The organism is Bacillus sp. ILBB4, assembly GCF_035064545.1.
In the GTDB taxonomy this organism is placed as follows: domain Bacteria; phylum Bacillota; class Bacilli; order Bacillales; family Bacillaceae_H; genus Priestia.
Genome location: NZ_JAIQVD010000003.1, coordinates 679,338 through 794,680, shown reverse-complemented (window position 1 = coordinate 794,680; position 115,343 = coordinate 679,338). Strand labels below are relative to the sequence as shown.

The 115,343-nt window shown below is 37.1% G+C and carries 110 protein-coding genes, 5 pseudogenes and 1 other annotated feature (2 of these 116 cut by a window edge); of the genes and pseudogenes, 21 read left to right on the top strand and 94 right to left on the bottom strand.

Going from position 1 to position 115,343, the window contains the following annotated elements; all coding sequences use genetic code 11:
• The 9 genes from pglZ to LAV82_RS16205 form a co-directional block, all read right to left on the bottom strand.
• Positions 1 to 1,999: the 5' portion of a BREX-1 system phosphatase PglZ type A gene (gene pglZ / locus LAV82_RS16245; RefSeq protein ID WP_499716479.1), read on the bottom strand. 551 nt of this gene lie to the left of the window's left edge; the window shows 1,999 of its 2,550 coding nt (coding positions 1–1,999); it begins with the start codon at positions 1,997 to 1,999; its stop codon lies beyond the left edge, outside the window.
• A gap of 103 nt (positions 2,000 to 2,102) precedes the next feature.
• Entirely contained in the window at positions 2,103 to 5,534 is a 3,432-nt protein-coding gene (gene pglX, locus LAV82_RS16240) for a BREX-1 system adenine-specific DNA-methyltransferase PglX (protein WP_499716478.1), read from the bottom strand.
• Between the two features lie 14 nt (positions 5,535 to 5,548).
• On the bottom strand, positions 5,549 to 9,115 hold the full coding sequence (gene brxC / locus LAV82_RS16235; RefSeq protein WP_499716477.1) for a BREX system P-loop protein BrxC: 3,567 nt from the start codon (positions 9,113 to 9,115) through the stop codon (positions 5,549 to 5,551).
• A gap of 22 nt (positions 9,116 to 9,137) precedes the next feature.
• Entirely contained in the window at positions 9,138 to 9,677 is a 540-nt protein-coding gene (locus tag LAV82_RS16230; RefSeq protein WP_028413020.1) for a DUF1788 domain-containing protein, read from the bottom strand.
• Positions 9,678 to 9,689: 12 nt separating this feature from the next.
• On the bottom strand, positions 9,690 to 10,289 hold the full coding sequence (locus LAV82_RS16225; protein WP_028413019.1) for a DUF1819 family protein: 600 nt from the start codon (positions 10,287 to 10,289) through the stop codon (positions 9,690 to 9,692).
• A 22-nt stretch (positions 10,290 to 10,311) separates the two neighbouring features.
• Positions 10,312 to 12,774, bottom strand: a complete 2,463-nt coding sequence (locus LAV82_RS16220; RefSeq protein ID WP_499716476.1) for a HelD family protein — start codon at positions 12,772 to 12,774, stop codon at positions 10,312 to 10,314.
• A 199-nt stretch (positions 12,775 to 12,973) separates the two neighbouring features.
• On the bottom strand, positions 12,974 to 14,299 hold the full coding sequence (locus tag LAV82_RS16215) for a DNA cytosine methyltransferase (RefSeq protein WP_499716475.1): 1,326 nt from the start codon (positions 14,297 to 14,299) through the stop codon (positions 12,974 to 12,976).
• Positions 14,300 to 14,468: 169 nt separating this feature from the next.
• Positions 14,469 to 15,923 (bottom strand): 3'-5' exonuclease, encoded by a 1,455-nt coding sequence (locus LAV82_RS16210; protein ID WP_028413016.1) that lies wholly within the window; start codon positions 15,921 to 15,923, stop codon positions 14,469 to 14,471.
• Between the two features lie 15 nt (positions 15,924 to 15,938).
• On the bottom strand, positions 15,939 to 17,777 hold the full coding sequence (locus tag LAV82_RS16205; RefSeq protein ID WP_499716474.1) for an ATP-dependent helicase: 1,839 nt from the start codon (positions 17,775 to 17,777) through the stop codon (positions 15,939 to 15,941).
• A gap of 135 nt (positions 17,778 to 17,912) precedes the next feature.
• On the opposite strand from LAV82_RS16205, the gene drmA reads away from it, so the two are divergent.
• Genes drmA through LAV82_RS16190 form a run of 3 tightly spaced genes read left to right on the top strand, consistent with a single transcriptional unit; the run spans position 17,913 to position 23,785 of the window.
• Positions 17,913 to 21,221 carry a DISARM system helicase DrmA gene (gene drmA, locus LAV82_RS16200; RefSeq protein WP_499716473.1) on the top strand — a complete coding sequence of 1,103 codons (3,309 nt, stop codon included), beginning with the start codon at positions 17,913 to 17,915 and terminating at the stop codon, positions 21,219 to 21,221.
• A 1-nt stretch (position 21,222) separates the two neighbouring features.
• Positions 21,223 to 23,013 carry a DrmB family protein gene (drmB, locus tag LAV82_RS16195; RefSeq protein ID WP_499716472.1) on the top strand — a complete coding sequence of 597 codons (1,791 nt, stop codon included), beginning with the start codon at positions 21,223 to 21,225 and terminating at the stop codon, positions 23,011 to 23,013.
• On the top strand, positions 23,003 to 23,785 hold the full coding sequence (locus tag LAV82_RS16190) for a phospholipase D-like domain-containing protein (RefSeq protein WP_051418559.1): 783 nt from the start codon (positions 23,003 to 23,005) through the stop codon (positions 23,783 to 23,785). The genes drmB and LAV82_RS16190 overlap by 11 nt, the downstream gene beginning before the upstream one ends.
• A 116-nt stretch (positions 23,786 to 23,901) precedes the next feature.
• On the opposite strand, the gene LAV82_RS16185 is transcribed toward LAV82_RS16190, so the two are convergent.
• The 17 genes and pseudogenes from LAV82_RS16185 to LAV82_RS16105 form a co-directional block, all read right to left on the bottom strand.
• Positions 23,902 to 26,151, bottom strand: a complete 2,250-nt coding sequence (locus LAV82_RS16185; RefSeq protein ID WP_499716471.1) for a HelD family protein — start codon at positions 26,149 to 26,151, stop codon at positions 23,902 to 23,904.
• Positions 26,152 to 26,349: 198 nt separating this feature from the next.
• The gene (locus LAV82_RS16180) at positions 26,350 to 27,429 is read right to left on the bottom strand and encodes an endonuclease NucS domain-containing protein (RefSeq protein WP_499716470.1); all 1,080 of its coding nucleotides are present in this window, start codon (positions 27,427 to 27,429) and stop codon (positions 26,350 to 26,352) included.
• Positions 27,430 to 27,635: 206 nt separating this feature from the next.
• Positions 27,636 to 27,977, bottom strand: a complete 342-nt coding sequence (locus LAV82_RS16175; protein ID WP_499716469.1) for a hypothetical protein — start codon at positions 27,975 to 27,977, stop codon at positions 27,636 to 27,638.
• A 28-nt stretch (positions 27,978 to 28,005) separates the two neighbouring features.
• The gene (locus LAV82_RS16170) at positions 28,006 to 28,287 is read right to left on the bottom strand and encodes a SecY-interacting protein Syd (protein WP_499716468.1); all 282 of its coding nucleotides are present in this window, start codon (positions 28,285 to 28,287) and stop codon (positions 28,006 to 28,008) included.
• Positions 28,288 to 28,320: 33 nt separating this feature from the next.
• Complete coding sequence (locus LAV82_RS16165) at positions 28,321 to 28,863, bottom strand: SecY-interacting protein Syd (RefSeq protein WP_499716467.1); 543 nt, start codon at positions 28,861 to 28,863, stop codon at positions 28,321 to 28,323.
• A 127-nt stretch (positions 28,864 to 28,990) separates the two neighbouring features.
• Positions 28,991 to 29,254: a DUF6985 domain-containing protein gene (locus LAV82_RS16160; protein ID WP_499716466.1), complete on the bottom strand. Its 264-nt coding sequence runs from the start codon at positions 29,252 to 29,254 to the stop codon at positions 28,991 to 28,993.
• A 68-nt stretch (positions 29,255 to 29,322) separates the two neighbouring features.
• The gene (locus LAV82_RS16155) at positions 29,323 to 29,757 is read right to left on the bottom strand and encodes an SMI1/KNR4 family protein (RefSeq protein WP_499716465.1); all 435 of its coding nucleotides are present in this window, start codon (positions 29,755 to 29,757) and stop codon (positions 29,323 to 29,325) included.
• A 114-nt stretch (positions 29,758 to 29,871) separates the two neighbouring features.
• Complete coding sequence (locus LAV82_RS16150; protein ID WP_499716464.1) at positions 29,872 to 30,396, bottom strand: SecY-interacting protein Syd; 525 nt, start codon at positions 30,394 to 30,396, stop codon at positions 29,872 to 29,874.
• Between the two features lie 88 nt (positions 30,397 to 30,484).
• Positions 30,485 to 30,907: an SMI1/KNR4 family protein gene (locus tag LAV82_RS16145; RefSeq protein ID WP_499716463.1), complete on the bottom strand. Its 423-nt coding sequence runs from the start codon at positions 30,905 to 30,907 to the stop codon at positions 30,485 to 30,487.
• Positions 30,908 to 30,950: 43 nt separating this feature from the next.
• A complete protein-coding gene (locus LAV82_RS16140; RefSeq protein ID WP_499716462.1) occupies positions 30,951 to 31,484 on the bottom strand; it encodes an SMI1/KNR4 family protein in 534 nt (177 codons plus the stop codon).
• Positions 31,477 to 31,692 (bottom strand): annotated as a pseudogene (locus tag LAV82_RS16135) (SUKH-4 family immunity protein); the annotation flags it as partial. The gene LAV82_RS16140 and the pseudogene LAV82_RS16135, both read right to left, overlap by 8 nt.
• A 189-nt stretch (positions 31,693 to 31,881) precedes the next feature.
• On the bottom strand, positions 31,882 to 32,847 hold the full coding sequence (locus LAV82_RS16130; RefSeq protein ID WP_499716461.1) for a hypothetical protein: 966 nt from the start codon (positions 32,845 to 32,847) through the stop codon (positions 31,882 to 31,884).
• Between the two features lie 394 nt (positions 32,848 to 33,241).
• The gene (locus tag LAV82_RS16125; RefSeq protein WP_499716460.1) at positions 33,242 to 34,096 is read right to left on the bottom strand and encodes a hypothetical protein; all 855 of its coding nucleotides are present in this window, start codon (positions 34,094 to 34,096) and stop codon (positions 33,242 to 33,244) included.
• Positions 34,097 to 34,752: 656 nt separating this feature from the next.
• A complete protein-coding gene (locus tag LAV82_RS16120; protein WP_499716459.1) occupies positions 34,753 to 36,465 on the bottom strand; it encodes a TcaA NTF2-like domain-containing protein in 1,713 nt (570 codons plus the stop codon).
• Positions 36,466 to 36,544: 79 nt separating this feature from the next.
• On the bottom strand, positions 36,545 to 37,453 hold the full coding sequence (locus LAV82_RS16115) for a phosphotransferase (protein ID WP_499716458.1): 909 nt from the start codon (positions 37,451 to 37,453) through the stop codon (positions 36,545 to 36,547).
• 202 nt (positions 37,454 to 37,655) lie between these two features.
• Positions 37,656 to 38,162: a hypothetical protein gene (locus LAV82_RS16110; RefSeq protein WP_499716539.1), complete on the bottom strand. Its 507-nt coding sequence runs from the start codon at positions 38,160 to 38,162 to the stop codon at positions 37,656 to 37,658.
• Between the two features lie 51 nt (positions 38,163 to 38,213).
• Complete coding sequence (locus tag LAV82_RS16105; RefSeq protein ID WP_499716457.1) at positions 38,214 to 39,143, bottom strand: ADP-ribosylglycohydrolase family protein; 930 nt, start codon at positions 39,141 to 39,143, stop codon at positions 38,214 to 38,216.
• A 149-nt stretch (positions 39,144 to 39,292) separates the two neighbouring features.
• Here LAV82_RS16105 and LAV82_RS16100 point away from each other — a divergent pair, with 149 nt between their 5' ends.
• Positions 39,293 to 39,781: a DinB family protein gene (locus tag LAV82_RS16100; RefSeq protein WP_047931438.1), complete on the top strand. Its 489-nt coding sequence runs from the start codon at positions 39,293 to 39,295 to the stop codon at positions 39,779 to 39,781.
• A 31-nt stretch (positions 39,782 to 39,812) separates the two neighbouring features.
• Positions 39,813 to 40,391 carry a DUF6434 domain-containing protein gene (locus LAV82_RS16095; protein ID WP_499716456.1) on the top strand — a complete coding sequence of 193 codons (579 nt, stop codon included), beginning with the start codon at positions 39,813 to 39,815 and terminating at the stop codon, positions 40,389 to 40,391.
• Positions 40,392 to 40,505: 114 nt separating this feature from the next.
• Here the strand turns inward: LAV82_RS16095 and LAV82_RS16090 are convergent, their stop codons facing one another.
• From LAV82_RS16090 to LAV82_RS16030, 13 genes and pseudogenes are all read right to left on the bottom strand, one after another.
• Positions 40,506 to 42,008: a malate:quinone oxidoreductase gene (locus LAV82_RS16090; protein ID WP_336438526.1), complete on the bottom strand. Its 1,503-nt coding sequence runs from the start codon at positions 42,006 to 42,008 to the stop codon at positions 40,506 to 40,508.
• Positions 42,009 to 42,753: 745 nt separating this feature from the next.
• Positions 42,754 to 43,005 (bottom strand): annotated as a pseudogene (locus LAV82_RS16085) (DUF4352 domain-containing protein); the annotation flags it as partial.
• Positions 43,006 to 43,088: 83 nt separating this feature from the next.
• Positions 43,089 to 43,424: a hypothetical protein gene (locus tag LAV82_RS16080; protein ID WP_271994782.1), complete on the bottom strand. Its 336-nt coding sequence runs from the start codon at positions 43,422 to 43,424 to the stop codon at positions 43,089 to 43,091.
• Positions 43,425 to 43,447: 23 nt separating this feature from the next.
• Complete coding sequence (locus LAV82_RS16075) at positions 43,448 to 43,942, bottom strand: hypothetical protein (RefSeq protein ID WP_499716455.1); 495 nt, start codon at positions 43,940 to 43,942, stop codon at positions 43,448 to 43,450.
• Between the two features lie 1,011 nt (positions 43,943 to 44,953).
• A pseudogene (locus LAV82_RS16070) lies at positions 44,954 to 45,193 on the bottom strand (bacteriocin immunity protein).
• 11 nt (positions 45,194 to 45,204) lie between these two features.
• Positions 45,205 to 45,465 (bottom strand): annotated as a pseudogene (locus LAV82_RS16065) (pyocin-S2/colicin E7-DNase domain-containing protein); the annotation flags it as partial.
• A 99-nt stretch (positions 45,466 to 45,564) separates the two neighbouring features.
• Positions 45,565 to 45,789, bottom strand: coding sequence for a hypothetical protein (locus LAV82_RS16060; RefSeq protein ID WP_427076352.1), 225 nt, complete (start codon positions 45,787 to 45,789; stop codon positions 45,565 to 45,567).
• A 749-nt stretch (positions 45,790 to 46,538) separates the two neighbouring features.
• Entirely contained in the window at positions 46,539 to 46,934 is a 396-nt protein-coding gene (locus LAV82_RS16055) for an immunity 22 family protein (RefSeq protein WP_033579301.1), read from the bottom strand.
• Positions 46,935 to 46,953: 19 nt separating this feature from the next.
• A complete protein-coding gene (locus LAV82_RS16050) occupies positions 46,954 to 47,352 on the bottom strand; it encodes a hypothetical protein (protein WP_477741379.1) in 399 nt (132 codons plus the stop codon).
• 864 nt (positions 47,353 to 48,216) lie between these two features.
• Positions 48,217 to 48,657: an SMI1/KNR4 family protein gene (locus LAV82_RS16045; RefSeq protein WP_013057446.1), complete on the bottom strand. Its 441-nt coding sequence runs from the start codon at positions 48,655 to 48,657 to the stop codon at positions 48,217 to 48,219.
• A 15-nt stretch (positions 48,658 to 48,672) separates the two neighbouring features.
• Positions 48,673 to 50,982: a T7SS effector LXG polymorphic toxin gene (locus LAV82_RS16040; RefSeq protein ID WP_499716454.1), complete on the bottom strand. Its 2,310-nt coding sequence runs from the start codon at positions 50,980 to 50,982 to the stop codon at positions 48,673 to 48,675.
• A gap of 200 nt (positions 50,983 to 51,182) precedes the next feature.
• A complete protein-coding gene (locus tag LAV82_RS16035) occupies positions 51,183 to 51,455 on the bottom strand; it encodes a DUF5344 family protein (RefSeq protein WP_016764504.1) in 273 nt (90 codons plus the stop codon).
• 6 nt (positions 51,456 to 51,461) lie between these two features.
• Positions 51,462 to 51,815, bottom strand: coding sequence for a YwqH-like family protein (locus LAV82_RS16030; protein ID WP_043983084.1), 354 nt, complete (start codon positions 51,813 to 51,815; stop codon positions 51,462 to 51,464).
• Between the two features lie 336 nt (positions 51,816 to 52,151).
• On the opposite strand from LAV82_RS16030, the gene LAV82_RS16025 reads away from it, so the two are divergent.
• Positions 52,152 to 54,284, top strand: a complete 2,133-nt coding sequence (locus LAV82_RS16025) for a GDYXXLXY domain-containing protein (RefSeq protein WP_499716453.1) — start codon at positions 52,152 to 52,154, stop codon at positions 54,282 to 54,284.
• 216 nt (positions 54,285 to 54,500) lie between these two features.
• Here LAV82_RS16025 and abc-f read toward each other — a convergent pair whose 3' ends face one another.
• From abc-f to LAV82_RS15995, 6 genes are all read right to left on the bottom strand, one after another.
• On the bottom strand, positions 54,501 to 56,129 hold the full coding sequence (gene abc-f / locus LAV82_RS16020) for a ribosomal protection-like ABC-F family protein (protein ID WP_211079038.1): 1,629 nt from the start codon (positions 56,127 to 56,129) through the stop codon (positions 54,501 to 54,503).
• A gap of 370 nt (positions 56,130 to 56,499) precedes the next feature.
• A complete protein-coding gene (locus LAV82_RS16015) occupies positions 56,500 to 57,822 on the bottom strand; it encodes an alpha-glucosidase/alpha-galactosidase (RefSeq protein ID WP_499716452.1) in 1,323 nt (440 codons plus the stop codon).
• Between the two features lie 26 nt (positions 57,823 to 57,848).
• The gene (locus LAV82_RS16010) at positions 57,849 to 58,679 is read right to left on the bottom strand and encodes a carbohydrate ABC transporter permease (protein WP_014459693.1); all 831 of its coding nucleotides are present in this window, start codon (positions 58,677 to 58,679) and stop codon (positions 57,849 to 57,851) included.
• Positions 58,679 to 59,611: a carbohydrate ABC transporter permease gene (locus LAV82_RS16005; RefSeq protein WP_211079040.1), complete on the bottom strand. Its 933-nt coding sequence runs from the start codon at positions 59,609 to 59,611 to the stop codon at positions 58,679 to 58,681. Before LAV82_RS16005 ends, LAV82_RS16010 begins: the two co-directional genes overlap by 1 nt.
• Positions 59,612 to 59,700: 89 nt before the next feature.
• Positions 59,701 to 60,960 carry an ABC transporter substrate-binding protein gene (locus tag LAV82_RS16000; RefSeq protein ID WP_499716451.1) on the bottom strand — a complete coding sequence of 420 codons (1,260 nt, stop codon included), beginning with the start codon at positions 60,958 to 60,960 and terminating at the stop codon, positions 59,701 to 59,703.
• A gap of 311 nt (positions 60,961 to 61,271) precedes the next feature.
• On the bottom strand, positions 61,272 to 62,306 hold the full coding sequence (locus LAV82_RS15995) for a LacI family DNA-binding transcriptional regulator (protein WP_013057454.1): 1,035 nt from the start codon (positions 62,304 to 62,306) through the stop codon (positions 61,272 to 61,274).
• A gap of 332 nt (positions 62,307 to 62,638) precedes the next feature.
• On the opposite strand from LAV82_RS15995, the gene LAV82_RS15990 reads away from it, so the two are divergent.
• Complete coding sequence (locus LAV82_RS15990) at positions 62,639 to 63,391, top strand: uracil-DNA glycosylase family protein (RefSeq protein ID WP_499716450.1); 753 nt, start codon at positions 62,639 to 62,641, stop codon at positions 63,389 to 63,391.
• 3 nt (positions 63,392 to 63,394) lie between these two features.
• Here LAV82_RS15990 and LAV82_RS15985 read toward each other — a convergent pair whose 3' ends face one another.
• The 6 genes from LAV82_RS15985 to LAV82_RS15960 form a co-directional block, all read right to left on the bottom strand.
• Entirely contained in the window at positions 63,395 to 63,616 is a 222-nt protein-coding gene (locus tag LAV82_RS15985; RefSeq protein WP_499716448.1) for a DUF3951 domain-containing protein, read from the bottom strand.
• Between the two features lie 118 nt (positions 63,617 to 63,734).
• Positions 63,735 to 64,169, bottom strand: a complete 435-nt coding sequence (locus tag LAV82_RS15980) for a GNAT family N-acetyltransferase (RefSeq protein ID WP_499716447.1) — start codon at positions 64,167 to 64,169, stop codon at positions 63,735 to 63,737.
• 197 nt (positions 64,170 to 64,366) lie between these two features.
• A complete protein-coding gene (locus LAV82_RS15975) occupies positions 64,367 to 65,503 on the bottom strand; it encodes a glycerate kinase (protein WP_499716446.1) in 1,137 nt (378 codons plus the stop codon).
• A gap of 22 nt (positions 65,504 to 65,525) precedes the next feature.
• Positions 65,526 to 66,431 (bottom strand): GntP family permease, encoded by a 906-nt coding sequence (locus tag LAV82_RS15970; RefSeq protein WP_499716444.1) that lies wholly within the window; start codon positions 66,429 to 66,431, stop codon positions 65,526 to 65,528.
• A gap of 127 nt (positions 66,432 to 66,558) precedes the next feature.
• Complete coding sequence (locus tag LAV82_RS15965) at positions 66,559 to 67,656, bottom strand: sugar diacid recognition domain-containing protein (protein ID WP_499716443.1); 1,098 nt, start codon at positions 67,654 to 67,656, stop codon at positions 66,559 to 66,561.
• A complete protein-coding gene (locus LAV82_RS15960; RefSeq protein WP_211079047.1) occupies positions 67,653 to 69,041 on the bottom strand; it encodes a sigma-54 interaction domain-containing protein in 1,389 nt (462 codons plus the stop codon). The genes LAV82_RS15965 and LAV82_RS15960 overlap by 4 nt, the downstream gene beginning before the upstream one ends.
• Before the next feature lie 321 nt (positions 69,042 to 69,362).
• On the opposite strand from LAV82_RS15960, the gene ahlS reads away from it, so the two are divergent.
• Both ahlS and LAV82_RS15950 read left to right on the top strand, forming a co-directional pair.
• The gene (gene ahlS, locus LAV82_RS15955) at positions 69,363 to 70,211 is read left to right on the top strand and encodes an AhlS family quorum-quenching N-acyl homoserine lactonase (protein ID WP_211079048.1); all 849 of its coding nucleotides are present in this window, start codon (positions 69,363 to 69,365) and stop codon (positions 70,209 to 70,211) included.
• Between the two features lie 51 nt (positions 70,212 to 70,262).
• Positions 70,263 to 71,447: an iron-containing alcohol dehydrogenase gene (locus LAV82_RS15950; RefSeq protein ID WP_499716442.1), complete on the top strand. Its 1,185-nt coding sequence runs from the start codon at positions 70,263 to 70,265 to the stop codon at positions 71,445 to 71,447.
• 32 nt (positions 71,448 to 71,479) lie between these two features.
• Here the strand turns inward: LAV82_RS15950 and LAV82_RS15945 are convergent, their stop codons facing one another.
• The 7 genes and pseudogenes from LAV82_RS15945 to LAV82_RS15915 form a co-directional block, all read right to left on the bottom strand.
• Positions 71,480 to 71,827: a DUF805 domain-containing protein gene (locus LAV82_RS15945; protein ID WP_211079050.1), complete on the bottom strand. Its 348-nt coding sequence runs from the start codon at positions 71,825 to 71,827 to the stop codon at positions 71,480 to 71,482.
• Between the two features lie 160 nt (positions 71,828 to 71,987).
• Positions 71,988 to 72,994: pseudogene (locus tag LAV82_RS15940) on the bottom strand (DUF3231 family protein).
• Positions 72,995 to 73,250: 256 nt separating this feature from the next.
• Positions 73,251 to 73,529 carry a hypothetical protein gene (locus LAV82_RS15935; RefSeq protein ID WP_013057464.1) on the bottom strand — a complete coding sequence of 93 codons (279 nt, stop codon included), beginning with the start codon at positions 73,527 to 73,529 and terminating at the stop codon, positions 73,251 to 73,253.
• Between the two features lie 114 nt (positions 73,530 to 73,643).
• Positions 73,644 to 74,555: an NAD(P)/FAD-dependent oxidoreductase gene (locus LAV82_RS15930; RefSeq protein WP_211079051.1), complete on the bottom strand. Its 912-nt coding sequence runs from the start codon at positions 74,553 to 74,555 to the stop codon at positions 73,644 to 73,646.
• A 182-nt stretch (positions 74,556 to 74,737) separates the two neighbouring features.
• Positions 74,738 to 74,914, bottom strand: coding sequence for a hypothetical protein (locus LAV82_RS15925; protein ID WP_499716441.1), 177 nt, complete (start codon positions 74,912 to 74,914; stop codon positions 74,738 to 74,740).
• A 195-nt stretch (positions 74,915 to 75,109) separates the two neighbouring features.
• Positions 75,110 to 75,547 carry an SRA domain-containing endonuclease gene (locus LAV82_RS15920; RefSeq protein ID WP_499716440.1) on the bottom strand — a complete coding sequence of 146 codons (438 nt, stop codon included), beginning with the start codon at positions 75,545 to 75,547 and terminating at the stop codon, positions 75,110 to 75,112.
• Between the two features lie 151 nt (positions 75,548 to 75,698).
• Positions 75,699 to 76,511, bottom strand: coding sequence for an amino acid ABC transporter substrate-binding protein (locus tag LAV82_RS15915; protein ID WP_211079052.1), 813 nt, complete (start codon positions 76,509 to 76,511; stop codon positions 75,699 to 75,701).
• Between the two features lie 320 nt (positions 76,512 to 76,831).
• Here LAV82_RS15915 and LAV82_RS15910 point away from each other — a divergent pair, with 320 nt between their 5' ends.
• Entirely contained in the window at positions 76,832 to 77,896 is a 1,065-nt protein-coding gene (locus tag LAV82_RS15910) for an LLM class flavin-dependent oxidoreductase (RefSeq protein ID WP_499716439.1), read from the top strand.
• Positions 77,897 to 77,940: 44 nt separating this feature from the next.
• Here the strand turns inward: LAV82_RS15910 and LAV82_RS15905 are convergent, their stop codons facing one another.
• The 16 genes from LAV82_RS15905 to LAV82_RS15830 form a co-directional block, all read right to left on the bottom strand.
• Entirely contained in the window at positions 77,941 to 78,078 is a 138-nt protein-coding gene (locus LAV82_RS15905; RefSeq protein WP_013057469.1) for a hypothetical protein, read from the bottom strand.
• 150 nt (positions 78,079 to 78,228) lie between these two features.
• Positions 78,229 to 78,576, bottom strand: coding sequence for a DUF805 domain-containing protein (locus LAV82_RS15900; protein ID WP_211079053.1), 348 nt, complete (start codon positions 78,574 to 78,576; stop codon positions 78,229 to 78,231).
• A 272-nt stretch (positions 78,577 to 78,848) separates the two neighbouring features.
• Positions 78,849 to 79,265 carry a DUF4275 family protein gene (locus LAV82_RS15895; protein WP_213018284.1) on the bottom strand — a complete coding sequence of 139 codons (417 nt, stop codon included), beginning with the start codon at positions 79,263 to 79,265 and terminating at the stop codon, positions 78,849 to 78,851.
• Positions 79,266 to 79,349: 84 nt separating this feature from the next.
• A complete protein-coding gene (locus LAV82_RS15890) occupies positions 79,350 to 80,579 on the bottom strand; it encodes an MFS transporter (RefSeq protein WP_499716437.1) in 1,230 nt (409 codons plus the stop codon).
• Between the two features lie 67 nt (positions 80,580 to 80,646).
• Positions 80,647 to 80,891, bottom strand: a binding site (T-box leader).
• A gap of 42 nt (positions 80,892 to 80,933) precedes the next feature.
• Entirely contained in the window at positions 80,934 to 81,548 is a 615-nt protein-coding gene (locus tag LAV82_RS15885) for an AmiS/UreI family transporter (RefSeq protein WP_098196627.1), read from the bottom strand.
• A 148-nt stretch (positions 81,549 to 81,696) separates the two neighbouring features.
• A complete protein-coding gene (locus LAV82_RS15880; RefSeq protein ID WP_013057474.1) occupies positions 81,697 to 82,878 on the bottom strand; it encodes a NupC/NupG family nucleoside CNT transporter in 1,182 nt (393 codons plus the stop codon).
• Positions 82,879 to 82,897: 19 nt separating this feature from the next.
• A complete protein-coding gene (locus LAV82_RS15875; protein WP_211079055.1) occupies positions 82,898 to 83,296 on the bottom strand; it encodes a cytidine deaminase in 399 nt (132 codons plus the stop codon).
• Positions 83,297 to 83,355: 59 nt separating this feature from the next.
• Positions 83,356 to 84,030 carry a deoxyribose-phosphate aldolase gene (deoC, locus tag LAV82_RS15870; protein ID WP_499716436.1) on the bottom strand — a complete coding sequence of 225 codons (675 nt, stop codon included), beginning with the start codon at positions 84,028 to 84,030 and terminating at the stop codon, positions 83,356 to 83,358.
• A 21-nt stretch (positions 84,031 to 84,051) separates the two neighbouring features.
• Positions 84,052 to 85,353 carry a pyrimidine-nucleoside phosphorylase gene (locus LAV82_RS15865; RefSeq protein WP_013057477.1) on the bottom strand — a complete coding sequence of 434 codons (1,302 nt, stop codon included), beginning with the start codon at positions 85,351 to 85,353 and terminating at the stop codon, positions 84,052 to 84,054.
• A gap of 182 nt (positions 85,354 to 85,535) precedes the next feature.
• Entirely contained in the window at positions 85,536 to 85,676 is a 141-nt protein-coding gene (locus LAV82_RS15860; RefSeq protein ID WP_499716435.1) for a hypothetical protein, read from the bottom strand.
• Between the two features lie 178 nt (positions 85,677 to 85,854).
• A complete protein-coding gene (gene deoR / locus LAV82_RS15855) occupies positions 85,855 to 86,799 on the bottom strand; it encodes a DNA-binding transcriptional repressor DeoR (RefSeq protein WP_026106623.1) in 945 nt (314 codons plus the stop codon).
• 138 nt (positions 86,800 to 86,937) lie between these two features.
• A complete protein-coding gene (locus LAV82_RS15850; RefSeq protein ID WP_499716433.1) occupies positions 86,938 to 87,912 on the bottom strand; it encodes an HNH endonuclease in 975 nt (324 codons plus the stop codon).
• A gap of 38 nt (positions 87,913 to 87,950) precedes the next feature.
• Positions 87,951 to 88,277 (bottom strand): nucleoside triphosphate pyrophosphohydrolase, encoded by a 327-nt coding sequence (locus tag LAV82_RS15845; RefSeq protein ID WP_013057482.1) that lies wholly within the window; start codon positions 88,275 to 88,277, stop codon positions 87,951 to 87,953.
• A 34-nt stretch (positions 88,278 to 88,311) separates the two neighbouring features.
• Complete coding sequence (locus LAV82_RS15840) at positions 88,312 to 89,052, bottom strand: glycoside hydrolase family 25 protein (protein WP_499716538.1); 741 nt, start codon at positions 89,050 to 89,052, stop codon at positions 88,312 to 88,314.
• Positions 89,053 to 89,182: 130 nt separating this feature from the next.
• Complete coding sequence (locus tag LAV82_RS15835; protein ID WP_216141378.1) at positions 89,183 to 89,494, bottom strand: hypothetical protein; 312 nt, start codon at positions 89,492 to 89,494, stop codon at positions 89,183 to 89,185.
• Between the two features lie 305 nt (positions 89,495 to 89,799).
• The gene (locus LAV82_RS15830) at positions 89,800 to 89,988 is read right to left on the bottom strand and encodes a hypothetical protein (protein WP_016764545.1); all 189 of its coding nucleotides are present in this window, start codon (positions 89,986 to 89,988) and stop codon (positions 89,800 to 89,802) included.
• A gap of 642 nt (positions 89,989 to 90,630) precedes the next feature.
• Here LAV82_RS15830 and plsY point away from each other — a divergent pair.
• Together plsY and htpX are read left to right on the top strand one after the other, a co-directional pair.
• Positions 90,631 to 91,218, top strand: coding sequence for a glycerol-3-phosphate 1-O-acyltransferase PlsY (gene plsY, locus LAV82_RS15825; protein ID WP_211079059.1), 588 nt, complete (start codon positions 90,631 to 90,633; stop codon positions 91,216 to 91,218).
• Between the two features lie 320 nt (positions 91,219 to 91,538).
• Positions 91,539 to 92,411 (top strand): protease HtpX, encoded by an 873-nt coding sequence (gene htpX, locus LAV82_RS15820; protein ID WP_057273378.1) that lies wholly within the window; start codon positions 91,539 to 91,541, stop codon positions 92,409 to 92,411.
• 42 nt (positions 92,412 to 92,453) lie between these two features.
• On the opposite strand, the gene LAV82_RS15815 is transcribed toward htpX, so the two are convergent.
• Positions 92,454 to 93,440 (bottom strand): MBL fold metallo-hydrolase, encoded by a 987-nt coding sequence (locus LAV82_RS15815; RefSeq protein WP_499716430.1) that lies wholly within the window; start codon positions 93,438 to 93,440, stop codon positions 92,454 to 92,456.
• Between the two features lie 312 nt (positions 93,441 to 93,752).
• Here LAV82_RS15815 and LAV82_RS15810 point away from each other — a divergent pair, with 312 nt between their 5' ends.
• Positions 93,753 to 94,076 (top strand): YnfA family protein, encoded by a 324-nt coding sequence (locus LAV82_RS15810; RefSeq protein ID WP_013057491.1) that lies wholly within the window; start codon positions 93,753 to 93,755, stop codon positions 94,074 to 94,076.
• A 69-nt stretch (positions 94,077 to 94,145) separates the two neighbouring features.
• Here LAV82_RS15810 and LAV82_RS15805 read toward each other — a convergent pair whose 3' ends face one another.
• From LAV82_RS15805 to LAV82_RS15795, 3 genes are all read right to left on the bottom strand, one after another.
• Complete coding sequence (locus LAV82_RS15805) at positions 94,146 to 95,429, bottom strand: ABC transporter substrate-binding protein (RefSeq protein ID WP_499716429.1); 1,284 nt, start codon at positions 95,427 to 95,429, stop codon at positions 94,146 to 94,148.
• A 70-nt stretch (positions 95,430 to 95,499) separates the two neighbouring features.
• Positions 95,500 to 96,327, bottom strand: coding sequence for a carbohydrate ABC transporter permease (locus tag LAV82_RS15800; protein ID WP_013057493.1), 828 nt, complete (start codon positions 96,325 to 96,327; stop codon positions 95,500 to 95,502).
• The gene (locus LAV82_RS15795) at positions 96,327 to 97,289 is read right to left on the bottom strand and encodes a carbohydrate ABC transporter permease (RefSeq protein WP_013057494.1); all 963 of its coding nucleotides are present in this window, start codon (positions 97,287 to 97,289) and stop codon (positions 96,327 to 96,329) included. The genes LAV82_RS15800 and LAV82_RS15795 overlap by 1 nt, the downstream gene beginning before the upstream one ends.
• Before the next feature lie 230 nt (positions 97,290 to 97,519).
• Between LAV82_RS15795 and LAV82_RS15790 the strand changes: the two genes are divergently transcribed.
• Positions 97,520 to 98,359: an SDR family oxidoreductase gene (locus tag LAV82_RS15790; RefSeq protein WP_274155699.1), complete on the top strand. Its 840-nt coding sequence runs from the start codon at positions 97,520 to 97,522 to the stop codon at positions 98,357 to 98,359.
• Positions 98,360 to 98,428: 69 nt separating this feature from the next.
• Here LAV82_RS15790 and LAV82_RS15785 read toward each other — a convergent pair whose 3' ends face one another.
• The 7 genes from LAV82_RS15785 to LAV82_RS15755 form a co-directional block, all read right to left on the bottom strand.
• Positions 98,429 to 99,760 carry a TIGR00366 family protein gene (locus LAV82_RS15785; RefSeq protein WP_013057496.1) on the bottom strand — a complete coding sequence of 444 codons (1,332 nt, stop codon included), beginning with the start codon at positions 99,758 to 99,760 and terminating at the stop codon, positions 98,429 to 98,431.
• 125 nt (positions 99,761 to 99,885) lie between these two features.
• Positions 99,886 to 100,371: a GNAT family N-acetyltransferase gene (locus LAV82_RS15780; protein ID WP_013057497.1), complete on the bottom strand. Its 486-nt coding sequence runs from the start codon at positions 100,369 to 100,371 to the stop codon at positions 99,886 to 99,888.
• A 26-nt stretch (positions 100,372 to 100,397) separates the two neighbouring features.
• Positions 100,398 to 100,709 (bottom strand): ribosome rescue factor BrfA, encoded by a 312-nt coding sequence (gene brfA, locus LAV82_RS15775; RefSeq protein ID WP_240524289.1) that lies wholly within the window; start codon positions 100,707 to 100,709, stop codon positions 100,398 to 100,400.
• 100 nt (positions 100,710 to 100,809) lie between these two features.
• Positions 100,810 to 100,995, bottom strand: coding sequence for a DUF4083 family protein (locus LAV82_RS15770; protein WP_013057499.1), 186 nt, complete (start codon positions 100,993 to 100,995; stop codon positions 100,810 to 100,812).
• A 92-nt stretch (positions 100,996 to 101,087) separates the two neighbouring features.
• Positions 101,088 to 102,191 (bottom strand): CapA family protein, encoded by a 1,104-nt coding sequence (locus LAV82_RS15765; RefSeq protein ID WP_499716428.1) that lies wholly within the window; start codon positions 102,189 to 102,191, stop codon positions 101,088 to 101,090.
• 313 nt (positions 102,192 to 102,504) lie between these two features.
• Complete coding sequence (locus LAV82_RS15760; RefSeq protein WP_211079064.1) at positions 102,505 to 103,749, bottom strand: YeeE/YedE family protein; 1,245 nt, start codon at positions 103,747 to 103,749, stop codon at positions 102,505 to 102,507.
• A gap of 172 nt (positions 103,750 to 103,921) precedes the next feature.
• The gene (locus LAV82_RS15755) at positions 103,922 to 104,959 is read right to left on the bottom strand and encodes an EAL domain-containing protein (RefSeq protein WP_211079065.1); all 1,038 of its coding nucleotides are present in this window, start codon (positions 104,957 to 104,959) and stop codon (positions 103,922 to 103,924) included.
• Between the two features lie 197 nt (positions 104,960 to 105,156).
• On the opposite strand from LAV82_RS15755, the gene LAV82_RS15750 reads away from it, so the two are divergent.
• Entirely contained in the window at positions 105,157 to 105,489 is a 333-nt protein-coding gene (locus LAV82_RS15750; RefSeq protein ID WP_013057503.1) for a hypothetical protein, read from the top strand.
• Positions 105,490 to 105,526: 37 nt separating this feature from the next.
• On the opposite strand, the gene LAV82_RS15745 is transcribed toward LAV82_RS15750, so the two are convergent.
• Positions 105,527 to 106,699, bottom strand: coding sequence for an iron-containing alcohol dehydrogenase (locus tag LAV82_RS15745; protein ID WP_098278023.1), 1,173 nt, complete (start codon positions 106,697 to 106,699; stop codon positions 105,527 to 105,529).
• 84 nt (positions 106,700 to 106,783) lie between these two features.
• Positions 106,784 to 107,674: a LysR family transcriptional regulator gene (locus LAV82_RS15740; protein WP_053487387.1), complete on the bottom strand. Its 891-nt coding sequence runs from the start codon at positions 107,672 to 107,674 to the stop codon at positions 106,784 to 106,786.
• A gap of 220 nt (positions 107,675 to 107,894) precedes the next feature.
• On the opposite strand from LAV82_RS15740, the gene LAV82_RS15735 reads away from it, so the two are divergent.
• Positions 107,895 to 108,041 (top strand): hypothetical protein, encoded by a 147-nt coding sequence (locus LAV82_RS15735; protein ID WP_499716426.1) that lies wholly within the window; start codon positions 107,895 to 107,897, stop codon positions 108,039 to 108,041.
• Between the two features lie 167 nt (positions 108,042 to 108,208).
• Positions 108,209 to 109,120: a DMT family transporter gene (locus tag LAV82_RS15730; RefSeq protein WP_499716425.1), complete on the top strand. Its 912-nt coding sequence runs from the start codon at positions 108,209 to 108,211 to the stop codon at positions 109,118 to 109,120.
• 109 nt (positions 109,121 to 109,229) lie between these two features.
• Here the strand turns inward: LAV82_RS15730 and LAV82_RS15725 are convergent, their stop codons facing one another.
• From LAV82_RS15725 to LAV82_RS15715, 3 genes are read right to left on the bottom strand one after another with little or no spacing between them, the layout of a single operon-like run.
• Positions 109,230 to 109,532 (bottom strand): GNAT family N-acetyltransferase, encoded by a 303-nt coding sequence (locus tag LAV82_RS15725; protein WP_307872039.1) that lies wholly within the window; start codon positions 109,530 to 109,532, stop codon positions 109,230 to 109,232.
• Complete coding sequence (locus LAV82_RS15720) at positions 109,502 to 109,681, bottom strand: hypothetical protein (protein ID WP_244856682.1); 180 nt, start codon at positions 109,679 to 109,681, stop codon at positions 109,502 to 109,504. Before LAV82_RS15720 ends, LAV82_RS15725 begins: the two co-directional genes overlap by 31 nt.
• Positions 109,678 to 110,910 (bottom strand): MFS transporter, encoded by a 1,233-nt coding sequence (locus tag LAV82_RS15715; protein WP_499716424.1) that lies wholly within the window; start codon positions 110,908 to 110,910, stop codon positions 109,678 to 109,680. Before LAV82_RS15715 ends, LAV82_RS15720 begins: the two co-directional genes overlap by 4 nt.
• A gap of 129 nt (positions 110,911 to 111,039) precedes the next feature.
• Between LAV82_RS15715 and LAV82_RS15710 the strand changes: the two genes are divergently transcribed.
• Positions 111,040 to 111,441 carry a hypothetical protein gene (locus LAV82_RS15710; protein ID WP_211079067.1) on the top strand — a complete coding sequence of 134 codons (402 nt, stop codon included), beginning with the start codon at positions 111,040 to 111,042 and terminating at the stop codon, positions 111,439 to 111,441.
• A 39-nt stretch (positions 111,442 to 111,480) separates the two neighbouring features.
• Positions 111,481 to 112,152 (top strand): toxoflavin lyase-like VOC family protein, encoded by a 672-nt coding sequence (locus tag LAV82_RS15705; protein WP_098278026.1) that lies wholly within the window; start codon positions 111,481 to 111,483, stop codon positions 112,150 to 112,152.
• 78 nt (positions 112,153 to 112,230) lie between these two features.
• Here the strand turns inward: LAV82_RS15705 and LAV82_RS15700 are convergent, their stop codons facing one another.
• Entirely contained in the window at positions 112,231 to 112,743 is a 513-nt protein-coding gene (locus LAV82_RS15700) for a P-loop NTPase family protein (protein WP_029322402.1), read from the bottom strand.
• A 263-nt stretch (positions 112,744 to 113,006) separates the two neighbouring features.
• Between LAV82_RS15700 and LAV82_RS15695 the strand changes: the two genes are divergently transcribed.
• Positions 113,007 to 113,237 carry a hypothetical protein gene (locus LAV82_RS15695; RefSeq protein WP_029322404.1) on the top strand — a complete coding sequence of 77 codons (231 nt, stop codon included), beginning with the start codon at positions 113,007 to 113,009 and terminating at the stop codon, positions 113,235 to 113,237.
• Positions 113,238 to 113,281: 44 nt separating this feature from the next.
• Here the strand turns inward: LAV82_RS15695 and LAV82_RS15690 are convergent, their stop codons facing one another.
• The 3 genes from LAV82_RS15690 to LAV82_RS15680 form a co-directional block, all read right to left on the bottom strand.
• On the bottom strand, positions 113,282 to 113,641 hold the full coding sequence (locus LAV82_RS15690; protein ID WP_499716422.1) for a hypothetical protein: 360 nt from the start codon (positions 113,639 to 113,641) through the stop codon (positions 113,282 to 113,284).
• Between the two features lie 123 nt (positions 113,642 to 113,764).
• Positions 113,765 to 114,517: a zinc-dependent alcohol dehydrogenase gene (locus LAV82_RS15685; RefSeq protein WP_499716420.1), complete on the bottom strand. Its 753-nt coding sequence runs from the start codon at positions 114,515 to 114,517 to the stop codon at positions 113,765 to 113,767.
• Positions 114,518 to 114,594: 77 nt separating this feature from the next.
• On the bottom strand, positions 114,595 to 115,137 hold the full coding sequence (locus LAV82_RS15680; RefSeq protein ID WP_499716419.1) for a GntR family transcriptional regulator: 543 nt from the start codon (positions 115,135 to 115,137) through the stop codon (positions 114,595 to 114,597).
• An 85-nt stretch (positions 115,138 to 115,222) separates the two neighbouring features.
• On the opposite strand from LAV82_RS15680, the gene LAV82_RS15675 reads away from it, so the two are divergent.
• Positions 115,223 to 115,343, top strand: partial view of a hypothetical protein gene (locus LAV82_RS15675; RefSeq protein ID WP_013083643.1) — the 5' portion only. 338 nt of this gene lie beyond the right edge of the window; the window shows 121 of its 459 coding nt (coding positions 1–121); it begins with the start codon at positions 115,223 to 115,225; its stop codon lies off the right edge, out of view.

Sequence of the window (115,343 nt, the reverse complement as noted above, 5' to 3'; positions counted from 1 at the left end):
CAATCGCAAAACGCCGGTTAGAATCAAAGATTGTTCCTTTTATACCATCTGTTTTTTGATATTTTTCCACTTCAGACGCCTGATACAAAAATCCATGATCGGTCGTCATAAAAATACGGGCAGCTTCATACGTACCTGTTAATTTTCGAACTGCCGCTTGAATTCTTTCAATTGTACTTTCGACCGCTTCAAACGTGTAGCGTTCTGTCTTACTTGAATCCCCAACTGCATCAATATTATCATGATATAAGTACACAACACGTTTACCACGAATATACTCTTGACCACTCTCTTTATTTAAACTAATAAACTGTTCCATATTTAAGGCGATTGAGTCTGGCTCATTCATTTGTAAAATTTTATTCCGATTTTGGATACCTTTTGTCGATACGCCATCTACGAACACTTGTCCGTCTGATGATATATCTGTGATTTTCCCAGGTAGTAATGCGGCCATTCCTAGTTGTGTATATGTAGGAATTATAGCTTGCATAGAACTAATTTGCACTTCAGCGTTCAGACGTTGACCAAACTTATCAGCTAATTCTTTTCCTGCCTCATAGCGTAACGCGTCTGAAATAATGACAAACACACGCTCTCTGGTTCCTTCTATAATTGGACGAATATAGGTGCTATAAAAATGACGCTGTCCTACAACACCCGGCACTTTCCATTTCGTCACTAATTCTGCATCTAACACATCATCCGTATATTTACCCATAACCGGCAAATATTTTGCTTCGTACCAAAACGTTACCCGCTGCATCAATTCTTGATATCTATCTAAATTTGTACCATTTACAAATACTACATAAATTTGACGATACAATTGATCAATTACATAATATTGATTCGTATACGTCTCATACCATTGCTGTGAGTTAGAAAGAGGGGAGTTTTTTTCAAACAATGCTTTTTGCTCGTAAAACTCTAACACTTTCTCTACTAACTCATACTCTTCATGGAAACGAGTTTTATACCAATAGCTTTTACTCCGTTCTGCCAAAATACCTTTCCACTCAGCAGGTAGAACCGTTTCACTGATAAACAGATCATACAATGCATCTAAAATTTTACGTTCAATAACCGAGAAGGTATCACAACGAATAAAAGCTTGATACGTATGTTGGTCAACTGAATAACTTACTCCCCAATGACGTTCGAGTTCATCTAAAACATTTTCTAAAAAGATTCGTTCATCCGACTTTAACCAGTCATCAATAAACACTTTACAAATGTTTGGAACCTTAGAAGGGTATGTACCTGGAAGCATTTTTTCGTCTACATGAAAAGCATAGTGCTGAAACACAATATGCTCCATAATAGAAAATAAACGATTATCTTCGCTAGGCCTAATACCAAAATAGTCTTCTACAAGATCGAAGAATAACTCTGAATCCATGTACTTTTCAATTTGTACGAAGGCCTCATTTGATTGTTTCGTACCACCCAATAAAATCACACTTTTTAATAAATCCTGAGGATGAATACTTTTAGCATTCACAAGTACTGCTAACATTGTTTGTTCGATATGATCAGGATTAGGCGTATTTGGCAATAATTTCTTAAACTTTGCTATACGCTTCTGACTCTTGAAAAACGTCCAATGTTTTTCAATAAGCGGACGAACAGATAAATGGTCAAGACGTAGCTCTTTCATTTTAATAGCTACTTCATCTGCTTGAAACTCGCCAAATTTCCCACCATAGAGTAGCACATCAATTAAAAAATTATCTTCATCTTTTGGTTTTGTAAAAGGAGCATACACCAAATAAGAGTTTTCTGTGTCTTCTAGCTCTAATAACACCTTTGTACGAAATACATTACTCTTATTTAACTCCCAAACACGAATGCCTTCATTATGTAAAGCTTGCTTTATTGCTTCTAAGTCCCTCTCGTTGCTTTGTGTATCATACCAAAACACAATTGCACGACTAGAAGCTTTATTTTCAACTAATTGTTCTTGGAACAACTGTAATAATTCTTCAATAATATTCATTTGACACCAGCCCTCAAAATTCTTACTCCTAATACTATAGAATATGAAAGATAAAAGTCAATGTAAAGAAAAAAGAGAGAAAAATATTCTCTCTTTTTTAAATCTATTTAATTTTAGCCAGTACATTTTGTAATTTTGCATAGTTTACAACTACGCCATCATCTAAATCTAATGCAATGCGTTGATTGGCTAGTTCTGCTAAACTCTTGTCAAATTCAACGAGTTCATCTTGTTGGGCTTTGATTGTATTTAACTGCTTTTCATAACGTTTCTTGGTTGTAGCTTTTAAATCTGGATTTACTAAATCTTGTTCTAAACGTTTTTGCTCTTGTATTAGCTTTTCTTGCAAGTTTTGCACATAAGAAAAACGCATCGTCGCTAGTGTTTCCGGCGTATAGCGATGTAAATAGAACAGTGCACGGAACCCTTTTTTCTTACCGGACTCTGCCATCCAATAAATTGGACGCTTTTGATAAACCTTGCAGTGATCTTGATAAAACTCATCAAAGAAGTAACGACGTAAACGCTCATTTGGTGTCTCGTTATTTTTCATCGTTAAAGATTCTGCTAACCATTGAAGATTTTCAAATAACGTGTCTTCCCCAAACATTAAAGTTAGTAGCTCTTGTAAACGCGAAATAATATCATGTTCAAAATAAGCAGTATCCGTTAATGGAATAATACCATCTTGATCTGGTCGGAATGATTGGTACTTACTTTCATCCCAATCTCCACCTGCATAAGCTAGCCCTTCAGCGTCTAGGGAGTAGCGTCCCATTATTAACCCTACGCAATAGGATAAGAATGACCTTGTTTCACGAATACGGTCCGCACGCCTAATAGAAATTTCTTCTTCTTTTACTTTAAAGTTTAATTCATTTCGTAAATTATATAGATCAATAAAAGTTTTGTTGATTTCTTCTTCATTTTCTTTTAATTTCAAAAAACTTTTCTTCGCCATATCATTCCAAATAAAATATATATCTTTTAATAACTTCTTTTCATTTTTATATATTAAAAAAGGATGCTGTTTAAAATCCCAAGAAATCTCAAATGAGTCCCAGTCTATTTTAGCTAAATTAATATTTTCTTTGCTAAGTTTAACTACTTTTTGCTCAATTTGATTATCTATTTTATTCATTTTAGCAGCTTTTCTAATATCTCCTATCTGATAGGATACTGTAGGGTTAATAAAAGTTAAAATGTAATTAAATACTGAAGAATTAACTTCTCCTAGTAAAAACTCTGGGCTTTTTTCGTTAATAATTACTGGATTTGTATCATCAAAAAAAACATCTCCTTGATTTAAACGAAAAGATATTTTACCCACAGTGACACGTGACCAGCAAATGTATTGACGTCCAAAATATTTTGAAGCTCCTAATCCACTATTTTTTGAATTTCTCAACTCTTCTCCGTTATTAAACCACTTTAATACGTGCACCATATTACCATACCATCTTCTAAAGGGACCTCCTTTAGCGAATTTTTTCCAGTTATTAAGTTTTACATTCTTATACCCTACTTCGTACCAGAGTCTTAAAAAATAATCGTTATTTCCAGTAAATATTCCTTTAGTAATAACATCTACACTTTCACCAATACTTGGTAAGTTAGCTATCGTAGTTAGGAACGCCTTTGGTATCCAATAAGCTAGTGAATAGCTAGGTATCTTTTTAAAATTCATACTACTTGTTCTGTATCGATAATGAGTTTGACCTGTAATAGCTTCTTTTAATTTAATAGGTTGTAAACTAGCTCCTTTAAATTCTTCTAATTTAACATAGTCACCTATCGTGACTTTTGTCTGTTTTTGTATTACAAAGGTGCAAATTGGAACATGAGCGATATCATAACAAGCATGGTATTCAGGCTGGACTAACGAAGATATAGTATGATTATTAATGATATATTTTCTCAAGTTCTCATGAGAAGAAATAAACATCCACGTAAATGGGGTCATCATTCCTATGAACGCATCCTCTTTTCCCATCTGTAGGCACTTATAAATAAAAGCAGCATAAAGATCTGATTTATAATCTTTATAGTTTTGATCCATGAATTTTTTTAATACAGGATTGTATTTATTATGATAAGGTGGATTTGTGATAACTATTTCATATTTCAAAGATAATAAATACCTTTGTTGTAATAGAGGTAACAATTTATCCTGTAATTCAATAATATAAGTTTCTTCTAACAAATCAACTTCGTTAACATTAAGAGATTCAATTGTCTTGATTATTTTAAGGTAGTCCACGTTTTTGTTTTCAACTTGAATTAATGAACCAAACTGTTTTGCATCCCAACAATCTTTATATAACTCTAAAGGTAATTCAATATTTTTAAATTTTTTCTTCAAAAATTGTAATGCTTCTTCTGAAACTATCTCACCATTAAAAAACTCATAAATATTTAATTTTAAATTGATGGATTTTTTCAAAAACCGACGATGTTTTTCTTGTCCTTTCATCATTAATGCAAAGCTAGCCATTTGAATTGCACGTTTATCAATATCTAACCCATAAATATTCTTTTCTAAAATTAATCTCGGAATTTCTCTTTCCGAATATCCTGCTTCTAGATACATGTCATACAATAAGTCAAAAGCATAGACAAGAATATGCCCCGATCCACATGCTGGGTCAATTATTTTAATATCTTCTACAGAATTAACATTGGGAATTGGCAGCTTTTCAGATGATTTGAGATAATATTCCCATCCGCTTACTAACTCATTTTCTGGATTCCATTCATCATATAACTTACCTAAGGAATTTTGCACCATATATTGTACAATCCATTTTGGTGTAAATAATTGTGTTACGATTGGTAAGTTTTCTTTTGATACCGCTTGATTTTTCAATCCTCCAACTTGTTCTTTTCTTTCAGACATATAATATTGATATAACCAGCCAATAACTTCTACTTCTTCAAAATTGTCTTCTTCTAAATCTTGAACAAGTCGATTAATTAACGAATCTGCATGAAGCAAAGATTCTGGTAAAAGTAACTCAGTATAATCTGCAACTTTTTCAAAAAGAAACGGCATAATTTCATGCAATTCATTACATTGCGCTACTAAAAGTTTTCGAAATCCTGCTTCACGATTTCCTTCTGCTATATTTCTCGCCACTTCTTCTTTATTGACTGGTAAATCTGCATATTCGTATTCCGTTAAAATATCCGGATCAATTTTCCCTTTTGTTTCGCTAGACAATACACGGATTTTAGATGGTAGGTAGTTATGTAGCTCCATAAACCGAATGGCAATTAAACGGTTAAACCATGTGTATGCAACTTCTTCGATAACGTTATCATAGCCCTTTGTTTCAATTTCTTTTAATAACTTTTGTAAACTGTTTCGATAGATTAAGTCTAATTTCCCTCCATTAATTTCAAGATAATCAGTACCTGTTGTAAGCACAGGAGAGCCTTCGGAAGTAATTCCAAAGGCTTGTGCTCGTAAGGCAATTTGATTTCGTAGTTCGTTACGGGCGTAGACCGCAAATTCTTTTAATGCTTTATTCTTCATTGCCTTGACTCCTTTTATTTCTTAATAATAATTTTATGTCCACTTCGAATATTAGCTAGTAGTTGCTGCTTCATTTTTTGAAGAAATACATCAATATCATTTTCACTATGCAGCTCTAAGTTACTGTTCGATAAGGCTTTATTGATTAGTTCATTTGCCTGAACTTCAATTGGTGGAACTACTACAATTTCATCCTCGTCACCTTTATTCGAAGCTAAATATTCTTTATATAGCTCTTGTACTCTATTTTCTACTCGACGTAAATCATTATTAGCAATCTGTGTGTACGTATAGACACGTGAGATGCTTTCTACTTCTGTCAATTGCTCAATACGTCTAGAGAGTTCTTCCATTTCTTTTTGCAAGAACAATTTAACTTCCTCAACGTCATAACGGTTTTGAAGAGACTCCATTTGTTTGCGAATGTTTTCCATTTGCTCTAAGTGTATCCCTAACTCTTCTTTTACAAAGTTTGTCAACTCCGATTTCAATTTTTCATTTAATACGGGTAAATGAGGGATCTCACGATATGGATTATCCATTGTTAATATTGTATTAATTTGATTTTTAATAGTTTGTACTTCGCTTCTATTTTTAGCTACATCTAAATCATCAGCACGGTCTTTAAGCAATTGAACACTTTCATCAAAATGTCGAATGGCATTTCCTTTATAAAATGAAACATGCGTGCTTAGCTGTTCTGACCAATCTTCTAAGTCTTCATCAAGCTCAATGAATTCATCTACAAATTCCTCACGATTAGAAATGGCAAGCAAATCATCAATTCCATTTTTAATTTTACTGAGTTCAATTGTACCTGGATACGGATAATGTGTGTTTTCACGTGATTTCAATTGCTGAATTTCTTTCATAGGCTGTACGAAGTACCTGTCAATTTGCGAGCGGATATTTTTAGAAATATCGTCGTACGTTTCACTAATCTCATAGCTATTAAATATCTCTCGCATAATCTCAGTTACTTCTTTACGAATCCGCTGTGGTACGATCACTTCTGCTTCTACAATTATTTTTTCACGTTCAGATGCTTTTGTAATGCGTGATACGAATTGTGCATCACCTATTCCAAAATCGTTATTCATATAGGTAACTTTGATTTTACCACCGTGAACCAAAGCTGCAACAAGACCAGCAACATCATTTTCACTCCAACCATATGGAACATCTCTAAATTTATCAACTACTGTCTTCATTGTGACAATTTGACGATTGCGACTTTCTTCTAAGTAGCGGAAAAGGGTATCATACGCTAAATTGTTGGTAAATGTACCATCTAAATTACCTTCAAGACCTTGAGTTGCCCATTTATAAATTGTGTCATTCGCATTTTTCACTGGAACTGGCTCATCCATATAACTAAGGTAATTATATGTGTTACGAACTAACGACTCGAACGCTCCTTGAAGTTGATTATCAAGATTACCTTTAAATGTATGCTCTTGACCTTGAATAAAATATTTAGCATGGAAAGCTGCTTCGGCTAACGCTTCTTCAGCTTTTTTCTCAAACTCACTAATTTGTTGGCGTTTTTCGTTTAAGATTTGACGCTGTTTATCAGTTAATCCTGAAGACATTTTTTTGTTTGCGTACGCTTGTATTTTTTGTGCATATTGCATTGGTTCAAAGAATCTAGCAGAGTACTCTTCAGGAATAAACATAATAAGTAAGCCAGAATTGGCTTCTAAACGCGCCTGCTCTTCTGTCATATCCGTTGTAACAACTTGCAGTGTTAATGCATTTGTCTTCCCACCACGGTTGTACGTATCAAAGCTTTTGTTAAACTCAAAATCATGTGTTTTTTGATAGCGATAAGACTTCATCGAGATGATGTCTTCATAAAACATCTTTCCTAATGCATCTGTTACATTTGCCTCATTCACATGTTCATTTTGAATTTCTCGGTTAATTTCTTGTTCGTCATCACTTAAGAATACAAAAGTTTTATCCGCATTTTCAGCAATTAGCATTTGCTGGCGAAGACGATTTAATGAGCGGCGTATATCCTTTTCTAGTTCATTCTTAATGCAATCAACACTATCAACAAGTAAGGTCGTAATATTATCAACTGTTGCTTTGATTTCATCGATTCCTTTAATCATAAACAGTACTTTTAATACTTCAACATCAAAATCTGTAATACCCTCACGTCTATGAGCTTCTGAAATAGTAGCTGCAACAGCTGTACTTAAGAATCGGCGAACTGTTTCATAAAACTGTGAAAAGCGCGCTAACTGATTTGTATCTTCTTCTTTTAATTGAACAGCTACTTCTTGGAAGGCATTTAAAAGAGAGCGCTCGCCTTGGGCTAATGACGCGCCTGCTTCTCCTTGACGGCGTACCTTATTAAATACACGTTGTAATAAAGGTACTTGATACGGTACAAATGGATAGATTTCAGCATATTCATTTCCATTACTAAACCCGTTTTGTAATACGCTCTTATCTTTTTCAAATGTAAGTGTATTGTTTAAACTTTGACCTACTTGATCAAAATCAATTTTTAAACGATCCGCTGTCGCATTCGTTTTCTCAAGCAAACGACGTTTGATAACTTCGTCCGTGTTTGCACTTGTTAAATGAATTTTTGTAGCAAATCTCCCTTGGATTTTAGAAAAGGTGTCAAAACCTTTGACTTTTGTCACTGCATCAATTTGTTCTTGAGAAGTGACAATAACCCATACTTTCCCTTGACAGTGATTTCCTAAATCTTCAACAATCGTCTGCAAATTCAGCATTAAATTGATGTCATCACCAATATATTGACCCACTTCATCCACTAAAAAAGTTAAACGATAATTGTCACCTTTTTCTTGGACATACTTCGCAACCAATTTTGCTAATTCTTCTGAGCTAATTTCAAATGTTTTGTTAGCCCCTTTTAAAATAGTATCTGCAGTTGCTTCATCATACCCAAGTGGTGCTAAGGCTTCAGCAAAAGCTTTTCTTTTAAATGTAATACGAGGTCTTTCCTCAGTCCATGATTTCCCTGTGATCTCTTCAAAATTTCGAACGAACTGCTCATAAACACCTTCTTCAGCAAGTTGGCGCTCTAGGTTGGCAATCCAAAGGGTAGGAGAATATCCTAAATGTTCGTTAAACACTTTTAAGAACACTTCAATAATGGTAGCTTTTTCTTTTTTGCCACCGGCTGACTTAGAATCAATATTAAATAAAATCGCATCACTTTCATATTCAGCAGAACGCTTCATGTTTGCTAGTAATTTTTCGTTACCTGTTTTAGTTTCAAAGAAATCAACTGCTTTTTTTCCAAATACAGGTTCATTATTTAAAAGATAAGATAAAATTTTTAAAAAGTGGGATTTACCTGATCCAAAGAAACCTGAAATCCACACTCCCATTTTGGTTGTAGGATTTTCTAAGCTATAGCTGTAGTTTTCATAAAAGTAAGCCATATTGTTATTGATTTCTTTTGTCATTACGTACTCTTCAAGCTCATCTAAAACAATTCTCTCTTCTTTTTGTCCAGCTTGAACAACACCGTTAATTTCACGATCAATATCTTTTCTAAACAATTCTTTGATTGTAAATGTATCTTGCAGCACTACGTAATTTCCCCCTCAATCTTCAAATCGAAAAAGCACGATAATAACCGTTCGAATCAAAACGGTTGAACAAACTTAAGCCTTGACCTGTATATGTACCAGGATAAAAAACAATGACTGGCGTGTTTGTTACTTTGGCATGCAATTGATTTAATAGTTCATGCGTACGAATTAACTGAAATACACTTCCAATACCGGTAATAAGCAAAATTTGTGTATCTTCAGCTTCCTCTCCAATTCTTTCAACTAATGTTTCTTCTTCAAGTGTAGGACGCATAGCGTCAAATAGCTCTTCCGTCCCCTCATCTTCCTCAAATTGTTTTAATCCGTCCAACGAAATATCTTCAAAAAGACCAATCATCATTTCAAACAAATTTAATACTTTCACCTCTACGGGAAGCTTATCCGAATGATACTTTATTGACTTACGTATCATAATTTCATACTCTGGTTCATAATCAAACACAAAGTATGGTACTTCATTGCCAAGTCCTCTCATTTTCAAAAAATCTTCTTTTTGAATTTCTTCAAAAAAGCGATCTAATTTTTTTTGAATATCCACTCTATTCCTCCATTAATCATTCAACGTATAAGCGAGCAAATCTTGATATTGCTGATTTAGTTCTATATACTCACTCAGCTCTCTACTTAGTGGAAGTGGTTTAATCAAATAACCATCTTCGTTACGCTCAAGTAGTTCCGCTTCAATTAACAACTTAATCATGACTTGTTTTAACTTGTATTTCGTTTGTTCAGACCATTCTCTTACTTGTTCATACTGTTGTTCTTTTTCTTCAAAGAATGTACGAATGGCTCCATCAGTAATGGTTGCTTTAAAGTTATTAAAGTTATAATGAATAACTTCTAAGAAGAAATCACTAGGTAGCTTAAAACACTTTAAAAAGCTATACAATAAAAGCGCATTTTGATCAGAACGGCCACCGCTCAAAATCACTTGTTTTAAATAACCATCTAAAAATGGTGTACGTTTATATACACGAGGAAACAAATCCTTGATAGCTGCTTCGCTGCGGCATTGAAAAATATTCTCTTCAAACACCTTTTCTTTTATCTCTTGTTTAGACAAACCTTGTAACTGAAGATCTATAATTAATTTCATTTCATTTCGATATAAATGCTCCGCAGTAAAACCTGCTGAATATACTCTTTTCATTCTATCACATTCCTTAAACGATCTATTCCTTCATATTTTTCTTTAATTCAGCCCAGCGCTTCCATACTTTTAACCACGCATAAAAATCATAATATCGTTCACGGTCATCTTCAAATGCTTCTATTACCAAATCCTCTTCTTCGTCATCAAACAGGCGAAGTGTCTCTTCACTTGCCACAGCTTTCATTTTCTCTACTTGTGGCTCTACATGCGGGTTTGTAATGTCTGTAGTTAGCCAATCTTCAAAAGACTTTCGAGGCTTAGGTGGTTCATTTGGATCTCGATCCTCTAATAGAGGCGAAATGTTACCTCTATAGAACATATGCAAGCTGTGATGAGCACGCGTTACTGACATATAGAGCAACTTAGCGTGGTGAGTTTCATCTTTGAATGTACTATCGCTAACATCATCTAAAATAACAGCGTCAAACTCCAAACCTTTTACTAAAAATGAAGGAATAATCACAATTGGTTTTGTAAGTTCTTGATGTCCTTCTTTAATTACTTCCATATGGTGAAGGCCGCGTCGTTCCAACTGATCCAATGTATCAATAGCAGATTGTTTCGTTTCAGTTAAAATGGCGATTTTTTTATAGCCTTTTTCTTCAAAGTCCCTAATAGATAATACCATTTCATCATATAGTTCTCCAATACTCATTGCCTTCTTTATCTCGGGCGTGTCACCAACACGATTAACCGGGATAACTAAGGGGAAATCATAATTACTATTTAATAGAACGCGATTGGCCATATCCATAATTTGTTTAGTAGAACGGTAGCTGGTTTGTAAATGAAGTCTTTTATATTCTTTTTCCTTAAAAACATACGACTCGATCTCTTCCCAGCGATCCAACCCATAAAATGCAAATATTCCTTGGCCGATATCACCTAATACTGTCATTGATTTCGCATAATCTTTCATAATCGCAAGTTGGAATGGACTATAGTCTTGGGCTTCATCAATAAAAATATGTTCATATTCTAACTTTTTGCCATTTATTTTTGCATCCAAATAAATAAGTGGTGCTATATCTTCATAGCGAAACTGCTCTTTTTTTATAGTTCTTCCACTTTTAAGCATCAAACTGAGTAATTCTTCATCTAAACCGGGGTGAAAACGGTCAAATACTTTTTTTTGAAAAACGGACTTATACATTAGAATTGCAGGAATATGTTCCATCTTTTTTACATAAACTTGAATTTCAGATTGAACTTTTTCTGAGAGTAAACGCAAACGTAAAGTTTTTGCGTTTTCTAACGCTTCGTACATAGCTTTACGCTCTTCTCCCTCTGGAAGAGTAACTACCCATTTACGATAAGCTTCTTCAAAATCAGTATCAATTTTATCACGTAGATTTCCAACTTGATTTTTACTCCAATTTACAATGAAGCTTTTAACTTCTTTCATTCGTACGTTCAAAGGAAGATGTTCTTTTCCCTCATAAAAACTAATTACGTCTTTTTTAGGCAAAATAAAATCTGTTCCTATGATAATGTCACTGTGGGGAAGCATAGTTTGCCCAATTGACTCTACGAAATCATCCAACAACTTTTTGAAGCGCAAAGAGCCCTTATACTTCGAAACTTTGACTAAGTCTTCTTTATGTGTGGAGTTCTGTACTTTCACATAATAGTCATGCAAATCTGGAATATCATTCACATCTGTAAAGTAAGAAGATGCCCAATCATAGAACGTACGCTGCTCAATCCCCTCTACTTCAATTTCAGGTACAACCTGTTTAATATATGATAAGAAAATTTTATTAGGTGCCAAAATTAAAATATCCTGAGGTTTTAACTGCTCATGATATTGATAAAGTAAATATGAGATACGGTGCAAAGCAATAGTTGATTTACCACTTCCTGCCGCTCCTTGTACAATAATTGTATCCTTTAATGGCAAGCGAATAATCTCATCTTGTTCCGATTGTATGCTAGCGATAATATCTCGCAGCTGATGATCTTCACTTGTATTAGTTAAAATTCCCTCTAAATAGTCATCCATATATTTTACTTTTTGGCCATCTTCGTTTTCGATAATTCCACTTTGTCCAATATCTGTGACATTTACTACTTTTGCATTTTCAACAATTATTCCACGTTTCCCATGAATGACAATTTCACGCGGCACGTTTCCCTCTAAATTAAATGTAGACTGTAAACCTTGATATGCATTGTAAAGCTTACCAAGATTCGTCCTCCAATCTACAACAACTAGCTCCCCTTCGTTATCAATACCTTTTTTTCCTATATATATTGTATCTTGATCAAACTCATCTTCGAAATCTAAACGTCCAAAATATGGATTGTTTTTCGCTTCGTAAAGCTTGCGTAACTGTTTATCTTTTATATCTATTAACTGAGCTTCAACATCACTAGACGCTACAGAATGCTGAACGCCTTGCTTTTTCTCAATTAGTTGTTCAATTATGCTTAATGTTTTATTTAAATATCCCTGTTCTTTCTTTATCAACGGGTTACTCATATAACCTCACCTTTAACTAATTATTCACTGATCTCTTACAAGAGAAAATAGCTATATATCTGTAATTTTGTTATAAAAATATAGCCTTTTTACCCATTATCTAACTATTATTTTATCATAAAAAGATTTTTATTACTTTTATTATATAAAAATAGCTATACCATGATAATGGTATAGCTAAAGAGATGCTTACATCTTTTTATTTCAATATTTCACTAACAGCTCTTGCCATAACGTGTGAACCAAGCGGAGGAACAGCATTCCCAACTTGAGTGAACTGATACGTACGGGGCCCCTCGAATTTATAATTATCAGGGAAACTTTGGATTCTTGCTGCTTCTCTTACTGTTAACGATCTGGCTTGCTTAATGTCAGGGTGAATGTTGTAATGTCCGTCTTTAGCAATGTGTGCTACGATAGTATGTGGAATGTTTTCTGACCAATGAACTTTAAATCTGTCGAGAAATGCCTTTTCATTTTTATGCGTTTTTAATCGAGAAGGTAAATCAAAGTATTTGATCTGCTCTCCTTCTCTAGCTTTTTCGATTGCTAAACGGTAAATCTCTCTATCTCTATTTTGAAGTGGTCTTGCTTTATGGTTCATGATGCCTTCACTATCTTTTCGCATCAATAGCTGATAATCCGTTAAATGTCTACTGTGGTTATTCATATACTCCAAGACAGCATAGTCATCTCCGTTTCCGGGCTCAAGAAAAGGTAAATCAGAAATAATACTATTTGTATCTAATTTATGATTCCAATAAATCTTATATTTATCAAAGTCAGGATATTGATAATTTAATTCTTTTTTAAATCCGAATAAAATAACTCTCTTTCTCTTTTGGCCTACTCCTAAATCTGAGAAATTTAATACATTATTTTTATGTTCACCTTCTTTTCCAGATAATATCGTATAGCCAATACGGTCAAATTCTTCTTGAATAGCTTCAAAAACCTTTCCTTTTTTGGCATTTAATATTCCCGGTACATTCTCAAAAAGAAACGCTTTAGGTTTAAACTCTTTTACTAGATTTAAATAATAATAAAAAAGAAAATTTCTGTTATCTTTTTCTGCAGCTTCCTTCATGCGACTTCTTCCTATTAATGAGTAAGCTTGACAAGGAGGGCCACCTATTAACAGATCTACATGATTTACATTATTATATTTTGCTGATTTTTCAATTAGCCGAATAACTTGGTTAGAAGATGACGCTTCTGGATCGTTAGAAGGATTGCCAAACTTTTTATTTAAAATTTCAAATTCTATTTTCTCTTTCAGCTCTGGATATTTTAAATAAACCATTTCTCTAGAACGTTCAATCTCTTTATACGAATGAGTATTTCTTACGTATTGAAAGTATGTTTCTAAATCCCCATGTTTCTTTAGAAAATGGAAAAATGCTCTTGTTTTTAATGTTTCACATGCCCATTTATCCTTTTCTACTTGGGCAATCGTTTTAAATCTTTCACTTTGAAACCCTTCACTTAGACCACCGGCACCTGAAAACAAATCGATTACTATCAAATTTCATTACCTCTACTATTACTTTTATTCTAAAACTTTACTATACCTAATACTAACATTTGTTCCCCTGTCAGAAAACTATTTTCTAACCTAATTATTAGACGTTATTTTTTCACCACAAATATGTTAACACCTGATAAACAAAAACAGCTGGAAAATACTTCTCCAGCTATTTCTTTATTAAATTGTATAAAGTGGAATCTAAATCTTCAATAAACACTGAATAAGGTTTTACTGCTGTAATAAGCAATGTTTTTTTGGCCCGCGTCATAGCAACGTAAAACTTTTTCCTTTCTCTCGAAAGAAACTCAGCTTCGTCCTCTCCAAGTCCTGGAGTTTTATATGGCAGTTTCCCCTTTTTTAACCCTGTAACTATTACGTGATCAAACTCAAGACCTTTTGACGAGTGAAAAGTGGTAAGTTTTACACCTGGAGAAATCATATCACTCTCTCCGTCTTGCAAATTATAAACAGGTATTCCCTCTAATTCGATAATATCTTTAAGTTTTTTCAAAGTTGCATTCGTATTTGCTATGACTCCAATTGTATCTTCTGGGAAAGTATTTCTTACCTTCTTAATATGGCCAATGATTTGTTTTACCTCATCTTCTCCATTCTCACATAAGCAAAGGTCAGGAATCTTCCCTTCAATATCTGGTTCTTTTGCTTTTATATACTCCTCGTCTTTGGTGAAGAAAGTATCTTTCCCCTGAAAATAGTTAGCTAAGCGTACGATTTGCTTGGTAGAACGAAACGTTTCATTTAAAAACCTACTACGATTTCCGACCACATCAATACCCGCTTTTTTCCATGTAAATGTACGTCGATAAATTTGTTGTCCTTTATCAGCACCTATTGTCAAACTTTTTTTTGCAATAACCTTTATTGCTTTAAGTTGTATGCTATGCAAATCTTGTGCCTCATCAACTAATATATGATCAGGTCGTTTCTTTAGAGGAAGATCTTCCACTTTTTCTATTAAGATACGTGCTAGGTCCTCCCCATCTACTCCTTGATAATGAGAATGCTTTTGTAACAGTTCATTATATTTCTCTAAAACGTGGTAGATTGTTTCACGATGCTTTTTGTTCACTCGAATTTCTGTTCCTCTTCCTACACGTACAACTTTTAAGTATTCTTCTCTACTCTTAATATCACTACCTTTAATCCATTCAATTTCATCACTCAAAAAATCAATTAAAGCTTTTGACTCATTCTTCTGGTCCTTTATTTTCGGAAATGAGACTTTTTCTATTCTCTTATTCACGATATTTTTTGCAAATTGAATAGCTCTTTTTCTTGTATCTCCCAAAATCAGCTTTGTATGTGGATACGTTGTTTCTTTTAAAAGGAGTTTCGCCCAATTGTGGAACGTACATGCTTCAATAGGTTGATCTCCCGTTTTTAGAGCCAATTGTCTAACATAGTTACTTAATGACCGATTAAAAGTCAAGATAGTAAGTGACTCATTCGGAAATTCCTTTAATAAATATTGGGATCTAGCTAAGATGATTGTTGATTTACCGCTACCTGGAATGCCACGAACTAATAATGAACCCTCCGGCTTAAAATTTACACATTGTTTTTGTTTATCTGTTAAGATAATTTTTTCTTTTATCATCATTTTACATCCCCTTAATTACCAATCTTCCATCATATCTACAAGATGTTGTATCCTATTCTTTTCTTCCTCTTTAAGAGCCTCTGATGTTTCATTAATAAGTGACCGGTCAGCATCATCAAAATCTTCAGCGTTTTCTCGTTTATAACTGTACCGAGTGTGGTAATCCACCACATCTACATCAGAGCTTTTCATACAATCTCCAAGAAAATTTTCATGTTGAATCCCAGGTTCTCCAATAACGTACAATTGCTCCATCGCTCTAGTTATACCAACATAAAGCAACCTCTTTTCTTCTTCAATATTTGGGACGCTTCCATGAGGAAGCTGCCTATCACCAATATATAAAATAAAAACAATAGGATATTCTTGCCCTTTTGCTTGATGAATGGTCTTTAGAGTTACGCTTTCTTCTGTATTATTTTCTGGTAAGGAATCAAGATCAATTAAATAATCAATTAAATCATCTGTATCTGCAGCTCCTTGCACAATAGCATCCTTTATAATACATAGAACTTCCTCATTACATGTGTGGCACAAATGAACATCCGTCATTAAATCTTTTAACTCCATGGCTGGGTATTCATCACAAATCTCTAAAATTTTTTCTTTAATAGCTACTTCACTACCTCCAGAAAAATCCGCATTTCCCCAAGGTATTTCATAATTATCTAATTCTTTTATCACTTCATTAGCTTGAGGAGAATGATGAGAATTTTTACGATAAAGAATACACATATCGTTATAAGAGATACCCTGTTTGTGCTTTAATTCTTGAATTTTACTTGCTATATAAGCAGCAGCAAGGCTAATAGAATGAGTATTTACTATAATAGGTTTATTATTAAATGTATCTATTGTATTCTCAATACAATTCTTTTTAATAAAATGATTAGATAATTCAACAATACTCTTCCCTGACCTATAATTTTTTTGCAAATGAATTTTTTCTGTTTGTTTAGGATCTACTTTTTTAAAATAGGAGTAAAAATTCTCTAAATTACTTGGGTTGGATCCATTAAAAGCATAAATAGATTGATTTTCATCTCCAACTACAGTGATACCCTTATCCCAGCTAGCTAGTGAAAATAGAAATTTCTCTTGAGATGCTGAGGTATCTTGGTACTCATCAACAAGAATATGCTTTAATCCATTTGCTATTAAGTTATAAGTATCCGATTTTTTTAAAAGTAGTTTATTAGCTTCTGTAATTAATCCTTGAAAATCAACTATATTTTTTGTTTCCTCTAACTTCTCCACCCGTTGCCAAAACTCTATCATATCTGCTCCTGTAATAATTACACGGTCATTTGAATCTACGTTCACTTTATAAACTGCATGAGGGTCGACCTCTGACCAATGTGTATAAATAACCTTATCTAGGTGATGTCCCTGTCGAATAAGTGCTAACCCTTTGGATAGAGCAATACCCACAAGGTCTCGATTAGTGTAGCTCTTACATAAACCAGTTAAGATTCTGGGCTGAACCTTTATAAAATCCTCAGTATTAATTGTATGAAAACCGGACTTGAACCTAGATTCGTTAGTGTGTACTCCATACCTAAGAATGCGATGAGCTAAACTATGAAAAGTTAAAACTTCTATCACACTTCCGTAGCCAAGTTGGTCCGTATAAGATTTTACTTTTGTTGTCAATTGCTCCTTTGCAGTACGAGAGAATGATATTGCGATAATGTCACTTGACGTCAATTCATAGTTGTATTGTAAATTTAAGATACGTGCAGCAAGAGTTGAAGTTTTACCTGTCCCTGGACCTGCAGATATCTGAAGATACTTCGTAGAAGTACTCGCTGCTTGTCTCTGTTCTTCATTTAAATTATCTAAGATGGTTTTCACAATATTCACCCTTCTCTATAAAAAATTGGAAACAGCTTATATTTTACCATATTTTAAAAAAATTGCTTGATTTTCTATTTAAAATTTTACTGTTATTAGATATCATTGAAATAAATTAACAAAAGGAGAAATATGATGAATACTAAATCTGTCGAAGCAAGAGACGAATTAATTAAACGCTTACACACAGAGCTAGTTGGTCCTAGTTATATAGAGGAAGTAATAAAAACAAAACCTTTACAAAAATATTTATGCGGCATTTTATGGCCCCAAAACTCTTCTTTAGCAAAAGAAGAAGATGAACTAACTGTATTAGAAGGAAAAGAAACGAATAAAGAAGAAGTTGAATCACTCGCTCCATTAGCAAAAGCTATGAATCCCTCTGCGGTGGGCCTTTCATTTTTAATTGATAAACTTTCTGCAAAAGTCGTTCTGGATGTTCATTTTGGTATGTACCAAGAGTTAGGTGATAAAGAACACTGGGAACGAAAGGTATACAAATTGGAGAAGCATGAAATTGATTTTTCTATAGGGGTCGGAAAGAAACAAAAAGCAGCCATTCCAAATACCACTAACATTTATCTAGAGTGGCTTGTGCGTCCATTTGGAGACACGTTCGCCATAAGTATGTTTTTAGTGAATCGAAATATACAAGAGCCTGATGAACATGATATTGACTTTAAGTGCATATTTCAGCCTGAAATAATTGTAGAAAGTTTAGAATCTCAATCATTTGTAGTTAGACATGCCTTTTCCGACTCAAATGACGAATATAGGGATGCGGATACAAGATCAAATGATTTGCTTTACAGGAATGAAACCGTTTTTGCAGTAGGACACAGTATCTCTGTTACATGGGAAAACTTATCTTCAGATTCGAGAAGAGCCGGAAAGCTTATCACTAATATTATTCCTACTTATGAAATCCCGATGGTCATCCCACCTGACTGGGATAAAGGTGGAACTTTAGACATGAAAAAGCTTGCAAAATTAAAAGATGGTGAAGAGATAAAAGCAGCTCTTTCCCCTCTATGTGATGAATATGAAACATGGATTTTAGAAAGAGAAAATGAAATCCTTCATGTTGATGAAGTATATAAAGAAATTGCTTCGGAACACATGAGAAAGTGCAGAGAATCGCTGAGCAGAATTAGAAATGGTATTAATCTAATTATCAGTGACAAAACGATCCTTAAGGCTTTTCGTTTTGCGAACGAGGCTATGGCACGCCAAAGGTCTCAAAGTATATTTGCCCTAAACAAAATTCCACCTGAAGAGGTAAAAGCAGTTTGGAGACCGTTCCAAATAGCATTTATTCTTCAAAACCTTGAGGGAACAGTTGACCCTGAGTCTTCAGATAGACAATTGGCTGATTTACTATGGTTCCCTACAGGCGGTGGAAAAACAGAGGCTTATTTAGGTCTTGCAGCTTTTACTATGGGCTATCGCCGAATTAGAGAAAAACATGGTCTAAGGACAGATGTAGGAGTATCTGTTATTATGCGGTACACTTTACGACTATTAACCATTCAACAGTTTCAACGTGCTTCTGCATTAATTTGCGCCTGTGAATCTATACGAAAATTAGCGCCCAATCTATTAGGAAACACTCCGTTCAGAATCGGTTTATGGGTAGGTAAAAAAAGTGTTCCCAATGATTTTGATGATGCATCGGAGGCGTTAGAAGCGTTACGTGCCAGAGCGCTCGGAAGAAATGATATTCATATTGACCAATCAAAAGGTTCACCAATTCAACTTGTTTCCTGCCCTTGGTGTGGGGAATCACTATTTGACGAAGATAATCCACGTGTATTTTTGAAAACTTATAGAGCCGATAAAAAGAAGAGACGTTTGTATATCCGTTGTACTAATAAGAATTGTGAGTTTCATTCTACCAATACACTAGAAGGAATTCCAGTGGTTGTAACTGACGAAGAAATCTATCGTCTACTGCCTGATATGTTAATTGGAACAGTAGATAAATTTGCACAGATGCCTTGGAAACCTGAAATCCAAAACTTGTTTGGTAAAGTTAAAGGCGAAGTAAAAGATTGGGGTTTCGTTTCAAATGGAGATACTTCTAAAGAATCCGACAATATAAAAAATGTAGCAGGCACTCTATCAATTATGAGCTCTACCGAAGTGCAACCTCCTGACCTTATCATTCAAGATGAACTTCATCTTATTTCAGGCCCTCTTGGAACAATGGTTGGCTTATATGAAACAGCTATCGATTATCTGTGCTCCACTGAAATAAATGGTGTTAAAATAGGCCCTAAAATAGTAGCTTCAACCGCTACCATTCGAAATGCTCATCAACAAATTCAAGGTCTATTCAATCGTAAAGCACAAATATTCCCTAGCCCTGGACTTTCTCACAAAGATTCATTTTTTGCTAAACAACGTACTCTAGAAGACACTCCTGGAAGAACGTACGTAGGAATATTCGCTCCTGGTCGAAGTATGAAAACTGCCCTTTTACGTACTTATGCTAATTTACTTGCCAGCACACCAATTATGGAAGGTACCTATTCTAACGAGTCGTTGGATCCATATCAGACCTTAGTTGGGTACTTCAATAGTTTAAGAGAGCTCGGTGGAGCAGTTCGGTTAATCGAGGATGATGTTCCGAGCAGAATGAAAACCTTGGAAAAACAAAATGATGATGGACAATTATTTCTCTACAAAAAAAGAGATTACAGCAGAGATGTTCCCGAACTAACAAGCCGTATTGATTCGTCAGAGATACCTAAAATTTTAAAAAGGCTAGAGCAGCCATTTGATAAAAGTAGTTCTTCCACTCCAGTAGATGTACTACTCGCAAGTAATATGATCTCTGTTGGAGTGGATGTATCGCGTCTTGGATTAATGGTTGTAAATGGGCAACCTAAAACAACTGCTGAGTATATTCAATCAACTAGCCGTGTTGGACGTAGTCATCCTGGTTTAGTATTGACACTCTATAACTGGATCCGCCCGCGTGACATCTCTCATTATGAAGAGTTCTATGCATACCATGCAGCACTTTACCGCTATGTTGAACCTATCAGTGTTACACCGTTCTCTTCTCGCGCCAGAGATAGAGGCCTAGCCGGTGCTACCGTATCTATGGCACGACTCGGATATGCATCGTTAACTAAGAATAATTCACCTGCTAACTTTTTGGACGATTTGACCATAAGTGAAGAACTTCAACAGTTTTTACTTGACCGAGTAAGGTCTATTAATTCACCTGAAAATGAATTGTTACATGACTTACAAAAGCTTTATTTAACATGGGAAGAGGCTATTGAAAAAAGCAAACTCTTGTATAACTTTAAAAGAAGAAAAGAAGATAGTAACCTTCTGTACCCTCTTGGACAAAAGAAAACGGGGTATTTTAAAACTCCAAATTCTATGAGAGATGTAGAGGCAACAGCAGGTATTTACTTAAGGAGGGATTAATATGATGAATAAAACAGTTGGTGTGGTTCGTCCCAGTCAGCTAATTACCACTTTTGGTCCAGGCGCTATTGTAGATTTACCTGACTTTTCTATAATTATGGGTGGAATTAATAAATGGGATCATAACACAATCCTTCGCTACTCTAGTGAAATTGAAGAGCCAAGATTAAAACAAAAGTTAAAAATTAATAAGATCATGTCAATTCCTTTAAATGAAGATAACAGTATTGGAACGATACCAGCATATCGCTTCCCTGAATACCATGTATGTCCAACTTGTAGAAAATTAGGTACAACTCGGCATTTCATTGAAGAAGACGGTTCTTTGTATTGTCAAAAACCTTGTAAAAAAGTTAAAACACATCCAGTTCGTTTTTTAACAGCTTGTGAAAATGGTCATATTGACGATTTTCCATGGGGCTTTTATGTACATTCTAAACACCAAAAAAAATATGATTATAAAAAATGCAAACTTTCTCTTAAAGATACCGGAGAAACTGGTTCTCTAGCTGATTTAATTGTTCGATGTGAAACTTGTGAGGTTGAACGAAACTTAGCTGAAGCCTATAAGAATGAGAAGCTACTTCCAAGATGCCAAGGACGACGCCCTTGGCTTGGATCAAAAAACAAATCTGAAAATCAATGCGATAAAGAACGAAAAATTTTATTAAGAGGCGCATCTAACCTTTATTTTCCCGTGATTGAAAGCTCTATCGCTATCCCGTTCCAATCTAACCCATTAGAAGAACTTGTTAGCAATAAAATTGATTTTTCTAATGAAGAATTAATAAACAATAAAGATGTGTTTTTGTTCTTCGCTGGTATAGATAAAGAATTAAAACAATACGATCCTGAAGAACTATGGGCAATTGCCCAACGCTTGCATTCTTCCAAAAATAGTAGTGAAGATCTATTATTACCAGAATGGGATGCAATTACATCAGGACAACAATTTTTTGATGAACCAGATTTTGAAGTTAAAAACCAAGCTATACCTCCACGATATGCAAAGCTTGTTTCTAAATTAATTAGAGTAAAAAGGTTGAAAGAAGTAATGGTCTTAAAGGGATTTACTAGAATTCATCCTCTTCCTGATGCGACCTTAAGACTTTCGGGTGAGCAATTAAACGAGGAAGATTCTATAGAGACAACTATGGCACCGATTAGTGATTCTAAAAATGATTGGTTACCAGGTGTTGAGTCATTTGGAGAAGGTATTTTTATTTCTTTAAATGAAGAGGCATTAAGCGAATGGGAGAATCAACAGTCTAAATATGCTAATGCCATGAAACAATCTCATATAAACCAATTTAGAGAGCGGAATGTCCCTGAAGAGTTTATTCCACCTTTTCCCGGAATACGTTATGTACTTCTACACACCCTTTCACATGTACTAATTCGTGAACTGTGTTTACATTCCGGCTACTCTTCTTCCGCTTTAAAAGAGCGAATTTATTCAGATAAAGACAGAGGCATGTCAGGGATTTTAATCTATACTGCTACCGTTGACTCTGAAGGAAGTTTAGGAGGATTGGTTGAGTTAGGAAAAACTAGCCAATTTGAATCTATTTTAGCTAGAGCTCTTTCAGCAGCTTTTTATTGTTCAGGTGATCCTTTGTGCGCAGAACATGACCCGGAACACTTACATGATATTAACGGAGCCGCGTGTCATAGTTGTTTACTCATTTCTGAAACTTCTTGCGAAAATTCTAACCGCTATCTAGATCGTTCTATTCTTGTGCCAACTGTCGCTAGTCACCAAAGAGAGTTTTTTAAAGAATATGGGGATTGAAGATAAAATCGTACGATTTGTGGATACTTGTTATTTAAGAAACAATATTTTCTTAAATAGTTTTCTTCAAATGTTGGAAGCAAATAAAAATTCTGTTATAAAAAATTATCAAGCAGCCTTATATTCACTGGAAATGCCGTTTGATCTTGATTTTCTCGGTTACGAGCTTTTACAAGATGCTCATATTAAGAAACTAAATGCTAATGAACTATCTTTGTTAATGAAAGTAGCTATTAAAATGCATGAGCAACGAAAAAAAGATGAACCTAGTTTGTCTCCTGTTTGGACAGGTCCTATTTTTGAAGAGAGCCCTATTATTCATAAAACATCTGAAACTGTTCGCCATTTGTTTCAGACAGCAAAACATGAAATTTTAATCGTGGGGTACACGTTCTCCTTTGACCACGCCCAAGTGCAACCTTTATTTAGTGATCTTAATTTAGCAGCAAAACGTGGGTGTCGGATTGATATTATCTTTCATCAAAACGACTCCAACCTTTCTCGTATTAAAAATAGTTGGCCCAAGGATATTTTCCTTCCTAACTTATATTATTGGAACGGAGACCCACAGGATAAATGGGCAAGTCTACATTCAAAATTGATACTAATTGATCAAGCAAAGCTCTTATTAACATCTGCTAACTTTACCCTTCATGGCTTTCAAAAGAATATTGAAACAGGTGTAATGGTGGAGAACCATCCAATTACAGGTCTGTACTGGAGACAATTTCGCTCTTTACTTAACAATCAAGAAATGAGAAAGTATTTATAAAATACACTCTACATGAAACGGACCTAATTATTAAATTCTTAGGTCCGTTTTACCGTCTTTATAGGATTAAAGCCATTAAAATTATTCTTTACTTCAATTACTATCACCATCGCAAATTATAAAATACTTTCTTCTGTTGGCCCTTTGATATCTTTTTCTTCATAGATTCCTCTTAATAGTAAACTGGGCTGATTGTGATAGAAAACTAGTACCTCGTGATGTGCTCTTGTAATAGATACAAACAATAGCTTAGCATCTAACGGTTCAGCACTGTAATTACTCTCATTAGCATTAGGTATTATGACAGCGTCAAACTCTAGGCCTTTGACTAAATAAGAAGGTATAACTACTAACTGTGCGGTTACAGGTTCATTGGAATTCTCTATGAGTTGAATATTAGAGTATATTTGAGCCAAACGTTTATACAGTGGTGCAGACCGCTTCAAATCTTTATGAATTATAGCAATTTTTTTATATCCTTTTTGTATTAAGTGGTTAACTGAAGCTTTTATTTCGTCCAATAGCTCCTTTTCACTTTGAATTCTCGTTACCTTTACTTCCTCACCATGACGATTCACAGGCATAATTGGAGGGTACGATAAACATGCATTTTCCATAATTCGGTTAGCAGCCTCCATAATTTCATACGTGGAGCGATAACTAATGTCCAATTCCAACTTATTCACTTCTTCTTCAGCAAACACACTACCAATAAGCTCTTTCCAATCTTTCATTCCTATAAAAGAATAGATACTTTGAGCCATATCCCCTAACAATGTCATAGACCTACATAATAGTCTCAATACATAAACTTGAAGTGGACTGAAATCTTGTGCCTCATCGACAACTAAATAATCATACTTCAAGGGAAAACCATTTAACTGATATTCAATATAGAGAAGTGCCGCGCTATCTTCATAGGTTATACTTTCTTCCTTGCATAGTAATAAAGCTTGCTCTTCAGTCAATGAATCATCTAGGGCCAGTAACACTTCTTTAGTCAAAAAGTTAGAATATAAAGAGAAGGTATTAATTAAAGGAAGTTTTTCTTTGTAACTTTTCCACGCTTTATTAAATTTATCTTTTAAATCTTTTCGTTTAAATTTCATAGCTTGTTCTAAATTCTCAGACAGACCTCTTCTTAACGGACTACCTTCAGGAAGAATTTTTATCCAATTGAATTTAAATTCTTCATACTCTTCTTCCATCTGTTTAATACTCGTATCTAATTGTTCTTTTATCCATGTCTCTAAACTTTCTACTAGTTTTCTTCTTCTCAATCCAATAGGTAAATGACCGTATCCCCTATACTTTTTACCTACTTCAACAGGCAATAACTTAATTTTATCGTTAAGAACTAATGCATCGAATTTCAAGTTCTCTTCATTTAGTACTTGCTTTAAATACGTATCAATCATCTCTTTATATGTTATAGAACCTTTGTATCTTCCAACAAAATCTGCATTTTTTAAACCAGATTTTTTTTCTACGATATGTCCTAATAATGAGTGTAGATCTGGAAGCGCATTCATTTCAGGAAGAATCATCTGTGCTACTGAATTAAATGTAGATCTACTAACTTTTTCGAGTTGTAATTCTGGAACAATATTATGAATATAAGATAGAAACATCTCATTTGGACCGATTATTAAAATGTTTTCTGCTCTTAATTGATTTTCGAAACGATATAATAAATATGAAATACGATGTAACGCAATAGTGGATTTGCCACTCCCTGCTGCGCCCTGAATAATAATTGGCTTAGACATATCTAAACGAATGAGGTTATTTTGGTCTCTTTGAATAGAAGCAATAATATCCTTTAACTGATGTTCACTAGAAGATGCGGTTAATAGATTAGAAAGATAATCATCCACATAAGTGTCGTCTTCTGCTTTGGTAGAGACACTCCCTTTTTGACGGAGCATTTCACTCACTGTGTCCTTAAAACTTTTAATTTTTCTCTCTTTGATTATTAAATCTCTTTTTAATAATACAGTGACCTCATTATCTCCTAAAGGACTTTTTACTTTCTCTTTGCCAGTGCCGCCGTGAAAACCATAATACAAATCTCCAATTGGCGACCGCCAATCATATACAATGTCTTGCGTATGGTCCTTAACAACCGGAAACTTACCAATATAACAAATTTCCTTACCAAATTCATCCTCATAATCTAATCTACCTATGTAAGGTGTTTCTAAGACCTGCAGATAACGGTTAATTCTTTTTTGGTTGATCTTATCTCTTTGTATATCAATATTCTTATTAGAAGAAACGTGGCTCATTTCTTTGATAATACCCTCGATAGTACTTATTTTCCTTTCAAGTGTTTGTTGTTCGTGTTGTAAAATCTTCTCCCTCATTATGCCTCCCACCTTTTAACATGAGTGTTTAAGATTAATAATTTAAAGCATTTTTCTATACATATTATACCATTATATATTTATTTTTAAAATTCTGTATATTAATCTTTATTCTAAAAGGCAGGAAATAATATTTAGTTAAATTTTACATATAATACTTTCTTAAAAATAATGCATATTTATATCTCTTTTAACTTCTTAATTCTCTTCTACCCCAAAATAACCGAGCACTTTCTCAATTGTATATTGACTTCTCAACTTATAAGCACTGTTCTGGTTAGCTTTTAAACCTTTGATCCAAAATGCTTTTTCTTTTGGTACGTGTTTTATCCATTCAACTAACACCACATGTTCACACAGTTCATTATCGTTTAAATCATGTAACATTTCTTTTGCTTGTAGTGGTAGATCAATTAATTTTTCCTGTCTATCTTCCGTATTTATCAATAAGTCCTTAATAGGCTTTGCCTCTTCAATTACCCTGCCAATTCCTACATAACCCCGTTTTGGAATCATACAAAAAATTCTTGCTCCCACAAATAACTGATTTAATGTTCTACTGTACCACTTTCCATTTCCAGCCGAAATAAAGCCGTACTTAGTGGCATCCTCCCAATTCCTAAATTCCCCATCCTCGAAATTAACAACAAAATCTTGTGTATTCCATTTTTCCTTCTTACCATCTCTCTGTATATTACTTGTTTTTTCTTCAACAATATTCGGATCTAGAAGCCAGCTTCTTGTGATAAACTCTTGGTTATCTTCTTTAAAATATCGGAAGAAAACCGCATTTATAGGTAGGTCATAGTTATTAGAAAGATAGTTTATAATGCGTTCAGTTTCAGTATCTAGTTGAGCAGAAACTATAATTATTTTGTGTGACTCATTTAATTTATCTGGCAAATCTGTGTCAAACTTATTGACAAAACCTTCCTCTAAAGGAATACCATTTTTATCTTCAAAAACATCTAAAATTTGATCATATGACAAAGTTTGGACCCAAGATGCATAATCTAATGCTTGGGCTACTACCTCTCGAGGAGTACGATTTCTTTTTAGTTCTATGATAGATAAATTTCCTTCTTGGTCTACTGCTAACATATCGATAAATTTTCCATAATCCGTTTTGATTTGGCGACCAATTAATAGCAGATCATCCGATAAAATAGACAAATCCTTTACCAATATATCTTCAAGCTTTTTTTCAGATTCTATTGGTGAGTAAACTACCTTTTTAACTTCGTCATTAACTTTCCATATGCTAACCTCTATTGGCATATTATCCTCCCGTTTGATTAATCTTCTTTTCTTTTTTTATACCTTAACAGTAATTTTGTACACTCTTGAACTAACAACCTTTTGACTTTAGCTTTCATTGAAGTCTTCTCTCATGTAATCAATGAATACTTTTTACACTTATAAAATCACTCCAACGCCCTCTTACTCTAACCTTTCAACATTGAATCCTTTTACCAGTTAGAAACTTATATATCACCTTTCCCCCACTCCTTATCTATCCGCTCTCTATTTCTAATTATCTTCTCTCCAGTAGTTTCTCTCGATCTAACAATTCCCATCTCTACGCTTTGTTTAAAGAAATTAAATAACTGTGCAGTATTAAATGCCAAAGGGTTTCCTTGGTGAAGCATTATTTTCATTACATTTCCACTACTGGCTACTGAGTGAGCAATAAAGAGTAGTTTTTGCAAACGAATATTATTGTGTATCTTATTTAAATCCTTTGCATACAACGGAGAAAGTAATTCGGCTTCAGGAATAGTCAATTTAAAATATAGCTTTGTAAATATCTCAATAGTAGCAGGCATAGTCCCCATGGTTAATAAGTATCTTAAATCATAACCTTCTAGGTACATCCAGTTCTAAAAACCAGTAGGAATTAAAATAAGCCTTAATATCGGGATGCAGCTGAACGTTAAGTTCCTTTTCTACATCTTCAAAATTACTGTCCACCTCTTTTTTCAAAGGTTTCCAAGCTATATAGCCTTCTTCATCTTTTTCACCTTCAAAAATAAACTGTTCTGTTTCTTCCGTCCACTCAGTCATAGGCAAAGTACCGTTAAAAGCTTGCCATTCTTTTAGTAATTTGGTAAAGTATATTTCCATTGCTTGTTTCACATTTACTATTCCTTTCCTCATCTTCTCGATAAATTATGATTTCTTCAGCTTTATTTTTCTTATTAATTCCTCAAGTGAATGCTCCAATAATGTTAATTCGTTTGTTTCATAATCTTCTGTATAAACTTTTCCGGTCTTATTATCTATGTTAATGGCCATTTCGTCCGGAGAAATAAAACCTATCTGTATGTATCTAAATTCCTTTCCTTGACTTTCATCATAATGCGTAAGATGTTTAAAATAACTTCGTACATCCTTACTTGGTTCAACAGGCTCAAGGCATATATATTTCGAATGATAAAGACCTTCTAAGCTTAAAAATAAATAACTGTTAAAATACTCTTTAATTGAATGATGCAAAGGCATTTTAATTTCAGCTTCGATCATACTAAAGTTTTCAACAGCCTTTTTTTCTACTGGTTTCCAAAAAACATACTCTTCTTCATCAGGCTCACTTACATATAGCAGTGGATGTATCTCTTCATCCCACGGTGCCTTTGGAAATGTGTTATAGTTGTCATTCCAATAACCTAGCAGTTTCTCAAAATAATCCGTCATGGCCGCTTTTACACTCATTTTAAGCCTCCTATTCACACTTGCAAATCGGTCCAATTCAACAGCCCCCTGTGCTTATCTATCTATTAATTTTTTTAAATCTAAGACGGAATGAATGTTTGGAACAACCTGATTTGCTTCTGATTTATTAGCTATTCTCTCTATACTCTTCATAGTTCTCCATATAGTAATCGTATATATGCTTTTCTGCCTTATTCATTATGTTTTCCATATCTTGAATAAAGTTAAGAAATGCTTCTTTTTGTACATGTGAAAAATCAGTGTTTTCGTATGCATCAACACTTAAAAGAATTTCTTTTTCTACACCAAACATTTTAATCGTAGTTTTCCCTCGCCAAAAGTTGTTTTTATATTCAAGCTTTCCAAATGATTCATCATTAATCCTTGTCATTCTAATCGCTCTCCTAGCTTAGCTTTTAAATTACATAGCCTGTTTATTTGTAGCAGCTACCGTTTTTTCTACTCTTTAATTAAATCCATGTAATACTTATTATCGTTTATAAATTTCTTGAAAAAATCTTCTAATGAGTCTGCAATCGGCTTGTCCAAATAAAAGACTGGATTATTAGGTGATTTTAAGTCTAACGATATGTATACTCCTTCATTCACTTCAAAGAAAATAAGTTTATCTTCTTCGTCAAGTTCCTCTAAATCTGAATCGCACTCAAACATTCCTTTTCGTAATTTAACATCTGCTACCGTTTTTGGTCCCATAATTCTATTGATTGCCGTATTACTTGACTCCTGAATGAATCCATATCCAACGTCTACATATAACTTCCGTAAATCGTTAGGAAAACGAAAACCCATTTTGTCTTCGGCTTGTAAAATCTCCTGTTCAGATACAGGATAAATGTTATTTTTTCCATTATTAACAAACGCAAAATCTGCCATTACTGTTGCCTCCTATCTCCTATGAGATGCCGTTCATATGTTTTTTTATAATCAATTAGATTTACTCCAATGGTGAAGAAGGTGTACGATTAGCGAAAGTGTAACCTATCTATTTCACTTAAAATCAAGCTGAGAAATGAGCTCTTTTAAACTAGACGACAAATATTTATAGCTTTTATCTTTACCGTTTTCTACAAAAATCTCTCCAGACTGATTATTCATGACTACTAGCATGCCATTGCTTTCAAAACCTACCGGAATGTACGTGCTGTTTTCTTTTTCAAAAATATACTCCTTTACACGTTGACAAAATGCTTCAGGTTCTACACCGGGAATGACAGGATATAAATGAACGTTATACTGAGACACCCATCCAATCATTTCAAGAAACCAAAACGAGTTAAAATAAGCTTTTACATCCTCATGAAGTACCACGTTTATTTCTTGTTCAAACTGTTGAAAGTTTGTACTTTCATACTTTTCTAGAGGCTTCCATGATATATACCCTTCTTCATCTTGAGAACCTACATAAATACGTCCATCTGCTTCTTCATTCCAAGTAATCAAAGGCAACGTTCCATTGAACTCTTCCCATTTTTCCGATAGTTTCTTAAAGTATTGTTTCATTACAAGTTTCAAAAGCTTTCCCCTACCTTATATACAACTGTATTTCCAACTCGATACTCTCCGTCCTGTTCACTCGGAATATAACCACTAAAATCCATACCTAACAATTAAAATAGGATTTCAGAAAATCAGAAAAGGTAGGCCACGTTGCCTCTAGTTCTCGTTTTAACAGCAGCTCGTCTCCTCCTTCAAAATTAACTCGGTACACGTTATCGGTTAAAGTATCAAGCACTAGTACCGCATTAGCTGATATTTCACTTAAAATCAGATATTGTTTAGGAAAACCGTATTCTTTTCGACAAATAAGCGTATATGCTTCAATGTTATTTTCTTCATCTACTAAGTCAAGTAACTCAAAAGGTACGTATTCTTCCCAGAATGGTCCAGCATAGCGGTTATAGAATTCTGCAAAAGTATGAGATACCTTTACTTCTAGCCGCGCTAAAGCATTCTTTACTAAAGTTTTGTCTTCACGTATATATTTTTTTTCTTCAAGAGCTTGGTTCAATTTATTTGGCAACATCTTGATGTAACATTCCTCCTAAGTCTTGTTTTCTACTAATTAACTAATCAACGTTTACCGAAATAAATGTAGCCACATCACTCGGAAAATCATCTAAAAATACATCACAGGCTAACTTTTTTGTAATGATTTGATATAAAAAATCGGTCATGGACAGTGAATAAATATAATTTTCAGACGATCCAGATTCATACACCACCACTTTCCATTCGTCAAGGCTCCCTTCAGTTAGACAATATAATTCGTCACCATTCTCCGTGTATCCCCAAGGAAGAATCCCTCCAGTTTCTGGATAAACATCACGTTTATAATATTGAGGGAATTTTAATTTTGATTGACTATAAGCCCTACTCACTTCTTTTTGTCTAAGGAACAAATTAACATGTTCATCATTGACAAAAGGCGTTAATATCCATAAAAAATTGTCAATGCCACCAGTTCCATAAGTTTCAATAAATTTTATATAATCTGATGGAAGTTTTGTTTCTAGAAGGCTGAAAATAGTTGTCCATCGGGCTTTATCACCCGTACTATGTGGATTTTCTGGGGGCTGAAGTACGTTTATTAACTTATCCATAAAAACCTCCAACTTCAGTCGCCCAAAAACATTCGTTTCCCATACATTTAGGATCAATGTTGTTTAATCGTTCTTTTAGCCAGTTCATGACGGATTCTAGTATATCATTATCAATAAAAGCATCTTCACCATTTAGTTGAACTGCCTGATCAATCATTCTTGAATATACTAATAAGCATTCGGCAAATTGATTGATAGAAGAATTTATAACCAAGAATTATCTTCTTATATGTATCTAATAACTTGCTAGTAGCGTGCTTAACCATAACAATTCCAGAATTTAATTGTTGTAGTTCTCTCCTAAAAAAGCTAAATCTAGCTCTTTATAAGGATTACAAAACAAACTTTCTTTCATGCGTAGAAGGAGCAATTGATTCGATAATAAGAATCCTAATTTCTAGATATATGAAACCCCTCCTTCATTTAAAAAAATCCTTTCAAAAAATACATTATGTCCCCGAACATCATCAACAAAATCCCAGTAATCAAAAGTACCGTCTTCATTTAGAAAATAGGCAATTCTAAAACGAGGATATACACTCATTAGGCTTTCCTTGTCATAATATAACATATCTCTAAAACGAGGATTGATAACAAGTCTCCCTACAGCATAGGAACTAGAACCTCCTTCTTCACTCTTGATATTATAGTAAGTAATCGCAAGAAAATGAATAGAATCACACTGCTTTAATCTTTGGATAGCTACGTCAAGCTTTTCTCGTATTTCTGCCTCACTCTCTGGATCAATAGCTTCAGGCAAATCTAAAAATACTAACCCCACTGGTGAGCTCACATCGATTTTCCTCATCGTACTTCTTATTTGCCTGTTAGCTTTTCGTAAATTGCCATCTATAGCACCCTTAGCAACCCCAAATAGATTTTTACACTCAGTAAAGAGGCGTGGCTCTGTAAAATACTCACACAGGCTATCTGTTGTTGCTGAGCCGTCGCTTTCCATGTTACAAAAGAATATTTCTTTACTATCTTGTCTTAGTTGTGCACCCGCATAGAATTCATAACATAGACTGTCAAACTCATCTTCCGTATTTGCGTGAAATAATCCTTTCACTTTTTCTTCCCATGCCTCTTTTTCTCTATCAAAATATGCTAGAACCCCCTTAAGCTCGCTAACTGAATTGAACACAATGAATGCTTTGAGAAACATCCTACTCGTGTAAGGTGTAGCTTTCTGTTTCCCCTGTAAAACACCCATGGCTTCATTCCAAATTCCCCCATAAAATTTATCCCTAGTGAATTCATAATTATTATCATATATAGATTTCGCTAAACTTAATATATCTTCTAGTCGCTGAATTAAATCTAGACGCGACTGTTCCTTTTCCATCCCTTGCTCCTGTTTCATATTCCTCTCTCCCTTCAATAATCCTCTATTTATGCATTTGTACAACTTAATATAGAGAAATAGGCATAGTGAACTAGTTCACCTTCCATAAGTGATAATTTTTTCCTTTATGATTAATTATACCTGCAGTGGCCTATCCATCCCATCAAAGTTCATTCCATGATTAATTGTTTATACAAAGAGGTTTTTTAGAAAGTATTATTACAAAAAATCCAGAACTCTATTTAGCTTCTTTAACATTCCAACACCAGTTTAGCTAATAGGAAAAAAGCAACCCCTGAAGGGTTACTTTTTATTGTAATAAGTGCTAGTCTATCTGAAGTATTAATCCGAGCCACCGTTACCAAACTTATAATTTATTCAAAACTTAATCATGTGAATTAATACACCTGCATTAAATTTTTAAACTACACCCATTCTTATATTTCGGATATGTTTGAGTTAAATCAACTTTGGTTATCCCATTATAATAAACAACATCTTTAACTTCTGGGTCAATATGTATTGTAACATCTACGCCTTTCCACTCTTCCCTCTTTTCTGTAGTGAAGATATTAGGTCTTAAAGTGTTGTAAATATCTATATAAGCGAAAAGATTACCATCTTTTTCACCTTTGATTCGGATAATATGGTTCCTATTTTTATATAGCAGAGGCCCATCTTTATCTGTTACATTTTTTTGAACCTCTCCAAATAAACGACCATTAATATGAGCTCCTTCCGGCAAATTAAGTTTTGGTCTTGTACCATGCCACATTATTCTCCTTAGTTCTTTCGCTGTATCTGATGTGACAAAATTTGGGACACACATAGATAATAATCCTAAAAATAGCTTAGCATGCTCATACCTACAAACATCCTCTTTCAAGGCCGCTTCAACTGCTGGAAAATCACTATCTTGATGTTTTTTAAATAGCTTAATTTCAGACTTTGCTGAAAGTGTTCCAATAAAACTAAATTTAGATTTTTCAACGCAAAGTTGAACATTTTCATTAAATTTGGTATTTATTTTTATTGGTTCCAAAGGGCCCTTTTTCGTTTTAGTTCCAGTCACAACTGCAAGTATCCTAATAGCCAAGTTATTTAAATAAGGACTATCAACTTTCCCTGAAGCTTGCGTATTGCATACATTACAAACATCAGGATTTAGAATGGGTGAACCAATTCCTTCTGGAATAACATGTTCAAGTTCACTAGTTGGCTGATTGACTAATTCCCCACAGTATGGACAAATTACATTATTGGACATATTTAGTTTCTCCCTTTAATAATACAAAGTTTAATATTTTCACAATATCATATAGATGTAAATATTACACTTATTTTCATTCTTTTAGCACATCTTCTACTATTATCCTCAACCTAATTACTTTTATTTAACTATTATCTTATATTTTCATCTCGAATCAAAGCATACAACAACTTGTATCTAATTCCGAAATTTATTAATTAAAAAAATTCGATCCTATCCCTTTTAAAGGGTTATTTACTTACTTTTACATCTCCTATTTGTTGCTCCTTATAAGTAACAAACATTAGTCCACACGAGTTATACGCTAACCTCCTCTTCCCCATATTACTCATTCAATATGTCAATAACTATTAAGGTAAATACAGATTAGCTGTGACCATTATTAACTAGAATTTTGGTGACAAATTGGGGACACAAATAAATAAACTGTCCCCAATCATCTCCTACTCAATCCAATGAATGAAAAAAACAAGCTCGCTATATCAGTATTTTCAGACTCAACCTGTTACAATCCGAAACCATGTTTATCTCTGGCAGCGTAGCGGTCATCCTACGCTTAAACAATTCAACTAAACCTCTTCTCTTCCCCCAACCACAACAACCGCTAGCTCCAAAAAGGAACTAGCGGTTATTCATAATCTCTCAGAAACCGTTCACCCTTCCACCGGCTTCTGCTCATCTGTTAACGTATCAATTTTAGTAATTTGAAGTTTATCTTTGCTAGCAGCTTTCACATGATAAATTCTTTCTTTTTTAAACTGCGTGCTCGCGTTATACGAATCGGTAAACGTATATACTTCGTTTGTATAAATGCTGTAGGTTCCGTCACCATGTGACTCTGTTTTTGTCACTAAAAATTGATCGTTAGCAAACGATACGTTTTTTCCAGCGAGGGATGTAATATAGCTTTTTAGCTGCTTATACACTGGCTGACCCGAGTCAATATAAGGCGCCATCCCACTAAAGTCGCCGCTGTTTAAACTTGAAAAGTAAGCAGCTTTATAAGAAATAAAAAAGTTTTCAAGATCCTTTTGGCTTACAGAAGCTGGTTTAGTCTGTTCATTTTTTAACGACTTCGTGCTGGCTGTAGCTTTTATGTTTGAGCTTGTTTCTACCGTTTGATTATCACGATTCATATATACAATCGTCAGTAATAAGACAAAGGCGATAGCGCCTCCTATTAAAATAGGAAAAGTGCGTCGTGATGATTGCTGCTTTTTGAGCACAGGAAAATCTGCGTATGATGGCAGCGTAACAGGGTTTATATCTATCTTCAACCGAGCTAATGACCCTGTTATTTCCGTGCTTTTTACACTGGCAAGCGGCTGAAGTGCTAAAAATTCTTCATATGCAACAATAAACTCGTTTACTGCTATTCCTTTATACATACCGTAAATTCGATTCCACAGTTCTCGACACCGAGTATCCTTGATATCTTCACTCAGTTCGTTAAAAAATGGTCGTGATTTTTTAATAAAAGCCGCTAACCACCTTTGATGAACGTCAACTTTTTGGACTGCATTTAGGTCGTTAAGTGATTGCTTTAACTTGGCGTGTTCATTGGCATCCTGTTGACTAATGACTTCCATCCTACGTTCTGTTTCTTTCAGCACGGTAGAAAGACTTCCGCTCATTTTTTCTTGCAGGGCATCAAACTGGCTGCGGATATCAGGCCAGTGAAGTTGGAGTAATTGTTTTTGTAAATTCGTGGCTTTTCGAATGCTTTCATTTAGCTCATGCTGCTTTGTGCGAAAGGCGGTTGCTTTTTGTTTGGTCACCAATTTGTTTTTGCTTAGCTGATGCCACTCGTGCTTCAAGCTCTTGTCTTCTCCGAGTACTGTGGCTATCGCTTGTTTTACATGTTCATGCTTTTTTTGAAAGTCAACGAACGCCGACAAATACGTATTCCAGCTTTCCTTGATTCCTTTTAATGATGACGTGTTAGCGTGTTTTTCTGTTAGTTGAAAAAAGTCGTTTCTAAACGCTACCATATCAGCTTCACAAATGAGTTCTTTTCCGAAAAGCTCTGTAACACTTCTATGTATGCTTGTTAACTGTTGGAGCTGTTTCATATTGCTTTGACGCTTGTTTATGTACTCCGGATAATCGTTTGAAAGAAACGTCACCATTGTATATTCAATGTTGCTCATATTATACTCTGTACGTTCTTTTTCTAGTTCGTCATACACTTTCTGCAGCTGACGTTCTACTATGGAGAGAAATTTTTCTTTATCCATCCCGTCTACTTCTTCTTTTAGCATGTTTAAAGATTCCGTTTCTCCAATAAGAAATGTTTTTTCTTTATATAGCTGTATCCACCTTTCTAGTAAATGTGCTGCTGATTCATTCCAATGGCTTGTATTCATCGTTTGCTTCACCTGTTGTTTTTATTTTTATCCTTTCTTAACTATACAGGAATTGAACAGAAATTCTATTACAGTTTTATTACTCTTGAAAAATGAGGTTTAAGCTTTCTAGAGCCGCTTCTAACGTTTGTTTGTCTCCTTGATCGTAGCTGTGTGCCACTAAGACTACAGTTGTAAACACTGCTTTCCATTTTGCCAGCCTGTGCGTTTCTTCATCTACTTCTCCGTATTCTTTAAAAAAACGTGCTCTTCCTTTAGGAGGTAAAAAGCTGTAGGCAATCGCTAGGTCAACTGCCGAATGACCAATATGAACGTCTCCCCAGTCAATAATGCCTGAAACCATATTGTTTTGATCAACAATCATGTTTTTAATATGAAGATCTCCGTGAACTAGTACATGTTTTTCTTGATAGTGAATTTCTTGTATGTCATTTACATAGTCTTCAAGAATCTCTTGTTTCCAATAAAGACTACGCTCTTTCATTTGCTTGACATACTTTTCTAACGCCGGCTTTCGCTTCATCATATCAAGTCGATTCAACTCATCAAACGGCACGCCGAGCTTTTGGACTTTTAAATGAGGATAGTGATGCAGCGTACGAAGAAATCTTGCTAATACAGAAGCAGATTGTATACGTTCTTCTTCTGTTAATCTTGCAGGCGGAGTTCCTTGCACGTAGTGATAGCCCGTAAACGGCCAAGGATATGCTGCATTCGGCTTACCGAAAAAAATGGGTTCGGCAATGGATAGCGGCAGCTGAGAAGCAAGACTTGGTAAAAGCTGATTTTCTGTTTTTAATAGTCCTACTGCGAGTTCTCTTCTGGGAAACCGAAACACAAAGCGGTCGTTTACTTGATAAACCGTATTGTCAAAGCCGTAGCCAAGCAGTGAAATTGTAGCGGGCGCAAGTTCTGGAAACTGCGTCTCGATTAGCGTTTTGGCAAGCGGTGCTGATACAATTTGTTCTGCATCCCATGCATTGGGCACTGTGATCACCTTTCTTTAACGTGAAGTTTGTATGTAAAGTATACTATAAATAATTTTGACCATAAAAATCCTTTGACGCAAAGCCAGAGGGTTTCAGTGAATATATGTCACGCCATCTTTTTACATATTACATAAATAAGATAGAGGCCTTAGAACGGTACAACCAGCCTCTGAGTTAGTAGCCTCCATGTACGTTTACTACTTAATACGTACACCAAAACACCTCATTGACTGTTTCTTCAACGTGCTCCACCTTAATAAAGTTCAATACAAGATCCGTTTGGTCATTTCCTATATACTCATTTTTGTCAACATTATAAAATTGAATAAGCTCGAGCTTGTACATACCATTTTTAATATCAATTCTATACTTAGAACAGTTTTCATCAGGTACTAACTGATCTTCAAACTGGGCGGCCATCGTAAGGCAGTCATAATCTACGAGATAAAGCTGATGATTGGTTACATTTATATAACCTGTTGCTTCCCTAAAATATGTATCTATATCCGACTCTGTTCCAATCTTCACTTCTACATTCCAAGAGTGTTCAATTCCTTCTTCTGTCATTTGACAGACTAGGATATTTCTCTTTTTCATTTCACTGCCGAAATGGTTCAGAAGCTGGTCTAGCGCCCAATCCTCATCGACAAATGATTGGTACTCTTTTGCGTTTGCCACTCCGATAAAATTGGTATCGCCAAAATCCATAGAAAATTTCACTTTATCTCCTCCGAACTTTTGAGTAATTTTTATGATCCATTAACATATATCCGCAAACTTCTTACAAGCCTTCTCTAACTCTTCTTTTTTAGCAAGCTGACAAACCCACTCTTCAGGAATGCCATCCAGCTGATAATATGCTCCTGCCATAGTACCTGTAATAAAGCCTATTGTGTCTGTGTCTTCTCCTAAATTCACAGCAGTAAGTACAGCTTCTTCGTAGTCATCGCTTTGCAGAAAAGACCAAAGAGATGCTTCTAGCGAGCTGACGACGTATCCGGTTGACCCGATTTCATTTCTCGCTGCGTGCGGCAAGCTTAGGTTTAACACTTGTTCATACGCAGAAAACTCTGCTTCATACTCCGTACCTGTTAACTGCTTTTGACAGAGATTTACCGCGTTTTCATATGCTTCAAAAGGCTCGTTGCCGTCAAGAAGACGAATAAGCAGCTCCACGTATATAATGCAGCCAAGCGTAGAGCGCACATGGCGGTGCGTGACGTGCGCAATTCTTTCTATTTCTTCTTTTCTTTTTGTAAAGCTAGGTTCATCATATAGTGTAAACGCAAGCGGAGCAATACGCATAAGCGCTCCGTTTCCGTTGTCGTATTCACCTTTTCCTCCCCACTCTCCTTTAGGAAGTCCGCTTTTATAGCGGCGAATCGCTTCGCTTGTGGCGATGCCTATATCAAACATTTCTCCGCACGGCGTCCAGTAGCCATTCGCCCAATAGCTCTCAAACTTTTGCATTAAATCATATTCATCTTGTTTTTCTAGTAGATTATCAATCAAGCACATCGTTAAAGACGTATCATCTGACCACGTTCCTTCAGGCTGGTTATACGTACCGTAGCCAGTCATAGCCGTAATTCGAAATGAATCGCACTTTTTAAACTCAACTGGAACGCCTAAAGCGTCTCCGACAGCTCCTCCTAGAATTATAGAAAGTACTTTTTTATGTAACGTCATGTGATCAGCTCCTTTCTATTATTGTAATTGTTTGATTTTGGAATTTGCAAGAGATCTCTTGCCTAGATGCTTTTTCTTCTTTTTACAAAGGAATTTACAAGCCTTAATCTAATTTAGTAAGAGGTAAAAAAACATGTGAGGTGTGGTAGATGATTCATTTTTTTGAATATAATTGGCAAGTGAGAGATGAATGGTTTAGCTGGTGTTATCAACTTTCTAGAGAAGAACTGTTGAAGAAGCGGACTGGAGGAATGGGCAGCATTTTACAAACTCTGTTTCATATTATTGATGTGGAAGACAGCTGGATACGCGCCATCCAAGGTAAACCAGATATCGTTCTTTCTTTTGAAGAACACGATACGCTCGAAAAGCTTCAAGCACTCTCTTCTGCACATAGACCCGAAATTGCCGACTTTCTAAGTCATTTGAATTTTTCCAACAAAAGGTACGTAACAGTCCCTTGGGATTCTACTTCTTACACGGAAGCTGACATTGTGCATCACATCATCATTCATGAAATCCATCACATCGGCCAGCTTTCTATTTGGGCAAGAGAAGTGAATAAACAGCCTATTTCTTCTCACTATGTAGGAAGAAACATAAAAGACATTCCTTCGTACTTCTCTAAAAACAATTGATCAACAAGAACAAACGTTCTATATTAAATATATGGAGGTGAAAACGACGAGACCTGAACTTACAAAAGACTTACCTATCAAAGACTTTACCGATTTTTACTGGCTCAAAACCGAGCTGCAGCAATTTTGCCGAGAAAACAACATGAGCGCGTCTGGATCTAAAATGGAACTTTCAAAAAGAATTGAAGTATTTTTAACAACCGGTGACACTCAACAATCAAAATCACCTTCTAAAAAACGCTCGTTCTCTAAAACACAAGCGCCGCTAACATTAGATACCGTCATTGGGGAAAATCACCGCTGCAGTCAAGAAGTACGGGCTTTTTTTAAGAAAGCCATTCATCCTACGTTTCATTTTTCCACGTATATTCAAAACTACTTTAAAGAAAATGTAGGGAAAACCTATCGAGATGTGGTAAAAGCGTGGCATGAAGAAGAACGAAAAAAGCAGCCTTCTTATCAAAAAGAAATTGCGCCTCAGTTTGAGTACAACCGCTTTATTCGCGATTTTTTTAACAATCCGAAACACAATGGAAAAAGCCATGATGATGCAATTGCAGCGTGGAAGCATTTAAAACTTCAGCCTGGAAGCAATCAATACCGCTCTTAGATCAAACTTTACATATAAAGACCACTAAAACACCACCTCAAGAAAAGGTGGTGTTTGTGCACGCCTGTAGATTTCTTCACATACACATGTGCTGTTTGTTACGGCGTAAAATCTTTAGCTATAAACGGATTCTTTTTTAATTAAACCGAGCGTCTGTGAAGTAGACGCATGAATTTCGTTAAAGAAGTCTGGATGATCAACTAACGACATGCCATAGGAAGGAATCATTTCTTTTATTTTTGGCTCCCACTTGTTCATGTTTTCTGGGAAGCATTTTTCCAATACTTCTAGCATAACGTGAACCGCCGTTGATGCACCAGGAGAAGCGCCAAGAAGTGCAGCAACAGAACCATCAGCGGCACTTACAACTTCTGTACCAAACTGAAGCGTTCCTTTCCCACCGGCTTCCGTGTCTTTGATTACCTGCACACGCTGGCCTGCTACGACGATATCCCAGTCTTCGCTTTTCGCGTTCGGGATAAACTCACGCAGTTCTTCTACACGTTTTTCATTTGATAACAGCACCTGCTGAATTAAATATTTTGTTAACGCCATTTCTTTGACGCCTGCTGCTAGCATGGTTAAAATATTATTCGGCTTTACAGAACTGATTAAATCCAAGTTTGACCCTGTTTTTAAGAACTTTGGTGAAAAGCCGGCAAATGGACCAAACAACAGCGTCTTTTTATTATCAATATAGCGTGTATCAAGGTGCGGAACCGACATTGGCGGAGCTCCGACTTTGGCTTTTCCATATACTTTCCCGTGATGCTGCGCAATCACTTCAGGGTTATTGCATACCATAAATAATCCGCTTACTGGGAATCCTCCAATATGCTTGGATTCAGGAATACCTGTTTTTTGAAGTAAAGGCAAGCTTCCGCCTCCACCTCCGATAAAGATGAACTTTGCCGTGTGGTACTCAACTTTGCCGCTGTCTACATCTGCGACTTTTACTTCCCACATACCGTCACTTTTACGTTTGATATCTTTTACGCTTCGTTTGTAGTGCACATTAACGCCTTTATTCTTCAGATGGTCAAACAACATGCGTGTTAAAGCACCGAAGTTTACGTCTGTTCCCGAATCAATTTTAGTTGCGGCAATTGGTTCATTTGACGTGCGCCCCTTCATGATTAGCGGAATCCATTCTTTTAGTTTGTCAGGACTGTCGGAATACTCCATTCCTTGAAACAACGGATTGTTTGACAGCGCTTCAAAACGCTTTTTCAGAAACGATACATTTTTTTCCCCTTGTACCAAACTCATATGCGGAATTGGCATGATAAAATCTTGCGGATTGCGAATCAACTTGCTGCTTACCAGATAAGACCAAAACTGTCTTGATAGCTGAAACTGCTCGTTAATTCGGATCGCTTTTGTTATATCTATAGATCCATCAGCTTTTTCTGATGTATAGTTTAGTTCGCACAGCGCAGAATGGCCCGTCCCTGCATTATTCCATTCGTTCGAGCTTTCTTCCCCTGCGTCTGCGAGTTTTTCAAATACTTTAATGTCCCATTCAGGTGCTAACTCTTTGAGTAATGATCCCAAAGTTGCGCTCATGACTCCGGCACCAATTAAGATAACGTCTGTTTTTTTCTGTACGTTGCTCATTATAACCTTCCTCATCCCCTATATTTGTAAAAAGATGTAGGCGCTCCTGCTTACGTAGTAAAAAAATTCAGGTGCGACCTAAGAACACACCTTTTTCTGTCTCACTTATAACTATATCACAGTATAATTGTCTGATGATTATAAACTATTCAAAAATGATAAAAAAGTGAGAAAATCGCCCACAAATTCCAAAAAACTTATTAAATTCCGTCTGCATTTTCTTTTATTAGGAAACTGTTATACCTACTTTTAAGTATCAAAACAAGAGTTTGAAAAATAACAAACTATTCCAAAAATTCAAATTAAAAATCAAAATAACTTTCTTGAAAATTTCACCTACTATAACTATACTCACTCGAACGAACAAACAGCACTAGAAATAGAAAAGCCTTCATTCTTTTTGACTAGTTATACGTAGACGTATATATGTATAGAGCACCGGCTCGTCCAGGTGCATTTTTAGAAAAATAAGTATATATTGCAATGACTAATTTTCAGCTCATATTGCAAGTTACAATATCTATGTCATATAACATACCATGAAATAAGTGAATAAGTAAATGATTATTCAGAAATTTATGTTATAAAACCTAACATGTATGTTGACTTTTACATAGGACATACTTAACAGTAATTTACATGCTCCTTTCATTTTAAATTTGTTTAATTACTTTATTTATGAGCCATGGTTGTTGATGAGTTCAATCAAAATAAGCCACGATTAGCACGTGACTTATTTTGATTCTTATTGAGCTGGTTGAATATCATCTTGTGTAAACGTCCAAACACCACGATTTTTACTAAAACCGCTAAATTCAAACTTAAAATCGCCTTCTTTTGGTATATCAAACGTTGCAATACCGCTTTGTTTTTCTCCTGGTGAAATGTTTCCGTTCAAATGATTCTCTGTGGCACCAGAAACAACCGTAGCAAAGTATTGAGTGTCTCCTTTTTGAATATCAAAATGAAGTAGCTCACTTATTTTATGATTTTTCTTTCCTTTATTCTTATATTTTGTTTTCTATTCATATTTTTAAAACTATATTAATCTCTCTTACTTAACTCTTCACTTACTTCTTTTTATTCAGTATCATCATCAAACATTAAATTATCCATTTCTTCCCTGTCTCTTGCAACTCCTTCTATCGTCTCAATTAAATTTTTTACCATTTCAAGTGTAATCTCTTCTTCATCTTCGTAAATTTTGATACTTGCTCCCATTAGAAGCAATTCCTCAGCAGACGTCACTAAAAATTTCAATTCTTCTTCATCATAATAATCACATTTAATCACAGGATTTCCCATACTGATATTTTGTTTTATGTCACTTATAGATTTAGATGTTTTTTTTCTTAACAAAGGAATATATTTATTAGCATTCGAGTCATTAAGAACTACTAAATTAATTGTTTCCATATCTATCATTCCTTCCGTAATAATTAAAATTCTATTATTTCCTTAATCGGTTTTCCAGGCAAACTATTTTTATAATTCCTTCCATGCCATCCATAAAAATGTTCTTTATATGTTAAAGGATATATAACCTCTCCTTTATCTGCTAAATGAGGGTATTTTGCAGCACTATATGTGTGATGCCCTTGTAACGTTTGTCCATTAAATTTAGCTCTCTTTTTATTTAAAATATCCTCTATTTGTTCATTAGACCAATTCCTTGTAGGTGTTTCTCCATTTAGAATTTTTATTCTTTCCTGTTTCCAGAATTCTACTACACCCTTATCCCTTCTTCTCGCAAACTTTTTATTCCAAATATAAGATTGATATTCCTCTTTTGTAATAGTTCTATTTTCTATTTTTAATTTTAATTCTTTCATCTTCTTAGCACTAAGTTGCTTATATGAAACTGGATGTTCTCTTAAGTCAAAATCTTTAACCCTTTCGGCTATAACATCCTCTGCCTTCAGTGTATCCTTCACCCGTACCCTTAGAAACAGCTTCCTGATCATAAACCCCTTCAACATTCGCTTTACTATCAGGCTTTTCCACTTTCTCCAAAGCTTTGGACTGACCTTTCGAAACATTCCCCATCTTATACGTCGTTAACCCATTTAACGCTTTACCAAAGGTCTGTCGAGGTAACGCCTTTCCTATCCCTACCAGTTGAGGTTGAGGACGTAAAGTCGGTATCTCCCCATCTAGTAAAGGTTTGATCTGCTTTTGAAACGGTTCATATACCTTTTCTGACTAATTGCTTGCTGCTTTTGGGCTAAATCATTTGTTCAAGACCTACTTCCTTTATCACGTTCCCTTGTTTTTCTTTTCTTGTCAAGGTTAGTTAAATCCAGACTTACTCCTAGTTAGCTACTCTCATTACTTCTTGATCACTATATCTATTCTTCTTCGGATACCTTTTTATCAAATCCAACTTTATAAAAAAACCTTGAAAGGGTTTAGCCAATCAAGGAATAAATAATATATTTGTTAAATTTCCAATCTACTAATAAATCAAGGTAATACTTATCATTTTCTTCTATTTTCTTTAAAAATTAGCAATCTTACCTATATCCTATATTGTATGTAATCTAATAATAAAAGCACGTGTTGCCTACCGTAGACAATCAAGTGCTTTAAGTTCATATGTTTTTAAGTAGCATAAATTTGTAAGTTTTATAGTAACAGTGTGTTACCTTTTGTAGATCACGACAAATACTATATTAAATCTTACGAGTTTGTATGAGTTCGTTAGTTTAATATACATTCCATGTGTTTATATTTATCACCCGGTAAAATGTCATCTAGCCTAAGCTCGTACTTTGTTTTCTATTCTATCATTGCGCGTAATACTCTATGATGGTACAAACATCATGAAGTACGAACTTCAAAATGACCTTTTCTTTTTTTGTACACTTCACATATACCTTGTTTTTCATATATATGTGTATCAAACACTACAAACTTTATCACTTTTGTAAATTGCCATTATACACCTATCTATCTTTTTCATCCTCTTCATATGCTAATGCAATTGTTACTATTTCCTCTGTTGATAACTCTTCATCATGTCAAAAAATTAAGTCACTTGGAGCTGGATGAGGTACATTACTTTCTAATATATCAATATATTCACTATATTCACTCACTTCTTCATCAGACAACTTCGGATTACATATTTTGTCTACAAATTCAATTAATTCCTCTTTAGATAGTTTATTTTCCGTAACATTCATCCTTTCCTAAATCAATGTCCTTTTTTCCTAAAATGATATGCTGGATCTAATATGTTTTGATGCGTTTTTGGTGAAGTAATTATTAAATTATCAAGATTATATACTTCTCCGCCTTTATCTATAGGCTGTTTATGATGAAGTATATATGACTTGTGTTTACCATAATGTTCAAGCTTAGGAGCAATTGGTGCATTTCCCTCTAACATTCTTGTAACATTTCGGCTATTAAACTCTTCTGCAAAACTTGAGTTTGCAACTGACTTCCAAAACTCTATATATTTCCCAATATTAACCTATAAATAGTTATAAAATTCTTTAAATGTGAGATATGCTTGACTATCTTCATTTATAGTAGAAGCTATTGAATCAATTTAAATCAAGACATGGTAATCATCCAAAGAAATTTTTAACTGCGACAAGTCATATTCATCTGAATCATTTTTGAATAAAATAGCTTTTATTTCACCAACACACCCTTCCCTCAAGCTAAAATTTTGCAATACTTCTTTCATTCTCTTTCTCATATTTATTTCTGTAAAAATATCTTCTAATAGAATTTCTATTTCTTCATACTCTTTCATCAGTTTGTATTCCATATTTCTCTCCTTAGTCCGAAACGTAATTATAATCTGTATCATCTATTTCTTTAATAAATACTGCAATTTATAAAATTACGAGCCCTACAGGGACTCTTTCAAGTATATTCACTTATTTTTTATGTATTTTTGGTTGATTGATAGGTTTCTCAATTTAATGTGGAGTTTTCACAAATTTAAAACAGCCTTTCTTCTCTTGCCTATCAGTAAATACACTTGGACTTTCCCTTCTCGATTTTCATCAACAAATTCCACACACGTTTCTTTCAAATAACCATAAAAATCTGAACTGTGCATGATGATTTCGTTATGTGCTACTATGTTAATAAATATTATGATTCTCCCCTTAAATTCAATCCCTTCGGAATACTCTGGAAGTTCATATTCCATCATATGATTTTACCACGGCTCTCTATTAGACAAACACTCTAGTACATTAAATCGATCACTCTTCATCTAAGAAAAAAAATCTTGAATGACTGGCTGTTTGTCTATTAACATGAAAAACCTCCTAATAGCCTAGTAATATACTATATCCCCTAAGAACGTACTTCTTTTTCTATTTTATCATTGTATAAAGCACTCCATGAGGGTACACTCATCATGAGTTTGCTATTTCACACAACCACGTTTACTTCGTCAAACAAATTATAATACATGCAAAAAAGCACCTTTTGTCATTAGACAAGAAGTGCTTTTTTCTTCAGATAATATATTAATAAATATACTTAGGTTCTTTAATTCAAACTCTAATCTTCATAAATAACAGAACCCATATATTTAAGCTTCCTACCATCAAGTTTTGCTTCCTCAACAAGTTCTTCATATTCAAAATCATACAACCGAATCACAATATTGTACGGTTCTTCTAAGCTTTCACCATAAAAGTCTTCAAGTTCACTTATAAGTGAATCAGAATACGAAGCATTCTTTAGTAATTCGGACAAAGAAGATGTAGGATATTCATTGTAGGTACATTCTAATAAGTCTTGATTGTACTCAAGGAAATTTATTTGAAAATCATTCATGAAGCTCGAAGGGATTCTATCTCCCTCATCATCATATTTTATTTCTACATACTTGCTTAACAAATCCTCATCACTACAATTTCCAAACCAAAGAGAAACAGCTCCTGGGTTTTCCATCATAATCCCCCTTTTCTATTTACCTAAGTCCTTCTGGCAATGAATCAATTCCACCTTTTAACCTATAATGTGCCCAATTTCTTAATTTTCTTTTAAATGTATCGTAGTTAAGTGAGTAATCAATTAAATTGAGAAGCTCTCTATGAGCTTTGCCAGAACCATCAAACCCATGTCTTCCTACCGGATTAACAAATTCAACATCTTTCGTTAACGTTCTCATTTCTGCTATATCTTCAGCCGTTACACCCCACCGCTTAAAAATTGGCGCTCGTGATACTAAGTGCCATTCATGGTACCCACCAGGATAACGAATTCTACTCTCAATAATAGTCCTTAATTTTGGAGTAGACCAAGCTAATTCAAATTCATCTACGCTCAATTCATTAAACCATTTTGCAAAGGCTTTACTTCCGGGCATAGTCTCTGATGTAAAGGTTCTAGTCCTCGCGGTTTCTTTTACAAAGTGGTCTTTTACCAGTTTATTTAATTGCGCATTTGATAATTTTTTTCCTTCTGTTTTTTATTAGCAGAAGGTTTTTTTCGAGTGTCAGGTTTCACTCTACTTGCTTTAGGTCTTACCGGCTTCGGTATACTAGTGTTTGATCTGCTTTTGAAACGTTTCATACACCTTTTCCGACCAATTTATTACCACTTTTTCACTGACGATATTATACCTATCACTTCATATTTTGGTCGTTTTAGGTGTATATATGCCCGGAACTTCTGTTACTTTTGAAACAGATTTTATGGCACCTGCAGATTTTGCACACCCTACATTTGTAAACCGGACGAGTTTATTAAATAAAAGCAAATAAGCACCTATTGTCTAGAAGACAATCAAGTGCTTTAAGTTCATCTGTTTTTAAGCATCATTAAATTTGTAAGTGTTATAGTAACAGTATTACATCAAAACTTACTAGTTTGTACGAGTTCATTAATTTCATGCCCATTCTATGTGTTTGTTTATATTCATCACCCAGTAAAACGTCATCTCGCCTAATCTCGTACTTCTTTTTCTATTCTATCATTGCACATCATACTCCATGATGGTACAACCATCATGGAGTATGCACTTTTTAATAGTCTACTCTTTTTCTTTCGACTGCAAATACACTTTATTTTCTACTCACCCACATATATTTGTTATCTTTGACTACAAACCACATTTTTTGGCGTTCTCCTGTGTAAATTATAGTTTTAGCATTTATAAAGTCACTGTAATCCATTTCGTATATTTGCTTAATCTCTTAAATTATTAATTACAACATATAAAATTTGGTAACTAAGGATTCTTCAATCCATTAATAAAACCCTTAAAGCTATCAGCTATTTTATACGTATTTTCTTCTTCACTAGACTGCGGAAAATAAAAAGAGTGATCCCAATAATATACACCATGGTTTTCAGTATCTGTAATAAGTACAATTAATCCTGAACCTGGATCATCTCCTATTATTAAACTATTCGGTAACATATCTTCTTCAAACTCTTCATAGCATTCACTTAAATCAAAAGTTCTTTTTACACCTATACCATACAAGACATCTAAAGGGATTTCCTGATTTAATTCTTTAACAAAAAATTTACTATACCTAACTTTCGAAGTCCCCCCATTATATTCACTTAAAAATTTTTTATAATCTTCCGGAAGTAAAAATCCCAAAAACTCTTCTAATTCTTCAATCGATTCTTCAGTTGCTTTACCAAAAGCATTTAAATTCATTTATTTCACTCCCATTTAATCTTTTAACTTCTTAGCTAATGACATTCCACCCATATGTCGAAATCTTCTGTGCATCTCTTTATTAACTTCTTGCATTGTTGTTAAATCTTGATGATGGTGCCACGTGTTTTCATCTAATTTCGGTCCATTTGGAGCTAATTCATCAGCCTTAGCAAAATCAATGTCATATCTATTAAATTCACCTATCGGAACTTCTTGTCTTACCAACCCAGCAGATTTAAAGTCCGGAAAACCTCCAGGATAAGAAACTTGATTTGGAGGAATATCCCAATCAATATAAGTCCATATTCCTTCCTCGCCAATTTCGATTTTCCCACCTTTTTTCTGCCATTTTTCAGGATCTCTAGAATATAGGGGTTTAGTAGATAATTGTTCCTCTGTAAACTTCACTATTTCTGAATTTTTACCCGTACCCCAAGCAACAGCCTCCTGATCATAAGCCCCTTCAACATTCGCCTTACCACCAGGCTTTTCCACTTTCTCCAACGCATTCGACTGCCCTTTTGAAACACGTCCAATCTTATACGTCGTTAACCCATGTAACGCTTCACCAAAGGTCTTTCCAGGTAACGCCTCTCCTATCCCTACCAGTTGAGGTTGAGGACGTAAAGTCGGTATCTCAGCATCTAGTAAAGGTTGAAGCTGCTTCTGAACAGGTTCATACACCTTCTTCGACCAATTGCTTGCTACTTTTGGGCTGACGACATTTCGCATATCGCTTAATGTTTTGGTTGCTTTATATGCAGGTACACGCGGAACGTTTGTTACTTTTGGAACGGATTTTACCGCTCCTGCGGGTTTCGCTCCTCCAATGACACTCGCAAACAGAAACATGCTGTTTTCCCAGTGCTCTTTTGAAAGAGGTTTGTCCGGATTAAGTGCCTGCTGCCCTACATCTAAGAGTCCCATCGTTGCGTGATTGACAAAGTCATACGGTGAATCAAACGATTTTTCTCCTCGTTCATTCAACCCCTCTTTGAAGGAAACAGCGCCATCAAATCCGCCCATCGTTATATAGTTTCCAAAGTCATGCAAGGAGTTGTACCGTTTATCTGCTCTCTCTCCCATACCGGCCCAAATGTCTTGTGCTACGCCTTTAGTACCCGTAACTGTGCCTTTTGCTAAAGTTATAGCACCTTCTCCTACGTCCTTGACTACAGCTTTTATACCGGTTTCTTCTTTTTTAGCTTTAGGATTTTCACAGATTTCTGTAAAGTCAAAGGATTCAGCTGTTTTTTTAGTCCCAACACTCCTAACCTGGCCCTGACGCACCACCGACTGCATAAGCATTCCCTCAACGCCCGTAGCGTTTTGAAGAACCTGTTGAGACGCTAGCATGCCCACAGTTGAAGAATCGTTGAGCGCCTGCAGGTATGGGCTTTTTTCAAGTTCCACTGCTTGCTCTGCAGGTGACAGTTCCGCTAGTTTTTTCATGTTAGCAGGTGCTGTATCCTGCTGAATTTGCGTTAGCACTTCTCTTATGTAAGGCGAGTTTTTTTCAAGCTTGTGAATTTCTTTTAACTGTTCAGCAGGCGTCATCGCCTGAAGCTGAATCAGTTTTTCAAGGCCTACTTCCTTTATCACTTTCTCTTGTTTTTCTTTTCTTGTCAAGGTTGTTTGAATGCCTTTTTCAAAAACCGAGACGCCTCCTGAATGGGTCATCGCTTTTTTCGCCAACGCACTCAGCTCACTTACATTGCCCGGCTGAATGGAACCATTTTGAAACCCAGCTTTCACTTTAGAAAGCAGCGAGTTTAAAGACGTCAGCTGATCTTGAATGGCTGAAAGGCTTTGCGTTTGCTGTTCGTCAAAACGGACTAAATCGTTCATCGTTTTGTCCGCTTTGTGTTTTGCTTGTTCTACTTCTGTTAAAAAACCTTGATCGTTAAGCGCTGAAACAGAAGCAAGGTGACTGACTTTTTGAATCGCTGCATTCGCTTGATCGACAAGCGAAACGGTTGTATTTCTTGTTTGATTTAAATACGCAGGAATAGTGTCTTGTAGAAACGGCTGCGTAATGTAGCCGTCTTCGCTCGGTTCAAATGAGCGCAGCGCATGTGTGATTTGAGTTAGTCGAGCTTCATAGGAAGTGAGTAATGAATGATACAGCGTTAAAAAAGAAGCATGTCCCGTTTTGTAAAAAGACCGAATCGCTTCTCCTCCTTTTCCTTTAAACGCATCATCTAAGCTTGAAAATGCCTGAACCTGTGAAATCAGGCCCTGAATTTGTTCTTTTTGACTTTTAATAGAGTCTAAGATAGCTTGAATATTTTCGTGAAAAGCATCGACATCAAGTGTTTTCAATAACCTGTAACCTCCTAGCTGTATCGATGTAGAAAAACAACGAACGGTTAACGAACAATGGCCCGTCGTTTTTCTAAACCTAAGCGGACGCTCCTCTTTATAAGGCTTGCATCATCCGCTAGATAAAACCTTTTTATTTGAATGCCAAATCTATGCTGGTTGAAAGGTTGTTTTTGATAGCTTTATATGAAATATGAACATTATTTAGCAGCGTTTGCAGCTTTTTCATCTGCTTCTTTTATGGACTGCACGGATTTTTTGGTGGCGTTCAAATCATCGAGGAGCGTTTGCTTGTAGTCCACAATTAACGTTTGCAGCTGCTGGTTCAGCTGGTTTAATTCATCGAGCACCGCTAGTTCTTGTCCGCTTCCTACGTGAAACGGAAAAAGCGGCTGAAACTGCTGCGCAGCAGCGCTTAGGTCACTAAGCGTTCTATTAATTTCACCATCTATTACTTTAATTTCGTCTGCCATACTGCATCACACCTTATCTTTTGCTTCGTCTTCTTGCATTTTAATGGCGCGTTCCATCCCTTGTATATCCGATTGAAGCGCCGTAATTTTTGCATCAATTGTCGTAAGGGCATCTGTCAGCTGACGGGTCAGCAAATCATCGTATTCGTCTAACATAGCGGTCCGGATGTCTTCAAATCCAACAGCAAGGCTGCCTGACCAAGTGGCGGAAGTGAGCTCTGGTTCTTTTACCTTTTCCTTTGCACGTTCAAGCTCTCCTTTGACTTCCGTTAACGTGTTTTTACTAGCCGTAAGCTGCTGGATATCTTCATGTGCCTGCTTCACTTGGGTATACAGATGAGCAACAAACATCTCATTCATATGATGACACTTCCTTTATATCTATCTCTTGGTTCTTCTAACAGTAATTCCCTTTTATAGCTTATCAAATAAAGAAAGAGAGCACATCGGCACGTTTTCTTATATTTTTTGGGAATAATGTAGGTTTTTAGTTCAATACCCACTCTTCAGGATAAAATAACCAAAACTATCTTACCATTGACAATTTATCAAGATTTTTGGACTACTTCGCTTGTTATTTCCACGCCACTAAAAGGCCTTTTTACACATTTTTTTTGTTAAAACGCATTCATTCTTTCTATTTCCAAATATTTAAACATGCGCTAGTATATACATAATATAAAGAGGAGGTTGAGTATGAGAGAAAAGCTCGTAAGACTCGGTTATTTACTGGGGTTGGCTCTTGTTTTGTCCGGCATTTTATATTTCTTTGCATCGAACTGGCAAGGCTTTGACCGCTACCTTAAAATTGCGCTGAGCGTGGGGCTGATGCTGCTGTTTTACGGAAGTGCGTTTGCGGTGCGAAAGCTGCTTCCTCAGCAGGCGTTTTTAAGTCACTGGACGCTTTTGGCCGGCGCTCTTTCATTTGGATTAAGCATCGCGCTTCTTTCTCAAATTTACAACACGCACGCTGAATCGTACTGGCTGTTTTTAATTTGGCTTGTGCCGGTTATTTTGTTTAGCTTTTTTACAAAGTATCAGCCGTTTTACGTGTTATCGTTTGTTTTATTTCAATTCACCATGGCTTTTTTTATTTCACCAACAGGCGCAGTTTCACAGCGAGGCGAACACGAGACGCTTTTACTTTACGCAGGAATGGCGTTTGTGAACTTACTCATCTTTTGGATCATAAAAAAGAAACAGCGATCGTCTCCTGTGATCATGTATGCGGCGTTTTGTTTGTTTCACTACATTTTTTTAACTGTTTCCCTGCCGGATTTTACAGGCAGCTCTAGCTTACGAATTGGTCTTATTATTTTTTATTTGCTGTTTTTACTAAGCTCCTTTTTTTATTTTTCAAAAGTGGAGCCGCAAAGGTCGTTTTTAGGGATTTCCATTGTGGCATTTGCTTTATTTGTTATTGAACAGTTTTTCTCTTTTATTTTTAAACACTACGCTGAATGGTCACTGTTCTTAGCTTTAGGATTCGTGATTTTATTTATTGGTGCAAGCGTATGGTTTGTCAAATGGCTCACTGCTAACACTTCAGCACAAAAAACCTCGCTCCGCGTAATCAAACGAATAGCGGTGATTGGGATTACGGCCATTGCATCGGTGATCGGCAGCAGCTCTTTAGGAGGTCTCATCACACTTATTACAGGAACATACCCAACAAACGGAATGCTTGTGATTGGCGTTTTGCTGATTGTGGCATGTTATTTGATTAAAGCAGATATTCCAACGGTAAAATATACGCTTTTAATGATGGGCGTATTAATTAGCGGCGGCGCTTCTTTTTTTGTGAACGACATTCTGTTTTTTATCTACGTCATCGCACTTGTAGCGCTTTTAGTATTCACGAAACATACGCCCGTTCGCCTGCTGCTTTTTGTGCTAGTGCAAGGGCTTCTGTTAATAAAGGTTCCGACTACTTACTATGACACTATCAAAATAGATTATGTGCTGCTCGCTTTGTTTCTATTAAATGCCGCTGTATACGCGATAAACGTACACCACGCGTTTAAAAAAGCAGCGCTGCTTCTTGCTTTTATCTTTTTACTGTCGCTGACTGAATTAAGCGAACCTTCTTTTTTAAATATCATTTACTGCACGGTGTTTTTTGTGATTTCGACTGTCTTTTTATTTGTGACGGTACGAAAAGAGCCAAAATATGATTTTATTGTCGGCATGATTTTCTGGTTTGTTTTTTTAGCGATGAAATATTACGACTTTGTGTGGGATTTATTTAATAAATCACTTGTGCTTGTTATTTTAGGTCTTATCTTTCTTTTCCTAAGCAGGAAATGGGACCTGTCAACGCCTGATCAGCCGCAGCCTTCGTTTCTTGACCGCAGCCGAACCGCTGTATGGATCATCGTTCTCGCTCAGCTCATTATTCTTGGCGGCATTTTCACCAAAAACGAAGTGCTTCTTCAAAACGGAAAAGAAATTAAGCTCGCTTTACAGCCGATCGATCCGCGCTCGCTGCTGCAAGGCGATTACGTTGAGCTGAATTACGACATTGCGCACGTTACATTACCTCATGTAAAAGACGGTGAAAAAGTGAAGCTCGTTCTTCGCCCTAACAAACAAGGCGTGTATGAATACGCAAAAATCTATCAAGCGGATGATGACTGGAATAAGCCGTATCCTTCTAAAAAGAAAGACGTTGTCATTACGGGGACGTATCACGAATGGGGAATTCAGTACGGAATTGAGCATTACTTTATTCCAGAAGGAACCGGCAGCAAAGTGGAAAGCGAAGCTCGTTTTGCTACTGTACGAGTTGGAAAAAGCGGAGATGCGATCGTTACAAAAGTAGATAAATAAAAAAACAGCCGCTTCAACATTGAAGCGGCTGTTTTTTGTTTTAATTGATAAATACGCCGATGATCATTGTTAGAATAAGGATCACAAAGAAAATAATGATTCCATAGCCAATCCATTTTATTCTTTTGGGCGTTCCTTTTACTATCCGTTATTTTTCCTTCAATACGCTTTTGATGTTCAGTAACGTCATCGTATTCATTATTAGGCGAAGTGATATTATCCTTTCTTTCTATTTAATCGTTTTCTTTTTTCTAACAGCTCTTCATATCTTTTTTCAAGCCGCTGCTTTTCTTTTCCTTCTGGCGTGATAGAAAGCTCGCTAATTACTTTTGTTAATTCTAGTTGAAGCGCAAGTTTCTCGGCTTCATTTTGCTGCTGTGACGCTTTTTTGCTTTTACCCGTATCTTCAATCGCCGCGAGCTCTGCTTTAGACTGTTTTAACGTCAAAACATGCGTCGCAAGCTTTTTAACAAAGTAACGGTCGTGCGTCACAAATAAAATCGTCCCTGGATAAGCTTTTAACACTTCTTGAAGTGCTTCTTTTGTATGAAGATCAAGATAGTTGGTCGGTTCATCTAAAAGAAGAACGTTGTAGTTTCCTAAAAAGACTTTTGCTAATGCCGTTTTCACTCGTTCTCCTCCGCTTAGCATCTCTACTTTTTTATACACGTCTTCACGTTTAAAAAGTAAGCGCGATAGTACCGTCCGAATAAACTGCTCGGTGTACGGGCTGTCTTCTTTAATGTTTTCTAAAATGTTTTTAGCGGGATCTAGATTTTCAAGACGCTGATGGAAAAAGCCAAGTTTTACAGGCTTCGCAACCGTGATGCCTTCTGTTTGCTGCTCAATCATATTCAGCAGCGTAGATTTTCCGGCGCCGTTTTGACCGACAATCGCTACTTTCGCGCCTGGCTTCACACCGCCTTTTAGGTTTTGAAACAAGATATGGTCACCCGCTGATGCCGAGACTTTGTCAAAGCTTAGTACCTGCTTGCTGTGTACTTGGTGAAATTGAGATAAATCAAAATGAATTTCTTCCATTTCTTTTGGCTTTTCTTTTTTCTCTAGCTTTTCAATTCTTGTTTCAATCGCTTTTGCGCTTCTATCTAGCTTGGCTTTTTGTTTTCCGACCGCTCGTTTATGAAGTCTCGCTTCAGAGTTCCCCATACGGCTCGGCGCTTTTTTAAGCGACTTTGATTTTTGGCTTTTTTCTTCAGACGCCAGTTCAAGCCTCTGCTTTTCTTTTACATACTGCTCATACTCAAACTGCTGTCTTTCAACTGCATGTTTTTTTTGCGTCACATACTCTTGATAATTGCCTTCATAGCAGTGAACTTTGCCGTCTTCTACTTCCCAAATAGACGTACAGAGGCGGTTTAATAATTCTCGATCATGTGAAATCAGCAGCAAACTGCCTGTAAAAGCCTTCATTTCTTCTTCAAATTTCTCTACGCCTTTTATATCTAAGTGGCTCGTTGGCTCATCGGCTGCAAGTAGTTCCGCGCCCGATGAAAGAGCAGCAGCAATTTTCTTTCTGGTTTCTTCTCCTCCGCTAAGAAAGTTCGCTTCATTTGGCACGTTCCACTGACTTTTCATCTCGGGAGATACAGCTCCTGTAGGTTGAACGTCAAGCTGCGGAATCAGTGAGGAACGGCCATACGTTTGCACAATTCCTTGATCCGGACTCATTTTTTTCATTAAAATATGAAGCAAAGTCGATTTGCCTTCTCCATTTTTTCCAACAATTCCAATTCGCTCTCCGCGATGTACTTGAAGCTTCTCTGCTTGAAACAGCAAGCGGTCTCCATAGCTTTTTTCAATATTTATAGCTTCTAACAATAACATAAAAAAACCTCCCTAGGATTTCTAGAGAGGATTAGAGGTCATAATTAGGCATACGCAAATATGCACCCTTTTATAGAGTAAAAAAAGGGAGAAATCAATTCATATAAGACATATAGAAATGGCACCTAAAAATGTACAGACTAATCCTATCTAGACAAATGTTCATTTAAAATAAAGTTTTAAAAGAATGTCTAAAAAAATAGGATTACTTATCCATTGTCTACGGTACCTTTCCTTTCTTAGTATGAAATGACTTGCTTCTTACAGTGTATGATGAAGTGTTTTAAATGTCAATATCCATTTGGATGATATTCCCTCCTTTTCCTAAGCACAAAAAATCCTCAGCCGATCACAGCCGAGGATTCTTTTATTACACGTATTGGTTCACTTTACCTGTAAAATCAGGCAGCCACTCACCGTGAGCTTCAATTAAATCATCGCACATACGAATGATGTCATTCATGGATAATTCCGCATTTGTATGAGGATCTAGCATCGCAGCTTGATAGATGTGCTCTCTTTTTCTAGTGACAGCTGCTTCAATTGTTAATAATTGAGTATTAATATTCGTGCGATTTAACGCCGCAAGCTGCTCAGGTAAGTCTCCTACATAAGTCGGCATAATACCGCTGCGGTCTATGACACAAGGAACTTCTACACACGCTTTTGTCGGCAGGTTACTAATTAAGCCTCCGGTATTTAATACGTTACCGGCAAATTTAAACGGCACGTTTGTCTCTATCGCTTCAATGATTCTAGAGCCGTACTCATGTGAACGCGTATGAGTTAGCTGACTGTTGTTGACCATTTCTTCTCTCATTGATTCCCAATTGCTTATTTGCTCTTCGCATCGACGCGGATATTCATCAAGAGGAATGTTAAACTGATCAACAAGATTTGGATATTTATGTTTAATAAAGTATGGATGATACTCTGCGTTATGCTCAGACGATTCGGTAATATAGTAACCGAACTTATCCATTAGCTCAAAACGCACCATATCGTGATGCTTTGTCTTTTGCTTTTCTTTTGCTAGACGCTTGATTTCTGGGTATAAGTCTTGTCCATCTCTTTTTACTTCTAGCAGCCATGCCATATGGTTAATGCCTGCAATTTTCTCTTGTATTCCTTCATGATCCATTCCGAGAGAATCAAATAAATCTTTTGTACATACTTGAACACTGTGACAAAGGCCTACCGTCTTTACATTGGTATAGCGCAGCATTGCACCCGTTAGTGTTGCCATTGGATTGGTGTAATTTAAAAACAGCGCATCTGGACATACTTCTTCAATGTCTTTTGCAAAATCAAACAGCACTGGAATCGTGCGCAGTGATCTGAAGATTCCTCCAATTCCTACTGTATCTCCAATCGTCTGACGCAAGCCGTATTTTTTAGGAATTTCAAAATCAATGACGGTGCTTGGCTTGTATCCGCCTACTTGAATCGCGTTAATCACATACTTTGCTCCTGTTAAAGCTTCTCTTCGGTTTAAATAGGCTTTAACCGTAATATTCACTTTATAGTTTTCTTTTAAATTGTTTAGCATATTTTCCGAATCTCTTAAACGCTCAGCATCTATATCGTATAGCGCAAATTCAAAGCCAGCTAAAGCAGGCACAAACATGCAGTCTCCTAAAATATTTTTTGCAAAAACTGTACTTCCCGCTCCGATAAATGTGATTTTAGACATCGTCATCTTCCTTCCTCGTATTGGTTTTATCCTTTTACAGATCCTGATGAAAGCCCTGCAATAAAGTATTTTTGTAGCACTAAAAACAAAATAGTCATTGGAAGCATCGCAATAATTGCAGCTGCTCCTACTAAGCTAAGATTATTTTGATTTTCGGCAAAAAAGCTTGCTAACGTAACGGTTAATGTATGCATTTCCTTATCTTGAAGGAAGAATATTGCAAACTGATAGTCGTTCCAAATATAGACGCTGGCAATAATTAGAATGGATGCAGTAACAGGCTTTAGCAGTGGAAATACGATTTTAAAGAAAATCGTTAACGTACCGGCACCGTCAATTCTTGCTGCTTCCTCGAGCTCTTTAGAAATAGTGGAGCGAATGAAGCCCGCATACAAAAAGATCGTTAGCGGCAAAAATGCTGCGACATTATTTAAAATGGCAATTTGGTACGTGTTCATCATTCCCATATTCACAACCATTTTGTACAGCGGAACTAGCGCTGTTAAAGGCGGTATTACCATCACGGCAATAAAGATAAAATAGACGTACTTATTTAATTTCGTTTGTCGGCGCGCTAAAGGATACGCAGCCATTGATCCTAAAAAAATAAGCAGAATCGCCGAAACGAATGTAATGATAAATGTATTAACAAAAGAGTTTCCTAAGTTCGCTTGCTCCCAAGCCGCTGTGAAATTTTCAAGGTGTATGCTTTTTGGAAATACCCATTTGGAACTAAAATCCCCGGTTGCTTTTAAAGAAGTCGTAACAAGAATATAAAAAGGGACAATATGAACGAGCGTTATACAAAGAGCTAGAAAGGTAAAAAATCGTTTTTTCCGTTTATTTGTATAGTCCATCACGCTTCTGTCTCCTTTCGTTTAAAGTACACAAGTGCTGATAAGCTAATGACTAAAATAATGAGCGCCATGCACACACCTTGAGTTGCTGCATAGCCGGCGTCTTGTCTTCTGAAATATAAGTCATACATAAAAGTAGACATCGACTGTGATGCATCTCCAGGTCCTCCTCCTGTCAGCGCAACAATTACGTCAAACAGTTTTAACCCCCCGATAATATTTAAAACGACGTTAATTGTAATAGAAGGCATAAGCAATGGAAGGGTGATATTTTTAAACTGCTGAAGAGCAGATGCTCCGTCAAGCTGTGCTGCCTCGTAGTAATCTTTTGAAATACTTTGCAGCCCCGCTAAATAAATAATCATCGCAATTCCAACGAATTGATACGTATTGACGAACACGATAATCCAAGAGTTAAGCTCCGGAGTTCCCAAAGCATTAATCTTCTCAAAGCCTAAAAATACAAGAAGGTCATTGAAAGCGCCTCCTTGGTAGGCAAAAAAGAAGTACCAGATATATCCCATAATAATTGGGCTGATAATAACCGGAAGATAGACAATTGTTCTTGTTACAGCTTTCATTTTAATGCTTTGATTCAGAAGCAAAGCATATAACAAGCCAATCATATTTTGAAAAATAGTACTGCCTATTCCGTAGAGCAGCGTGTTTTTTATCACAAGCCAAGTCGTTGGATCTGCAAGCAAACGTTTATACTGCTGAAGTCCAATCCAATCGTACGTTTGTGAAAATCCATTCCAATTAGTAAAGGAAAGTCTAATTCCGTTAATAAAAGGATAGATAATAAAAACGGTGATAATTACTAAGCCGGGAAGGTACATCCACCATAAAGAGGATTCTGTTTTTAATTTTTTCTTTCGTTTTTCCGTATCTCTTACTACGGAAACCGGCTCTTTCCTGACTAATTCATTCATCGTGTTCACTCCTATTTCAGCTTGTGTTGAAAAGAAGCAGAAGCCTATCTCCCTGCTTCTCGGCGAACAAGGAAATTTTGCACACTATTTTATTGTTTACTGAGACGCTTGTACTCTTTTTCCATCTCTTTTGATAATTGCTTTGGTGTTAAACTTCCGGCTAGCAATTCTTGACCTGAAGAAGACATCACTGCCCACATGCCGCTCGGTAAATACTTTCGGTCGAAGTATGGCTCAACTTTGATATCGCTATACTTATCGTAGTATGCAGAGTAGTAGTTTTGTGTTTTATTGTTTGTCAGAGCCGATGCTGAAGACGTTCCTTCGGCAATCTTTTTAGCAACTTCCGGCTGTGACACAAATTCAATAAATTTCTTCGCTTCTTTAAGGTGCTTAGAATCTTTCCAAGCAGCAAGGGTAAAGCGCTCTCCGCCAATCCAGCTTTGCGTACCGCCTTTATGAATAGCAGGCACCGGTACCGTTCCTACTTTTACTTCAGGATTTAATTCTGTTGCATCAGGTCCAAGAGATCCTCCAACAAATGTAAAAGCAATTTTATTTTGAGCCATTAATTCCGTTGCTTGAGATACTTTTGCGGTTAATACATCTTCATTCAACAGCCCTTTTTTCTTCATTTCTGCCATTGTTTCCGCTAGCGGCGTGTAGTTTGACCAATTAAATGTTCCTTTTTCTAACTGCTTAGCATAGTTCTTATTTTTTGCTGTAATAAGCTGAGGTGTAGCCAGCTGATCAAACACTTGAGCAATATTGCCGTTTTCTCCTCCTGGAATCCATAAAGGCGCTACTTCTCCTTTACTTTTCTTCTTTACTGTTTCTAACGCTGTTATAAATTCATCCATTGTGTTAGGAGGCTTTATTCCGTACTTTTCTAATAACGTCGCATTATAGCTAATTCCGTCTTTTGCTTGATTTAAAGGATACGCATACACTTTGCCGCTTTTATCTTTCAAAATTTGATTCAGTGCCGGATCTAAATGCTGAACCCAATCCATATCTTTTAAATCTGCTACATACTCCCCGTAGCGAAGCTGAGACCAGCCGTGCGTATCAAATAAATCGGGCATATCATTTGCACCCATTTTCACACGAAGCATATCTTCATAGCCGTTACCAGGAAAATTCGCATCAATTTTAATATCTGGATTTTGTTTTTCAAATTCTGCAATCGCGTTTTGAAGCGCTTTTCTCTCGCCTTTATTACTCATCGTAGAAAAAAGCGTTAACGTTGTTTTCCCATTTTCGCCTGTTGCCGCTTCTTTATTTCCGCAGCCTGCTGCCACAACAGAAAAGACTAGTAATAGAACGAAAAGATACGTAAGCTTTTTCATTTATCTTCTTTCCTCCTTATACTCTATCAAGACACAAATAACTGAATATTCAGTCATTTATACGTAGACAAATTCATTGCACAACGAAATAAAGTCACTTATAATTTAATCCTATACTTTTACAAAGGTTCAAAGAGTCCTAGAGATGAAAAAGCTTTTTCATTTACATACTTATCTGCCAATAAGTATGTAGTTTCTAGGGCTTTTTAACCTGCTTTTTCTATGTTTTTTTCTATTCTTCTTCCCCCTTATCACTCTTTATGTATGAATTCTTCTTTTCTATCACCCCCTTTCAAGTTATAACTTTTAGGCTACTGTTTTTTGAGTAAGGCTCCGCAGCTTTCACGATAAATTAATTTAGTCGGCACCATGACTTTTAAAGGAACGGATCTGCCGCTTAACCGATCTACTAGCATTTTAACAGCCTGCCTTCCCATTTCTTCAGTATATACTTTAACCGTGGTGAGCGGCGTGCTCGCAAATGCTGCGATATCCACATCATCAAAGCTTACAATCGCTACGTCTTCAGGAACCTTTATATTTGATTGCTGTAGGGCACGCATTGCTCCTATCGCCATTGCATCACTTGCGATAAAAAATGCCTCAGGAAGATTTCCTTGCTTAATCGCTTGTCCCATTAGCTCATACCCTTCAGTCATTGAGTACTCTCCTATATAAACTTTCTCAGAATCGAGCAGGCCTTTTTCATGCATAACGCGTTCAAAAACCGTTTGACGCTGATCTTCAATAATAGAGCTTCCATTTATATAATGTTCTCTTTCTGTCCCTCCGATATAGCCAATTTTTTTATAACCGAGGCCAAATAAATGATTTAATGCGTGTTTAGTAGCTTTCTCAAAATCAATCATGACCGAATCGTACAAATCCTCATCCGCTTTGTGATTAATAAAAACAATAGTATCTAAATGATCGCTCACTTCTTGAACCGTTTCTGGACTAACTCTTCCCACTACAATCACTCCATCAAGATCCTGCAGCAGCTCTTCTTGCTTCATGCCTTTTAGCCTAAATGACTTTACTGTAAAAATTTCTTTTTCTGAGCATTCACTTTCTATTCCATGGCGAATAGAGGAGAAAAAAGGGTCTACTAGCTCTTCTTCAAGGGACTGAGCAAAAATAATACCTATTCTTGGAGCTTCGAGGTCTTTTCCGTTTGCCGTTCCTTTTCGTATCTTCACAGGCGTATATTGCAGCTCCTTGGCTGCATGCAGAATACGTTCACGGGTAACCTCAGATACAGAAAGCGTATGATCATTATTTAGTACTCTTGATACAGTTGAACTGGAAACATTAGCGTACGCCGCTATATCTTTTAAAGTTGCCATCTTTTTACCTCTCTATTATAATCTTCTATTTTTACTAAATATTTATCTCTTATATTGGAAGAATAGCACACTAATAAAACGCTTTCAATAAAAATTTTTAAAATTTCAGTAAATTTATTAAAAAATTCTCCAAAATTCTCATTTATTTTGTTAGTTCCGCCTTTAAAATGACAAAATCACTGCTATTACTACTTTGTTTTTATCACACCGCACTAAAACTTGAGTAAACTTTTAGTAAATATTAATTTTCATAAGAATTTGTTCATATTTGATATAAAACGGTTTGTTGGGGAAAATAAAAGAAGAAATACTGATAAGGAAAGAGAGAGCCTATGATTAGCCAACATTCTTATTTCCAACAATGTCTGCCTGCCATTCAACAATTGCATAACATAAATTTTACGAAAGAACAGCTGTTGCAAAAAGACTTTTTAATCGGGCAAGAACATGAATTAAGCATGTACTACTCGCCTCATAACGACTACATAAATCCAGACGCTCATATTGTTATTGCCGGCATCACACCCGGCTGGTTTCAAATGAAAACAGCTTTTCAGCAATGCATTTCCAGCCTGGCTCATTACCAGGTTGAACAAGTGCTGTACGAAACAAAAAAAACCGCTAGCTTTAGCGGGACGATGAGAGTCAATTTAATAGACATGTTAGATCAATGCGGAATTGCAAAAGCCATGGGTATTAACAGTGCCGCTGAGCTATTTGCTTCACAGAGAGATTTACTGCATACAACGTCTGTACTGAAATATCCCGTCTTTTATAAAGGAAAAAACTATACGGGTCATCAGCCGCCAATTGAACGCTCAGCGCTTCTTTCACACTATGCTTTTAAGGTATTCCCGCATGAATTGAACGAAATAAAGAATCCATGCTTAATTGTTCCACTAGGAAAAGCTGTTGAGAATGTTTTAAGAAAGCTTTCGCGTGAATCTTCGTTTTCTCAGCATACGTATTTATTTGGCTTTCCACATCCATCCGGAGCAAACGGACATCGAAAACGGATATTTGAAGAACACCTAGGTGAATTTACGGAAATTGTGGAGGATTGGGCTGCAAAGAGAAAGAGCTAAAAACTAATTTTGGCTCTTTCTTTTTATAACATCTCCTTCTCTTTCTTTTATTTCCCGTTCAGTTTGTTCTTCATGAAACTCCTCTTCTGTTTGTGCAGCAAGATAATCAAACGGCGTGTAGTAATTACGAGGAAGCTTTCGGTGCCAAACCGTTTTAACGATAATGATCATCAGCGGAATACTAACCATTAGAATAGCCACTAAAATTAGTAACGAAAAGGCCATGGGTTATTTCCTCCTACTCTAATACGCTGCTTACGTTTAGTTATTGCACTTTTCTTCTAAAACGACAAAGCAAATCCCCTACATTCTTTCCCTTATATTCAATCTATATTTACCGTCATCAATATACGGGATTTATGGATGATAAAACCCTTCTTTTCAAAAAACGTGCTGGTTTGCCTTGACCTCTTTCAGTAGACACATATGCTTCTTTTACCTTCCTTTGTACAAGCAATTCTTTCAGAAAAGTTAAAAGGCTTGTTCCTACTCCAGTCTGCTGAATGCTGGTTAACACACAAATTTCATTTAAATAAAACGTCTTATAGTTCGCCCATTGTTCTTCATTTCCTACTATAAATCCTATGAGTTTATTATTTTCACTATGGAAGTAACCTACCCCTATGTACCCTGGAGTTTTACTAATATCATATAAACGGGCATAAACAGTGTTCCTACTCCAAGGCTCATTCCACGGTGAACCACTAAAAACGTTTGTATAGATAATTGCTGCTTCTTCTAATTCTTTATCTCTCAGTAAACGAACTTGATTTTTCATCATGTTTCTCCTTTTCCTATCAACTTTTTTGAAACTCATTTATATATAAATCATTTTAACAATTGGTTAATTATAACATTAAAATTTCAAAAGAATGATAGCAGCCTACTTCAGCCCTAAACGAAAAAAAGGTCCCTTCTGATGGAAGAAACCTTCTAACATTTATTAAAAAGAGAATAAGAAGAACTTTAAGTCCTTTATTTTATGGCTAAACGTATAACTGACGCTACGTTTTTAGCCGTTCGTTCAATATTTTCATCGGCTTTTTCCAGCGCTTCTGACAGAGCCACTGCACCGGGCACGACGCTGAATAAAGCATGAATACCGTGTTCATATACAGCTTCGCTTCCCGCTCCAATGCTTCCCGCTATGGCTATCACGGGAACACTGTGTTTTTTTGCTGTTTTGGCTACGCCGATGGGTGTTTTTCCGTAAATGGTTTGACCATCTATTCTTCCTTCACCCGTAATCACAAGATCAGCATTCTTAACATAGCTTTCTAGCTGAGTTGCTTCAATGACAATGTCTACACCTGGCTTTAGCTCCGCAGATAAAAATGCCAGCAGGCCGCCGCCAAGCCCTCCTGCCGCTCCGGCACCAGGGACGTTCTGAATATGAATATCCATTTCTTTTTCAATAACCGCTGCGTAATGAGCTAGATTACGGTCAAGCTGTCTAACCATATCAGGAGTTGCGCCTTTTTGAGGCCCAAATACGGCGGATGCTCCGGTTTCACCTGTTAACGGATTGTCTACGTCGCACGCCACTTCTACTTTGACTTCAGCAAGCCGAAAATCCAAGTTTGTCAGATCGATAGAGGCTAACTGATCTAAACTGCCTCCTCCTTCTTTGATTTCTGCTTCGTTCGCATCAAGAAGCTTTGCCCCTAAAGCTTTTGCCATACCGGCTCCCCCATCATTTGTAGCACTTCCTCCGATGCCAATGATGATATGCTTCACTTTATGATCTAACGCTTTAAGAATCAGCTCGCCTGTTCCTCGCGTTGTTGTGATAAGGGGATTTCGTTTATCGACAGGGACATGATGAAGACCTGAAGCGGCCGCCATTTCAATAACAGCCGTTTTGCCCCCGCCAAGAATTCCGTAAAAAGCTTCCACCGTTTTTCCTAACGGTCCGGTTACCTTTGTTTGTATAATCTCTCCACCCGTTGCGTCCACAAGCGACTGAACGGTTCCTTCTCCACCGTCTGCCATAGGTACTTTACTAATCTCCGCGTTAGGAAAATGAGCTTTTATTCCTTTTTCAACCGCTTCACAAACGTTAAGAGCCGTTAAGCTTTCTTTAAATGAATCAGGTGCAATCACAATTTTCATGTGCAAACACTCCTTTTTATTTTTAGCCGTATAGCTTTAATACACCAAATATAAGCGTGGATACAATTGCCATAATAAGTCCAATAAGCGATTCGTAAGGGATTAATTTTAAGCGTTCTTTTATTTTCATATTTACACTTCCGCCCGTTGCGTGGAAAAAGCTTCCGTGCGGGAGGTGATCAAGTACGGTCGCTCCGGCATGAACCATAGCAGCTCCGGCTAAAGCAGAAACGCCTAGCTCTAAAATCGTCGATCCAAAAACTTGGCTTGCGACTGCTGTTCCTGCAGTTGTCGAAGCCGTTGCCGCTGACATAAAAATACCTGAAACCGGAGCTAAAACGTAAGCGGGCAATCCAATGGCAGACAAGCCGTGAATAATAACGTCTTTTAGCTGGGAGTTAGCAATGATTCCTGCTAATGTCCCCGTTCCAAGCAGCATAATGGCTACACCTGACATTTTTCCTAACCCTGAAATAGCGTATGTATTAAGCTGTTTTCCTTTTTTCATTACGATGGCACCAACGATCCCTCCTGCAGGAAGCGCAACCATTGGGTCAATATTAAGATCAAAAAGCGGTCGCAGCGCCAGCAGCACGATGGTAACAATTGGTGCTATGATGGCTGTTAAAAACAGCGGCAAGCTGCTTGCATCCACTGTATCTATTTCTTCAGCCTGAACCATTGTTCCTTTTTTCACTAATCGTTTGGCTACTAGATAAGTGACCGCGACGCCAAATACAGCGGGAATGATGCCTTGCGCTCCTTCAATCATTAAATTAACAGTATCAGCAATATTAACTCCGCCAATCAGTCCTCCCATTAAAGCTCCGGCTATCATTCCGTATGCGGGAGCCACTTTCTTTAAGATTAATATAATAGCAATTACCAATGCACAAATCGCGCCTAACGCGCTTACTTGAACGTCCATAAAGCCATCCCCTTTCTTGTTTCTCCTGTCCCTAACGTTAATTGTAAGCGCTATCTTATGTTCTTTCATTAGTCACTTCAACAGAAAAAGACCTCACTATCGCAAGATCTTTTATGCACGTGCACAATTATGAAATTTTAGATAGCAGTAGCGCTACATACAGTTCGAGAAGGTCTTTTACTTTCCTTGGATCTTTTCCTGTGATGCTTTGGATTTTATCTAGACGGTAGCTTAGCGTATTTCGATGTATAAAAAGCTTTTTAGCTGCCGTGCTTCCTTCGCCATTTTCTTCTATGTAGACCGTTAACGTTTCGATAAGTTCTTTCTTCTTATCGTATTCCTTAAGCTTTTCATAGTGATGCAACAGCTCATGATTTTCTTGAAAACCGGCGCTTTGACGTAACAGCACGGGAATTTGATAATCCGAATAGCAGTAGAAAACAGCTTCTGGGTGAAGCTTAGAACCGACGGCAAGCGTATCTTTTGCCTGCTGATAAGATATATGAAGGCCTTTAAAGTCAGCTTGAACAGATCCTGCCGCTAACTTACACACCATACCAGACGCCCGAAGCTGTTTTTCCAGCTGTTCCGCATAGCTGCTAGCGCTGCCTGCTTCTATAGATTTTAATATGACCACTCCGTCTGGAAGCATAGCATATAAGTCATTATTAGTTATATATTTCTTTACACGTTTCATGACTTTATGACGATTTTCAGCTGTAACAATGAGTGCCATTCGTGGAAGGTATAAGTTAATATCAAAGCGATTCGTCCGGTCAAAAAATAAAGAGTCAAGCGGCTCTTCTTTTCGAAGAAGCTGATGAACCACCTCTTCTTTTAATCGTTCGTCCCATTGAATTTCCTCTATTAAAATCATTTCTTGAAAAATCATTTCAGCCGCCATGCGCACAAGCTCTCCGTAATTACGAATCTGTTCTGGCAGTCCTGTTAATCCCACGACTCCAACAATTTCTCCGTTAAAGAAAATAGGTAAATTCACGCCTGGTTTGGCCCCGCGCAGCAAGTCGGCCTGCTGCTGAGTAATTTCGTAGGAACTGCCGCTTTTTAATACCATTAGCGCTCCTTCGTGAATTTGGTCCATTCGCTTTTTGTCACCAGAACCAATAATGACTCCTTTTTCGTTCATTACGTTAATGTTGCAATCAATAATCTCCATTGTTCTATACACAATTTTCTGAGCTAATTCTTTTGTTACGTATCTCAAGCCTGCTCCTCTCTTTCTTTACATTCCCATCTTTTTAGTTTCTTTATCAAAGTAGAATGATCGATACCTAATTCTTTCGCTGCTTGCCGGAGTGATGAACAATGTTGAATAGTTTCTTTAACGAGTCGCTGTTCAAACTGCTCCACTTTCTTTTTTAGAGGTAAATAATCACATTTTTCATCTTCATCATAAGTATGAAAAGGTAAATGATGGGCTTCAATTGTTTCTCCAGGAATAGACACAATCATATTCTCCACCATATTTCGAAGCTCTCTTACATTTCCTGGCCATTGGTAAGCTTCTAGCACTTGCTTCGCTTTATTTGATATGCGCTTTTGGACGTAATACAAGCTGCAAAAGTAGGAAACATAATGATCAACCAGTAAACTGATATCCTCTTTACGTTGAGATAGAGGCGGAAGGCTGATTTCGACTACCTTTAAACGGTAGTATAAATCTTCACGAAACCTCCCCTTTTTAATAAGCTCTCCTAGATGTTGATTTGTTGCCGAAATGATTCGTATATCGATACTTTTTGTTTTAGTTCCTCCAATTTTCTGTACCTGCTTTTCCTGTAACACTCGAAGCAGTTTCACTTGCAAGGAAATCGGCATTTCACCAATTTCATCAAGCATCAAGGTTCCGCCATCAGCGAGTTCTAACAGTCCTATTTTCCCTTCTGTTCGAGCGCCAGTAAAAGCTCCCTTTTCATAGCCGAACAACTCTGATTCTAGCAACGGCTCAGGAATGGCTCCGCAGTTCACTTTAATAAATGGCTGATTGTTTCTATCGCTTGAATCGTGAATAAGGTTAGCGACTACTTCTTTTCCGGATCCTGAGGGACCTGATAGAAGAATACTTGTAGGAAACGGAGCTACTCGTTTGGCTTGCTGATAAACCAAGTTCATCCTATTGCTTTGAAACACTAGGGGCTGTTCCGCCCCATTCACTTTTACAGCGTATTTATTTGCATTCATATGTGAAAACTCTTTTACCTTTAACAGCTCTTTTTTAAGTGCGTTTAACTGTGTAATATCCTGTACAGTGGTCACAACGAGCTCTATTTCACCTTGTTTGTTAAACACTGGATTTCCTGTTACCATAACGTCTCTTTCGCTTGAAATGGTTTGCATAATGGAGCGCTGCTGTTTTTCTACTAACACAAGTAGGGAAACAGATTGATCAATATATCCTTCATCGATAACGGTTTGCATATGCTTTCCTAATACGTCTCGTTTATTTGTTCCTGTGATTTTTTCATAAGCTTCATTTACATATATCGTTATTCCCTTTTTATTTACTACATATATTCCGTCCGTAGAGAATTCAATGATGGCCTGTAACGTTTCGTTCGTCAAACCTTTTTTCCCTTTAAAAGAAGTCATTGTTTCGCATTCCTTTCTTATGGTGAATTCCCGCCAACATATGGTGAAACTTTTCACCACTAACCATTCAACGCACAATAGCCTTTTTCCTTCTAAAAGCGGTGAATTTTTTCAGCACTTGGTTACAAGAACCAAGGAAAACTGCGCTAATATTTACTTTTCAAATACTGGCATAAAAATTGCAGTCTAGTATGTTGAAAGAATAGGAAAGAGTCTATCCATTTTAAAAAGGATTATTCTCTCCAGCATATAGGGTAAATGTAGTATAAAGCCATTTTGAAAGCGCAAACAAAAATTCAACTACGTTTAGGAGGCTATTATATGTGTAATATTATCAAACCTAACCCAAAGCTTTATGTGATGGACAACGGCTCGATGCAAATGGATAAAAACTGGATGCTTGCAATGCATAACCCAGCAACTGTTAAGAACCCTCATGCACCCACGGAATTTGTAGAGTTTCCAATTTATACTGTATTAATTAATCATCCTGAAGGGAAAATTCTGTTTGATACAGCCTGCAACCCTGAATCGATGGGACCACAAGGGCGTTGGACTGAGGCAACTCAACAAATGTTTCCTTACTCCGCTACAGAAGAATGTTATTTACCAAATCGATTAGAACAATTAGGAGTTGACCCTAAAGAAATTAAATTTGTTGTTGCCTCCCACCTTCATCTTGATCATGCCGGCTGCTTAGAATTGTTCACTAATGCCACTGTTATCGTTCATGAAGATGAGTTAAACGGCACTCTTCAGTCTTATGCACGCAATCAAAAAGAAGGTGCTTACATTTGGGCTGATATTGACGCCTGGATAAAAAATGACCTTCGTTGGAAAACGATTAAACGAAACGAAGATACCATCAAACTGGCAGAAGGAATTAATGTCTTGAACTTTGGAAGCGGACATGCTTGGGGTATGCTTGGCCTTCATGTTCATTTGCCTGAAACAGGTGGCATTATCTTAGCATCTGATACAATCTATACAGCTGAGAGCTATGGTCCTCCTGTTAAACCACCCGGTATTATCTACGACTCTCTTGGATATGCAAACACGGTTGAACGTATACGCCGTCTAGCCCACGAAACTAATTCGCAAGTTTGGTTTGGTCACGATGCAAATCAATTTCAGCAGTTCCGCAAATCTACTGAAGGTTATTACGAATGAATTTGAGCAGCTGCTTAAAATAAAAAATTTCATAAATTGGAGGACAAACAAATGACCATCTCAAAACTAGTTTTTACCCCTATTAGCTACACAGGATGGGGATCACTTCAGCAACTGCTTCCGGAAGTAAAAAAATATGACCCTGCTCATATTTTAATTGTCACAGACCCCGTGTTAAAAGACATTGGACTTGTAGATAAAGTTAGTACTCCTCTTATCCAAAATGGATACGAAGTAGATGTATACGCAGATACGGTACCAGAGCCGCCTTTAGCACTCGGTGAAAAACTCGTATCCTACGCAAAAAGCCGAAAATTTGATTTAGTCATTGGCGTTGGCGGCGGCAGCGCATTAGATTTAGCAAAACTTACGGCCGTTTTAGCCGTTCATGACGGAGCTGTAGAAGAATACTTGAACTTAACTGGTACGAAACAAATTTCAAAAAAAGGTCTTCCAAAAATTTTAATTCCCACTACTTCCGGCACGGGTTCAGAAGTAACAAATATTTCTGTGCTGTCTCTTGAAAGCACCAAGGATGTTGTGACCCACGACTATTTGCTTGCGGACGTTGCGATTGTAGATCCCGAGCTTACGCTTAGCGTGCCTCCTAAAGTAACGGCGGCTACAGGGGTTGATGCATTAACTCATGCTGTTGAAGCTTATATATCAGTAAATGCAAATCCAGCAACCGATGCCTTAGCACTAAAGGCTATACGCATGATTAGCTCTTCTTTAAGAACAGCTGTAGAAAATGGCAAAGATAAAGAAGCGCGAACTCAGATGAGCTACGGAAGCTATTTAGCAGGGCTTGCGTTTTTTAATGCAGGTGTTGCAGGTGTTCATGCACTTGCTTACCCATTAGGTGGACAGTTTCATATTTCTCACGGTGAATCAAACGCCGTATTGCTTCCATATGTGATGGGTTACATACGCAGCAGCTGCGTGGCGAAGATGCGTGATATTTTTGAAGCACTAGGGGGAAACGTGAGCTCTTTATCAGAAGAAGAAGCTTCTTATCAGTGTGTAAAGCAGCTGCAGTCACTTGTTGAAGACGTCGGCATCCCTCAAACCCTTCGCGGCTTTAATATTCCAGAAAGTGCCCTTCAAAAGCTGACAGCAGATGGCGTCCAGCAAAAACGAATTCTTGCTCGCAGCCCTTTGCCTCTTCATGAGAAAGACATAAGAGCTATTTACCAATCGGCTTATGATGGCGCTATAGTAGAACCTGTCCACTAAAAAACTCCCCCTTACCTAAGGGGGAGTTCTAATTATGCTGCTTTGGCCGTTGTACCGAAACGATTTTCTTTTGGATCGCTAGGCTGACAGAATAAAATAATCAGCCAAATACCGCCAATCAGTGGAACCAATGTAATAAGCTGCCACCATCCGCTTTTTCCCGTATCGTGGAGCCTTCTTGCTCCTACCGCTAACGAAGGGACTGCAACCAATAACGAGTAGATTACCGGCAGAAAAAGAGGCTTATCAATCACGAACTGAATGAACGAAAGAATAAATGAAATAACAAAGTTAACTAACACAAACATCCAGTATTCAGTTCGGCTTGCTCTGCCAGAAAACGTCCCGTAATTTTTCAACACTTTTATGTACCACTTCATATGCAACATCCTCCTTTTTTGGCATAAAATTGTAAATTTATAGTTTATATATCCTTTTTATTCAAAAAACAAACCGTTAAACGAACAAATAACGACATTTTTTATGCAAAAGAAAAAACTTCTTTCACAAAAAGAAGTTTTCGTAATGTATTATGCTTTTCTATTTAATCAAATCATTTCGGTCTTCCATACTTGGCGGTTCCTCAAGCCATCCGTTTTTGGCCATGATTTTCCCCCCGTCTTGCCCGTATGTTAAAATGTCTTTGGCCGTACTGACAATAGTAAGAGGAAGATCTCCACGTAAACTAAACGCAGTGCCTAAAGCGTTGCTTCCTAGCCCGAAACTGCAGAATAAACTCACACAATACATCATTAGTTTATCTGAAAAAGGTGCTACTTTTGACTCGGTCGCTTTCGCTCCCCACGTCGCAGGCGTCTGAATATCGCTCTCCAAAAGAATTTTACTATAATCACTTACAACTTTTTTAGCCAGCTCTTTTCCTTTTACAAAGTACTTCTTCACTTCAGGCTCACTTGCTACTTGAGCAAACCCTGTGATCATTTGCATGCCAAGAACGTTGGTTTCAATAGCGTAGTAAATATGTGCTACCTCTACAGTATTTAATGCACGTTTACTGGAAAATAAATGGATTCCATTCATGTAATCTGTACCTTCAGCGAACTTCACTGTTTTAGGTACTGAAACAGCTGGAGGCCTTGGAAGCACGTTTTTTTCCTGAAGATAATCTACACTACACATTTGTCATAGCCACTTTGCGTGAAAGCGGTAAGCTCTTTATATAGAGAGATCATGTCTTTTCTGTAGGACATGGTTAAATGAAGCGTATGTAGCCCCATGCTAATTTCTTTTAAAAGGCGAAGAAACATAATATCAAACATCTTATCATAAAGCTTAGGAACACCGACATTTACGTCTTTTTCTGTGTATCCTAACGGTATGGCTTCCCCTTCATTTTTTAGAATCGTATTGATATCTTCAATATAATTCACCACTTGCATATGGGTATTTTGCATAATTTCTTTTGCTTGGTCATCTTCTGCGTGCGCAATAAAATATTCTAACATTCTTCGGATCATTGTCTTTTGCTGATAGGTCATCCAAAGAGTAGCAATTTCACTTGAACTTAACGGTATTTCTTGACTCATATACTAAACCTCCTGCTAGGGCTACATACGTATAGCTTTATTTATTCAAGAGTGGGTATTTGTACAAATGAAGATTGTATTCTACTTTAATGTTCATTTACGTAGTCAGATACAAAACTCTGTCTCTTCCTCAATTAATTCTGCTTCATTTACTATGCACAAACTGGAAGAATTCTATGTATTTGCCTTCGCTTTTAAATGGAGGAAACAAAAAAAGCCCCTTTCCATTAAAGGCGCTTTTTCAAAGAGAATGGTTTTATTCCGTCGTATCAGAAATTCTTTTGTAGCTTCCGCACTTTTTTAGATATTGAATAATATCTTGATCTTTTACACGCTGAATAGCTGATCCGAACAGTTCTGCTGCTACCTGCATACGTTCATGTTTATGTTCAATGGTCATAATATATCGAAGCGCATCCACAACCGGTGCATTGTGACGTGTACGACGAGTTATGTACTCGTGAATGGCTTCATTTAACCCTTCCGATTCCGCTTGTTGAAACTCAGGTTTTCTTACCACTTGACTATATACCACTTTTTCGCCACTCCTTCTCCTCATTTTTAATCATTTTTTTCTTTCTTTCATTTCCATTTCCCTAACAAAAAGGAAACAAAACATGCAATCTTAACTTTTTTTATAAAAAAACAATTATTTTTCATGAAGCTCTAACAAGCGTTTGTGTATCCAAATAGCGGCTTGTAAACCTTCTCCCATCGCTACCGTAACTTGTTCAGAATGAGCCACAATGTCTCCTGCTGCCCACACGTTTGAAACATTTGTTTCTTTTGTACGCGGATTTACGATAATGTGCTGATTTTCTAGAAGTTCTACTCCGAGCTCATGGGCTAATTCTGTTCGAACTTTATTTCCTCCAAACGCTAAAAAACCTCTTTCTCCATAGATAAATTCATTGTTTTCGAGGATGACTCCTTTTAACATTTCTGCTTCAGCTATGACTTTTTTTATTGACGCTTCTTTATAGGTAATTCCTTTTTGCATCAAGGTATCTGCTAAAGGTCCAATCTCTTTTTTGTCATGATTAATGTACGTAATGTCATTTGTCCAATATGTTAACGTAAGAGATAAACTGGCTCCTGCTTTTCCCGACCCTAGTACTAATACCCTTCTATTATTTACTTCATATCCGTCACAGTCGGGACATACATATACTGTTTTTCCCATACAGGGATATAGCTCTTGCTGAAGTTCAGGCGGAACCCGGTCTACTACTCCCGTCGCAAACAGTAAAGTAGCTGCTTCGTAGTTAGCAGAGTTTGTAATGACGCTAAACCCCTCTATTTCCTTTTGACATTGAATAACACGTTCTTCTGCAAATTGAATACCGCAGCTTTTTGCTTGCTGCCTTCCCGCTTCTCTTAGAGTTTGCCCGCTTATTCCCTCAGGCCATCCCAATATATTTTGATAATTTTTGCAAAGATTGGAACGTCCATCGTTTGAATCAATAACCAATACACTGCGCTTATATCTTCCAAGCTGAATAGCGGCTTGAAGTCCTGCAATTCCTCCACCTATAATAACGCAGTCATACTTGTCTGCCACACCACATCACCCCAGCTTTTACTATTTTTTAAACGAAAGCTTCAGTTTTTCATTATCTGTTTTTCTATTATTTTTATACGCTTTATTGTCTTTATTTTTTGAGATCATTCTACATACAAAAAAACCGCCTCGGCAGCTGCCCTGCCTAGAGACGGTTTTTTATAAAATGAAAAAAGACGATATTACTCATTTTTCTTTCCTGCTTCTTTTTCATTAATTTTAGTAATCAGCTCTTCTTTATATACTTCACTATCTTTCCCGTAGCGTAGACGACTATAACAGTTGGGACATAGTGCCGCAGCGTCCTTTGGCTTAGCGAGCCCGCTCTCTGAAAGCTTTGAAAGATAATACATTTGCAAAAAGGAGCTTCCATCTTTTGCGATAAACGGCGCGCTTTCTCCGCAGGCTTCACAAATACCTGCTGCGCGTTTGTGAACACATTGTTTAAGAGCTGCCGTTTGTTCGTAAACACTTGTCTTTTTTTCTTCCCCTAATGCTATATGACGAAGCTGTTCAGTTGAATAAGGTGAAACGTCCAGCTTTGCTGCTTTTTCCTAAATTACAGGATTTCGTTCAAGTTCAAAAATAATGGCTTCACGAAGCTCTCCGTCTGAGTCCCACATGATTTCTAATTGATGATTAATATACGTCACTTCATCCACAAACTCGACCACTCCAGGCTCCACGTAGTGAAACAAGTAAACGGCTTTTCCCGATTGGAAATGTTCGCGAAGCGCTTTATTGCCTTTAATGAGCTGCATCGATCCTCTTTGACCTTCTCCCGTATAGAAAAAAGAGGTTTTATCTCTGTTCCACCCATGTCCTGTTCCGTATTCACTTCCGCTTTCTTTTGTGAAAATAAAAATATATGGATGCGCTTTTGGCGTTGATATTTCGCTTTGTTCTTGCCCTTTATAAAGCTTATGAATTTGTTTTCTGCGATAACGATGTCCTTTTTGAAAGAAATCTCCGCGCTGTAAATCCGTAATCAATGAATTGCCTCCTACTGCGGTCCTGCTTTTATAGTACTTATAGCTCTACTATACACTAATTTTTGTTTTCTTTGCAGATCGTTTCTTCTATCTATTGGATTTATATCATACAAAAAAAGCAGCTGTATGGGCAGCTGCTTTTTTGCTATAGTCAATATTGCACCGTATAGTCTTCTCCTAGCCATTTTGTGCTGAGTTTTTTTAACGTACCGTCTTTTTTCAGCTTTTTAATCGCCTGATCGACTTCCGACTTTAACTTTTCGTCTTTTTTGTTAAACATAAAATATACTTTTGAATTAATCACGATATCTCCAACCGTTTTTTGCTGAAATTTCAGCGCTTGATTGCTAAAGTCGATGGAAAATGGTGTCGCAAGCGTAGCATCTGCTCGGCCCGTTTTTAATTGAGTTGTGGCATCATCCGCACCTTGACCGGCGTAAACTACATCGATTTTATTGCCGTGTTTTTGATTGTATTTGTCTAGATAAACGGCCGCATTGCTTGTAGCTCCTACAATCATTTTTTTACCTTCTAAATCTTTTAAGGAATGAATATCATTTCGATTTTTAGGAACCGTTACATAAAGCGGAGAATAATTATATGTTTCATCATTAAATAAAAACTTTTTCTTTCGCTCAGCGTTTTGAGCCATATTATGAGCAATCATATCAATTTTATTACTTTCTAAGCTGAGAAGCAGATTTGAAAATTCCATCGTTTTAAATTCAAATTTATAATCCTTTAACTCTTTGTCGATTGCTCTTACTACTTCTACGTCATAGCCGGTCAGTTTGCCTTTATCATCAATAAAGCAAATATTAGGAAACTGAGTGCCTGTTCCAACAACAATCGTTTGAACATCTTTTTCTTTCTTTTTTCCTGCACTTGAAGATACGTTTGTTCCGCAGCCTGCCACGCTAACAGCTACTACAATTGAAAGTAAAAACAGCCAATATTTTTTCATGCGTTCCTCCCCTAAATCCCTATATTATGTAATAAAAAGAGGCTCTTGATGAAGCATCCGCTTCATCAAGAGCCTCTGGTTAACCAGTGGGCTTACTTCGTGTAAGATTATTCACATCATAATACTAGTTAACCGATAAATCAAGTAGGTTTTCAGAAAAAGATTATCTTGACAGCTTGGTGTCTACCGCTTAAGATACAACTAATAAAACAATGAAACTACATATCTACCAGTCAACTGGAGGCAAATGGACACGATAATGAGTGTACGTTTGCTTTTTTTATTGTCATCCACCAATTTATCTTTTGGAGGTAAAACGTATGAAATTTGCTTTATTTAGTCTTATTCAAAACATCCCGAACCCGGTTACTGGAGAAACATTAACTGCTCAAGAAAAATTTCAGCATGTGTTAAATCAAGCAGTGCTGGCAGAAAAATTAGGTTTTGATGCTTACGGAGTCGGCGAAAGACACGGAGCTCCTTTTTTGTCTTCTTCTCCTCCCGTTGTTTTAAGTGCAATCGCTGCTAAAACGTCACACATTCGTCTTCTTACTACTGTTACGGTTCTAAGCATTTTAGATCCTGTACGAGTAGCTGAAGATTATGCAACGCTTGATCACCTGTCGGGTGGACGCCTTGAACTGATTATTGGAAAAGGCAACGACCCGCGTCATTATCCGCTTTTTGGCATTACAGAAGAAGAACAATGGGAGTCTCTTGCTGAAAGATACGCTCTTTTGAAACAGCTTTGGACAGAAGAAAATGTCACGTGGAGCGGCCGTTATCGACCGCCTTTAACTAACGTTACGACTCAGCCTCGCCCGTTTCAGCCTTCTATTCCCGTTTGGCATGGAAGCGCGTCAAGCCCGCTGTCTACAGAACTTGCGGCTAAATACGGAGAGCCGCTATTTTCATCTAATTCCTTCCATCCTCAGGCTAAATATAAAGCGCTGATTGACCATTACCGGGAACGTTTGGCTTATTATGGCCATGACCCACGCAAGGCCATCGTCGGTTCGGGGGCGAGCAGCCTATATATTTCTAATACAGGGGAAGAAGCGATTCGCCGCTATCGCCCGTACTATAACGCCTTTAGCAATACGGAAGCAGCCAAACATAATCAATCGCCGTTCACGTCACTCGAAGATATCGTTCAACACGGTCCTGCTTTAGTAGGAAGCCCGGAGCAAATCATTGAAAAAACAATAGACTATTACCATGCTTATGGAAACGAAGTGCTGAGCATCAGCGTAGACGGTCTAAGCGAAGCAGAACAGCGCGAACAGCTAGAGCGCTTTGCAAGTGATATTGCACCTGTTCTTCGAAAAGAAATTCCCAGCAGCGTGTGGGAAAATGAAAAAAGAGGCCGGGACATAACGAAATGAATCTAACCTAAAGACGAACAAATCAGATACATGAGCTGAACCGCTTATGACACCGCCGTTGATTTCCGTGCAAGGCTTCGCTTTCCGCGGGCGGGCGCTGAACCTCCTCGTCGCTTGCGCTCCTGCGGGGTCTCATCTGTCCCGCTTTTCCCGCAGGAGTCTTCGCCTTGCCCTCCAATCAACTGCTAGAAGAACCTACATACATAAAATTTACGTTCACCATCACACTATGAAAAAATCCGAACTAAACTACTTTTGTCCCAACCTCTTTTTAATTAGAAACAATTCGCACGTTTAGTTTACTAACTTTTTAAACTAATAAACTACTCTGGTTAAGATGCCTGCGTGTCTGTGTCGTAAATATTGGCTGTTACTTCGCTTCTTTGACAAAATAAGATAAGCAGCCAAATGCCTCCGATAACTGGAACAAAGTTAATTAAATACCACCAGCTGCTTCTTCCTATGTCATGCAGTCGGCGTGCCATCACAGCAAGAGATGGAATGAAGACTGCAACAAGATAAACTATACGCATAAACGGAGGCATATCTGTTATAAGTTCAATAGCTGAAAGCACACACCACATAATAAAATTAAATAAGACAAACATCCAATACTCTTTACGCGTTGCTCTTCCTTGAAACGTTCTATAATTTTTTAGTACATGTAGGTACCATTTCATACAAAAACCTCCTTTTCCAAAACGAATTTTGTAAGACAAGCTTACTAGCAGTAATTGCCTTAGCATACAAAAAATTAATTTCACATCCTATTTTTTGAAAAAATCCCAAATGGTAATATAGATATAGAAGATAAATGGATAATATTTAGTAATAAATACCCAAAACTTTTAGATCAAAAACCATTTTATTACTATAATTACTTTTAATTAATAAAATGTTCTTTTATAGAAAAAACCTGCCATATTAATAAACACGGCAGGCTCTATCTTTATTATGTTCGGTAAAAGTAAGGTCCACATGAGCTTTCATGGGTAATCACGTAAGTCCATGTGAAATCTTCATCAACCACATATAAATCTTCTAAATACATGTTTGTATTTTTACTTAAATCAGCGCTTGTTAGATGCTTACATTTAGATAGCTGCAGCACCCGTTCATCATGCTCAAACAACAAATAACAGTCGTTCTTTATTTGCTGTTCGAACGCTTGAATCGCTTGTTCTCCTTGTAAGCAAGGGAGCTTTTCATAGCTAAATGCATGCCACAGAAACTGGTCCATATAAATTTTCTTTTTTTGCGATGCGCTTAAAGCACTTGCAAATTCATTTTCCCACCGCTTTCGGAAGAACTCACCTTGATTCGGTAATTTTTTAACAAACATTCCTTTTTTCTTTAACGCATCTTTCATTTTCACTGTGCTTTCTCATCCTTTATTCTGTATTCATTTCTTTTTATCGGCTTCTTAACTTATTTGTCCACTAGTACCCGTGCGTTAGATTCCTTGCTTTTTGATCAAATTCACTTTATAAAACGTAGGCTTTAACGTGCACAAAAACAATATAATCGTACTTAAAAACATAATCAGGCTTCCACCAACTACAGCTCCTTGAATTGAAAAGATGTGCGCAGCCATGCCGCATAAAAAAGTCATGATAATGATCAGCAGTGACTCAAGCAGTCCATAGATACTTCCTACTCTGCCCATCATGTCAATGGGAATGCTGTTTTGATAAAAGGTTTGAAAACCAGCACTTGCAAAAGCTAACGCAAAAGATAAGCTAAAAAATCCTGTTCCAGTGGTTTGAAGAGAAGACGAACACGCATACAGCAAATAGCCAAGCGATACTCCTACACTGCCGGCACCTATTAGAAAGTTCGTGGACAGCTTCTTAGCAAACAGTGTATTAATAACTGCGCCAATCATAATGCCAGCGCCTGCTACGCTTAATAAAAATCCGTATTCGCTTTCGGACAAATGAATGACTTTTGTTGCAAATGAAACTTCAAGTGAATCAATTGCCGTGGCCATGACCATTAAGAAACTGAATAATACATAAATGGTCATAATATATCTGTTAGCTCTACTGAAACGAAACACCGCTTTCCAATCTTCTCCAATTGTGTTTACAGAGAGTTTATTTTCTTTAGCTTCTGTTTTTATATCTAAGTTCGGCATTAATAAAGTAACCATTCCTGACACCACGAGCGCTGCAGCATTGGCATACATAGCAAACGCAGGCGTTCCAATCATAAATAACGCACCGGCTGCGGCCGGACCAAGAAGAAAGCCTCCTGAGTCAATCAAACTGCGCAGTGAATTAAATCTTTTTCGTTTTTCACTTGGAATAAGCTTTGTGATATAGACCATCGACGTCGGACGAAACATCGAACTTGCCATACTGATGATAAATACCAGCACATAAATGATAAGGATGGATGAGAAAAACGGAAGGCAAACAATAATTCCGGCGCGCATCCAATCTAAAAACATCATAAGCTTCCGTTTATTCATGCGGTCAATTAAGCTTCCAGACCATATATTTGTACAGAGCGCAGCAAGCGGCTTTATCATGTATAGCCCTGAAACCGCAAGCGGCGAATTCGTCATATCAAGCATCATGACATTTAAAGCAATTAAATAAATCCAGTCGCCGATATTGCTAGTGCCAATTCCGAACAGTAATAAAAACGGGTATTTCCAAGACAACAGCTTATTTTTCATAAAACAAAGGCCTCCGCTCCATTATTGATTACAGTCAATAAAAAAATCCCACCCCCAAGACATGTGTCTTAGGGGCGAGATTATTAATCGCGGTGCCACCCTAGTTTGTTCATATGTCGCCATATAAACCTTATCGAGTACGGCTTTCGCTTATACTCTAGCTTTGTAACGGAAGCAGCCGTCGCACTATCACGTTAGATCCAATGCGCTGCTCAGAGGCTTGCTTCAACAGCGTTTCTCTTGCTCCTTTTCAGCTTCCGGAGCTCTCTGCTAAGAATACGCGCTGTCTACTTTTCTCTTCACGGCATTTAATTTCTAACATCTTACCATTATTATCTATTTTTTGTAAATACTTTATTTCAAAATCATTTTTTTCGGCTGAGAAAAGAATAGTCGATATCCTACGTATACAAAATAAATGATGGAAGCTACCAGCACGATTCCCCACATATTGTACATATCTTTATTTCCCCATACGCCCGTTAGCGAAAACAGCGCTGGAATTGTTAAGGTCACCCAAGACTGTACAATCGCCACTTTCCCTACATATGCAGATACATCTTTTTTGCTCGTATTAAGCACATAAAATAAAAACCATAAAAACGACCAAAGAATCCATGTAATAGCGTTAACTACGTCATGATAGTGAACAAGAGAAACCGTAACGTACACTAAAGCGATAATGGATACCCAAAGTGAGTAATAGCCAAGCCCTGTTCCCTGCATTCCTTTTAGTACCGTCACGCCTACATATAAATACGTGAGGCCAAATAAAAAGATTGCCGTTCTTTCATATAAAATCCAGTTGCTTTGGTCTGACGTAATAATTAAATAAAACGGAGCAATAACTTGAAAAGCTCCAACAAATAGGTTAAATACGCCTACATTTTTTTCATCTGCTTTTCCAAGCAGCATCAGTCCGTTTAAAAATAAAGCTGCACCTGACAGCAATAGTCCAATTTGATCCATTTTTCAGTAAGAAAAGCCCCCAGCTTTTCTTGTCCTCCTCTGTGTCGATGTTTTTCTTTAGGATGTGCGGAGTTACGGTTTACATGTAAAAAAGAAAAAGCAATTCCTTTTGAAAAGGAAACTGCTTTTCTTTTTGTTTCTATTACACTTATAAAATAAAGCTGACAACAATCGCTGACAATACGCTTACAAGCGTAGCTCCGTACAGTAAACGAAGACCAAAGCGCGCTACTGTATTTCCTTGCTTTTCGCTTAAGCCTTTAACAGCTCCTGACACGATTCCGATTGATGAGAAGTTAGCAAATGATACTAAGAATACAGATACAATTCCAAGTGTTTTAGCACTGAATGTTGATGCCATATCCGAAAGACTCATCATTGCCACAAATTCATTTGTTACAAGTTTTGTTGCCATAATTCCACCGGCTGCTACTACTTCTGAAGCAGGAACACCCATAATGAATGCAAACGGTGCAAACACATAGCCAAGCAGATGCTGGAACGACAGACCAAATAACATTTCAAACACGTTATCAATCGCAGCCATCAGCGCAACGAAACCAATCAGCATCGCGCCTACGATAATCGCTACTTTAAATCCATCCATAATATATTCGCCAAGCATTTCGAAGAACGTTTGCTTATGACCTGTTTGTACCTCTAAAATATCTTCTTGATCCGTTACTGTGTAAGGGTTAATGATAGAAGAAATAATAAATCCGCCAAATAAGTTAATAACGATCGCTGTTACTACGTATTTTGGTTCAATCATTGTCATATAAGCACCGACAATTGACATAGAAACAGTCGACATAGCTGATGCACAAAGCGTATATAAGCGGTTTGGCGGCAGTTTGTCTAGTTGCTTTTTAACCGTAATGAATACTTCTGACTGACCTACAATCGCAGAAGCTACTGCGTTATAAGACTCTAATTTTCCCATTCCGTTAATCTTGCTGAGAACTAAACCAATCCATTTCATAATGAAAGGAAGAATTTTAAAGTGCTGTAAAATCCCAATCAAGACAGAGATAAAAACGATTGGAAGCAGGACGTTTAAGAAAAACGGCATTGATCCTTTGTTCGCAATGCCTCCAAATACGAACTCTACTCCTTGGTTTGCGTATGAAAGCAGCTTTCCAAAAACGCTGGCAATCGCATTGATAATAATCAAGCCAAACTTTGTATTTAGAAGTAAAGCTGATAAAAGAACTTGAATCACAACCATAATAATGATTGGTCTATATTTGATTTCTTTGCGGTTATTACTTGCAAGATACGCTAATCCAAAGACAACGAGTAACCCTAAGATGCCAATTAAATATTTCATAGTATCCTCCACTGCTTACTTATTTTTGTAAGTCTTTTGATGAAAAATAGCCCGGTAAGATTTCGTTGATGTTGGTAATCACAAAATCTCCTTTTAGGTTTGCTAAGATAATTTGTGTGTGTTCATCACAGAACTCAGCTAATACTTGTCTGCATGCGCCGCAAGGAGAAATTGGGCCGTCCGTATCTCCTACAACTGCAATAGCTGAAAACTGCTTGTCCCCTTCTGAAACAGCTTTAAAAATAGCCGTTCGCTCAGCACAGTTCGTCAATCCATAGGAAGCGTTTTCAATATTGCATCCACGATAAATCTTCCCATCGGTTGTTAAAAGAGCTGCACCAACATGGAAATGAGAATATGGTACATGTGCTTGTTTGCTTGCTGCGATTGCTTCATCTATTAATTGTTTTGGCTCCACAGTCATCATCCTTTGCTTAGTTTACAGCAGGTTAGCTAGTACTAACCTGCTGTCATTTATTAATAATCAGAGTTGCTTAATTGACCTTTTGCAATTGATACGCCAGAGCTTGCACCAATACGTGTTGCACCAGCTTCAATCATTGCTTTTGCATCTTCTAAGCCTCGAACGCCTCCAGAAGCTTTTACACCTACATCTGGTCCAACCGTTTTTCTCATAAGCGCTACGTCTTCTACCGTTGCGCCTCCTGTAGAGAAGCCCGTTGAAGTTTTAACAAAATCAGCTCCAGCTTTTACAGCTAGCTCAGAAACTTTTGCTTTTTCTTCGTCTGTTAAAAGAGCTGTTTCAATAATTACTTTTACTAGCGCTTTGCCTTTTGCAGAATCTACTACTGCTTGAATGTCGCTTTCCACTAAGTCATAGTTTTTATCTTTTAACGCGCCGATGTTGATTACCATATCTACTTCATCTGCACCGTTTTCGATTGCATTTGTTGTTTCGAATGCTTTTACTGCTGAAGTAGTAGCTCCAAGAGGGAAACCGATTACCGTACATACCTTCACTTCTGGAGCATCTTTTAATAACTCAGCTGCTTTTTTTACCCACGTTGGGTTTACACAAACCGAAGCGAATGAATATTCTTTTGCTTCTTGTGCTAAAATCGTAATTTGCTCTTCTGTTGCGTCTGCTTTTAATAATGTATGATCAATAATACCCGTAATGTTTTGACTCATTTTGTTCTTCCTCTCTACTTCTTAATGAATTTCTTTATAAATTAACGTTGGAGCTTCCACTTTTTCAGCAACCGTGCTGTAAGAATCATAAACGATATCCATTACTTCCTGTACATCTTCGCTGTTGCTGTGGATGGTAACAAGAGAGTCGCCTTTTTTCACTGAATCTCCAACTTTTTTATTAAGCATGATACCAACTGCTAAGTCGATTTCAGATTCTTTTGTTGCGCGTCCTGCACCTAGCTTCATTGCTGCTACGCCGATTTTTTCTGCAACGATTTCTGAAATGTATCCATCTTCTTTTGCTGGCACTTCAATTTTGTGCGCTGCATCCGGTAATTTAGACGGATCGTCTGCAACAGAAGCGTCTCCGCCTTGTGCGCTTAAGAATGTTTTGAATGATTCTAGTGCTTTTCCGTTTTTAATTACCTCTTGAAGCATTGCACGCGCTTCATCTAAGCTGCTTGCTTTTTCAGCAAGTACAACCATGTGACTTCCTAACGTTAAGCAAAGCTCTGTTAAATCTTCAGGTCCTTCGCCTTTTAACGTGTCGATAGCTTCTTTCACTTCAAGCGCATTACCAACCGCAAAACCTAGAGGCTGGCTCATATCGGAAATGATTGCTTTTGTGTTTCGGCCTACGCCTTTTCCGATTTCAACCATTGCTTTTGCTAATTCTTCAGCGTCTTCAAGCTTCTTCATAAACGCGCCGTTCCCAGTCTTTACATCCAGGCAAATTGCATCTGCTCCAGCTGCAATTTTCTTACTCATAATTGAGCTTGCAATTAACGGAATCGAATCAACTGTTGCTGTTACATCACGAAGCGCATAAAGTTTTTTATCCGCTGGCGTTAAGTCTCCGCTTTGACCGATAACGGCAATTTTATTTGTATTTACTAAACGAATGAATTCTTCGTTTGTAATTTCAACGTGGAAGCCAGGCACTGCTTCAAGTTTATCAATCGTACCACCAGTGTGTCCTAAGCCGCGGCCAGACATTTTGGCAACCGGTACATCAACCGCAGCTACTAAAGGTCCTAATACAAGTGTTGTTGTATCACCTACGCCGCCTGTGCTGTGTTTGTCTACTTTAATACCTTCAATTTTTGATAAGTCGATTTGATCGCCTGATTCAACCATTGCTTGCGTTAAATTCACGCGTTCTTCCTGTGTCATTCCTTGAAAGTAAATTGCCATCGCAAATGCCGATAGCTGATAATCAGGTAAATCCCCTTTTGTATAACCTTCAATAATAAAATCAATTTCAGCTTTATTTAATTCATGTCCATTACGTTTTTTTTCAATTAAGTCAACCATTCTCATGACGTTTTCCCCCTAAAAGTATCTGCATATTGTGCATCCACTAAAACGTTTTCAACAACTTACACCCTTACTATATAATAGCTTTGAACAATTGTAAACATATATATTTACATTTGTTCAAAAATATTTATAGCCGCTGTTTTAGTGAATAAAAAAAGACTTCCGCACTCAGAAGTCTTCCCTTATTTTTCAGCTTTTATCACAAATGACAACATGATTCGGTACTTATTCTTTACCTTTTTATAAGGAATTAATACGTATGGCTGATCAGGCGGCGTAAACCGTTCAATTCCTTTTTGATTAGCATAAGGAGAAAAATACATTCTTCCCCACCGTTTAATGATATAGCCTGTGGTTCCTTTGGCAATCACTCCGTCTTTTGAGAAGTCTGCTACCGATTTCGCTGTGCCTGCAGAGATGACGCCGAATAAGATACACTATCTTCTACTATTTCAATCCGATGAAGCTTTTGCTCTTGAAAAAACAGCGTCTTCATCTCCCTTACTCTTGTTTATCTAACAAAAAGCGGGCCGTGAACTGATCAGTAACGAGCACATTTGCAAATTTTCCTTGCAGCGCTCCATAAATGCTGTCAATTTTCTGATCGCCGCCGGCTACTAAAATGGCGTACTCTTTCTTCTTTAGTTCTTCCAAATCAAGTCCAAGCGTCCGTTCATCCAGGCTTTCATTGCAAATTTGTCCATCTTTATCAAAAAAGCGTGAACAAATGTCTCCTACTGCTCGCGAGGAAATCATCTCTACATCTTGTTCGGAAAAGTAGCCAAGCTGAAAAAGCAGCGAATCGGTTTTAATGGGTCCCGTAGTAAAGACGGCAATATTGGCTTGTTTGCCTAAATCTAAAATGCGCTTAATATGACGATCCGTTTCCATTGCTTTTTTGACTACTACGTGATCGACAATTACAGGCAGAGGAAGATGCATAGGAGGCGTATTGTATGCCTTTCCAAATAAGTACATAATTTCAGAAGCATACGTGCTCGTTTCCGAATGGCTTACTCCGCCTTTTAACTGCACAACCTGCACGTCATTCACATACTTTTGTTTTAAATCGATGGCCACTTGATAAAGAGTTGTTCCCCACGTCACCCCAATAATGTCTCCATCTTTTACGATGTCATAGAGATAGTCAGCTGCTGCCACGCCTAGATGACTTTTAATAATGTGATTTTCATATTGAGGCACCGGTGTGACGATTGCTTTTTTTAAATTGAATTTTTGTTCAAGCTGAGAAGACAATTTTTCACTATTGATAGATGAATCCACAATTTTAATTTGAACAATGCCTTCTTCTTTTGCTGTCTGCAGCAATCGAGAAACCGTAGGCCTTGATACACCAAGCTTTTTTGCAATTTCACTTTGATTATAATCAAGAATATAATACATCCTTGCCGCTTCAATCACTTTATTAAATTTCTCTTGATCCATCTCCATCGATTTGTTCTCCCTTACCTCATGAATTTCTTATCCCTATTTTACCAAACTTATGTCTTTAGTTTACTTGTTTGGTGAACAAAATTTCAAGAGGGGATTTTGTAACTGAGATGAAAAGAGAAATGCTCGGGGTTAAGGAGACCAGTTTTCTATGTATCCATTCATTCCAGCATAATCATAAAGAGCTTCTAACTTACGCTCTGAATAATAGTTAAAATCATTGTGAACTGCTGTTAATTTAAGATTATCGTTACGAACAAACATCTTCTCGAGGTATACACTCTTAGCAAGTTTATTGCTCTTTTTTGTGTTGCAACTTTGACAGCTTAACACTAAATTCCACATATTATCTGATTGGATATAACTCCATGGAATGAAATGATCTACATGAGTAGCGATGCGTTTATCAGAAAGACGTTTTCCACAATAAAAACATTCTTTTGTTTCGTATTTCCAAAGTATGTTATAGAATGCATGCAGCGATTCGCGTTTTGAAATATTTTCCACTTTCAACAAGACATCATCTAACTTATTTTTGTCATTATGCTTTTCTAAAAATTTCGCCAAATGATAATTGGTTAAATGAGTAACAATTTGTCTATATTTTTGTAAAAAAATATACATACTGCTATTAAACTTTATGTATTCTGTTCTTTTATCAAACTCATAAATAGAACCTTCCATATCTCTGTATAACGCCCCTACTACATATCTTGCCCCCACTTTTTTAGTTCTTTCTACTAACTGCAATTGAAGATTACTTGGTAAACGATCAAATACTACTTTATTGGGGACACCATGCATTAACTGAAATTCCTTTAACTCTTTTTGAATTCCAGCTTGTCTATTGTGTGTATTTAATTGATTTAAATCATGATGAATAACCAAATTCCAATATATTTTAGCAAATGAAAAATACACTTGATCAAACGTGAGTACTAACCGATTGTCAACGTTATATAGGTTTTCAATTAAAGCTTTCATTAATCCATATTTATACGTTGTGGTAAAGTGACCATTAGCGAAAAATTGATTAATGATCTTCCAAATTTCTTGTTCTGTTAAATAAGCTTTTTTTATTTCTCCTACTTTTAAATTAAAACTCACCTGCCACCGCTCGCTCCCTCCACTATTGCACCATCAAACTACACTTCCTCTGTTTCCACTAAATAAACCCGATCATCAAACTTCCCGCGCTCCTTCGCCTTCTCCTCACGCACTTTCTCAAGTTGTTCTGGCGTGGCCCCGTGCACAGCTGCTAGCGCGTGCATAACTTCCAGTAAATCTGCAAGCTCTTCAATAGCCTCTTGATGCGTTTGGGCTTCTATGTACTCTTGAAGCTCTTCTTTTGCCTTTTTCGTCAGCTCATGTTGATATTCCTCTCGCTGGAGCACGCGTGATTTGAAGGTTTTTCCGCTTTGTTCAATAATCGTGGGAATTTTATCTCGCACTAGCTTGTTGTAAGTAGGCATTATTTTTTCCTCCATCTCTTACCTTTCTAGTAAACTAGTATTTTTCAAATTCTGCTTTGTTTCCGTTAAACACATTTAAATCAATAAACGTTTCTTTACCTTTATAGCCGCTTAACCGCCCTTTGTCCGTATACTGCCAAAACGTCCATTTCTTCTGTTCTTCAAGAGTAGGCTTTTTCACAACATCGCGAATCCAAATATCACACTCAGGATATCTGTTTTTAATATACAAGTCATACGCTTTAGGCGTCGTATAAAGAATGACGAGCTTGTCATAATGAGATTCAAGACGTTTAATCATGCTAGAAAGCTCCTTGTATACATGTTTCTGAGACGGAAGGTTTTGTTTTTTATCTCCGTAAAATTCTACATCAATCACTGGAGGCAAATCGTTATTTTTAAGAGAGACCGCTTTGATAAAATTAGCCGCTTGTGTGGAACCTTTGCTATCGTAGCTAAAAAAATGATAAGCTCCGATCCGCATGTTTTTCCGATTTGCTTGTTCCCAGTTTTGTTTAAATAAAGGATCTTGAAATGAACTTCCTTCCGTTGCTTTGATAAAAGCAAACTGAATATCTTGTTTACTCAGCACACTCCAATCAATCTCCCCTTGATAAGAAGATACGTCTACGCCTTTTACATCATAGCGGTTGGCACTTATCGCATTAGGAATTACCCATCCTTTACTCCATAGTAAAAATATAAAGCTTACAAGAGCGACTAATATGAGTCCTGCTGTAAAAAGTCTTTTGTTTTTTTGATTGGCTGTGTCTATTATGTTTACCCCCCTTCTTTAGAAAACACTTCCAATATTCTAACATATAAAGGATTTTCCAAAACAATATAGCCTCCAAGTCTGTGGTAGTAAATACAAAAAACCACCTAAAGATCAGGCGGCTTTTCTTTTATGCTGCGTCTTCAGATGGTTCGTTATCTTTGGCTGCTTCTATCAGTAAGAAAATAGCCGTTAAGATATGCATGATCATGCCGACAATTGGAATCCACGCAATAGCGGAACAGACAATTCCCATGATATGCCCTGTCCGAACTTTGTTTGTTTTAATGGCAAATACTAAACCTACAATATGCAATGCGAGCATTAGAATGAGCGGCGTGTAGGCTAGACTTATAACCAAGGTGCCGCCTAAGAGGGGAATCCCCCAAAGAGCCTCTAAACCTCCGCTGACCCATTTCAATATACGACTTGCTTTTCCCATTGTATCCTCCCCCTTTGTCTTCAATGTATGCACAAAAGTTTTGTTTCTGAACGTTTGTATATGAAAAAAGTGGCAAAAATACGCGTGCTAAAATAAGCTGATAGTCCCAAACAAAAATAAGTTTTTATGTAGAAATAGTTTAATAGTGGAAAATAAATGAGAGGAAAAGCGTCGTTTTACATGTAATAACGAGGAGCTCTTCGTAAAGAGAACTAAGTAAACTTAAACAAAAAAAGCCGAACTCAAAATGTAAGCTCGGCTTTTTCTTATATAACAAATAAAAGGATTATAAAACGTTTTTAGTATTAGTGTTCTCGACTCTTCTCAAATTTTTCAACAGCCTCAAAATCAAGCTCGGCTGATATCCAATCGCCTTTTTCCGGGAATTCTAGATTTCGAACGACTATTTTATTCGGCCCCTTTTTTTCTAAAATTTTCGCCTGGCAGTTTTTGTACATAACTACTTCTCGTTCTTTGATATCTGTCCACAACAAGTGCAGAACCCCTTTCAACTTTAAGAAGTTAATATTTCGAAACACTGTTTTACATTCTATTATATTTTTTTTGATTTGTTAATTTATTTGTCTTATTTTTTATAAAAAAATATTAAAAGATATTCCTTCTAATACAATATACCCAAAATATCTTTTAATCCTTAAACATTTATGTTATATTTTAAAAATTGTATTACAAGTTCTTTATTTTTGTAGAAAAAATCAGAACGGCTTATGCGCAAAAAACTTCGCTGGTGTTGTAGCAAGTTTTTTATTTTTGCCTTTCCGCCTACTCTCTTTTCTTTTTTTACATATTTATAATGGACATGTGGATTCGTCCTAATACGTAGAAAGGCTTGAAAATTCAAAAACATCTTAGCATAAAGTCATCCCGCTAAAAATACAGTTGAATTTACACATACTCTACCGAAACAGCCAGAACCCTCTATCCATAGAAAAGACTGCTTTTACCGCTTTTATATTTTGTAGAAATATAAAAGCTACCTTCCACTGTTTAAGAAACCACAATTTACTCACTGGGAAGCATTACATACTGATAGAAGTGTTCAGAAACAAAATAAACTTTACTCTTGATATCTTGCTATAAAATGAATAATAACAACACAATTTGAGGTGCCAACAATGAACGTATTAACAAACGCTATAATTATCTTATTAGCTTATTTAATTGGGTCAATTCCTTTTGCTTTAGTCATTGGAAAGGGCTTTTACAAAACTGATGTTCGCAAGCATGGAAGCGGTAACTTAGGAGCCACTAATACCTTTCGCACTTTAGGAAAGAAAGCAGGTATTATAGTATTGATCGGCGATATAGCAAAAGGTTCGCTAGCTGTCTGTTTACCGCTTATGATGAATAGTCACTTGCATATGCTTGTCCCTGGATTTATCGCTATTCTTGGACATAGCTATCCGGTTTTTGCAAAGTTTAAAGGAGGAAAATCTGTAGCGACTGCGGCTGGTGTATTCCTTGCATTTTCACCATTAGCTTTCATTCTAGGGATTCTTGCTTTTTTAATTTCTCTCAAAATTTCTAAATACGTATCCTTATCTTCACCTATTGGCGCATTGGTTGCCTTTTTAACATCAATTTATGTAGGCGATGCAGTATTAATGGTATTTGCAGCCGTTATTTTTGTTTTCATTACATGGAAACATATTAAAAACTTCAAACGTATTAAATTAGGTACAGAACCAAAGGTTAATTTTTAAACGTAATAAAGTTATTTACTATTAATCTTTAAATATTTTTACTAAAAAGGTGTTCATGATTTGAACACCTTTTTTTATTATTTTAGTACGTCTCGTCCTAAGATAGACGTAAATTATAAAATTTCTTTTTAAAAATGCTCTTGATTATAAAGTAAATCATACATCCCGCTACTTTTTGTATCTCATTTTGTAATTTGATATTTACTATTTAATAACTTAGCATAATAACCTTTTTAATAACTTTGAATAAATAAATGAAACCTTTTCTCTCCTCCAACCGTATACCTATCATGCACGTATTAGTTAAAGGAGGAAGACTTGTGCTAAAACGAATTTCACTGTTTATTTTCGTTAATATTTTAGTATTAATCACAATCACAACGATTACATCTTTATTAGGTGTTCAAAGCTATATGGGAAGCAGCGGTTACGGCGGCCTGCTGGCATTTAGCGTAATTGCCGGCTTCAGCGGCGCGATTATTTCTCTTATGATGTCCCGCGTGATGGCAAAGTGGATGATGGGTGTTCAAGTTATTGATGAACGTTCCCCTCAAGGTGAATACGAACGATTTGTTCTCGAAGAAACGCACCGACTTGCATCTGTTGCAGGACTAAGAAAAATGCCTCAGGTCGGAATTTATCATTCAGCGGAAGTTAACGCTTTTGCAACTGGGCCAAGTAAAAGACGCTCACTTGTTGCAGTTTCAAGCGGAATGCTTGAACGTATGGACCGCGATGCAATCAGCGGCGTTATCGCTCACGAAATAGCGCATATTAAAAGCGGTGATATGGTCACAACTACGCTTCTGCAAGGAGTATTAAATACATTCGTTATTTTCTTCTCTCGTTTAGTAGCCAAAGCGGTGTCAAACTTTGTGCGAGAAGAGTTTGCGATGGTTGTTTATTTCCTTACATCGATTATATTTGAGATTCTCTTTAGTATCTTAAGCAGCCCAATTATCTTCTGGCATTCAAGAAGACGTGAATTCAAAGCCGATGAGCTTGCAGCTAAACTCGGCGGCAAGGAAAAAATGATTTATGCGTTAGAATCGCTTCGTCATACTACTTCATTAGTAGATGACCGTCAAAAATCCATTGCCGCTTTTAAAATTAGCGGTAAAGAAAAATTCTCACGCTTATTTTCTACTCACCCGCCGCTTGAAAAACGCATTGAGCGCTTGCATTCACTATAAGCAGACAAAACCAGCTTCTTTAAAGAAGCTGGTTTTGTTATGTTATGACTGGGGAGCAAGCACACGTGTAGTTTCCCACAGCAAGACGCCGTCTTCATTTTTTGTTAATTCAACGTATCCTTCTTTCTCTAAATACGTAAGCTGGCCGTACACTTCTGAGAAAATAAAGTCCGGTGCTTTTTGATACATATCCGGGAAAAAAGCAGCGCTGACTTCCAGCGTTGTTTTCTTTCCTTCCCCCATCGCTTGTAACACGCGCAGCGCCCATTTATGCTGCTTTTGAATACGTTCCATAATTAAAGAATGAATGTCGCTAAGCGGTTCACCGTGACCGCTGTAAATCAAATCAATGTCGTAGTTCAACGTTTTTTCAAGAGACGCCAAGTAGTCCAATAGCGGCGTTGGCTTAGGATTTTGAATGGTTGGCTCTAAATATGGATTTGACGGTACTTTTGGCAAAATATGATCTCCGCCAAACGCGACTTTTTCTTTGCGATTGTAAAACATCAGCTGACTTAAGGAATGTCCCGGCGTTTCAATCACTTCCCAATCGCTCGCATAGGGAAGTGTATCTCCTTCTTTTAAATACCCGGTTAGCTTTTGCCCTTTAGGTGAATATACTTGAATTGCAGCCGTGGCTTTACGAAGCCATTCTTCCATTACATCATCACTGACTCCAAACTCCATAAGAAAATTACGGTATAGCTCGCTATGCTGCTGTACAAATTCTTCATCTTGGTAAATCCAAGGCTCCACAAACTTATGACCGTAAACCGGTATATCACTCGGCAGCCACTCTAAAAATCCAGTGTGATCCGGATGCTGATGAGTAAGAATAACTTGTTCAATATCTGTTACTTTATATCCTTCTTTACGAAGCGCCTCTTCAAAAACATTCCACGCTTCTTTGGTTTTCATCCCTGCATCAATTAACGTTAACTTGTCTGCTTTTAATAAAAACACATTCACTGGTCCAATTGGAAATGGCGTAGGCAGCTCAATGCGTATCACTTTATGATTTAAACTCATTTTACCAAACCCCTATATCTGCATTCTTTTTACTGCTTTATACTGTTAAACGTTTTATTCTTTTAAATAGTCCCTTTACTACTAACTTCTACCTTTTGTAAAAGTGCACTGAGCATCAATAATTGGATGACTCTTTGTACTCTTACAAACGTTTTATAATGAATTCATACTATTAATAGTTTAGCAGGTTTGAAGACAAATTGATAAAGGAATGCTTTCCAGTACACTTATTTAAAACGAACAAATGGTCCATCAAACGAAAAAAGTAAGATAGAATAAAGAGAAGAAATGATGATATAAGGAGTATAGTTTATGATTAAAGCGATTTTTCTTTTTATCCTAGCGGGTCTCGCTGAAATTGGCGGAGGCTATTTGATTTGGCAGTGGCTGCGCGAAGGAGCATCAAGCTGGTTAGGGCTGCTGGGCGGTATTGCTTTGGTGCTGTACGGCGTCATTGCTACGTGGCAGTCGTTTCCGGACTTTGGACGTGTATATGCAGCTTACGGCGGCATTTTTATTGTTTTAAGCCTGTTTTGGGCGTGGTGGGTTGATAAAAAAATGCCCGATACATATGATTGGATTGGCGGGTTTGTGTGTCTAATTGGCGTAGCCGTTATGCTTTGGCCAAGAAGTTAAGTGATAATACAGCTATGTTTCTGGTTTGTGTACCCACAAAAAAAGACAACCCCAAGGTTGTCTTTTCTATTACTTCAATTCAGCCCATCTTTTATCTAATGATTTTAATAGCTCATCTTCAGATGTTTGGCCGCCGATGTATTCTTGTAAATCCGCTCCGAATTTTTGCGTTACGCCTTCAGGGAACTTTGTCCATTCCCAAGGAATCGTTTTTTGATCCTTAGAATATTTAAGAAGTTCTTCGCCTAAAGGTCCGATGTCTTTTGCTTCAATTGATTTAAAGGCTGGAATGTACTTAAAGTCTTCTACTAACGCTTTTTGGCCTTCTTTAGATGTGACCATCCAGTTTAAGAAGTCTTTTGCTGCTTTTTTATCTGCTGCCGGTGCTTGTTTGTGAATAACCCAGTTGCTTGGAACGTCGATTGCAAGCTTGTCAGCTACAGCCGCATCGTCGCTTAGCGGCATAGGTAAAATGCCTACATCCATGTTCGGCGTAATTTTATCAAGCATTGGCTGAATCCAGTTTCCTTGCTGAATCATCGCTGCTTCACCGTTCGCAAATTTTGTTACTTGCGTGTTGTAGTCCGTCGTTAAAGGATTTTTGTTTCCATATTTTACTGTTAAATCAAGCAGCTTTACATACTGTTTAAACTGCTCATTTCCTGCGATTTTCGCACTGCCGTCATTTAATCCTTTAATAAATGCATCGGGATCTTTTTGACTGGCAAATGGAATATTTAAGCCGTGGTTTCCAAGCACCCACCACTCGCCGTAGCCGATAGAAAATGGCGTAATGCCGGCAGCTTTCAGCTTTTTAGCCGCTGCTTCTAGTTCTGAATACGTTTTTGGCAGTTCTTTAATGCCTGCTTTTTTGAACAGTTTTTTGTTATATGTAAATCCATAGCCTTCAAGACTGATTGGCTGTCCATATACTTTACCGTCCATCGTCATTGGTGTAAGTGTGTTTTCGTACGCGTCATCAATCCAAGGCTGATCGGATAAATCTTCTAATTTATTTTTCCACGTTTTTGCCTCTTGATATCCGCCGTTTGTGAAAAGGTCAGGTGCATTGCCTGAAGCAAACTGCGCTTTTAAAGCAGCTGCACCGTCAGCTCCTCCACCCACCGTTTGGATATTAAATTTTACGTTTGGATGTTCTTTTGTGTATTGATCAGTTAGAGCTTTTAGCTGATCAGCAATTTCTACTTTTCCTTGAAATACATCTACTACCACTTGATCTCCGCCGCTTTTTTTATTACCAGATGCGCTTTCGTTTGAACACGCAGTTGAAAATAAAAGCGTAGCCGATAAAACACCTACTGCTAAAGGCCATTTTTTCATTTTAAATGCCATTTTCCGTTCCTCCCTATTTGCTGCTGGTTTTGACGCCTCAGCCTCAAAACCAGCCCTGTTGCCGATACTATTATTTAATTGAACCGCTTGTAATTCCTTTAACAATGTGTTTTTGCATTGCAAAGAAGAAGATTAATAGCGGAATAATACTGATCACAAGTGCTGCTAGTGCTAAATCCCACTGCTTTGTATACTGACCAAAGAAGAAGAATGTCGCAAGCGGAATCGTTCTTAGTTCAGGATCTTGCAGAACAAGAGACGGAAGTAAGAAGTCATTCCAAATCCATAGGCTGTTTAAGATAACTACGGTTACTGTAATTGGCTTTAATAACGGGAATACAATTCTCCAGAATACGCCTAGACGCGAGCATCCGTCGATGATTGCCGCTTCTTCTAGCTCGACTGGAATTCCTTTAATAAATCCGTGGTATAAGAAAATCGTCATACCAGAACCAAAGCCTAAGTACATAATCACAATACCCCAAATGCTGTTTAACAGATTTAAGTTTCCTGCTACTTTTACAAGCGGAATCATAATAGATTGAAACGGAATAACCATTGCCGCTACGAATGCCATAAAGATAATGCTGCTGATTTTTTTCTTTGTTCGAACCAGCATGTAAGCTGCCATTGAACAGAAGATGACTAGAACTGCGTTACTGATGACTGTAATGATTAGCGAGTTGCTAAGCACTTTTAAGTAATTCATTTGGTTGAATGCATTAACAAAGTTTTGAAACTGAATCGTTGTTGGCAGTGCCGATGTGTTTGACAAAATTTCTGCAAATGACTTCAACGAGTTTGAGAGCACGTAATAAAATGGAACCAAGAACACCAGCCCAAGCAGGACTGCTAAAATTTCAACAATAAAGGTTTTGCTCGTATATTTATTTCCCATCACGATTCAACCTCCTTCTTCTTGGTGTATGTTACTTGAATAATCGTAATTGCTGCTACGACGATGAAGAAAATTAAGGCTTTTGCTTCACCTAGACCGTATCTGTTATTAACAAATGCTTCTGTATAAATGTTAAGCGCTAACATTTCTGTTGATTTGAATGGACCACCGTTTGTTAATGATAAGTTGACATCAAATACTTTGAATGACCATGAAATCGTTAAGAATAAACAAACCGTTACTGCCGGCGCTACCATTGGAATTGTGATATGACGAAGAATTTGCCATCTGCTTGCTCCGTCAATTTTTGCTGCTTCAATCAGCTCTTGCGGTACGTTTTGCAGTGCTGCTGTGTAAATAAGCATGATATAACCTGCTCCTTGCCATACACTTACAATCACGATGCCCCAAAATGCTGTTTTTGCGTCTCCCAACCAAGGAAGTTCAAAAAGCGAGATTCCCGTAATTTGTCCGATAGATGCAAATCCTTTTACGAAAATGAACTGCCATACAAATCCTAGTAAAAGTCCGCCAATTAAATTCGGCATAAAGAAAACCGTACGTAAAATGTTTCGTGTTTTTAACATTTGAGTAACAAGGATTGCTAACACGAATCCAACCACATTCGTTAAGATAATCGCAACGACCGTATATTTTGTTGTGATCCAAAACGATTGCTGAAACTGCTTATCTTCGGTGAACAAGTACTTAAAGTTATCAAGTCCCACCCAGTTAATCGTACCATTTACTCCGTTCCAGTCTGTAAATGAGTAATAAATCCCTGTAAAAAATGGTATAAGTACAATCACACAAAACGCTAAAAGTGCGGGCCCTACAAATAGTGCAAATAAACCTACATTTTTCAAATTTTTACGTTTTTTCGTATTAATCGATGGTTCTCTTTTAAGTTCTTGCTCTAAAGGAACATATTCTGTCTCCTGTAATTTACTTTGGCTATTCATCTTACTAGCACCTCCCTATGTCTTATTTTAGCGAAATCCGCTATTTATGAAACCGCTTTAATTGACGAGTAGGGTGTAAAATATTGACCTGTGTGCAACATTTTCTCTCCTGTGCACATTTTACGCCCTTTTTTAAAACATGAAAGAAATAAAAGAAAAAGCTAGAAGTGGACGACGTATCTTCTTATCTTATACACTAGAAAAAAGATGTAGTTGGGAGGGACATACTCATGACAGCAAAACGAGCGTTAATTACGGGTGCCAATTCAGGAATGGGGCTGGCTGCAACGATTGAACTAACCAAAAAAGGATTCGAAGTCATTATGGTTTGCCGAAATGAAGAAAGAGGAAATGCCGCTTTAGAAGAAGCGAAGCGCCAAAGTGGATCGGATTTCATATCTCTTATGACCTGTGACTTAGCTTCTCTCGACAGTATCCGAGCTTTCAGTGAAGACTTTACGTCTCGTTACAGCGTGCTTGATGTGCTGATTAATAACGCGGGCGTGGTGACAATCAAGCGTGAAACAACCCAAGACAGATTTGAAATGATGCTTGGTGTCAATCACTTAGGTCACTTTTTGTTAACTAATTTACTTTTAGATCCGCTGAAAAAATCTCAGCAAGGACGCATTATAAACGTTGGGTCCGGTGCTCATAAAGCTGGAAAAATAGACTTCAACAACCCTCACTTAACAACAGGATTCGGAATATGGCGAGGATACTCTCAGTCTAAATTAGCGAATAACTTATTTACGATCCATTTAAGTAAAAAGTTAAAAGACACTTCGGTAACCGTAAATTGCCTTCACCCCGGAGCAGTTTCTACCGCTATCGGCGTTAACCGTCAAACGGGCTTTGGAAAAAGCGTTCACGCTGTGCTTCGCCCTTTCTTTTTAACACCTCTTCAAGGGGCCGAAACAGCTATTTATTTAGCAGACAGCCCTGAAGTAACGCATATTAGCGGCGCTTATTTTTATAAAAAACGCGTGACTCCCCCTTCTTCAAGAGCAAAAGATGAGCGGCTCGCAGAAGAATTTTGGGACTGGAGTGCCCGCGAAGTTGGCTTATAAAGTAGATAGATACGCTTGGAAAGAAGAAAATAATGAAAAAAGGTCAGCTTTTCAGCTGACCTTTTCGTATTAGAAAAACGTTAGTCCTATAGCAAAAATAAAGCCTGATACAATTAAGGTCGTCACGCAGTAGCCCATTATATCGCGTGCTCCGAGCCCTGCGATAGCTAGTGCAGGCAGTGCCCAAAACGGCTGCGCCATATTCATCCATGCTTCTCCGTAGGCAATGGCCATCGCAGCGACTCCCGGATCTACGCCGAGCTGTTCAGCTGCCGGCATAATAAAAGGTCCTTGTACAACCCAGTGTCCTCCTCCTGACGGAACAAAAAAGTTCACAACGCCAGAACTTAAAAACGCAAGAAACGGAAATGTCGTTTCATTTGAAATCGAGATAAATGCGTTCGTTAGCTTCCCGCCTAAGCCTGATAGCTCCATCATGCCTTGAATACCTGCGTAGAATGGAAACTGAATCACAATCCCAGCGGTTCCTTTCGCAGCATTAGAAACGGCATTCATATAGGATAAAGGCGTGCGGTGAAGCAAAATACCCGTCGTGAAAAATAATAAATTCACTGTGTTAATATCCATTTTAAAGCCGTTTGTAGCAAAATAATAAATTAAATATGAATACCCAAGCAGCGCAATCGTCAGACTTAAAAACCTGCTGTTCTCCATGCGTACAGCAAATGTTGGCTTAGAAGAAGTTGTCTCAACAACTGTAGCCGGAGCCATTTCATCTTCTGCCAACAGTCTTGGATCAATTTCTACCACTTCTTTTCCCGTCGGCATCATCAGTCTTGTCATAATAGGAAGGACAATTAATAATGCGAGGGTAATAAATAAGTTGTAGCCTGTAAAGATCGTGTCTGACAGCGGAATAAGTCCAGCCGTTTTTTCCATTGGGTTTCCAGGTGTAGCAGCGACAAGAGGAATCGAACCTGACAAGCCTCCGTGCCATGTTAAAAACCCTATGTAGGCACAGGCAATTAAAAACCGGTAATCAGATCCCGGCACGCGTTTCGCTACTTCTTTCGCAAACAGCGCACCTACAATTAAGCCAAACCCCCAGTTAATCATACAGGCCATAGCTGCGCCAAGCGTGACAAGAATTACCCCTTGCGCCGGAGTTTTGGCTAACAGTGCTATGTTCACAAGCCACTTCTTTACAAGCGGCGAGCTGGCAAGCGCATGTCCCGTGACAAGCACTAAACTCATTTGCATCGCAAATGCCAACAGGTTCCAAAATCCACTTCCCCAAAACTGAACCATTTCAATCGGCCCGTGAGGAGTAAAAACAATACCTGATACAAATAAAATCAGCGTCAGGATTAAAGCAAATACAAACGGATCAGGTAAAAAACGCTGCACAAGCGCCGTGAAGAAATTAGATAACGCTTTCATTTTACTCCTCCTTTACAGGAATACTCCTGTGAATAAATGTCGACAAGCATCTTTAATTATACATAATTTGTTGAAAATTGTTAATATTTAGTTTAATAAAAACCCTTCCGTTTTTCAGAAGGGTTTTACACACTAAATGTTTGAATAAGAGTTGGCTCTCCGTCAAGTTCAATTTTCTTTTCTTGAAAGGAAATATGTAAGCTTTTATAAATATGTTTCCAAAATGAAATAGCCCGCTTATTGCCTGCAAGCTCAATAATCATATATGTTCCTTTTCGATGAGAGAAAATGTCTTTTACCGTTTTGGAAGCGATGCCCTGCCCTCGGTATTTGTTTAAGATAAAAAAATCATTGATGCAGTAATCTGCTTCTTGCTGAAGTGCGGGCTGTTCAAGAAGTAAAAAAAAGCCCGTCAGCTTATCATCTACTTTAATAAAGTATGGCGAGAGGCCTTCTACTTTCCAAAACAGAGGCAGCTCTTCAAAATGGAAAGCTCCATCTTCGCGAATATCTAAAGAAGGTGTATACGCAGATAAATCGTGGAGATAAAGAGAATACAAATTTTGCAAAACGCCCGCTTGGTTTTTAGGTACTTTTTCAATCGTAAGCATTCTTAGTTCATCCCCTTCTTTTCCTATCATAAGGGTTTTTTGTGAAAGTTTACAGTAAAAATGTTTGGGCAAAGTGAAGATGGATAGTCAAAAAGCTCTTTTTTCATTTTGCAGATGTATGACACGCAATAAAAAAAACGATCATCTCCGGTACTGTACGCTCCGTCTGATAATCGTTTTTTATGTTTTGTATGCTGGTGCTGAAGTTTTTCCTTCTTTGTTTTGGTTTTGCGCGTGTCCATGTCTGCAAATACAAACAGGCTGCGGTTTAATTCTGGATTTCGCTTTCCTTCACGCGTCATTTTATCACGCATTTTTTTTGCTTTTGACTTTGCCATGTAACTTCCTCCCTATATGAATGATGTATACATATCTTACTGCTTTTTTATAAAATGTCAAGTGCAGAAGCACTGATGGATTGACAGTGCTTCTGTATAGTCAAGACTCTTTGTTTTTCAGCATATCATCTAACTTTTGCTCCATGCGCTGAAGCCTTTTTTCATTTGCCCCCTGCTTTTGAATCAACCTTTTTAAGCCTATAATAAATGCAATTATTACTCCTGCTATTCCTATCAGGATAAGCAGCATAAGAATTTGAAAAATAATATCACCTATATTAACCATAATTCCACCTTTAATCTATTTTTTTACACTATATCATTTTTTTGGTTATTTTTGCTTTATTTTATAAAAAAAAGCTCTCAATGCTGAGAGCTTCATTTACTATCTTCATCGTAAACCGTCCATTTTTCCTGTTTGATTTGATTGGAGACATCAATCAGTTTATTTTTCACTCGGTCCTTTTCCGCTCCTGTTAAAGGCGTAGGTCGGTAGTCGTTTCGCGCCATTGTGGAAGAAATACGGAATGGAATGACGTTGATGTCTTTATTAGTCGTTAGCTTTCCATCTTTAATCGTAAACGTCTGCTGAAATACAAATGTATCTTTATCACTTGGATTTTTGTTTCCGCCAAACATAAAGTTTCCTAAGCTATAGACAATAAATTTATTTTTGTACTCTTCAATTCCTTGAACAACGTGAGGATGATGACCTAAAATCAAGTCTGCTCCGTTATCAATTGTATATTTCGCCAATGCTTGCTGCGCTGTATCAGGAACATAGTGTCGTTCAGATCCCCAGTGAAAATGCACAATGATAATTTTAGCGCCTTTTTCTTTTAAAGACTTAATTCCGTCTTTAATCTGACTTCTTATTTCTTTGGTGTCATCCCAGCCCGGATATCCAAGCAATCCTACTTTGACTCCTTTTACCGTTGTGATGTATGTATCTTCATAGCCAAAATAGCCTATTCCGCTTTTCTTTAAGTTCTCTCTTGTATCATCATATCCTTGCTGTAAATAATCACGTGTATGATTATTAGCTAAGTTAACGGTTTCAATACTTCCTTGTTTTAAAATATTCACAAAAGAAGGGTCACCTTTAAAACGAAATGTTTTACTTGCTTTTTCGGTCGCATTTGTCAGCGTCGTTTCTAAGTTAACCGTTGTTAAATCATCTCGTTCAAAAATCGACTTTACATTTTGCGTAAAATACGGAAGGCCATTTCTTGCCGCTACGTCATTAAAAGTAGAATCATAGCTGAAGCTTTCATCATTTCCTAAAGTAAAATCTCCCGCTGCGCTAATTTTAATGGTTGTATTAATGCCCTCTTTTTTTTCTTTTTTTGTCGCTTCTTTAGATTTTACAGCTTCTTCTTTTTCCTGTGGTTCAGAAGATGTTTGTTCTCCTGCTCCTCCGCATGCTCCCAGTAAAAAACACAAACTTCCATAAATAACAGCTTTTTTTAAATACTTGTTCATGTAACGTTAAAACCCCTTTTTACGTTTTAATAACTGTGTTTGGACATGGTGTTTAATGTACATTTCGCCAAATACATACAATCTTCCTGTTATATCGGCAAAATAAGTGAAAATTTCATAAAAAAAGGAAGTTTTTATATTCTTTTTGGGTTAGAACAAGAGATTTTAGCTAAGAGAAAAGTAGCGCAAACGCTGCGGAGAAAACTGATGAGCTGTACTAAACTTCAAGTGATTCACAAAATAGCACAGCGATTCCAAACATCACCTAAAATAAAAACCTCCTTTGCTCATGCAAAGAAGGTTTTATCTACACTTAACAAATCGAATCATTAGATTTAGGGTTTTTGAGTCCAAATAACGGTCGGATAAATAGTGCTACGCCTGTGCCAAGCATCGCCATAACCATCCATACCCATCCGTGAAGACTAAATGAGGCAATGCCGCCAAAGTAAGCGCCGATGTTACAGCCAAAAGCAAGACGCGCACCATACCCCATTAAAAGGCCGCCAACAACAGCTGCTCCTGCGACGCCGGGCTTAATTTTCCCTGGTTTGAACGTTCCTTGCGCCGTCGCTGAAATGAAAGCTCCTAGGATGATCCCAAAGTTTAACACGCTAGTAGAGTCCACTAATACACTTTGCGTTAGCGCTTCTCCATTTGCACCTTGGAAAAATCCCCAGCTTGATACATCTATTCCAGCTGCCATCATCGCTTTTCCGCCCCATAAAGCAAAGGCAGAAGTAATGCCCCAAGGATTTCCTCTTACAGCCAGCGTCAATGCATTTAATACAGCCAGCACAATCGCCGCAGTAAATAGAGGCCAAGAGCCGCGAATGATCTTTTTCCACCCTTTTGTCGTAGGAAGCTGCTTCATCATAGGCGGATTTTTCTTTTTCGCAATTTGAATCGTAATCCAGTAAATCGCTGCGAACGCGATAAGCTGTACAATCCAAGCACCAAAATAACCAAGGCCTGTCGATTCAGCTAATGAAATAGGGGGAAGCGAAGGTTGTTTTTGCCAAAATGGCAAATGATACGCCCCGAACATAGAACCTACAATAAAGGATAAAAGCGTTAAAATCATGGAAGAAGAGCCGCCGCCTAACGAATACAGCGTTCCTGAGGCACATCCATTTCCTAACTGCATGCCAATTCCAAACATAAACGAACCAACTATCACGCTGACTCCTACAGGTGAAACATATCCTTTTGGCGTTACGCCTGTAAAGCTAAAGCCTGTACTTAAAATGATAGCAAACAGCGTTGAAGCAATCGCTAGCATAAGCATATGCGCCTGTAAACCTTGAACATTTCCGACAGATACCAGTCGGCGAAATGCTGATGTAAAGCCAAAGCGTGCGTACAGAAGCGTCATCCCTAACGCTAGGCCAATAATAAATAGCACACCTTGCATCCAGTTAGTCGTGAGCACAATCGCAAGAAGCAAAATAACTGCTGCTATAACCCCTCCTGCAAATAATGGCTTTTGCATAGGGCTTAATTCTGTTACAACAGTAGTTGACTTCGATTTATATGATGAGTGCAACGTTTGTGCCAAATCATCCACTCCTTTTCTGATAGAAATACTAAGAATTAATATTTATCATCTTATAGCACTTCCCTTTCTCTGTAAACTATTTAGCAAAATGAAAGTGAATTGTTTATTTTTTGAGTATTCTTACTTTCATTCATACAAAAAGCAGAAGTTGCTCTTCTTCTGCTTTTTGTTACTAAACGTAAATAGAATGAATCTCTTTTAACGGTTCAGGATGAGGCTTTGCAAAATAATACCCTTGAAACAAATCATAGCCCATCTCTATCAGGCATTTTAAATCTTCTTCTGTTTCTACCCCTTCTGCAAGAGCCTTCGCCCCCATTCTATGGGTGATAGTTAACATCTCTTGGGCCACTTTTTTCTGTTTCTCATTCTTACTGACTCCGTTTGTGAATTCAAATGCCAATTTCACGATGTCAGGCTCCACTTCTAAAAGCCGATTCAGCGTGTTATAACCAACTCCTACGTCATCTAAAGCATATTTAAATCCGTGGGAGCGATAATAATTTAAAATGTTTTTCAAATGCTCAATATCTTGAACATCCTCCGTTTCAATCACTTCAAATACAATTTGCTCGGGCTTTATATTCAATTCTTGGATTAACGTAAATGTAGATGCTAAGCAATGCTCAGGATTATATATTGCTGTAGGAATAAAGTTAATAAAAATCAGCTGACGATCAATAATACTAGCATTTTTTACAGCTTCTAAGCGGCAGGCTCGGTCAAGAGCGAAGGTTTTATTTCTTATTTGAGCAGCTTCAAACATTTTAAAAGGCGGTATAATACTTCCGTCTTCTTCTAATCCTCTTGATAAAATTTCGTGGCCAACGATATGCACGCGTTTGTGATCAATCGATACAATCGGCTGATAATATGAGCAAATTCGCTTGTCTTCAATGAGCTCATCAATCCACAAGGCATCTTTCATTTTTTGAAAAACGGTGAGTGGCTCCATACGCCGCAGGTTTTCAAACGGGCTCCGCTGCTTGGCTTCTACAGCCCACACGTGCCGAGGGTCTAAATGCTGATGAACATAATCCGTAAAACCCCAAAAGATCTGTTCCTTCATCCAGAACATATCTTCTCCAAGAGTCTTCCATTGATTTTGAGAAATATCTTTAAAGTATTTTTCCAACTTCTTTACATCGTTTGATTTCTGAAAAGAAACCGTATATCCTGTCCTAATTGGCAGACACGCGTCGCACCCCATAGTTCATCTTCTCCCTCATTTATCATCAGTTTGTTGTATGTACACATAGATAGTTCTAGGAACTATACCATTTTTAAGAAATTTACAAACCCTATTTTCCCTTTAAAATAGAACGTACTAAAAAGTTTTGGTAAAATGGTAGACGGCTTTTATTATCTAGATCATAGAAGAACTTGATATAAGGAAGTGAACAATTCATGAGCAAAAACCCTTTTACTAAGTGGTTTGTATTTTCTTTAACATTCTTTGCCCTGAGTACTGGCGCAATGTATTATATGCTGTACATATCGTACTGGACGTATTCTATTAAGCTGTTTTTAATCGCGGTGCCGCTCTTTACCTTATTATCGGTTGCTTTTGGTTCGTTGGTAATCGTACATGAGCGCAAAAGAAAACGTGTATTTCAGCTACAAAATGAAGGAGGCAGTCCTAAAAGTACGTTTATTCAAGGATTTTCCGAAATAACGGTAGGAGCAGGGTGCATCGTGCTGTGCTTTTTTCTTTTTCTTTATTTTCTAATGGATTATTGAGTACATATAAAAAAGACGAGCAGGCAGCTCGTCTTTTTTATTTGGATCTTTCTAGAATATCTCGAACGCTTGCATAATCAAGCTCTTTATAAGTTCCAACACCTGGTTTTACAAAGGTCTTTTCAACAATCGCATCAAATTCAGAATCATCAATATCATAGTCACGCAAGCTGTTCGGGGCTCCTAAGTCATTCCAGAAAGTGCGAAGCGCTTTTGCTCCTTCCATTGCTGTTTCTTCATCGCTTTTTCCCGCTGGATCAATGCCAAATACATTTACAGCCAATTGTTTTACACGAGAAGGATCTTCTTTTAAGACGTGCTCCAGCCAGTTAGGGAACAAGATAGCAAGACCGCCTCCGTGGGGAATATCATATACGGCCGACAGAGCATGTTCGATACGGTGAGTAGCCCAGTCTCCCCCGTCCGTTCCGTTTGCTAAGCTTCCGTTAAACGCCGTCGTGCTGATATACATCATCGTTTCACGATACTTATAAGAAGTCAGGTCTTCAAGAAGCTTAGGACCTTCTTGTACAGCCGTTCTTAGTAAAGATTCAATAAAGCCGTCGATCATCGGCGTATTTTCCGTGCGATGAAAATAGTGTTCAAGCGCATGCGACATACTGTCAACAATTCCATAGACGGTTTGATCGCGCGGCACTGAAAATGTGTACGCCGGATCTAAGATAGAAAAGACGGGAAATACGTGAGAAGACGTCCATCCGAGCTTTTCTTTTGTTTCCCAATTTGTTATAACAGAAGTTGAATTCATTTCAGATCCTGTTGCTGCAAGTGTTAATACCGTTCCAAAAGGAAGAGCATCTGTAATCTCTTTTTTACGTGTAATTAAATCCCATGTATTTCCTTCATACACGGCTCCAGCTGCAATAGCTTTTGTACAATCGATTACACTTCCTCCCCCAACGGCTAAGAGAAAATCAATGTTTTCTTTTTTACATATGTCCACGCCTTTAGCTACCGTAGTCAAACGAGGATTAGGTTCTACACCAGACAGCTCGTGAACAACCGCGTTAATAGACTGAAGTTCAGCTTTCACTTCGTCGTATACCCCATTTCGTTTGATACTTCCTCCTCCATATACTAACAGAACGTTTACTTGTTTATGATAAGAAGCAAGCTCTTGGGATAGCTTCGTAATTTGATTTTTTCCAAAGTATAATTTTGTAGGATTGTGCTGCAAAAATATATTCATGTTCTACACCTCTAGTTTCATGTTTTATAAAAAGTGTAGCACGAAAACAACTTCATCATTATTGAAGATTCTCTATATCTATTATCAATATTTTTGATAACCTTCTTGAACAAGTGAAATAAATTGTTGAATGGGTGCCGTCAGCCACTTTTTCTTTTTGAATATGAGCTGTGAATAAAGATAAAACTCTTCGTGGTCAAACGGGATTTTAATCAATTTTCCGCTTTCCATCTCTTGTTTTACCGCTATTTCCGGTACAAGAGCAATACCTAAATTATCCGCTACGCACTGTTTAATCGCTTCAAGACTGCTAAACGAGATGACCGATTGCATATGAATACCGCTGCTGCGCATCATCTCTTCTAAAAGCGTGCGATAAGGGCAGCCGCTCTCAGTTAAAATAATGGTCTCTCCCTCAAACTCTTCCATTAGAACGCTGGTTCTTTTACTAAAAGAATGAGAAGACGAAGCAATCATAACCATGTTTTCTTTTCGAATAGGAATCACTTCTAAACTTGAAGATGTTTGAAGACGATCAAGCAAAACGGCTACATCATACTTTCCGTCAATAATTCCTTGTGTTAAATTTGGACATAAACCCGCTTCTAGCATAATCTTTAGAGAAGGGTGCTGCTTTTTTAATTCACGAATATACGGTGTAATAAAATAGGCGGCCAGCGACTCCACGGTTCCTATTGAAACGGTTCCTCTAGCATCTTCGTTCGTAGTAAGGCGCTCTTTTGCTTCATTTAATAACTCGGTTACTTGATTCACATAATAAAGCAATTCTTCACCAGGCTGAGTCAGCTTCATTTTTTGTCCAGTTCGTTCAAATAGTTTTTGACCGTAATGATCCTCTAATTTTTTTATATGAGTGGTAACGCTTGACTGAGCATACCCTAACTCCTCGCCCGTTCGTGTATAGCTCCCCCACTTCGCTACTTCTTTGAATGTATATAAATAGTTAATATCCATATGCTGCTCCTTATGTACTGCTGTTTTGTTTCGTTATCCATATGCTAAAGCTGTTCTAGTAATTAGAACTTATACGCAAATAGAATCACAGTACAGTATAAGCGAACTCGTTTTGCCAAGCAATTTTATCAACCTTAAAAATTCTTTTTATATTAGGCAATTACGCCGTTTTTTGTTCATAGAATGAAAAACAAACCTATGAAAAGAAAGGGTGTATCTCGTGACAGCCTACAAAGAAGTATTATATAAAGGAAAACGCTTTGTACTGATTCACGTATATGATTCAGGATACTGTGAAATCCGACGGATTGATCATGCTTTTAAAGTCGAACTTGTGCGATTAGATGAGATAGAACAATGTGGATAACAGTCATGAACGCAGCTAATGCAGCTGCTTTTTTGTTTGTATTAAAAACAAGTGGATGAGATAAAAATAGCTAAATTGGCTGGCCTTTTACATAATTTCTTCCTGTATACTTTGTAACTAAGGATATTCGCACTTATTTAGTTTCTATACTTATTCGAGGTGATTACATGAAAAAAGGCTGGCTGGAATGGATATTATTATCCGTTGCGTTAATTTGGGGAGCCAATTATACAATCGGAAAATTTGGAGTTGCTCATATGTCTTCCATTCAATTTAGCGCACTGCGTTTTATAATGGTTGCTCCTATTCTTTTACTTATTACAGGAATAATAGAGCGAGGTATTCGTATCGAAAAAAAAGACTGGGGACGTTTAATAGCGGTCAGCATAGTAGGCGTTACGCTCTATCAAACGCTGTTTATGGTATCTGTTAAGTATACAACAGCTACAAATGCTTCTTTACTTATTTCGATGTCTCCTATTTTCACAGGAATCTTAGCTATATTATATAAGCATGAAGCTTTTTCGTTAAAAACACAGCTAGGCTCTGTGCTTGCTTTTTTCGGGGCTGCGTTTGTACTGCTGTTTGGTCACTCTAGTCATGCACTGTCGCAGCATGCATGGTTCGGAAACATCATGGGGATTGTGGCAGCCATTGCTTGGGGCTGGTACCCGATTTTAGCAAAACCTTTAGTCGTAAAATATTCTGCTTTGCGCGTGACTGCGTGGTCTGCTTTAATCGGAGCTATTCCGCTTACTGTCTACTGTCTTTTCACCTATCAAACACTTATCTGGCCAACAGATGTAGACAGCTGGAGCTCTCTGGCATACTCTGTTTTGTTCGTGACGGTGTACGGACTGGTGATGTGGTATGTAGGAATTGGAAAAATTGGCTCTACAAAAGTAATGGTTTACATGTATGTTATTCCTTTGTTCGCCGTTGTTTTTGCTGCTGTAGCTATTGGAGAGACCATCAATGCCATGCAGCTGCTTGGAGGACTTATTATTTTTAGCGGTTTGTATATTGTTAAAAAAAGCCCTGCTGCTAAAACAGCTCTTAAACTTAAAAAAGCAAACTAAAAAGAGTAACGGGTTCGACTGATGCATGCTAATAACGCTCAGATTTTTTCTGAGCGTTATTGGTATACTATTTTAATGCCCTAATTGAATTAAACATCCAATAGTTTGATTAATGAACATTTTTCAGTTTATATTCATGAGTGATTTTATGCTGATTGTATACGCGTTTAAAACCGTTTCGTTCATAAAATAACTTCGCTTCGTCCGTATCTGTATAGAGAACGAGGCTGTCGTAAGAATTCTCCGCATAGTGAATGACTTCTTTTAAAAGTCGCTTGCTTATACCCTTTCTGCGAAATTGAGCTGAAACATAAAACCTCCTTACTCTTCCCGCGTTAGCATACTGGCTGTAAGAATTTTGATTAAGGCCGGCTACGCCAATTAATTTGTTTTGTTCACCGTAAACTCCCACAATCTTTCGCCTGTTTTGTTAAATACGTTTTGCCTGTTTTTATACTCCGCTACTAGTTTTGTAAGAAAGAAAAAGCCTTCCTCCTGGCTTTCCGTTAGCAGCTCTTTTATATCACGCTTCGCAAGGTACGTTAGCTTGATGATCTTCATATATTACCTCTCCGTTCAGCAGGTGATTTTGTTTCGATAGAATGCTTGTTATACATTAATGCTGCCATGCCTGTTAGAGCTGTCATCAGCAAAATGAAGCTTGAAAATAGATATACAAACCTTACCCCAAACAGATCGGCTACTGTCCCGACAAATGCGATGGAAAGTATAAACACAGCCTGGACAAGAGTTGATTTTGCCGCTATTACTTTAGGAAGCATCCCATTGCTGCAGGTATTTTGATAAATGGTTTCCTGAGCTACGTCTCGAAGCTGATAGGCAGGACCCATCATTATCAAAAGTACTAAAGCTAGATACGGGTTTGTTACTAGACCGTAAAAACCGGTTAAAACAGCATAACCGAGTGAGCCTAAGAACATAGAAAGCAAAAGCCTTCCTTTTACCCTAGAAGACATTCGGTACACAATAATTCCTCCGACTATGCTTCCGAAATAATACGCACCGTTTATATATCCCCACCATGCTTCTCCTTTTCCAAGCACTTCTTTTACAAAAGAAAGAGTAATAGCTCCAATCCAAATGGTTCCAAAAAGCGACTCGATGATGTCCATTATAACGAGGGCTCTGATGCGTTTATTTATCCATAAAAAGCGCCATCCTTCCATTAGTTTTGCCGTTCTTCGCTTTTGTATTTGTTTGTATATGTAGGCTTCTTTTATAAACAGTAAGCAAACAAATGAGAGCGATAGAAGACCTGCCGTTATAAATAGAGACTGAGTGGATCCCGTTAAGGACAAAACGAAACCACCAAGCGACCACCCTGCAAACAGAAAAGTTTGATCAATTGTTGAAAGCAAGCTATTCGCCTGCATTCTTTGACTATCATTTACTAAGCTGCGTACAACTGACGTTTTAAAAATGGAAAAAAAGCCGTTAAAAAAAGAAATGATTCCAACAATGATAAAACCCATCGTTAGTACTGTGACTGTAAATTCTTGTGTAAGCAGCACATACAATCCAACAAGCATCCCTATCTGCATCACTTGAACAGACCGCATAATGTGAATGGATCTATACGTATCGGCTAGTAAAGGTACGCTAAGGCCGCTAAGGAGCCGTGCAAGTAAGCTCGTCATCGTAATCATCGACGCAAGAGCTGTTGAACCGGTGTTTTCCTTTATATAGGAAGTGACGGCCATTGTATAAAGAACAAAACCTACATTTGCGGTTACTTGACTTGCTGCTAAAAGATAAAAACGCTGAGTCAATTCTTTTCTCCTTTCTGTTAGACGTAACATGCAAAAAGATAATTTATTTTTGTTAATTTTTCCCTTTTAAACTATAACACTATTTGACGAAATCCAAAACTATCTATAATTTAGTAGATGGAGGTTTTTATGTTTAAATATAGTTTTCTTATTGTTCTTATCGCTTTTTTACTTATTAACTTTAACGGTCAGGAAAATCAAATTGTAGGAGGCAAAATAAAAAAGGAACGAAGTGAGGTTTTCTTTGGAGAATACGACAGCTTTACGGGCCGCTACTCCCGGAGCATTAAACTCAAAAAAGGCGTAGCCTACGCTTTTACGCTATCTAAAAACACCAAAAGCGGAGACCTGTCCCTGTACGTAGAAGATCCAAAACAGACACGATTTTTTGAAATGACTAATAACTCTCTTTATTTAACACCTGAAAAAACGAGAAGATATCGTATTAATTTTGTAGGCTCCGAGCATAAAGGCTCTTTTCAGCTTCGCTGGAAAAGCAGTAATCAAAAAGAGAGCGAAAGATTTATGTAATACCATTTTAGACAACGCTTAAACGAGGAGGAATGGTTTATGATTATTAATCAAGCTGTCCTGTACACCCACTTATTGGACACAATGAAGGATTTTTATGTAAATTCTCTCGATTTTCCATTAACCGCCGCTTCACCGCGTTCTTTTTCCATCAAGGTTGGTGAAAGTGAGCTAACCTTTAAAGAAAGTTCTCTACATACGAAGCCCTTTTACCATTTTGCTTTTAATATTCCAGCAAACCGCTTTATGGAAGCAAAGCAATGGGCTACTCAGATAGTCTTCCTCAATACAGAAGAGAAGAAAGATGAGATTTATTTTGAAGCATTTGATGCTCATTCCTTTTATTTTGAAGACCCTGCTCATAATATTGTTGAATACATTTCAAGACATTCGGACTGCCCGTCATCCAAGGACCCCTTTTCTTCTAAGTCGATTTTAAGCATAGGAGAAATCAACTTGACAACTCCTCATGTCCACTCTGTAGGGACACAGCTTATTAACTCCGGTATCACCGTGCGCAACAACAGGCTATTAAACGAGACCTTTAATTTTTTAGGAAGCGGCAGTGCGTTTTTTCTTGTAGGTACGCCTAAAAGGCGGTGGTTTTTTTCGAACCGAGACTCTGAAGTTCATCCATTAATGGCAAAGGTCAATCATTCTCTAACGGTTGCGCTCGACGAAAAAGGAATGTTGAAGATTACGCAAGAATGATTGTTTTTTTAATAAAGCCACGTAACAAGCGAACTTGTTACGTGGCTATTTTTGTTCAAAATTCACCTCATACTCCCCCTATAGGTTTTGTATATAGTTCTCGATGTCCTTTCTGTTCATCAGCATAAAAACCTTGCAATCCTCATCATTTTTAAGCTTTTTAAACCGGTTTCTCATCTTTTTTTGCCGCTCTCGATACGTAGTAAGAATAAACGTAAAAAATGACCAATCTACTTTTTCAGGACATCCTTTTGCCATATCTTCACGCGTTTTTCTTGCATATACGATTCTCCGCTTTATTACTCGGTACACACAAACGATTAGCGGCAGCTCTAAATAAATAATGGTATCTGCACGCTTCACTCGCAGGTCATACGAATTGCTGTAGTTTCCGTCGATAATCCAGCTGTCTTTTTTTACAATGTGCTCCTGCAATTCTCTAAAGCTATCATTGTCTCTTTCCGTCCAGCCAGGCTGCCAATACAGACTGTCTAAATGATATACTTCTAGATCAAGCTTTTCCCCTAATTTCTTGGCAAATGTAGACTTTCCTACTCCTGGAGAAACGCCCATTACCAGTACTCTTTTCATCTCATCACCTTACCTTTTTAAGAAATAAAGCTGATTGAAGAGAAGGCAGCTGTTTATAGCTGGCTCGGTGCACTCAGTGTACTCGGAGCGGGCAGCTTTATAAAACGGTTGCATGTTAGGATTTTTATTCCCATGATTTTCAGACAACCTATAAATATTCATTATAAATTCCTATATTCCTTCTTGCTTTGTAGTAAATAGGTTGCTTTTATGAATCGTTTCCTTTACCTTAAATGTGAGTATATAAAAGTAAGGTGAAAAAAATGAATGCATCTATGCTAAAGAGATTTTTACGAAACCTCGGTATTTTTATTTATATTGTCATTGCAGCTATTAATATTTACTTAACGAGAAATGATTTGGGCGATATGCTTACCCGCCTTTTGCTGCTGACTATTTTACTTCCTTTGTTTTTTAGTTTTGTGTATGCGTTAGGAAAATCACATTTTAAAAGACAAGAAGAGCTCGCTGAACAAGAGAAGAAAAAAGAGTAATAAAAGCCTTTTATCGAGGGGGATTTCCCTTGATAAAAGGCTTTTTACTTTTTTTCATATAACTGAACATTAACTACATTAGGATTAACGTGATACTGTTTGGCAAGTAGATTTACCATCTGCTGAATTTCTCTTTTCTTATGGGAAGAAAGGTGTTCGCGGGGCAGAAGAACCAGAACTTGAGCTTCCGCATAGTTGTTCAGCACCCTAACTTCTTGAAAGCCATGCTGCGTCAAAAAAGCTTTTAACGCTTTTTCAAAGTCTGTGCTTTCTTTTTGAACAACTATAGAAGGCTGATCGTAAGAAAATAGCGAAACTTCTTTCTCTTCAGGCTTTGTATACACCGTCCAAGCAGTTATAAGCACTGTGACAGCAATACCCACATTTAACATCCACCTTTTCATACCAAGAACGCTCCTTTTAATTAAGTTTGTTCATGATATGAAAAAATTCGTTCATTCATGCGTTATCTTCCTAGCCAGCCTCCGTCTACAGCAAGTAAGTGCCCATGAATATAAGCAGATGCATCAAATACGGCTTGTTTCAACCATTTGTTTTGCTGTAATTTGGTTTCCAACTACTTCAAATACAACGTCTGCACCGACGTCATTCGTAAGCAAACTCACTTCTTTTACGACGTCTTTTTTCATTGCATCAATTGGTATAAAGCTAAGTTCTTTCGCTTTAGTTAAGCGGTAAGAACTAATATCTGAGATCATTACTTTTTTTGCTCCTGCTCGTTTCGCAATCATCCCGATCAGCAGTCCAATAGGTCCTGCTCCTAAAATGACAGCTTGGTCCCCTACTTTCAACCGCGAGCGTCGTACTGTATGTACGGCAACCGCTACAGGTTCTGCAAGAGCAGCATGCGCGCTAGACAGTTTCTCTGGCAAGAGGTGAAGACGGCTCACTGGAACAGCTGCGTACTGCGCGAACCCTCCATCTTGATCAATCCCAATTAATTTTAACTTCTTACAAACGTGAAACTGCCCTCTTACACAGGCTTCGCAAGTTCCGCAGCTAAGCGTAGGCTCAACTGCTACGCGGTCACCTAAAGAAAATTCCTTTTCCCCTTGGATCTCCTCTATAACTCCGCTGAATTCATGTCCCATAATAAGTGGCGCTTGTGCTCTAGGATGTTTTCCAAAATAAATCATCATATCGGTTCCGCAAATTCCAGCATGAGATACCTTTACAAGCACTTCTCCTTCTTTTATGACCGGTTTCGCTTTTTGCTGCATAACGGCTTTTGTTTCTGAAACGTAGACACCTGCTTTCATTTCTCCATCCCCTTTGTATACTTGTCGACAACTTAAAGATAAAAGCTCCAAAATCATTTGGAGCTTTTATCTCTTTTTTATGCTTCATTCAAAAGTGAAGCTGTTATCGTATTTCGCGTGTCTTCAAAGTGACGCTTCACTTCATCTTGAATACGTTCTATATTTTGAGACTTTAATGCCTTAATCATTTCATGATGCTGTTCAATCAGCGGCATCACGGCTTTTTTGTAATCTCGAAATCTTTTTTCAGTAGTAATTAAAAGAGCCGCTAAAATGATTTCACGAATGCTTTCCCACAATTTTAATATCCGCTTGTGATCTGCTTCGATAATCACGAGCTCATGAAACCGCAAATCTTGATAAGCAAATTCTACATAGTCATCGTATTTAGCTGCCATGTTCATTTGATCAATGCTTTGCTCCAGCTTCTTAATAAGCGAATCATGGCTGGCTTCAGATAAACGTTCTAAGACAAAATGTTCTAAAAGCAAACGAACATCGTACAGCTCGTTTAAATCTCTAGCTGTTAAACCAATAACAACTGCTCCCATTCGCTGTAAATCAATGAGTCCTTCGTTTGAAAGAGTCCGCAGCGCTTCTCTTATAGGAGATCGACTCATTGTAAACGTTTTCTTTACAAAATGTATATTTTTACAATTCTTTCTTACACTAAGAACTACTGATAAATAAAAGGTGGGAAGATGAATGAATCAAATTATATTATGGGGGATTCTTGTTATTCCATGGTTTTTACTGCTACTGCTTGATAAACAGCGTGTTAAACGATTTTTTACTGTAGGGTTATTTGCTGCATTAATGATGACAA

Coding starts and splice junctions, on each gene's coding strand:
- pglX (WP_499716478.1), bottom strand. CDS start 5,534: ATGAAGAATAAAGCATTAAAAGAATTTGCGGTCTACGCCCGTAACGAA.
- LAV82_RS16225 (WP_028413019.1), bottom strand. CDS start 10,289: ATGAAAAGAGTATATTCAGCAGGTTTTACTGCGGAGCATTTATATCGA.
- LAV82_RS16220 (WP_499716476.1), bottom strand. CDS start 12,774: ATGAGTAACCCGTTGATAAAGAAAGAACAGGGATATTTAAATAAAACA.
- LAV82_RS16210 (WP_028413016.1), bottom strand. CDS start 15,923: ATGATGATAAAAGAAAAAATTATCTTAACAGATAAACAAAAACAATGT.
- drmA (WP_499716473.1), top strand. CDS start 17,913: ATGAATACTAAATCTGTCGAAGCAAGAGACGAATTAATTAAACGCTTA.
- drmB (WP_499716472.1), top strand. CDS start 21,223: ATGATGAATAAAACAGTTGGTGTGGTTCGTCCCAGTCAGCTAATTACC.
- LAV82_RS16190 (WP_051418559.1), top strand. CDS start 23,003: ATGGGGATTGAAGATAAAATCGTACGATTTGTGGATACTTGTTATTTA.
- LAV82_RS16185 (WP_499716471.1), bottom strand. CDS start 26,151: ATGAGGGAGAAGATTTTACAACACGAACAACAAACACTTGAAAGGAAA.
- LAV82_RS16180 (WP_499716470.1), bottom strand. CDS start 27,429: ATGCCAATAGAGGTTAGCATATGGAAAGTTAATGACGAAGTTAAAAAG.
- LAV82_RS16175 (WP_499716469.1), bottom strand. CDS start 27,977: ATGCCTGCTACTATTGAGATATTTACAAAGCTATATTTTAAATTGACT.
- LAV82_RS16165 (WP_499716467.1), bottom strand. CDS start 28,863: ATGAGTGTAAAAGCGGCCATGACGGATTATTTTGAGAAACTGCTAGGT.
- LAV82_RS16160 (WP_499716466.1), bottom strand. CDS start 29,254: ATGACAAGGATTAATGATGAATCATTTGGAAAGCTTGAATATAAAAAC.
- LAV82_RS16155 (WP_499716465.1), bottom strand. CDS start 29,757: ATGGCAGATTTTGCGTTTGTTAATAATGGAAAAAATAACATTTATCCT.
- LAV82_RS16145 (WP_499716463.1), bottom strand. CDS start 30,907: ATGTTGCCAAATAAATTGAACCAAGCTCTTGAAGAAAAAAAATATATA.
- LAV82_RS16140 (WP_499716462.1), bottom strand. CDS start 31,484: ATGGATAAGTTAATAAACGTACTTCAGCCCCCAGAAAATCCACATAGT.
- LAV82_RS16130 (WP_499716461.1), bottom strand. CDS start 32,847: ATGAAACAGGAGCAAGGGATGGAAAAGGAACAGTCGCGTCTAGATTTA.
- LAV82_RS16125 (WP_499716460.1), bottom strand. CDS start 34,096: ATGTCCAATAATGTAATTTGTCCATACTGTGGGGAATTAGTCAATCAG.
- LAV82_RS16120 (WP_499716459.1), bottom strand. CDS start 36,465: ATGAATACAAGCCATTGGAATGAATCAGCAGCACATTTACTAGAAAGG.
- LAV82_RS16110 (WP_499716539.1), bottom strand. CDS start 38,162: ATGGATTTTGGCGATACCAATTTTATCGGAGTGGCAAACGCAAAAGAG.
- LAV82_RS16105 (WP_499716457.1), bottom strand. CDS start 39,143: ATGACGTTACATAAAAAAGTACTTTCTATAATTCTAGGAGGAGCTGTC.
- LAV82_RS16100 (WP_047931438.1), top strand. CDS start 39,293: ATGATTCATTTTTTTGAATATAATTGGCAAGTGAGAGATGAATGGTTT.
- LAV82_RS16095 (WP_499716456.1), top strand. CDS start 39,813: ATGGAGGTGAAAACGACGAGACCTGAACTTACAAAAGACTTACCTATC.
- LAV82_RS16090 (WP_336438526.1), bottom strand. CDS start 42,008: ATGAGCAACGTACAGAAAAAAACAGACGTTATCTTAATTGGTGCCGGA.
- LAV82_RS16080 (WP_271994782.1), bottom strand. CDS start 43,424: ATGGAAACAATTAATTTAGTAGTTCTTAATGACTCGAATGCTAATAAA.
- LAV82_RS16060 (WP_427076352.1), bottom strand. CDS start 45,789: ATGGAATACAAACTGATGAAAGAGTATGAAGAAATAGAAATTCTATTA.
- LAV82_RS16055 (WP_033579301.1), bottom strand. CDS start 46,934: ATGGAAAACCCAGGAGCTGTTTCTCTTTGGTTTGGAAATTGTAGTGAT.
- LAV82_RS16050 (WP_477741379.1), bottom strand. CDS start 47,352: ATGCCCGGAAGTAAAGCCTTTGCAAAATGGTTTAATGAATTGAGCGTA.
- LAV82_RS16045 (WP_013057446.1), bottom strand. CDS start 48,657: ATGAATTTAAATGCTTTTGGTAAAGCAACTGAAGAATCGATTGAAGAA.
- LAV82_RS16035 (WP_016764504.1), bottom strand. CDS start 51,455: ATGGCAGACGAAATTAAAGTAATAGATGGTGAAATTAATAGAACGCTT.
- LAV82_RS16030 (WP_043983084.1), bottom strand. CDS start 51,815: ATGAATGAGATGTTTGTTGCTCATCTGTATACCCAAGTGAAGCAGGCA.
- LAV82_RS16025 (WP_499716453.1), top strand. CDS start 52,152: ATGAGAGAAAAGCTCGTAAGACTCGGTTATTTACTGGGGTTGGCTCTT.
- abc-f (WP_211079038.1), bottom strand. CDS start 56,129: ATGTTATTGTTAGAAGCTATAAATATTGAAAAAAGCTATGGAGACCGC.
- LAV82_RS16015 (WP_499716452.1), bottom strand. CDS start 57,822: ATGTCTAAAATCACATTTATCGGAGCGGGAAGTACAGTTTTTGCAAAA.
- LAV82_RS16010 (WP_014459693.1), bottom strand. CDS start 58,679: ATGGACTATACAAATAAACGGAAAAAACGATTTTTTACCTTTCTAGCT.
- LAV82_RS16005 (WP_211079040.1), bottom strand. CDS start 59,611: ATGAATGAATTAGTCAGGAAAGAGCCGGTTTCCGTAGTAAGAGATACG.
- LAV82_RS16000 (WP_499716451.1), bottom strand. CDS start 60,960: ATGAAAAAGCTTACGTATCTTTTCGTTCTATTACTAGTCTTTTCTGTT.
- LAV82_RS15995 (WP_013057454.1), bottom strand. CDS start 62,306: ATGGCAACTTTAAAAGATATAGCGGCGTACGCTAATGTTTCCAGTTCA.
- LAV82_RS15990 (WP_499716450.1), top strand. CDS start 62,639: ATGATTAGCCAACATTCTTATTTCCAACAATGTCTGCCTGCCATTCAA.
- LAV82_RS15985 (WP_499716448.1), bottom strand. CDS start 63,616: ATGGCCTTTTCGTTACTAATTTTAGTGGCTATTCTAATGGTTAGTATT.
- LAV82_RS15980 (WP_499716447.1), bottom strand. CDS start 64,169: ATGAAAAATCAAGTTCGTTTACTGAGAGATAAAGAATTAGAAGAAGCA.
- LAV82_RS15975 (WP_499716446.1), bottom strand. CDS start 65,503: ATGAAAATTGTGATTGCACCTGATTCATTTAAAGAAAGCTTAACGGCT.
- LAV82_RS15970 (WP_499716444.1), bottom strand. CDS start 66,431: ATGGACGTTCAAGTAAGCGCGTTAGGCGCGATTTGTGCATTGGTAATT.
- LAV82_RS15960 (WP_211079047.1), bottom strand. CDS start 69,041: ATGACTTCTTTTAAAGGGAAAAAAGGTTTGACGAACGAAACGTTACAG.
- ahlS (WP_211079048.1), top strand. CDS start 69,363: ATGTGTAATATTATCAAACCTAACCCAAAGCTTTATGTGATGGACAAC.
- LAV82_RS15950 (WP_499716442.1), top strand. CDS start 70,263: ATGACCATCTCAAAACTAGTTTTTACCCCTATTAGCTACACAGGATGG.
- LAV82_RS15945 (WP_211079050.1), bottom strand. CDS start 71,827: ATGAAGTGGTACATAAAAGTGTTGAAAAATTACGGGACGTTTTCTGGC.
- LAV82_RS15915 (WP_211079052.1), bottom strand. CDS start 76,511: ATGAAAAAATATTGGCTGTTTTTACTTTCAATTGTAGTAGCTGTTAGC.
- LAV82_RS15910 (WP_499716439.1), top strand. CDS start 76,832: ATGAAATTTGCTTTATTTAGTCTTATTCAAAACATCCCGAACCCGGTT.
- LAV82_RS15900 (WP_211079053.1), bottom strand. CDS start 78,576: ATGAAATGGTACCTACATGTACTAAAAAATTATAGAACGTTTCAAGGA.
- LAV82_RS15895 (WP_213018284.1), bottom strand. CDS start 79,265: ATGAAAGATGCGTTAAAGAAAAAAGGAATGTTTGTTAAAAAATTACCG.
- LAV82_RS15890 (WP_499716437.1), bottom strand. CDS start 80,579: ATGAAAAATAAGCTGTTGTCTTGGAAATACCCGTTTTTATTACTGTTC.
- LAV82_RS15885 (WP_098196627.1), bottom strand. CDS start 81,548: ATGGATCAAATTGGACTATTGCTGTCAGGTGCAGCTTTATTTTTAAAC.
- LAV82_RS15880 (WP_013057474.1), bottom strand. CDS start 82,878: ATGAAATATTTAATTGGCATCTTAGGGTTACTCGTTGTCTTTGGATTA.
- deoC (WP_499716436.1), bottom strand. CDS start 84,030: ATGAGTCAAAACATTACGGGTATTATTGATCATACATTATTAAAAGCA.
- LAV82_RS15865 (WP_013057477.1), bottom strand. CDS start 85,353: ATGAGAATGGTTGACTTAATTGAAAAAAAACGTAATGGACATGAATTA.
- LAV82_RS15860 (WP_499716435.1), bottom strand. CDS start 85,676: ATGTATTTTTCTCCTTATGCTAATCAAAAAGGAATTGAACGGTTTACG.
- deoR (WP_026106623.1), bottom strand. CDS start 86,799: ATGGATCAAGAGAAATTTAATAAAGTGATTGAAGCGGCAAGGATGTAT.
- LAV82_RS15845 (WP_013057482.1), bottom strand. CDS start 88,277: ATGCCTACTTACAACAAGCTAGTGCGAGATAAAATTCCCACGATTATT.
- LAV82_RS15835 (WP_216141378.1), bottom strand. CDS start 89,494: ATGGGAAAAGCAAGTCGTATATTGAAATGGGTCAGCGGAGGTTTAGAG.
- plsY (WP_211079059.1), top strand. CDS start 90,631: ATGAACGTATTAACAAACGCTATAATTATCTTATTAGCTTATTTAATT.
- LAV82_RS15815 (WP_499716430.1), bottom strand. CDS start 93,440: ATGAGTTTAAATCATAAAGTGATACGCATTGAGCTGCCTACGCCATTT.
- LAV82_RS15810 (WP_013057491.1), top strand. CDS start 93,753: ATGATTAAAGCGATTTTTCTTTTTATCCTAGCGGGTCTCGCTGAAATT.
- LAV82_RS15805 (WP_499716429.1), bottom strand. CDS start 95,429: ATGGCATTTAAAATGAAAAAATGGCCTTTAGCAGTAGGTGTTTTATCG.
- LAV82_RS15800 (WP_013057493.1), bottom strand. CDS start 96,327: ATGGGAAATAAATATACGAGCAAAACCTTTATTGTTGAAATTTTAGCA.
- LAV82_RS15795 (WP_013057494.1), bottom strand. CDS start 97,289: ATGAATAGCCAAAGTAAATTACAGGAGACAGAATATGTTCCTTTAGAG.
- LAV82_RS15790 (WP_274155699.1), top strand. CDS start 97,520: ATGACAGCAAAACGAGCGTTAATTACGGGTGCCAATTCAGGAATGGGG.
- LAV82_RS15785 (WP_013057496.1), bottom strand. CDS start 99,760: ATGAAAGCGTTATCTAATTTCTTCACGGCGCTTGTGCAGCGTTTTTTA.
- LAV82_RS15780 (WP_013057497.1), bottom strand. CDS start 100,371: ATGCTTACGATTGAAAAAGTACCTAAAAACCAAGCGGGCGTTTTGCAA.
- brfA (WP_240524289.1), bottom strand. CDS start 100,709: ATGGCAAAGTCAAAAGCAAAAAAAATGCGTGATAAAATGACGCGTGAA.
- LAV82_RS15770 (WP_013057499.1), bottom strand. CDS start 100,995: ATGGTTAATATAGGTGATATTATTTTTCAAATTCTTATGCTGCTTATC.
- LAV82_RS15765 (WP_499716428.1), bottom strand. CDS start 102,191: ATGAACAAGTATTTAAAAAAAGCTGTTATTTATGGAAGTTTGTGTTTT.
- LAV82_RS15755 (WP_211079065.1), bottom strand. CDS start 104,959: ATGGGGTGCGACGCGTGTCTGCCAATTAGGACAGGATATACGGTTTCT.
- LAV82_RS15750 (WP_013057503.1), top strand. CDS start 105,157: ATGAGCAAAAACCCTTTTACTAAGTGGTTTGTATTTTCTTTAACATTC.
- LAV82_RS15745 (WP_098278023.1), bottom strand. CDS start 106,699: ATGAATATATTTTTGCAGCACAATCCTACAAAATTATACTTTGGAAAA.
- LAV82_RS15740 (WP_053487387.1), bottom strand. CDS start 107,674: ATGGATATTAACTATTTATATACATTCAAAGAAGTAGCGAAGTGGGGG.
- LAV82_RS15730 (WP_499716425.1), top strand. CDS start 108,209: ATGAAAAAAGGCTGGCTGGAATGGATATTATTATCCGTTGCGTTAATT.
- LAV82_RS15720 (WP_244856682.1), bottom strand. CDS start 109,681: ATGAAGATCATCAAGCTAACGTACCTTGCGAAGCGTGATATAAAAGAG.
- LAV82_RS15710 (WP_211079067.1), top strand. CDS start 111,040: ATGTTTAAATATAGTTTTCTTATTGTTCTTATCGCTTTTTTACTTATT.
- LAV82_RS15705 (WP_098278026.1), top strand. CDS start 111,481: ATGATTATTAATCAAGCTGTCCTGTACACCCACTTATTGGACACAATG.
- LAV82_RS15700 (WP_029322402.1), bottom strand. CDS start 112,743: ATGAAAAGAGTACTGGTAATGGGCGTTTCTCCAGGAGTAGGAAAGTCT.
- LAV82_RS15695 (WP_029322404.1), top strand. CDS start 113,007: ATGAATGCATCTATGCTAAAGAGATTTTTACGAAACCTCGGTATTTTT.
- LAV82_RS15690 (WP_499716422.1), bottom strand. CDS start 113,641: ATGAAAAGGTGGATGTTAAATGTGGGTATTGCTGTCACAGTGCTTATA.
- LAV82_RS15685 (WP_499716420.1), bottom strand. CDS start 114,517: ATGAAAGCAGGTGTCTACGTTTCAGAAACAAAAGCCGTTATGCAGCAA.
- LAV82_RS15680 (WP_499716419.1), bottom strand. CDS start 115,137: ATGAGTCGATCTCCTATAAGAGAAGCGCTGCGGACTCTTTCAAACGAA.